Source organism: Paracoccus sp. MC1854 (genome assembly GCF_014164635.1).
Lineage (GTDB): Bacteria > Pseudomonadota > Alphaproteobacteria > Rhodobacterales > Rhodobacteraceae > Paracoccus.
The window spans coordinates 278877-392621 of record NZ_JACJFU010000001.1 but is presented as its reverse complement, the minus strand read 5'-3'; the positions used below and the strand labels follow the sequence as shown (position 1 = coordinate 392621).

The window sequence follows — 113745 nt, the reverse complement described above, 5'->3', positions numbered from 1 at the left end:
GCGGGCCTGGCTGCGGGTGTCCTGCACCTGGATAAGGATGGCGCCATCCCCGGTCCAGCGCCGGCCCGCAAGCCGCCGCAGCCGCGTCTTGACGGGAGCGGGCAGGTGAGGCGAGCGCTCGGCCTCGAAGCGAAGCTCGACGGCGGTCGAGACCTTGTTGACGTTCTGTCCCCCGGGTCCCTGTGCGCGCGTGAACTGCTCGAACAGTTCCCAATCGGCGATGGTGATGGTGTCGTTGATCCGCAGCATGGATGAAAGATGCAAATCCGGGACCGGGATGAAAAGGGGCGAAAGGGTGATTCAGGCGAACTTCCGTGACCTTGCGGGGCGAATCGGCAGCCTGCGGGGGCACCGGGCGGGGTTTCTTCTTGCAGGGTGATCGCGGCTTTCTCTTTCCTTGTCGTGACTGTCAGGCTTGCAGGCGCCGGAAATGGAACCCATGCGGGAGGCTGCGCCAGCGTGGAAGCAGGCCCTCGGCCCCGATCATGCTGCCTGCGAAGCCGACGCGCTTCCGCCCTTGACCGCCCGTGCCAGCACCGCGACCGACACCGGCCCCGCGCCCGCCGCCGCAAGCGCCGAAGCGGCCGCCCCCAGCGTCGCGCCCGAGGCCATCACGTCGTCGATCAGCAGCACCGGCCTGCCTTCCAGCCGCAGCCGGACCCGCGCCGCCACCTCAACCGCGCCCTCGACATTGGCGAAGCGGTCGGCGACCGAGCCGTAGTCCTGCATCGGCGTGTGCCGGGTGCGGCGCAGTGCCGCAGCCTCAAGCCGCAGCCCGTGCGCCCGCGCCACCGCCGCCGCCAGCAACGCCGACTGGTTGTATTTTCGCGCCATCATCCGGCGCGGATGCAGCGGCACCGGCACCACCAGCATGTCCGGCCGCAGCAGAGGCCCCGCTGCCGCAGCCAGCCACCGCCCCAGCGAGGGCGCCAGATCGGGCCGGTCGCCATGCTTCAGGGCCAGCACCAGCCTGCGCCCGCTGCCCGCATAGACCACCGCCGCGCGGCCCCTGTCCCATGGCCGGGCCACGGACAGGCATTCGTCGCAGGCAAGTCCCGCCTCCTCGCCGCCGTCGCCGGGCAGGGGGATGCCGCAGCACTCGCAATGGCAGGCGCCGATGAACTCGGCCTCGCGCCAGCAATCGGGGCAGAGCGCCCCGTCCTCGGCCACGCCCGCCCCGCAGTCGAGGCACTGCGGCGGGAACAGAATCGCCCGCCCCGCTTTCATCACCGAGCCGAACGACCTAAGTTGCAGTCCCATGTCCGCTTCTCCCCCTGACTTCGACGGCCCGCCGCGCCTGACCGACCGCACCGCGCTTTCGCGCAACCGCGCCCGCGCGGCCCGCATCGGGCGCGAGGACTGGCTGCACGCGCTGGTGCAGGGCGAGATCGAGGATAGGCTGTCAGAGATTAACAGGACGTTTACGGCACCTGCCGTGGTGACCGGAAATCCCGCTTTCTGGACCGCCGCCATGCCTGAGGCCCGTGTCGTGGGGGACGAGCCGGTGCTGGCGCTTCAGCCCGGTCAGCACGATCTCGTGATCCACGCGCTGGCGCTGCACTGGGCCGACGATCCGGTGGGCCAGTTGATCCAGTCGGCCCGCGCGCTGGTTCCAGATGGCCTTTTTATCGCCGTGCTGCCGGGGGCTGGGACGCTTGCCCCCCTGCGCGCCGCCTTGGCGCAGGCCGAGGTCGAGGTGACCGGCGGCCTTTCCCCCCGCATCGCCCCTTTCGGCGAAATCCGCGACCTCGGCGCACTGGTGACGCGGGCGGGGCTGGCCCTGCCGGTGGCCGACCAGATCACGCAAGCCGTCAGCTACCGCGACTTTCTCCACCTTGCCCGCGACCTGCGCGCGATGGGGGAAACCAACGCGCTCGACCGCCGCCTGCGCCATCCGACCCGCCGCACGATCCTGCGGCGCGCGGCGCAGATCCTTGCCGAAACCGCCCCCGACCCGCAGGATCCCGGCCGCATCCGGCTGGGGCTGGACCTGATCTTCCTGACCGGATGGGCGCCCGCCGACAACCAGCCGAAACCATTGCGCCCCGGCTCGGCCCGAACCAGCCTTGCCGCGGCGCTCAGCCAGAGGACCCCATGAACCAGCACGCCCGCCCCCAAGACCCGAGCCAGCCGCGCCACGCCCCCGCAGACCATCCCGCCTTGCCGCAGCCGAAGATCGGCATCCTCGTCGCCAACCTTGGCACCCCCGACGGCCACGACTACTGGTCGATGCGGCGCTATCTCAGCGAATTCCTGTCCGACCAGCGGGTGATCGACTATCCGAAATGGAAATGGCAGCCGCTTTTGCAGGGGATCATCCTTTCGAAGCGGCCCTTCACCTCGGGGGCGAACTACCGTTCCATCTGGAACAACGAGGCGAATGAAAGCCCGCTGCTGACGATCACCAAGGCCAAGGTGGCCAAGCTGCGCCAGACCTGCGCCGAACGCTGGGGCGACCGCGTGATCGTCGATTTCTGCATGCGCTACGGCAATCCCTCGACCCGGTCGGTGGTGGACGGGATGGTCAGGGCGGGCTGCGACCGCATCGTCTTTCTGCCGATGTATCCGCAATATGCGGGCTCGACCTGGGCCTCGGCGAACGACCAGTTCTTCCGCGCGCTGATGACGCAGAAATGGCAGCCCTCGGCCCGCATCTGCCCGCCCTATTTCGACCGTCCCGACTATATCGACGCACTCGCGCAGTCGGTCGAGCGCACGCTTCAGGGCCGACGCCCGCAGAAGCTGGTGGCATCCTATCACGGGATGCCGAAGCGCTACCTGCTGGAAGGCGACCCCTATCATTGCCAGTGCCAGAAGACCTCGCGCCTGCTGCGCGAGCGGCTCGGCTGGCCCGAGGACTCCATCGACACCACCTTCCAGTCGGTCTTCGGGTCCGAGGAATGGCTGCGGCCCTATACTGTCGAGCATGTGGCGGACTTGGCCAAACGCGGCATCGCCGACATCGCCGTGATCTCTCCGGCCTTCAGCGCCGACTGCATAGAGACTTTGGAGGAGATCAACGGCGAGATCCGCGAAGCCTTCGAACACGCGGGCGGCAAGGGCTTCACCTACATCCCCTGCCTGAACGATGACGACGCCCATATCGCCGTGCTGACCGAGGTGATCGCAGAGAACATGGCCGGCTGGGCCTGACCTTGGGTTGCGGCGCGGGCCTGCCTATATCGGCAAGCAACGCCGCGCCGCACTTTTGGCGCGCAGATTTCCGAAAGGCCACCATGACCACCATCAACCAGATCGCCTGGGACGATACCGTTCTGCCCTTCCAGCTTGACCGCTCCGGCGTGCGTGGCCGCGTGGCCCGTCTGGACGGTGTGCTGGAACATATCCTGTCGCGCCACAATTACTCTGCGCCGGTCGCGGCGCTGGTGGCCGAGGTTGCGCTGCTGGCCGCGCTGATCGGGCCGACCATCAAGCTGCGCTGGAAGCTGTCGATCCAGGTGCGCGGCAACGGCGCCGTCCGCACCATCGCCGCCGACTACTACGCGCCGTCGTCCGATGGCGGTCCCGCGCGCATCCGCGCCTGGGCCAGCTTCGACGCGGAGCGGCTGGACGATCGCCCGCCCTTCGAGCAGATCGGAGAGGGCTATTTCGCCATCCTGATCGACCAGGGGGCGGGCAACCTGCCCTATCAGGGGATCACGCCGCTGTCGGGCGGGTCGCTGTCGTCCTGCGCGGGGACCTATTTCGCCCAGTCCGAGCAGATTCCGTCCAGCTTCACCCTGTCCTACGGGCAAAGCCGGATGGCGGGGGATGCGGAACGCTGGCGCGCGGGCGGGGTCATGCTGCAGACCCTGCCGGCGCAGCCGATGGACGCGGGCAAGGGCGGCTCGGGCGAGCATGGGCTGATCGAGGCCGCCGACATCCTGCAGGGCGTAGAATCCGAGGACTGGAACCGCGCCAACCACCTTTTGTCCACGGTGGAACCGATCGAGTTGATCGGGCCGTCCGTCGCGCCCACGGACCTGCTGGTGCGCCTGTTCCACGAGGAAACGCCGCGCGTCTTCGACCCCCAGCGGGTCGAGTTCGGCTGTTCCTGCTCGGCCGACCGGGTGCGGGGGACGCTGTCGATCTATTCGGCCAAGGACATCCGCCACATGACGACGGACGAGGGCACCGTCACCGCCGACTGCCAGTTCTGCGGCGCGCATTACGAATTCGACCCCGCCTCGCTGGGCTTCGAGGCCACGGTGGACGCCGAGGGCAATGCCCTGCCCGCCGAGGCGTCGGAGGAAGGCCGCTGATGCTGCAGGCGGCCGAGGTGCGTGAAAGACTCAAGCGGGCGCTCGATGTGCCCGCCGGGGCGACCTCGGACTTCGACCAGAACGGTTCTGTCCCGCCGGGGCTTGAGGCGCGGCCTGCGGGCGTGCTGGCCGCCTTCCACGAGGACGGACGCCTGCTGCTGACCAAGCGGGCGAGCGGGCTGCGCCACCATCCCGGCCAGATCGCCCTGCCGGGCGGCAAGGTCGATCCGGGCGACGCGGATGAGGTCGCCGCCGCGTTGCGCGAGGCGCGCGAGGAGGTGGGGCTGGACCCCGCGCAGGTGGAGGTGCTGGGGGTGCTGCCGCCACATCGCACCGTCACCGGCTTTGCCATGACGCCCGTTCTGGCAATGATCCGGGGGCCTTTTACCCCGGTGCCCGAGGCAGGCGAGGTCGAGGAGGCCTTTACCGTCCCCTTCGCCCACATCGCCGATCCGACGAACTACCGGCTGGAGCGGCGGCTTTGGCGTGGCGGCTGGCGGTCCTATCACGTCGCGCCCTGCGGTCCCTATTACATCTGGGGCGCAACGGCGCGGGTGCTGCTGGCGCTGGCAAAAAGGCTCTCCACATGAGGCTGCCCGAGGCGATCACGGCGGACCCCTCGCTGGGGCGCGTGCTGGCGGCGCTGGCCCCGCACCGGGCGCTGGTTGTCGGCGGCGCGGTCCGCAACGCGCTGCTGGACGAGCCGGTGGACGACATCGACATCGCGACCGATGCGCGACCTGAAAGGGTGGTGGACCTGGCGAGGGCCGCGGGGCTGAAACCCGTGCCCACGGGGATCGAGCATGGCACGATCACCGTGGTCGCTGACGGGCGCGGCTTCGAGGTCACGACCTTCCGCCGCGACGTAGAAACGGACGGACGGCGCGCGGTCGTTGCCTTCTCCGACCGGATCGAGGAGGACGCGGCGCGGCGCGATTTCACCATGAACGCGCTTTACGCCGAGGCTTCGGGCCAGGTGCTGGACCCTGTCGGCGGACTGCCCGACCTTGCTGCCCGGCGCGTCCGCTTCGTGGGCGACCCGGACGAGCGCATCACCGAGGATTATCTTCGCATCCTGCGCTTCTTCCGCTTCCATGCCCGTTACGGTCGCCCCGGTGCGGCGGACCCCGAGGCGCTGGCGGCCTGCGCCCGCCATGCCGGGGGGCTTGCCCGCATCTCGCGCGAGCGGATCGGGGCCGAGATGCGGAAGCTCCTGTCCGCTGCCGATCCGCTGGAGGCCGTGCGGCTGATGGAGCAGGCCGGTGTTCTTGCGCAGGTCCTGCCGGGCGCAGGGTCCGAGGGGCTTGCTGCAATGATCGCCGTCGAAGCGGGGACTGTCTGCCCCCGCACCCCCGAGGGTATTTCAACCAGAAAGAAGGACTGGGAGCTGCGGCTTGCGGCTCTTGCAGCGGCTGACGCGGTGGATGCGCTGCGTCTTTCACGCGCTGAGGCAAGGGTGCAGGAGGAGTTGCGCTCTGATCTGCCGCTGGCCGAGGCGGCCTATCGGCTGGGGGCCGGGCGTGCGGAGCAGTTGGCGGTGCTGCGGGCTTCGCGGAACGAGGAATTGCGCCAGGACTGGCGCGAGCAGATCGCCTTCGCCGCGGGGCAGGTGCTGCCGATTTCCGCCGCCGACCTGTCGGATCGGCTGTCGGGGCCGGCGCTGGGACGCGGGCTGCGCGCGGCCGAGGCCGCATGGATCGAGGGTGGTTTCCTGATGCCTGCGCCCGCGCTGGTGGACATCGCGCTTCTGGCAGGAGAAGGCCCATGATGCTGCACCAGACCTTCGAGCGGCTGATCGACGCATTCCGGCCGGCCGACGGGCCGCCGCCGCGCACACTGCTGGCCTTCTTCCGCTGGGCGCTGTCGGGCGCCTGGGGGGGCTTGGGGGTCGCGGCCTTCGCCTCGGCTCTGTCGGGCGCGGCCGAGGTCGCCTCGGCCACGCTGCTGGGACTGGTCGTGGATGCGGTGGCGCAGTCGGGGGGGCGGACGCTGGTCGATCACGGCTGGCTGATCGCCGCTTTCGCCGGGTTCTTCCTGGTCCTGCGGCCTGCCATCATGGGCCTGTCGGCGGCGTCCTCGAACGTCATCATCGGCCCGAACATCCTGCCGCTGGTGCTGTCGCGCCTGCACCGCTGGACGATGGGCCATGCCGTCACCTTCTTCGACAACGACTTCGCCGGGCGCATCGCGCAGAAGCAGATGCAGACCGCCCGGGCCGTCACCGATGTGGCCAGCGAGATGGTCAACACCGGCACCTTCGCCCTGTCGGCGGTGCTGGGCTCGGCCATCTTCCTGGTGACGATCGACGCCTGGGCCGCGCTTGCGCTGGTCGTCTGGCTCGGGGTCTATCTGGCGCTGATCCGCTTTTTCCTGCCGCGCGTGCGGGCGCAGTCCAAGGGACGCGCCAGCGCGCGGGCCATGATCACCGGGCAGGTCGTCGATACGATCACCAACATCAAGACCGTCAAGCTGTTCGCCAGCGCCGAATACGAGGACCAAGCGGCCCTTGGCGCGATGGAGACCTTTCGCGACCGCGCCATCGACTTCGGCCGGCTGAACACCTGGTTCCGGCTATCGCTGACCATCGTGTCAGGCATCCTGCCGGTGGTGCTTGTCGGCGGCGCGGTGATGATGTGGCAGCAGGGGCAGGCCACGCCCGGAGACGTGGCGGCATCCGGCGCCATCGCCATGCGGCTGGCGCAGATGACCGGCTGGGTCAGCATGGCGCTGATGGGCATCTGGGGATCCATCGGCGAGGTCGAGGACGGGATGCAGACGCTGTCGCCGCCGCACAGCCTGGTCGATGCGCCCGACGCGGTGGACCTGGGCCGGCTGCGCGGGGAGGTCGTCTTCGACGGGATCAGCTTCGCCTATGGCCGCGAGGAAGGGGGCATCGGGGATCTGTCGCTGCGGATCGCGCCGGGCGAGCGGATCGGCATCGTCGGGGCCTCGGGCGCGGGCAAGTCCACGCTGGTTTCGCTGCTGTTGCGGCTTTACGACGTCGAGAAGGGTGCGGTCCTGGTGGACGGCCAGGACGTGCGCCGCGTCACCCAGCAGTCCTTGCGCCAGAACATCGGCATGGTCACGCAGGATACGGCGCTGTTCAACCGCTCGGCGCGCGACAACATCCTTTATGGCCGACCGGGCGCCTCGGAGGAGGAGATGGTCGCCGCCGCCAGGGCCGCCGAGGCGCATGACTTCATCCTGGGCCTGCAGGATTCGGCAGGCCGCAAGGGCTATGACGCGCATCTGGGCGAGCGGGGGGTGAAGCTCTCGGGCGGGCAGCGGCAGCGGATCGCGCTGGCCCGCGCCTTCGTCAAGGACGCACCGATCCTGGTGCTGGACGAGGCCACCAGCGCACTTGACAGCGAGGTCGAGGCGCAGGTGCAGGAATCGCTGCACCGGATCATGCAGGGCAAGACCGTGCTGGCCATCGCGCACCGCCTGTCCACCATCGCCGAGATGGACCGGATCGTGGTCATGGACGATGGCCGCATCGTCGAGCAGGGGCGACACGCCGAACTGCTGGCGAGGGGCGGCCTTTATGCCCGCTACTGGAACCGCCAGTCGGGCGGCTTCCTGGGGACCGAGCCCGAGGAGGCGCAGGCCGCCGAATGACCCACTGGACGGTCGAGCGGCTGGGGCGGCGCGGCGACGGCGTGGCGCTGCGCGGGGACGAACGCGCGCTCGCGCCCCTGACGCTGCCGGGCGAGCAGATCGAGGGCGAGGCCAAGGCGGGGCGCATTGCCCGGCCGCGGATCGTGACGCCCTCGGCGGATCGGGTGAAAGCGCCGTGCCCGCATTACAAGGTCTGCGGCGGCTGTTCGCTGATGCATGCGAGCGACGGCTTCGTGGCCGGATGGAAGGCGCAGGTGGTGCGGAATGCGCTGGCCGCGCAGGGGATCACGGCCGAGATCGCGGCGGTGCATACCTCTCCGCCGCGGTCGCGCCGCCGGGCGGTGCTGTCGGGGCGGCGGACGAAGGCGGGGGCGCTGATCGGGTTCCACCAGCGCGCCTCGGACGTGATCGTGGATGTGGCCGAGTGCCTCGTGGTCCGGCCCGCGATCCTGGCCGCGCTGCCCGACCTGCGGCGGATGGTGAGCCTTGGCGGCTCGCGCGCCGGTGAGCTGTCGCTGGTGGTGACCGAGACTGCGGCGGGGCTGGACGTCGCGGTGACAGGCGGCAAACCGATGACACCGGGGCTGTTGTCGGATCTCGCGGCGCTGATGAACGCGGCGGCTTGGGCGCGGCTCGACTGGAATGGCGAGGCAATCGTGGCGCGGCCTCCGGCGATTCCCTTCGGGCGGGCGCAGGTGGTGCCGCCGCCGGGCGGGTTCCTGCAGGCGACGGCGGAAGGCGAAGCCGCGTTGCTGACCGCTGCGCGCCGGATCGTCGGCCCGGCGCCGCGGATCGCCGACCTGTTCGCCGGCGCGGGAACCTTCACCCTGCCGCTGGCCGAAACCGCCGATGTCCATGCGGTCGAGGGGCTCGCCGCGCCCCTTGCCGCGCTGGACGCGGGCTGGAGGGCCGCACCGGGGCTGCGCCGCGTGACGACCGAGGTTCGCGACCTCGCCCGCAGGCCGCTGCTGCCGGATGAACTTGCGCGATTCGACGCCGTCGTGATCGATCCGCCGCGTGCAGGGGCGGCGGCGCAGGCCGCCGCGCTGGCCCAGTCGCGGGTGCCGGCCGTGGCCTGGATCAGCTGCGATCCCGTGAGTTTCGCTCGCGACGCCAGGACCATGGTCGAGGGCGGCTACAGCCTGGGCCGGATCGAGGTCGTGGACCAGTTCCGCTGGTCGCCCCATGTCGAACTGATTGCGACTTTTACGCAATAGCGCGAAGAAAAATGCCGAGGATCGTCATTGCTGGCAGTTGGCGGAAAACCGCCGGTTGTGGTAACTCTGGATCAAGAAAACGCAAATAAGCGATTCTGGGGCAGTGATGATCTCGACTATCCGCAATTTTGTTGCGCTGACCGCGCTTGTCTTGCTGACAGCCTGCGGTGGCGGCGCCAAGCAACCTGTCAGCAAGTTCCGCAGCTACAGCGGCCCGCCCGTGACCCAGATCGTGGTCGAAAAGGGCGACCGGCAGATGTTCCTGCTCAGCGGCAGCACGGTGCTGAAGGCTTATGACATCGGGCTGGGCTTCCAGCCCATCGGCCACAAGATGTACGAAGGCGACGGCCGCACACCCGAGGGCATCTACTACATCAACCGTCAGAACCCCAACAGCGCCTATCATCTGTCGCTGGGGATTTCCTATCCTGACCCGACCGACAAGGCGCGAGCGATGATGCTGGGTCAGCAGCCCGGAGGTGATATCATGATCCACGGCCGCGGCCCTAATGGCAACAAGGCCACGGCGCGTGACTGGACCGCAGGCTGCATCGCGGTGAACGATCGGGAGATCGAGGAAATCTTCTCGATGGTCCGCCCCGGCGTTCCGGTCGTGATCTATCCTTGACGATCGCGTGGCCGGGGCAGGTCGCGCCAAGGCCCTTGCCAGACTGCCGGGTCGGCTGCTACCAAAGTCGCGGACGACGGGAGACGCTGGCGCAGGCCAGGGCCGAAGGAGCAACCGCCCCGGTAAACTCTCAGGCAGAAAGACCGCGTCCGCATAAAACTCTGAAGAGTGGCTGTCCGCAGGGATGGCCCGCCGAAGGATAACGATCTCAGGCGCCCCGGCGGGGCAGGGACAGAGGGGGCATCGACACGCGGCCGCACGCCGCCAAGGGGAGATGCCATGACCGAACTGCGCCGCACGCCGCTTTACGACCTGCATACCGAACTCGGTGCCCGGATGGTGCCTTACGCCGGATGGGAGATGCCGGTCCAGTATCCCATGGGGGTGATGGGCGAGCACCTGCACACCCGCAAGGCCGCCGGGCTGTTCGACGTCAGCCACATGGGGCAGGTGATCCTGCGCGGCGAGGGCGCGGCGAAGGCGCTGGAACGCCTGGTGCCTGCCGACATCATCGGCCTTGCGCCGGGGCGGCAGCGTTACGGGCTGTTCACCAATGAGGATGGCGGCATCCTTGACGACCTGATGATCGCGGGCAAGGGCGACCACCTGCTGCTGGTCGTCAACGCATCCCGTGCGGAAGCGGACATCACCCACATGACCGAGGCCGGGCTGGCGCCCGAGGTCGTGACCGACCGCGCCCTTCTGGCGCTGCAGGGACCAGGGGCCGAGCGGGCGCTAGCCGCGCTGGTGCCGGGCGTGGCCGATTTGCGCTTCATGGATTCGGTCGATCTGCAATGGGAGAGCGAGGTGCTGTGGGTCAGCCGCTCGGGCTATACCGGCGAGGACGGGTTCGAGATCAGCATCCCCGCCGAACGCGCCCTGGACTTCGCCCGCGCCCTGCTGGCGCAGGAAGGCGTGGTCCCCATCGGCCTCGGCGCCCGCGATTCGCTGCGGCTTGAGGCGGGGTTGCCGCTTTACGGCAACGACATGGATGCCACGGTGTCGCCCGCGCAGGCGGGCCTCGGCTGGTCGATCCCCAAGGTCCGCCGCGCGGGCGGAGCGCGCGCGGGCGGCTTTCCGGGCGCCGACAAGATCCTGCCCGAACTGGGAAAGGCCGCGCATATCCGCCGCGGGTTGCGCCCCGAAGGCCGCGCGCCCATGCGCGAGGGCACCCCGATCTACGCCGGTCCCGAAGGCGGCGAACCTGTAGGGCGCATCACCTCGGGTGGCTTCGGCCCCTCGGCCGGGGTGCCCATTGCGATGGCGACGCTGGCCGCCGGGATTGCCGAGGGCACCACCGTTTACGCCGAACTGCGCGGCAAGCGCCTGCCGGCAACGGTCGCGCCCATGCCATTCGTTCAACCCACCTACAAACGCTGAGGCGCTCATGCTGAAATACACCCCCGAACACGAATGGCTGCGCGCCGAGGGCGATGAGCTTGTCATCGGCATCACCGCCCATGCCAGCGAGCAACTGGGCGACGTGGTCTTCATCGAGCTGCCCGAGGTCGGCCGCGAGGTCGAGGTCGGCGAGGAGATCGTGGTGATCGAATCGGTCAAGGCGGCGTCCGACATCGTGTCCCCGGTCGCGGGCACCATCACCGCCGTCAACGAGGCGCTGGCCGATGCGCCGGGCGACGTGAACTCGGACGCGATGGCGGCCTGGTTTTTCCGCGTCAAGCCGGCGGACGGCACGTCGCTGGACGGCTTCATGGACGAGGCCGCCTATCAGGAACTGATCGGCTGAAATGTATAAACGCGCTCGGATATTAGGTCGGCGCGGTGGCTGGACGGCTGAAGTAGAAGGACGCGAACTCGCCGTCCTGCATAACTCAATCTGGCAGCGCTCACGTCCCTATTATCGTGACTCCTACGATCCTAAGTGTCTCGGCGGGAAAGAATATATGCGCCTCACAGCCGCATTGCGGACCCACGATGCTGTAGTGATTCAACATGACGTCAGCGCGTCGGATCTAACGCGTGACGGCTATGTGGGAGTGTTTCGCTTTCAGGATCTCGCCATAACAGACGCTGGTGAGATTTCTTTGTTGGTCACCGAGCGTCTAGGATGAAACAGAACGCATGACCCGCTGGAACCCGACCTCCTACAACCCCGATGATTTCGCCAACCGCCGTCATATCGGCCCTTCGCCCGCCGAGATGGAGGAGATGCTGAAGGTGGTGGGCGTGGACAGTCTTGACCAACTGATCGAGCAGACCGTGCCGGAAGCGATCCGGCAGGACGGATCGCTGGACTGGCCGGCGCTGTCCGAGCGCGAGCTGCTGGCGATGATGCGCGAGGTCGCGAGCCAGAACAAAGTGATGACCAGTCTGATCGGGCAGGGCTATTACGGGACCGTCACGCCTCCTGCGATCCAGCGCAACATCCTGGAAAACCCGGCCTGGTACACCGCCTACACGCCCTATCAGCCCGAGATCTCGCAGGGGCGGCTCGAGGCGTTGCTGAACTACCAGACGATGGTGGCCGACCTGACGGGGCTGCCGGTGGCGAACGCCTCGCTGCTGGACGAGGCGACGGCCGCCGCCGAGGCGATGGCCATGGCGCAGCGGCTTGCCAAGTCGAAGGCCAAGGCTTTCTTCGTCAGCGAGAACCTGCATCCTCAGACGATCAGCGTGATCGAGACGCGGGCCGAGCCGCTGGGGATCGAGATCATCCGCGGCAAGCCCGATGACTGCGATCCGGCGCAGGTTTTCGGCGCGATCTTCCAGTATCCCGGCACCTTCGGCCATGTCCGCGACCTCACCCCGCACTGCAAGGCGCTGCACAAGGCGGGCGCGGTTGCGGTGGCTGCAACCGACCTGCTGGCGCTGTGCCTGCTTAAGGAACCCGCCGCAATGGGCGCGGATATCTGCGTGGGCTCGGCCCAGCGTTTCGGCGTGCCGATGGGCTATGGCGGCCCGCACGCGGGCTTCATGTCCTGCCGCGACGAGATGAAGCGGGCGATGCCGGGCCGCATCGTCGGCGTTTCCATCGACGCGGCGGGGCGGCAGGCTTACCGTCTGGCCCTGCAGACGCGCGAACAGCATATCCGGCGCGAGAAGGCCACGTCCAACGTCTGCACAGCGCAGGCGCTGCTGGCTGTGATGGCGTCCTTCTATGCGGTGTTTCACGGGCCGGTGGGCCTCAAGGCGATCGCGCAACGGGTGCACCTGAACGCGGTCACGCTGGCGAATGCCCTAAGGTCGGCCGGGGCCGAGGTCGAGACGGACGCCTTCTTCGACACCTTCACCGTGCGGGTGGGTGTCGGCCAGATGGGCATCCTCGCCGCCGCCGAGCAGCGCGGGATCAACCTGCGCCGCGTCGGCCGCGACCGCGTCGGCATCAGCGTGGACGAGACGACGGATGCGGGCGTGATCGCGCGGGTGCTGGATGCCTTCGGGATCACCGAAATGGCCGAGCCCGCAACGGGACCGGCCATCCCCGACGACCTGCTGCGGGAAAGCGACTACCTGACCCATCCGGTCTTCCACATGAACCGGGCAGAATCCGAGATGATGCGCTACATGCGCCGCCTGTCGGACCGCGACCTGGCGCTTGACCGGGCGATGATCCCGCTGGGGTCCTGCACGATGAAGCTGAACGCGGCGGCCGAGATGATGCCGCTGACTTGGCCCGAGTTCGGGATGCTGCACCCCTTCGCCCCCGAGGCGCAGGCCGCCGGCTATCACCGGATGTTCGCCGACCTGACCAACAAGCTGTGCGAGATCACCGGCTATGACGCCTTCTCGCTGCAGCCGAACTCGGGCGCGCAAGGGGAATATGCGGGGCTGCTGACCATCGCCGCCTATCACAAGGCGAACGGAGAGGACCGCGACATCTGCCTGATCCCGGTGTCGGCGCATGGCACCAACCCGGCCAGCGCGCAGATGTGCGGGATGAAGGTTGTGGTGGTGAAATCGGCGCCCAATGGCGACATCGACCTTGAGGATTTCGCCGACAAGGCTGCGAAGGCCGGCAACAAGCTGGCAGCGGTGATGATCACCTATCCGTCCACGCATGGCGTCTTCGAGGACACCGTGCGTGACGTCTGCCGCATCACCCATGAACATGGCGGGCAGGTCTATATCGACGGCGCCAACCTGAACGCGCTGGTGGGGCTGGTGAAGCCCGGCGAGATCGGCGGCGACGTGAGCCACCTGAACCTGCACAAGACCTTCGCCATCCCGCATGGCGGCGGTGGCCCCGGCATGGGGCCCATCGGCGTCAAGGAGCATCTGGCGCCCTACCTGCCGGCCGATCCGCGCGAGGGGGCGGGGGCGGTCTCGGCCGCGCCCTGGGGGTCGGCCTCGATCTTGCTGATCTCGTGGGCCTATATCCGCATGATGGGGGGCGCGGGGCTGACGCAGGCGACCCGCGTGGCGATCCTGAACGCGAACTACATCGCCTCGCGGCTGGCGGGGGCCTACCCGATCCTGTTCATGGGCAACCGTGGCCGCGTCGCGCATGAATGCATCGTGGACACCCGCGTCTTCGCCGAGCATGGCGTGACCGTGGACGACATCGCCAAGCGTCTGATCGACAACGGCTTCCATGCGCCGACCATGAGTTGGCCCGTGGCAGGCACGCTGATGGTGGAACCGACCGAGTCCGAGACCAAGGCCGAGATCGACCGCTTCATCACCGCCATGCTGGCGATCCGGGACGAGATCACCGAGGTCGCCGAGGGCCGTATCAGCGCTGAAGCCAGCCCCCTGCGCCACGCCCCCCACACGGTCGAGGACCTGGTCGCCGAATGGGACCGCGCCTATTCGCGCGAGCAGGGCTGCTTCCCGCCCGGCGCCTTCCGGGTGGACAAATACTGGCCTCCGGTCGGGCGGGTGGACAACGCCTATGGTGACCGCAACCTGATCTGCACCTGCCCGCCCTTGGAAGCCTATGCCGAAGCAGCGGAATAGGCCGGTCCGATCCTCTGATCGCAGAAGCCGCGCCTGCATGGCGCGGCTTTCTTCTGCCGGGATGGCCGGTGCCATCACCCCGCAGGAACCGCATCCCTGTCGGGACGTTTGCCCAGAGTCATGAACCGAAAGGAAAATACCTCATGAAGGGCATCATCGCCTGGTTTCTCGGCATCCCTGTCGTGGTCATCATCCTGCTTTATGTCGTCGGCATCTTCTGATCGCCCATGGCGCTGAAGCTGACATGCCTGAGCTGCGGTCAGGTCAACCGCACCCCGCGCGAGCGGCTGTCTGCCGCTCCCAAATGCGGCGTCTGCGGGGCGGGCCTGCTGCCGGCCAAGCCAGTTTCGCTCGACTTCGCCATGCTTGAAAAGGCCGCCCGCACCGACGACCTGCCGCTGCTGGTGGATTGCTGGGCGCCGTGGTGCGGCCCCTGCAGGATGATGGCGCCCGAGTTCGAGAAGGCGGCAGTCCTGCTGCAGGGCACCGCGCGGCTGGCCAAGATCGACACCCAGTCCCATCCCGACGCCACGGCGCGCTGGAACATCCGCAGCATCCCGGCCTTCATCCTGTTCCAGAACGGGCGAGAGCGGGCGCGGCTGGCCGGCGCAAGGCCGGCGGCGCAACTGACGGAATGGGTCCGGGAACAGATTGCGGCGGGGTGAACGCGGGCGCTTGACAACCCCCGGACGACCCGTCAAATAGCCCGCCTGTGGGGCCGTAGCTCAGTTGGTAGAGCGCGTCGTTCGCAATGACGAGGCCAGGGGTTCGATTCCCCTCGGCTCCACCAGAACACTAGGAAATCAGCCTGCCTTGATGCGTCGTTCCATGCGGCGGGCCTTTTCGCGCAGCCACAGATGCGCGGTCAGCCACAGCGCCGCGATGGTCCACAGGTCCACGCCCAGCCGCGCCGCGCCCTTGGGCAGGCTCAGCGCCATGGCGTCGCCCAGGACCGACAGCAGCACGCAGGCGACAAAGGCCACCAGCCCGCCCTTGCCGATCGTCCCCAGCGCCCGACCCGGGGCCGTCCCCGCCGCCCAGGCGAACAGGTCCGACAGCGGCACCGCGACCAGCCAGCTTGCCGCCATGATCGCCACATAGCGCACCCAATCCAGCGACCATTTGTCCACGCTGCCCACCGCGTGCCACATGATGTCGGCCAATCGCTTGCCCTCGGGACCAAGGCGCCACAGCGTGACCATCGCCAGCGAATAAAGCGTGATCGCCACCGAGATGGCGGTGAGCCAGCGGCCATGGCGGCGCAGGACCGGCATGAAGCGGTGGCGGAAGGCCCCCATCGCCACGCCCGTGTGGAACACAAGCTGCCAGCCGAAGGGGTTGAACAGCAGCCCGCCCTCGACCCGGTGGTTGGGCAGGGCGGCGTTCAGCGGCACGGCCATCAGCCAGATCGCCGCCGAGCCGACGAAGAACGCGACCGGCCAGCGCAGCATCAGCGGCACCAGCATCGGTGCCAAGGCCAGGACGATGACGTAAAGGGCCAGCACGTCCAGCAGGTTCGGCTGCAGCCACATCAGCGCCAGCGTTGCGATATAGCCAACGGGCACCTCGATGATCCAGCGGGCGTATTCGTTCCAGATCGCGGTGTGGCGGAAACCCAGTTCCAGCAGCCCGCGTGACAGCAGCGCCAGCAGGATGCCGCCGAGGACCAGCGCCAGCCAGACCTGTCCGGCGCGACGGGCAAAGCGCCATTGCGCGGCCAGCCGGCCTTCGGCGCGCTCGACCTTCATCCAGACAAGGCCCACAAGGAAACCCGACAGAAGCACGAACAGCTCGGCCGCGTCGTAGACGGCGAAGTTGGTCAGGGTGAACTGCCGCAGTACGCCCACCGGCATGTGGTTCAGCATGATGCAGACCAGCGCGTAGCCGCGCAGCATGTCCAGCGAAACGATCCGGCTCATTTTGGCAGCGCGGCCCAGCGGTCCAGAAGGCGCGGGTCCGACAGCAGGGCGGCACGCTCGGGGCGGTCGAGGAAGGCCAGTGCCTCGGCCTGCGAGGCGGCGGCGGCGATCTTGGCCTCGGCGGCGATGGCGGGCAGACGCTCGGCCGCTGGCGCGTCGGGCACGGGCGGCAGCAGTGCGATGTGACGGGCGCGGGCGCGCGGGTCGCGGCCCAGCAGCGGCGTGTCCCCGACCGCCGGGCGCAGGCGGCGGACATGGGCGGTGCTGGCGGCGATGACGGGCGGCGGCACCCGTTCCTCGGGCGTGACCAGCAGCCCGGCCATCCGCGCCCAGCGGCCGAAGACCGGCGAGGCGGTCCAGCGCGAGATGGCCGGCGACAGGATCAGCCCGGCGAGGATCGGTGACAGCCAGATCGCCAGCCCCGGCGACAGCGACACCGCGACCACCAGCGTGACCAGGCCCGAGACGACATGGATGCCGTGCCGCCGCAGCACCAGCCCCCAGGGCGGCATCGAGCCCTTGCGGACCTGGCTTTCCCAGCCAGAGTTTTTTCCCCGCAGGATTTCAAGGATCTGGCGCGTCTGGATCAGCATCTGCACGGGCGCGATCAGCGCCGACATCACGGTTTCGAACAGCGCGCTGAGCAGGACGCGTGAGCGGCCGCCCGCCGCGGCCGCCAGCGGCCGCTGCCAGGCCCGTGCCACGGCGACGAACTTGGGCAGCAGCAGCAGGCTCATCGCGGCGACGAACAGCCAGACCATGCGGCGGGCGTCGAAGGTCGGCCATTCGGGGAAAAGCTGGTAGCTCTGCGGGAAATACTCGGGTCGCGACAGGATCACGTTGGCGGTCAGCGCCAGGCCCACGAGGATCATCGCCAGCCAGACGGGACTCATCAGGAAGCCGAGGACGCCGACGGCAAAATGGACGCGGCTGATGGCGGTGAAGCCGCGGGCGCCGACCAGCCGCAGGTGCTGCAGGTTGCCCTGCGCCCAGCGGCGTTCGCGCACGGCCATGTCCAGCAGGGTGGGGGGGCAGCCTTCGTAGCTGGCGCGCAGGTCCCAGTCCAGACGGACCTTCCAGCCCGCGCGCCGCAGCAGCGCGGCCTCGACGAAGTCATGCGACAGGACGGTGCCGCCCCAGGGGGGCGCGCCCGGAAGCTCGGGCAAGCCGCAGCAGGCGGCGAAGGCCGGAACGCGGATCATCGCGTTGTGGCCCCAGAAATTGCCGTTGTCGCCCGACCATGCGGCGACACCCCGCGCGATGGGCGGGCCATAGACGCGGCCCGCGAACTGGATCACGCGGGAAAACAGCGTCTGCCCCCCGACCAGCACCGGGATCGTCTGGATCAGGGCCAGCGCAGGATCGGCCGTCATCCGCGCGCTCATGGCGCGGACGACCTCGCCGCTGACGACGCTGTCGGCGTCCAGCACCACCATCTGGTCATAGCGCCCGCCCCAGCGGCGGACGAACTCGGCGATGTTGCCGGCCTTCCGGCCGGTGTTGTCGGTCCGCCTGCGATACCAGACGGGCAGGGGGCAGGTGTCGCGCAGCGCGGCGATGCCCAGCGTCTCGGCGGCGAAGACATCCGGGTCGCGGCTGTCGGACAGCACGAATATCTCGGCCCGGTCAGCCATGCCGGCCTGCGCCAACTCGTCGGCCAGCGCGCCCAGCATCCCGAGGCTGTCGGCCGTGTCCTCGTGGTAGATCGGCATCAGGATGGCGACCCGCGCCCGACCGGGGTCCGCCGGCGTGACGGGCGCGCGAGCGATCAACCCCGCCAGCAGCGAGCAGAAGCTGAAGCCGACCCAGCCGAAGGTCAGGGTGAAGAAGGCCAGCAGCGCCCATTGCAGCGGCAGGATGTTGGCTCCGAAGGCGACCATCATCTGCCAGCATCCCGCGACGGTGATCGCGGCCGCCCCGCCGAAGGCCAGCAGCCGCGCAGCCAGCACCCGGCCCGAGGCCGGCGGGCGCGGTGGTCCCGGTGGCGGGGGCGCGCGGAAATCCTGCAGGGGCATCGCCAGCGGCGCTTCCGGCGGGACTGGCGGCATCCGCCCGATCCAGCCGCCCGCCTGCGCCCCGGGCACGACCGGGGCGCAGGCGGGCGTGGTCCCGGTCGGACGCGCGGTGCCGGTCAGAAGCGGGGGATCGGTGCGGTCCAACCGCTCATCCCCTTGTCCAGCGGTGAAGCCAGGTTTCGCTCAGACGACCTTCGGGGCCTTCCAGCCGGGCGGTGATCTCGGCCAGATCGGCGCGGTCGGGCCGGAACTCAAAGGCAAGCCGCAGCAGCCCCTCGTCGGGCAGGCGGACGACATAGGGATGCTCGACGCTGCCGGCCGAGGTGCTGACCACGGCGGTCGGATCGGGCTGATCGCGGAACAGGTCGAGGTCGAAGTCGATGAAGAAGCTGCGCGCCCCCTGCGCGTTGACCGAGCGGCCCGAGCGCGTATGGCGCACCCGCGCCACCGGGAAGCCGTCGCCCGGCGTCGCGCCGAAACGCTGGCCATAGGCGAAATCATGGCGCACCCCGGCCAGCAGCGGCTGGGCGGGCTTCCAGAAGCTCACGATGTTGTCGTGGAACTCGCTTTCCAGCGGGATTTCCACCAGCACCACCGCCCCTTCGCCCCAGCCCTCCGCAGGCTCGATCCAAGCCGAGGGGCGCAGTTCGTAATGCGCCTCGGCGTCCTGATAGTCGTCGAAGTCGCGGCTGCGCTGCATCAGGCCGAAGCCGCGGGGATCACGGTCCGCAAAGGCCGAAATCTGCAGCGTCGCCGGGTTGTTCAGGCCGCGCCAGAGGCGCTGGCCCGAGCCCGTCACCATCTCGAGCCCGTCGCTGTCGTGGACGGCGGGGCGATAGTCGTCGAATGTGCCGCGGTCGCCGGGGCCGAACCAGAACATCGAGGTCAGCGGTGCCACGCCCACATCCATCAGGTCGCGCCGGGGGACCAGCGCCGCGCGGGTCGCCACCATCGTGTTGTCGCCGACCGTCAGCACGAATTCAAAGGCGCCAGAAACCGAGGGGCTGTCCAGCAGCGCGTGCACCGTGACCGACTGGTTCACCGGGTCGGGGGTATGCACCCAGAACTCGCGGAAGAAGGGGAACTCCTCGCCTTCGGGGCTGCCGGTGCCAAGGGCGAGGCCGCGCGCCGACAGGCCATAGCGGTTGCCGCGGCCGAGGACGCGGAAATAGCTCGCCCCCTGGAAGACGGCCAGTTCGTCCAGGAATCCGGGATGGTTCAGCACCGTCCGCAGGCGGAAGCCGGACCAGCCCATGTTGCCGGGCGGCATCTGCGCCGCATCCGGTGGAAAGGTGTTCTCGTCGAAATCGAAGACCGATGGGTCGAAGCCCAGCGGCCGGACGACGCCCCCTTCGACCAGATTGATCCGCACTGCCTTGGTGAACAGCATGCCCGGCGGCAGCAGGTCCAGCCCGAAGCCCGGAATATCGGCCCAGGGATCGGCCTCGCGCCGGAAGCGGATGCCGCGATAGGCGTCATAGCCGAGGTCGCTGAAGGGCGGATCCAGCGTGGAAGGCGGTTCCACATGGGCCGCGCGGGCAAGGTCGGTGGCGATCCGCGCCACCTCCTCGAAGCCGAAGGCCACAGGGACGGGCTCGGAAGCGGCGGGGACCGCCTGCGCCAGCCCGAGGCGCGGCACCATGACGCCGCTTGCCAGCGCGGCGGTCATCGTGCCCATGAAATGACGACGTTCCACGAGTATCCTGATCCGAGGGGTGCGGCGGTTTCCGAAGCATTAGAGAATGCCCCGTCACCCTGCAAGATCACAAGGTTAGTCGCGCCGGGCCGGGCGGGATGCCGCCACGTTCTCTATGCGCGAGTGGCGCAAGTCTCACTCGCCTAGTAGTCGCGTTCGAAGAAGACCCCCAGTGTGCTTTCCCCGTCACTTGCGACCGATCCGCGCGCGGTGATCGCCTCATTCACGTCGAGATTCAGGTTGATGCGGGACCTTCCGTCGGCATCCACCGAAACATCGCTGTAAAGATTTCGTGACAGATAGCGTCCGGCCCGGACCGAGATATTGCCCTCGTCATCGGTGGTCAGGTCCAGGTCATCCAGCCCCGCGGCGTTGCGCAGGCTGCCGACCAGACCCGCGCCCCCCCGGCCCGCCAGCACCGCCACGGCATTGGCAAGCTGCGCCGCCTGCAGGGGCGAGATCGTCTCGATCCCGCGGCCGAACAGCAATTGCGACAGAACCTCCTCCTCGGGCAGTTCGGGGTCCGACTGGAAGGTGATCTCGGGGTCGCGCAGGTCGCCGTCGATAATGATGCGGGTGGTGATCTCGTCCTGCTGCGTTTCGGCCACCAGCCGCAGCACCGGCACGAGGCTGCCCTGCATCTCGATCAGCCCTTCGGTCATGTCGAAGCGGCGGCCCAGCAGATCCACCCGGCCCCGGATCAGTTCAAGCTGGCCGATGGGGATGACGTTGCGGGCGGTGCCGGTCAGGCGGATCTGGCCGCCCAGTTCCGCATCGACGCCGCGGCCGCGCACGAAGACCTGGTTGGGCGCGTTGATCGTCACGTCCAGCCGCGCGGGATTCGCGGGGGGCGTGGCGGGGGGCGCGACCATGCCGGCGATGCGGCTGTCGGCGCTGGGAAAGGGCAGCAGCCCTGCCTTGGCGCGGGTGGCGCGCACCGGCGGGCGGTCGTTCAGGTGGATGATGTCGGGGATCGCCCGGCCGCCCAGCCCGGTGTTGGGGATGCGGAACTCGACCGTGCCTAGGTTGATGGTGCCCGCGACCAGCGGCCCGTCCGCCGGGTTGCCGGAAATCGAGACGGTGCCGCTTGCCACGGTTTCGTAAAGATTGGGGTCGCGCAGCACCACCTGGTTCAGGGTCGCCTGCAGGTCCAGCGTGGTGCCGCCCCGCAGGTCGACCGGCCCCGTGACCGTCAGCGTTCCGCCTTCGGCGATGGCCCCGGTCGCGTCGATGGTGATGAGGCCGCCGTTCAGGTCGGCCGTGGCGGTCAGGTTCTCGACCGACAGGCCGATGTTCGGGTCCGACAGCCGGGCGCTGGGCAGGCTGATCCGGCCGGTCACGTTCTCCAGCGCGGGCGCTCCCTGCAGGCGCAGGTCGAAATCGACCTGCCCCGCGATGGACCGGGTCCGCAGCATGGGGTTGGCCAGCGCCGCGTCGCTGATGCCCGCCACGCGGATGTCGGCGGTCGAGAAATCCGCCGCCGCGCTGCCGGCGATGGTGGCGCGGGTGCCGCCCGGCGCGGTGGCCGCCAGGTCCAGCACATAGCCGGTCCCGGTCTGCCCCACGCTGCCCGAAACCGTCGCCGGGCCCGTCAGCCCCGGCACCAGCAGCGCCAGGTTCGACAGCGCCGCATCAACGTCCAGCGCGGCGGGCGAGCCTTCCGCGCTGATGCTGACCTGTCCGTTCCGGGCGTTCAGCCGCTCGATTCCGACCGGGCCGCGCGCCGGCAGAAGCGCCGCTACGTCGAACTGCGTCGTCCCCGCAAGCAGCCGGTCCGCTTGTTCGTTCCCGACCCGGAGGCCGGTCGCGCTGCCCTCGGCCGTGACCCGGCGGCCGCCCTGCGCATCGGTCAGCCGGGCGGTGGCGTTCAGCGCCCCGCCGATGCCGCCGCCAAGAAAGCCGAGGCTGTCGGCCCGCAACTGCGCCGTCACGTCGGTCTGCCCGCCGCCCAGGGTGCCCTGCGCCGTGGCGTTCAGCCGGGCGTTGTCCACCACCGCCTGCTCGATCGTCAGCACACCGTCGCGCTCGGCGCCCCGCAGGATCAGTCGCGTCTCGCCCGCAAGCGCGGCATCCGCCTGCGCCTGCCCCAGCGACAGGTTGTTCGCCACCCCGTCCACCACCAGCCGCCGCACGCCGGTGCCATCCTCGGCAAAGCGGCCCTGAGCCTCGAACGAACCGCGCCAGCCCATGCCCAGCGCCGACAGGTCGCGCAGGTCCACCTCGCCGCTGACATCCGTGCTGCCATTGCCGATGGTGCCAGAGATGTCCGCGCGGGCGCTGGGGTTGTCCACCAGCGCCTGCTCGATGGTGAAGACCTGGCCCGCCTGCGTGCCGCGCACCGTCAGCCGGGTTTCCCCGGCCAGCACCCCGTCGACATTGCGCTGGCCAAGCGACAGATCCTGCCCGGTGCCGTCCACCGCCAGCCGCCGCACCCCGCTGCCGTCGTCCTGCAGGCTGCCGTTTACGCGCAGCGCGCCCTGCCATCCCCGCCCGAAAGCGGCGAGCGAGCGGATCTCGGCGCTGCCGCTCAGGTCGGTGACATTCTGGCCCAGCGTCCCTGCGACCTGCGCCTGCATCTGCCGGTTCTCCAGCCGCAGGGCGTTGATGGTGATGGCCCCTTCGCGCTGTTCGGCGGACAGACGGAACTCGGTCGTGCCGGTCAGGGCGCCGTCCACGTCCTGCTGGCCCAGCCGCAGGTCCTCGCCGGTGCCCGTGATCTCGATTGCCCGGGCACCGTCGCGGGTGCTGACGCGGCCCGTGGCCTGCACCGCGCCCGACATCTCGGGGCGCAGCGCGGTCAGCGAGGGAACCTCGACTTCCAGCGCGGCGTCCAGCACCTCGCCGAAGCTGCCGGCGCCTTCCACCACGATCTGCGGGTTCGCCAGCCGGAAGCTGTCGATGACGAAGCTGCCGTCGCGTTCCTGCGCGACCGCGGTCAGTTCGGTCTGTCCCTGCAAGGCGGCGTCCAGTTCGCTGATGCCAAGCACCAGGTCGGTCGCCATCCCCGAGACGCTGACGCGCCGGGCGCCGGGCGCGCCGGTCACGGTTGCCTCGGCCTCCAGCCCGCCCGCCATCGCAGGATCGGCGTCGGTCAGGCTGGCCAGCCGCAGCGTCGCCCGCAGGTCGGTCGCGGTCGAGCTTATGAGGCCCATAGCCTGGCCCGTCAGCCGTTGGGAATCGACGCTGAAATCGCGGATCTCGATGCCGGTCTCGTCCCGGCGGGCGCTGGCGGTGATGCTGATATCGCCTGCAAGCAGTCGATCAAGCTGTTCCTGATCGACTGTCACATCCATGCCGTTCAGCGTGATTTCCGCGTCAAAACCGCGGGTCAGCAAGGTGTAAAGCCCGCTGACCTCGGCCGAGACCTGCCCTGACAGCGGGCGCCCGGCCAGCGCCGACAGATGCGAGGCGTCCTCGTAGGCCGCGTCCAGCGTGCCCGAGACGGTGATCCCCGACTGCAGACCGTCGATCAGGATTTCGCCGCCCAGCCCATAGTCGCGGCCCGACAGGCTGAAGCCCGCAAGCTCCAGCGCGTTGCCGGGGGTGAAGTCGAAGCCGGTCTCGCCCGAGATGCTGCTGCCCAGCGCGGCCTGCACGCCCGCGTCCGACAGCGCAAGGCCCTCGGCCCCGAAGCCGATCCGGCCAAGCACCGCCTCAAGCCCGCCGTTTTCCATGACGACCGAGCCGCCGCCGTTCAGCGTCAGCGCGCCGATGCGGTTGGCGCCGCGCGTCACGTCGCGGATGCGGCCGTTCAGGGTCCAGGCGTCGCTTTGCGCGGCGTCATAGCTGATCTGCAGGTTGCCCGACTGCACGTCGATGGGTTCGCCCCGCAGGGGCAGGCGGGCGGGCAGGGTGGTGGCGCCCGCATCCTCGCCCAGCGTCATCAGCAGCACCACCGACTGCGGCGCGCCCTGGTCGTTCGTCGTGACCGAGCCGGTGAGGTTCAGCGATTCGGTGTCGATCAGCAGCGCCGGGATCGACAGGCGGCCGTTCTCGCCCCGCCAGCCTTCGGCCAGAAGCTGCGACTGCGCGCCGAAGAAGGCGCGGTTCTCGGGCGGCAGCAGGCTTGCCACGTCGCCGCTGAGTTCCAGCCGGAAGGCGGTGCCGGGGGTGCCGTCCTGTCCCGGCTCGGCGTGGGCCGAGGCGCGGCCGGTCACCCGGTCCTGCCCGTCCGTCGCCAGCCGAAGGCCCGCGGAAAAGTCGCGCAAGGGGCCTTCGCCCCGGATCTCGGCCTGCACGGCCGGGCGGTCGTGAAGTTCGACGAGATTGGCGAACAGCCCGCCCGCGTCCTCGTCAAGCCTCAGGTCAAGCCGCAGGACCGTGGTTTCGTTGGAATAGGATGCGTCCACGGCAAAGACGCCGCGCTTGCCGTCCACCCGGTTGATCGCAAGCTGCGCCGCGCCCTCGCCGCCCGCGAGGTTCATCGAGCCATCCACGGAGACCACCGCCGCCTCGCCGATGATCGGCTCGCCCAGCGCCACCCGGGCGGCGCTGAGGCGGGCGATGTTGATGCCGACGGGCAGGGTGGGCAGGGCGAATTCCCTCGCCTCGGCCGTGGGGCCGGACTCGCCGCCACCGGGCAGGCGAGGGATGATGATTTCCCCGGCCGAAAGCTCCTGGATGTCGATGCGGCGGGCGAACAGCGCGGAACGGTTCCACTGGATCGCGCCGTTGCGGATGGTGATCCAGACGCCCTCATCATCAGCGATGGTCAGTTCCTCGAAGGTCGCGCGCGAGGAGAGCGCGCCCTGAAAGCCCCGGATCTCGACCTGCCGGCCGGCATCCGAAAGGTTGCGTTCCAGGAAGCGGGTGATGAAGCCACGGTCATCCTCGACCTCGGCGGAAATCGCGGCGGCGTCAGTGGCGATGTCGCCGGTCTCGGCCGGGGCGGGCGCAGGAGGGTCCTGTGCGGCCACCGGCGACAAGGGCAGCAGCAGTGCGAATGCCACGGCGGCAAGAAGCTTTTTCATCAGAACGCCTGCCCGAGTCCAAGGTAAAGTTGCACGCCGTCGCCAGTGTCGCCGCCTACCGGGCCTGCCACGTCCAGCCTGAGCGGCCCGATAGGCGTGTCATAGCGCACCCCCAGCCCCGCGCCCCCGTGCCAGTCGGTTTCGCCGTCGAAGGTGCTGTCGGCCCAGACCCGGCCCGCGTCGGCAAAGGCGACGACGCCGATGCGCGGGCGGACCTGCACCCGCGCCTCGGCGGTCAGGTTCGCCACGCTCATGCCGCCGGTCTTGACCGTTGTCCCCTCCGGTCCCTCGATCACCCGCACGCCCAGCGATTCATACGGCTGGCCACGGACCGAGCCGCCGCCGCCCGAATAGAACAGGTAGTCGCGCGGGGTTTCCTCGATCTCCGGCCCCCAGATCGACCCCGCCCGTGCCCGGCCCGCCAGCGTGAAGCGGTCGTCCGTGCCGAAGCTGCGATAGGCGCGGCCCTCGCCGACAAAGCGCAGGCCCGATCCGGCCTCGTCGTTCAACCCGGTGAAGGGGGTCGCGGTGCCGGTCAGCCAGGTGCCGCGGCGGGCGTTCGTCGGCTCGTCCCGGCGATCCCAGGTGACCGAGGTCGGCAGCGCCAAGACCTCGAAATCCGTGGTGCCAGTGTCGTCGGTCACGCGCGAGCGGCGGTATTCCAGCGTCGTCTGGCCGGTCAGCCGCTCGCTTGGAAGCCAGGTCAGGCCGAAGCCGAAAACGCCGAGGTCGAGGTCGTAATCCTCCTCGCGCAGCCGTTCGGCCCGCGTCTCGACGGATGCGGTGATGTCGGGGGCGATGGTGGCGGGCCGGTCGATCCGCACCCCCAGCTTGTAGTCGCGCCCCGAGGTGCCCGATCCGAGGTCCTTCGCCTCGGCATCCACCCGCAGCCGTTCCGCACCCCCCAGCAGGTTGCGGTGCATCCAGTAGCCCGAGACCAGCGCGCCGTCGTGGCTGCTGATCTCGAATCCCGTGCCGATGCGGCGGGGGCGCTGTTCCAGCACGGTCAGGTTCACGTCCATGCTGTTGTCGGGGTTCAGCGCCTCGGCTTCTTCCAGGTTGATCGAGGAAAAGACGCCGGTGCGTCGCAGGCGGCGGCGGACCTCCTCCAGCGTCTCGGGGTCGAAGCGGTCGCCTTCCGGGAAGCCCGCGATCTTGTAAAGCCGCCGGGTGCTGAGCCGTTCGTTGCCGGTGGCGCGCAACTGGCCAAAGCGGACCAGCGGGCCGGGCGTCAGGGCGATGCGGCTGTCCACGCGGTGGATTTCATGGTCGGCGATGATCTGGGTCGCGGCGACATCGGCCTTGGCATGGCCCTGGTCGCGCCAGCCCGTGACCCCGGCGCGGGCGGCCGTGCGCATGTCCGAGGTGCGGGCAATCTCTCCGACCCGGTAGTCCTCGGGCAGTTCGGTCCCTTGTGCCACGGGCGCGATGTCGGCGCGTGCATAGCGGAAGGCCTGCCCCGGATCGACGGTCACGACGACCTGCCGGACAATCTGCGGCGCGTCCAGCGGCGCGATGCCTGCGGCCTCGACCCCGTCCAGCCGGATGTCGATCATCGCGTCGTAATAACCCTCGTCGTAGAGCAGCCCCAGCAGACGGGAATAATCCGCCCGCGCCGCCGCCAGCACGTCCTGCGCGGTATAGCGTCCCTCGACCAGCGCCCCGGTGATGCGCGAGGTGTTCCGCAACTGCCGTTCCAGATCCTCGTCGCCGGTGGTGACGCGGAATTGCAGGTCCACCGGCGCGTTGGCCACCGGATCGCCGCGCGAGAACAGCCCTGAGAATGGCGAGGACGCGGCCGATCCGCTGCCGGTCTGCGCTGCCGCCGTGCCGGCCAGCACGCATCCTGCCGCAGTGGCCGCGACAGTCATCATCCACCAGTTCGTCATCTGCCTGTCCGCCGCCCGACGTTATTATTTTGAGTCGAGTGTTGCAGGGACCGGGCCTGATTTCCACCCTTCCAGACGATCGCAGCGGTTTTTTCCCAAATGACTTGTCCAGCAATATCAGGCTGCCCTGCAGGCCCTCACAGCCTTGTCAAGCGACTTTTTCATGCCATCTTGGAACTTGGTCCCGACCGTGGCCGTTTTATCACGACGCAGATGAACTGCCCTGAACATCAAGAAAGGCGTGTCCCATGCGCTTTCGCCATATTGCCCTTGCCGCCGCCATTGCCACCATCCCGGTTTCCGCCGCGCAATCCGCCATCCTGCCGTCGCCGGCCCTGAGTGCGCCCGTGAGGGGCTGGACCGCCGTTGCCGGCCTGTCTGGCCCCGAGGTGGTCGAGCTTGCCCGCAGCCTGCCAGTCGAGACCGAGGCCAGCGGCAACTTGCCCTGGTGCGATGCAGCCCCGGTCATCAGCGGCGCACTGAAGGCCGAGTTCGAGGAGAACCTGATCGCCCGCCGGGCCGACGGCACCCAGCTTTGGGGTTCGGACCTGATGGGGACGTGGACGGTTCTGCTGGAACGCGCCGACAATACCAACTGCGTGATCGCTTCGGGGATCGGCTATCAGGACGGCGTCGATCCGGGGGCCTTCTATGCCAAGGTGGGCCTGATCTGATATCGGGAACACCGCGTCAGCGTCAAAGCCGCGTTGCCTTTCGGGGCGGTCTGTGACAAGGGCCGGCCTTGTTCCATTCCCCATGAGGCCTTCGATGAATCAGGTAGCCCCTCAAGACTATCTTGTGCGCGACATCAGCCTTGCCGAGTTCGGCCGCAAGGAACTGGACATCGCCCAGACCGAGATGCCGGGCCTGATGGCGCTGCGCGCCGAATTCGGCGCGGCGAAGCCCCTAGCGGGCGCACGCATTGCGGGCTCGCTGCACATGACGGTGCAGACGGCCGTCCTGATCGAGACGCTGGTGGCGCTGGGGGCCGAGGTGCGCTGGGCGTCCTGCAACATCTATTCGACCCAGGACCATGCCGCCGCCGCCATTGCGGCCACAGGTGTCCCGGTCTTCGCCGTCAAGGGCGAGACGCTGGAGGAATACTGGACCTACACCGACCGCATCTTCCAGTTCCGCGACGGCGCGAACATGATCCTCGACGATGGCGGCGACGCCACGATGTATATCCTGCTCGGCGCACGCGTCGAGGCCGGAGAGATTGACCTGATCGCCGCCCCCCAGTCCGAAGAGGAAGAGGCGCTGTTCGCCCAGATCCGCAAGCGGATCGACCAGACCCCCGGCTGGTTCGCCCGCCAACGCGAGGCGATCCGCGGGGTTTCCGAGGAAACCACCACCGGCGTCCACCGCCTTTACGACCTGCACAAGCAGGGCCGCCTGCCGTTCCCGGCGATCAACGTGAACGACAGCGTCACCAAGTCCAAGTTCGACAACAAGTATGGCTGCAAGGAATCGCTGGTGGACGGTATCCGCCGCGCGACCGACGTGATGATGGCGGGCAAGGTCGCCGTCGTCTGCGGCTATGGCGACGTGGGCAAGGGCTCGGCCGCATCCCTCAGCGGCGCGGGCGCGCGGGTGAAGGTCACGGAAGTGGACCCGATCTGCGCCCTGCAGGCGGCGATGGACGGCTATGAGGTCGTTGTGCTGGAAGATGTTGTATCTACCGCCGACATCTTCGTGACAGCCACCGGCAACAAGGACGTGATCCGCATCGAGCACATGCGCGAGATGAAGGACATGGCCATCGTCGGCAACATCGGCCACTTCGACAACGAGATCCAGGTCGCCGCCCTGCGCAACCACCGCTGGACCAACATCAAGGACCAAGTAGACATGATCGAGATGCCCTCGGGCAATCGGATCATCCTGCTGTCGCAGGGGCGCCTGCTGAACCTCGGCAACGCCACCGGGCATCCGTCCTTCGTCATGTCGGCCAGCTTCACCAACCAGGTGCTGGCGCAGATCGAACTGTGGACCAAGGGCGACGAGTATCAGCCCGGCGTCTACATCCTGCCCAAGGCGCTGGATGAAAAGGTCGCGCGGCTGCACCTGGGCCGGATCGGCGTCAGGCTGACGGAACTGTCGCGCGATCAGGCCGATTATATCGGCGTGCCGGCTGACGGCCCCTTCAAGTCCGAGCATTACCGCTACTGATGCGCCTTCTCTGGTGGATCATCGGGATCCTGGCTGTCGTCCTGGCCTTCGCCGGGACGGTGCTGCCGATCGTGCCCACCGTGCCCTTCCTGATCGTGGCGGCCTTCGCCTTCAACCGCTCGTCGCCGCGGTTCCACCACATGCTGATGACGCATCGGGTCTTCGGCCCGCAGATCCGGGACTGGCAGGAACACCGGGCCATCGACCCCCGCGTCAAGGTGATCGTCTGCGTCAGCATGGCGATCGGGCTGTGCATAAGCTGGTTCATCCTGCCCCATCCCTTCTGGGCCGTGCAGGTAGCGGTTCTGGCGGCGGTCGCGGTCTTCATCGTGACCCGCGCCAACCCGCCGACGCATCCCTGAGCCTCAGCCGCCCCGGATCAGCCGCTTGATGCCCGCCACGTGATCCTGCGTCGCGCCCAGCGCGTCGGCGGCCAGTTCCTCCGCCGTCTCCATCAGCGCGTTCCCCGGCACGATCCGGTCCAGCAGGCCCCAGCCCAGCGCCGTTTCCGCCTCGATCCGCTGCCCTGCCATCAGGATCATCGCCGCCCGCGACGGCCCCGCCAGCGCCGCCAACCGGGCGGGGTCCGAGGGCTGCGGCAGAAAGCCCAGCTTCATCACCGGGTAGAAGATGCGCGCCTCGGGCACCGCGATCCGCAGATCGCAGGCCAGCACCATCCCCAGCGCGCCCCCGGCCGCCGTTCCGTTCAGCGCGGCAATTGTCAGCGCAGGGGCCTCGGCGATAGCGGCCGACAGTTCCTCCCACAGCGGCGAGGTTGCAAGCCCCGCCCGCGCGGCTTCAAGGTCGGCTCCGGCCGAGAAGACGCGGCCTTGCCCCGTCAACACGATGGCGCGGGCGCCCTGGGCCGAGGCGTCACGCAGGGCGGCGATCAGCGCCTGGATCATGCCCTCGGTCAGGGCATTGGCCTTGTCGGGCCGGTTCAACAGGATCGTGAAGAACCCGTCCCGCGTGCAATTCGTTTCGATCAAACCCACTGCCTCCTTTGATGCGGCGCCCGGATATGCGAGATTCGCCCTGCCGCGACCAACCACGCCGCCGACGTTTCTTGAAGGAATCGCTTTATGTTCTTGCGAACGACCACCTCTGTACTGGCCGTGCTGGCCTGGGCGGCCCCCGCGATGGCCGATGTCACCCCTGCGGAAGTCTGGCAGAACTGGGTCGAATACTACAAGGCCAACGGCTACACCGTCACCGAGGGCGCGCGGGACGAGGCGGGCGAGACCCTTACCCTGCGCGACGTGGTGATCGGCTACGAGGTGCCCGAGGACGAGACGCGGGTCGAGTTCCGCACCCCCGAGATCACCCTGACCGGCACCGGCGACGGCCGGGTGCGGACCACGCTGGCGGAAACCACGCCCGCGACCGCAAGCTTCCGCAATTCGGACGGAGAACAGGTGACGCTGAACGGATCCCTGACCGCGCGGGACACCGAGATCGTCTCGGGCGGCACCGCCGCCGACATGACCCATGACACCCGCTCGGGCGAACTGACGCTGGCGCTGGATACGGTGCAGACCGGGGAAGAGACGCGCCAGGTGCCGGTCACGCTGAAGCTGCTGAACGCCACCAGCCGCCAGCAGATCGTGGATGCCGACCTCATGCGCTTCGACGCGACCATGGCCGCCGAGCGGGTCGAGTTCGCCGCCGCCTATGCCGACCCCGAGGATGCGGAGTCGCCGGGCCGGGTCAACGTGACAAGCTCTCTGACGGGGCTGCAGGGTTCCAGCACGGGCACCATTCCCAAGGGGGCGGATGCCTCCGAGGACATGGCGGCCGCCTTGCGGGCGGGCATGGACGTGAGCGCGACGATCTCGGCCGGACCGGGCAGCCTGGACCTGGACTTCGCCGGGAAGGACGAGGAAGGGCAGGAGGACACCGTCCGCGCCAACTCGGCCCTGCAGGGGTTCGAGGTGACGCTGGCGCTGGGACCGGACGGGCTGAAATACCAGGGCGCGCTCGATTCGACCCGGACCGAGCTGACCGTCAGCGACCTGCCCGCGCCGATCAGCTATGCCATCGAGGAAGGCACCTTCGACGTGCAGTTCCCCGTGCTGAAAGCCGACGAGCCCGCGCCCTTCAAATTCGCCTATTCCGTCGCCGGGCTGACGCTGGCCGACAGCGTCTGGGACCTGTTCGACAGCGCCCGCACCCTGCCGCGGGACCCGGCCAGCATCGACATCGACCTGACCGGGTTGGTGCGCGTGGCCATGGACCTGTTCGACCCGGCGCTGATGGCCGCGGACGGGCCGACCCCGCCCGGCACCGACGAGATGCAGGCCGACGGCAGCGCCGCGCTGCCCGATCCTGCCGAGGAGGAGGCGCCCAGCCCCTTCGAGCCGGTGCAGGTCACCATTAACCAGTTCGCCATCGACGCGCTGGGCGCCAGCATCGACGCCTCGGGCGAGTTGGCGGTGCCGGAAGGCGGCGACCCGGACCAGCCGGTGGGCGCGGTGAATGCGCGCCTTGAAGGCATCGACGGCCTGATCGACCGGCTGGTGCAACTGGGCGTCATCGCGCAGGAGGAAGTCGCGGGCTACCGCCTGATGCTGGCGCTGTTCGCCCGCCCCGCGCCCGAAGGCGGCGACGCCATGGTGGCGGATTTCGAGTTCCGCGAAGGCGGCCAGATCTTTGCCAATGGCCAGCAGGTGAAGTAACACCGGGCATCGACGCCATATCGCGGGGGCCGGCGCCGTCCGGCCCCTTCGCGCATCCAAGGGAAGGCATGTCCATGACCCGATCCGACCCCCATGACCTCGCCCGGCTGACCGGGGCGCTGCTGTCAGCCGCCCGCGCGGCCGGCGCGACCGAGGCCGACGCCCTGGCCGTCTCGGGCGAGTCGCTGTCGGTCGAGGTCCGGGGCGGGGCGCTGGAACAGGCCGGGCGCGCCGAGGGCGTCGAGATCGGGCTGCGGGTGATCGTCGGCGGCCGGCAGGCCTGCGTCTCGGCCAGCGAACGGTCCGACCGCACCATCCGCGAGATGGCCGAGCGCGCCGTGGCGATGGCCCGCGAGGCCCCGGTGGATGACAACGTGGGGCTTGCCGACCCCGCCCAGCTTGCGCGCGACCGCGACGCGGCGGCGCTGGAACTGGACGACGGCGCGCCTGCGCCGGAACCGCCCGCGCTGCTGGACATGGCGCTCAGGGCCGAGGCGGCGGCGCGGGCGGTCGAGGGCATCAGCATGGTGGAATCGGCCGGCGCCTCGGCCATGCACCGGCGGATGTGGCTGGCGGGCACCAACGGCTTTTCAGGCGGCTACGACCGCAGCAGCCACGGCCTTTCCGCCGTCGCCATCACCGGCGAGGGTCTGGGGATGGAACGCGACTGGGCGGGCGAGGCCCGCGTCTGGGCCGAGGACCTGCCCTCCCCCGAGGAGATCGGCCGCCTTGCGGGCGCGCGCACCGTGGCGCGCAAGGGCGCGAGGAAGCCCCCGACCGGCGCCTTCCCGATCCTTTACGACGAGCGTGTGGCGGGGTCGCTGCTCTCGCACCTGCTGTCGGCGGTGAACGGCAGCGTGGTGGCGCGGGGGTCGAGCTGGCTGCGGGGCGACATGGGCCAGCCGGTGCTGCCGCCGGGCTTCGACCTGTCCGAGAACCCGCGCCAGCCGCGTCATCCGGCCTCGCGCCCCTTCGATGCCGAGGGGCTGGCGACCGCCCCGCGCATGATCGTGGCGGATGGGGTGCTGCAGGGCTGGACGCTGGATCTGGCGACCGCCCGCAAGCTGGGGATGGCCTCGACCGGGAACGCCATGCGCGGCACCTCCTCGCCGCCCTCGCCGGGGATCACCAATGTCGCGCTGACGGCGGGAAAGGCCAGCCCCGAGGACCTGATCCGCGGCATGGGGCAGGGGCTGGTCGTGACCTCGATGCTGGGGGCCTCGATCAACGCGACGACGGGGGATTACTCGCGCGGCGCGGCGGGCTTCTGGGTGGAGAACGGGCAGATTGCCTATCCCGTGAACGAATGCACCATCGCCGGGAACCTGCGCGAGATGCTGATGCGGATCACCGCCGCCGATGACCTGCCCGACTGGCGCAGCCTGCGGGTCCCAAGCCTTCTGGTCGAAGGGATGACCGTTGCCGGAAGCTGACCTCGACCTGATCACCCGGGCAGCCGAGGACGCCGGGCAGATCGCCTTGGCCCATTGGCGCGGCGAGTATCGCCATTGGGAAAAGGACGCAGGTGCCGGTCCCGTGACCGAGGCCGACCTGGCCGTGAACGCCGCGCTTGAGCAGGTGCTACGCGCCGCCCGTCCCGATTATGGCTGGCTCAGCGAGGAAAGCCCCGAGGACCCGCGCCGCGCGGATGCCGCCCGCGTCTTTGTCGTCGATCCCATCGACGGCACCCGCGCCTTTATCGCCGGCGAGGACGGCTTTGCCGTAGCGGTGGCCGTGGTCGAGGATGGACAGCCCATCGCCGGCGTCGTCCACCAGCCTGCCCGCGGCGTGACCTATGCGGCCGCGGCGAATGGTCCCGCCACCCGCAACGGCCAGCCGATCCGCCCGCGCGCCGCGCGGCTGGAGGGCGCGGAGGTGCTGACCACCAAGGCGGCGCTGGACCCGATGTTCTGGCGCGGCGGGCGGGTGCCCCCGTTCAGGCGCAGCTTCCGGCCGTCGCTGGCATGGCGGCTGTGCCTTGTGGCCGAGGGGCGGTTCGACGCGACGCTGTCGATGCGCCCGGTCTGGGAATGGGACATCGCGGCGGCAAGCCTGATCGCCGAGCGGGCGGGCTGCGGCGTGACCGACCGGCGCGGGCATCCCCTGCGCTTCAACCGGATGCCGCCACTGGGGGACGGGCTGATCGTCGCAGCCCCTGCGTTGCACCGCGAACTGATCGCGGCGCTGGACGTTGAGCCGCCGGAACTCGCGGGGCTTGGAACCGGAAAGGCCGCAGGATGATCCGACTGCCCCCCGAGACGCTCGACCGCCTGGCCGATGCGATCAGCTTTCAGCCCGACAACGAACCGGGTCGCGTCTTTCGCGAGGCATTGGGCCGTTTCGCTACCGGCGTTACGGTGGTGACGACCACGGGGCCGCAGGGACCGGTGGGGATGACGGTCAACAGCTTCACCAGCGTCTCGCTGGACCCGCCGCTTGTGCTGTGGTGCCCGGCGCGGTCTTCCTCGCGCCACGCGATCTTTGCGGATACCTCGGCCTGGTCGATCCATGTGCTGGGGGCCGAGCAACTGGACATCTGCCTGCGCTTCACCCGTGGCGGTCCGCAGTTCGAGGGGCTGGAGCTTGGCAAAACCGCGCTGGGCACGCCCCTGATCCCCGGCGTGGCGGCCCGTTTCGACTGCCACGCCCATGCGGTCCATGACGGCGGCGACCACAGCCTGCTGCTGGGCCGGGTGGCCGAGGTCACGGTCGGCGGGCCGGACGACCATCCGCTGGTCTTCGCGGCGGGCCGCTTCGGCGCGTTCCAGCCCGGCGAGTAGGCCTCAGCCCAGCGGCTCAAGGTCCGGCAGGGGCTCCAGCGGCGGCAGCGGGTCCAGCGTGAAGATCGGGTCCGTGCGCGGCACGCTGGTGCGGACTGTCGCCCCCGGCCCGCCCAGCGTCGCGATCTGCGCCGCAAGCTGGGCGATGGCCGCGTTCTGGGCGGCGGCGATGGCGCCGGGCGCGGCGGGGGGATTTCTTCCGCTGGCGGGTTGCGCCCCGGGGATCGGAACGGCGATGTCGAAGTTGCGGGCATGGTTGGTCCCGCCCGCGCTGTCCTGCGAGACGTAATAGCGCCCGCTCAGCCGGTAGACCCCCTCGCGCTGCGCCAACGCCTTTTCCACCCGCACCAAAAGCCTCCGCCGCGGTGGCTCGGCCAGCGGCCAGGGCTCGGCGATCACCGTCGCCCCCGACATGTCCGAGATCGCGCGGGCGAGCGTCAGGGTGAAGGCGCGTTCCGGCACATCGGCCCACAGGTTGCGCGGATTCGACCGCACCGCGCCGTCGGCGGTCTGCCAAGCGATCTCGCCGTTCCCGGCATATTCCGGCAGCGACACGTCGGCCAGCTCGGCGGTCCCGAGATTGTTGGCCACCCGCATGGCCGGGGTCGGCGGGTCGATCAGGAAGCGCGCCGTCTTTTCGGGGTTCGAGCAGCCGGCCAGCGCCGCAAGGGCCAGAAGCGAGATTGCAAGGCGCATGGTCTTATCGTCCCAGGATAAAGGCGCGCGGGTTGCGCTCGATGGAGGAAGCGAGGCTGCCGAAGGATTCGGCCGCCCGGCGCAGGCTGCGCAAGGTGTTGACGGTTTCGGTGTTGAAGGCGCCCCGGTCGCCATAGGCGGCGATCACCGCCTCGGCCCGCGCGGCAAGCTGCTGGAAGCGCAGCGACAGGCCGGGCAGGGTGCTGGCCGCCTGCGCGATCTGGTCGGCCGCCCGCCGCGCCGATTGCAGCGCCGCGTTCAGGTTGCCGGCGGCGCCGCCTTCGCGCAATTCGTTCATCAGCGCCGAGGCCGCCTGCAGCGTGTCCGAAAGGTTGCGCGGCAGTTGTTCGGCATCCTCGCTGCCCAGCATTGCGCGCAGGTCCTCGATCAGGCCAGTGGCCGAGGCGCTGATGCCGGCGAAGTCGAACTCCTCGACGGCGATGGCGGCTTCCTCCATCTCGGCCACCATTTCCGGCACGTCGGCGGCAGCCTCGGTGACGGCGGCGGCGGCGGCGCTGGCCTCGTCCATGAAGCTGGCCACGCGTTCCGCGATCCGGCCCTCGCGCATGTCGGCGGCAATCGCCCCGATGTCGCCCGCGGCGGAACCCAACTGGTCCACGGCATCGCCCAGCCGTCCGGGCAGGCTGCGCGCGGCATCGGTCCCCAGCACGCCGCGGATGTTATCAACCGCCGACTGGATCGAGGCGCCCAGGCTGGCGAAATCGACCTCGCGGATCGAATCCGTGGCGGTTTCCACGTTCTCGGCGATCTGCGGCAGGCGGTCGGCCACGCCGTTCAACTTGCCTGCGATCTCGTTGGCCGTGGCGGTGGCGCCGGCCACGTTTTCCACCACGCCCGAGGCGCGCAGTTCCTGCGTGGCGCTGCGGATCTCGGTCATCGTGACATTCGCCTCGTCGATGGTGCGGCGCAGCGATTCCGGGATCGCGCGGGTGTCCTGCGAGCTTGTGATGGCGGTGACGCTGTTCATCATGTCGGTGGCGGATTTCAGCAGTTCCTCAAGCCTGAGGTTGCCGATGCGGGCCATGAAGCCCTGCGCCGTGGTCGAGATGTCCGACAGGTCCGGGGGCGCCGAGGGGATGATGGGATAAGGCTCGGCATTCGTAACGATCCGCGCGGCGGGCACGTCGGGCAGGTCCACCAGTTCCACCATCAGCGAGGTGCCGAGGAATCCCGCGCCGGTCACGCGGGCGCGCAGGCCCTGTTCGACGCCGCCGGCCAGGAAGGCCAGCGCGTCCTCGGGTCCCGCATCGTCCGGCAGGCCCATGCGCTGCGGAGAGACCGCCAGCGTGATGTCTTGCAGCACCTGTCCCAGCTGGCCATCGGGTCCCTCGGTCACGCGCACCGAAAGGCCCGTGACCCGTCCGACGGTCAGGCCCTGGAACTGGACGTCCGCGCCTTCGGTCAGCCCCCGCACCGCGTCCGTCATCAGCATGGTCAGCCGCAGTTCGTCCTGCGGCGAGGCGGCGAACAGGCTGTTGCCGGCCGTCTGCCGGTCGGGCTGCAACTGGAACACATGGCCCGCCTGCACCGGTTGCCCGCCCGAGGACAGGGTCGCGAACTCGGCCCCGCCCTGCAGCAGCGAGGACAGCGAGCTGACGTTCAGCGATATGCCCTGCGCCCCGAGCGACACCGAAAAGCCCGAGGTGTCCCAGAACACCGTTGTCGTGGTCAGTTGCTGGTCATGTGGCGCCTCGATGAAGACGTCGGCCACCACGGATTCCTCGTCTTCCGACAGGCGCAGGTTCTGCATCTGCCCGACCGCGAGGCCGCGATAGAAGATCGGGGAGCCCTCGCTCATCCCCGAGGCGTCGCTGGCGGCAAGCTGCACCCAGGTGCCCCGTTCGTTGCTGCGGGTCAGGGGCGCGCGTTCCAGCCCCTCGTGAACGCCGAGTTCGGCCGTGCCCGGCTCATTGTCCCACCAGCCCTCGATGAAGGCGCCGGTCAGCACGGTGTCGAGGCGCGAGATGCCCTGCGCGGAAACCTGGGGGCGGACGATCCAGAACTCGGCCTCGTCGTCGATGAACTGGGCAATGTCCTTGTCCACGCGGATGTCCACGATCACCCGTTGCAGGTCGGGAGTGAAGCGCACGGCCTCGACCCGGCCCACGGGAATCTCGCGGAAGCGCAACTCGGTTTCGCCCGGCGTGATGCCGGTGGCGTCGTTGAAGGCGACCGAGATCTCGGTCCCACGCCCGGTGTAGGCGTTCCAGGCCAGCGCCATCGTGACCAGAAGCGCGATGATCGGCACGGCCCAGATGACTGAAACGCTGGCGCGGGCCGCGCGGGCGGCGGTGCGGCGCACGGGGCTGGCCGGGCGCAGCGGCGCGCTGGCCGCATCCGTGCGGGTTGTGTCGTCCTGCGGAGGCATGTCGGTCATTCGGCGGTCTTGTCCTTGCGACTGCGAAGCGGCAACCCGCGCCAGATCAACCGCGGGTCGAAGCTGAGCGCCGAAAGCATGGTAAAGGCCACCGACAGCGCAAAGCTGGCGGCGGCCGGGCCGGGGTGGATCGAGGCCACAAACCCCAGTTGCACCAGCGCCGACAGGATCGCCACCACAAAGACGTCGATCATCGACCAGCGGCCGATGAATTCCACCGCCTCCAGCGCGCGCAGGCGGGTGTGGGCGGCCTCGACGGTGGCGGGCTTGCCCGCGACGCGGGCAAGCCAGGCGATCACGATGAACTTGCCGATCGGCACCACGATCGAGGCCACGAAGACGATCGCGGCGACACCGTAGCTGCCGTAATGCATCAGCGAGACCACGCCACCGAGGATGGTGGATTCGGTGTTTCCCCCAAGCCCCAGGAAGGTCTGCGTGCTCATGATCGGCCACAGGTTCGCGGGGATGTAGAAGATCAGCCCGGCCAGCCACCAGGCCCAGACGGCCTGCAGGCTGCCGCGGTCGGGCAGGACCAGCCGCGCGCCGCAGCGCCCGCAGACAGACGTTGCTTCCGGCCAGACCCGGCCGCAACCGCGGCAGCCGACAAGCCCGGCGCGGTGCGCGGTTAGGATCGGGGCGTGGTGGGACGGCCCGTCATGGCGGCTCATCCGGCGGTATCCGGGGCAGGCTGCGGGCCTTCGGCCATGCGGCGGTCGCGGGCGGCGGCCTCGGCGTCGGGCACGACCTCGCGTCCGTCGGTGAAGGCGCCGCGGTCTTCAAGCGTGTCCCAGATCGTCGCCGCGCAGGTGAAGACGTCGCTGGCTGCGCCGACCACGATCAGCGCGCAGAAGGCCCAGAAGGCAGGGCCGAAGCTGATCGTCGCCAGTCCTCCCACCTTGACCAGCGCGACCGAGGTGCCGATCACGAAGATCTCGGCCATCGACCACGGCCGCAGCAGTTCCGACAGGCGGAAGGCCGCGCCCGCATGGCGTGCGGGCCGGCCCTGGCCGCGCAGCGGCAGCAGCACATAGACCAGCAGCACCGCCCGCAATGTCGGCAGGCCCACGATGAAGGCCAGCACCGCCACCGTCAGCGGCATCAGCCAGCCGTCCGAGAAGGCCATCGCCACCCCGAAGAGCGAGGTCGCATTTCCCAGTCCCATGCGCGAGATTTGCAGGAACGGAAAGAACACTGCCGCGACCATCAGCACCAGCGAGGTGAAGGACAGCGCCACGATCTGGGTGAAGGCGCCCTCGCGCGGGCGGGCCAAGACGTGGCCGCAGCGGATGCAGGCGGCCTTCTCGCCGTCATGCAGCTCGGTCTCGACATGCAGCGCGTCGCAGCGCGGACAGGCGATCAGCCCCGCGCCAGTCCGCATGTCATATTGCCCCGCCTCGATCATGGGGCCAAGATAAGCCCGTCGCGCCGTCGCGCAAGCGCGCCGCTGCGTCTGCCTGTGCTTGCCCCGGCCTGCGGCGCTGCTAGCATCGCTCGCCACAAGGGAGGGGTGTCAGGATGCACGATGTCGTCATCGCAGGCGCAGGCAGCGCCGGCTGTGTTCTGGCCGCAAGGCTGTCCGAGGACCCGCGCCTGCGCGTCCTGCTGATCGAGGCGGGCGACAGTGATCGCTATCCCTGGATCCACATCCCGATCGGTTATCTTTACTGCATCGGCAACCCGCGCACCGACTGGATGTATCACACCGCCCCCGATCCGGGACTGCACGGGCGGCAGTTGCTTTATCCCCGGGGCCGGGTGCTTGGCGGCTGCAGTTCGATCAACGGGATGCTGTATCTGCGGGGGCAGGCGGCGGATTATGACGGCTGGCGGCAGATGGGCTGCACCGGCTGGGGCTGGGACGATGTCCAGCCCCTGTTCCTCAAGTCCGAGGATTATTTCGCCGGTGCATCGGAACATCACGGCGCGGGCGGGCCGTGGCGGATCGAGCGGCAGCGGTTGCGCTGGGACATCCTCGACGACTGGGCCAAGGCTGCGAACGAGGTCGGCATCCCGGCGACGGAGGACTTCAATACGGGCAACAACGAGGGCGTGGGCTATTTCAAGGTCAGCCAGAAGGCAGGCTTCCGCGTTTCGACCGCCCGCGCCTTCCTGCGTCCGGCAATGCGGCGGCCGAACCTGACGGTCCTGACCGGCCGGCACGTCCGCCGCGTCGTCTTCGAGGGCCACCGTGCCGTCGGGCTGGAGCTTTATGCTGACGGCCGCGCGGAAATCCTGCGCGGCGGCCAGATCGTGTTGAGCGCGGGTGCCATCAACACGCCCCAGATCCTGCAGCTTTCCGGCATCGGTCCCGGCGCGCTGCTGCAGGAGATGGGCATCCCCGTGCTGCGCGAGGCCCCCGTGGGCGAGAACCTGCAGGACCACCTGCAGCTGCGCTGCAGCTGGAAGGTGTCCGAGGCGCGGACGCTGAACCAGCTTGCCCGCCGCTGGTGGGGCAAGGGGATGATCGGGGCCGAATACGCCTTTCGTCGCACCGGCCCGATGAGCATGGCGCCCAGCCAGCTTGGCGCCTTTGCCCGGTCCTCGCCCGACGTGGCGACGCCGGATCTGGAATGGCACGTCCAGCCGCTGAGCCTGGAAGCCTTTGGCCAGCCGCTGCACGACTTCGCGGCGATCACGGCCAGCGTCTGCCACCTGCGGCCCGAAAGCCGGGGCCATGTGCGGATCGCCTCGCCCGACCCCATGCGTGCGCCGGTGATCGCGCCGCATTACCTGTCCACGCCCGGCGACCGGCTGACCGCGGCCCGCGCGATCCGGCTGACCCGCCGCATCATGACGCAGGCTCCGCTGACGAAATACCGACCCGAGGAGTTCAAGCCGGGGCTCTCCTATGAGAGCGACGAGGAGTTGGCCCATGCCGCCGGGCTGGTGGGCTCGACCATCTTCCATCCCGTGGGCACCGCCCGGATGGGCGCGGACGAAGGCGCGGTCGTGGACCCGCGCCTGCGGGTGCGGGGCGTCGAGGGGCTGCGTGTCGTGGACGCCTCGGTCATGCCTGCCATCACATCCGGCAACACCAATGCGCCGACGATCATGATCGCGGAAAAGGCGGCGGTGATGATGACCGAGGAAATGCGCGGCATTTGATCCGTTAACGCCCCCGCAGGATTTGGTCTGCTAGACCCGCCCTCGTGCAGTTGAGGGTAGCCGATGCCGTCAGACAGGAACGCCCCGCCGATCATCATCAGGCGGGTTCAGGGTGGGGCCGAGGCCGGCCACCACGGCGGCGCGTGGAAGGTCGCCTATGCGGATTTCGTGACCGCGATGATGGCCTTCTTCCTGCTGATGTGGCTGCTGAACGCCACCACCGAAAAGCAGCGCCAGGGGCTGGCCGAATATTTCGACCCGACGATCGTGAACTCGACCTCGGGCGGCGCCACGGGAATCGACGGGGGAAAGTCGGTCGAGCCTCCGGCGGACCATTCGGCCGAAAGCGTCTCTGGCGACCAGCAGTTGCAGGAGATCCAGCGCGCCCTGCAGGATGCGCTGACCGGCAGCGGGGCGGAATCGATGCAACGGGTGAACCTGCTGCGTCATGTGGTGACCCGGATGACGGATGAAGGGCTGGTGATCGAACTTGGCGATGTCGCCCGCGCGCCCCTGTTCGAGGGCGACAGTCCGCAGCCCATGCCGGTGCTGCGCGACCTGACCGCGATCCTCGCCACCGTTCTGGGACGGGTCAGGAACCAGGTCGCGATCGCGGGCCATGTGCGGGGCTTCCCCGAGATGCTGATCGAGAATCCGGTCTGGCCGCTGTCCGACCAGCGCGCCCATGCCGTGCGGGAACTGCTGGTGCAGGGGCGGCTGGACCAGTCCCGCATCCAGCGCGTCACCGCATATGGCGACAAGCGGCCGAGGAACGCGAACGCGATGGACCTGGCCAATAACCGGATCGAGGTGATTTTACTCAGATGAGGTCCGCAAGGGTGGTGGCGTTAGCGGGAAATTAAGCCATCGCGGAAATCATGCAGCGAATGACGACTCAAACAGGGTGATCCGAATGTCGATTTCCTCGTCCCTCAATGCCGGGGTTGCCGGACTGGCTGCAAATGCGACGCGGCTTGCCGGGATCTCGGACAACATCGCGAACTCCGGGACGTTCGGATACAAGCGCGTGGACACCGACTTTGAAAGCATGGTGATCAACCAGGCGCGTGGGGCCGGGCTTTATTCGGCAGGCGGCGTGCGGGCCACTACCTCGCGTCTGATCGACGAAAAAGGATCGCTGGTGGCATCGTCGCACCCCCTCGACATCGCCACGTCGGGGCGGGGGATGCTGCCGGTGATGCCCTCGGTGCTGCTTGGCAGCGGCATGGGGGACCGGCAGATGATGATGACCTCGACGGGTTCGTTCCGCCCCGATGCCGAAGGTGTCCTCAGGACCGATTCGGGGATGGTGCTGATGGGCTGGCCTGCGAATCTCGATGGCTCGATCCCGGTCCATCCGCGCGACTCAGTGGGCGGGCTGCAGCCGGTGGTGCTGACCCAGAACCAGACCTCGGCCGACCCCACCACGCGTGTCACCCTGGGCATCAACCTGCCGGCGAACGCGACCCGTCCTGGCGCGGCGGGCGTGCCGGAGACGACGGCGGTCGAATATTACGGCCCCCTCGGCCGGTCCGAGAACATGTTCATCACCTTCACGCCAGCGATCCCGACCGGTCCCGCCGCCAGCAACGCCTGGAAGATGGAGATTCGCGACGGCAACGGCCCCGCCGCCAGCGTCCTCGGCAGCTATGAGCTGGCCTTCGACGGCAGCCATTCCGGCGGCGGGACGCTGCAATCTGTGACGACGCTTTCGGGGGGCGCCTATGATCCCGCGACTGGCGCGCTGTCGCTGACGGTGCTGGGCGGGCCGGTGACGATGAACATCGGCCGGCCCGGGGATGTGGGTGGGCTGATGCAGCTCGACAGCGCCTTTGCACCCACGAACATCACCAAGAACGGCTCTCCCGCCGGGCACCTGATGACTGTCGAGATCGACGAGCACGGGATGCTGCGGGCGGCCTATGACACCGGCTTCATCCGCACGATCTACCAGGTCCCGCTGGTCGATGTGCCGAACCCGAACGGGCTGATCGCGCTGAACAACCAGACCTACCAGGTTTCGCCGACCTCGGGTTCATTCTACCTGTGGGACGCGGGCGACGGGCCGACCGGGGCGGTCGAGGGCTATGCCCGCGAAGCCTCGACCACCGATGTCGCGGCCGAACTGACCGACCTGATCCAGACGCAGCGCGCCTATTCCTCGAACGCCAAGGTCATCCAGACCGTGGACGAAATGCTGCAGGAAACCACCAACATCAAGCGCTGAGCCGCTGCGGGATAGCCGGACATGAGCCTGTCGAATGCCCTGACGAATGCGGTCTCGGGCCTGGTGGCCGCCTCGCGCGGGACCGAGGTCGTGGCCTCGAACCTCGCCAATGCCGCCACCCCCGGCTATGCCCGGCGCGAGTTGCAGATGGCGGCGCGGCCGCTGGTTTCCGGGGGCGGAGGCGTGCATGTCGATGGCGCCGTGCGTATGGTTCAGGGCGCGGTTCTTGCGCAGGCCCGCCTTGCCGGGGCCGAAACGGCGCGTGCGGAAACGCTGGCGGGATTCCACAAATCGGTCTCGGACGCGATCGGGGTGCCGGGCGAGGCGGGATCGCTGACCACGCTGCTGTCGCAACTGGACGGCGCGCTGGTTGCGGCGGCGGCCCGCCCCGAAAGCGAAGCCGGGCTTTCGCAGGCTGTCTCGGCCGCGCGTGATCTCGCCCGCGCCTATAACACGCTGGGCGCCCATGTGCAGGACGCCCGCAGCGCCGCGGACCGCGCCATCGGGGCGGATGTCGAGGCGCTGAACTCGGGGCTGAAGCGGATGGCCGAGCTGAACCGGCAGATCACCGTCCAGATGGCCGGCGGCAAGGATTCGAACGCCCTTCAGGACGAACGCCAGCGGATCATCGACGGGCTGTCGCTGGTCGTCCCGCTCAAGGAACTGCCGCGCGAGGGCGGGCGGGTGGCGTTGTTCACGGCGGAAGGGGGCGTGCTTCTGGACGGCTTCACGCCCGCCAGCCTTGAATTCACGGCCGTCGGACTGGTGACGGCCGACATGAGCGCGGGTTCACCGGCGCTGGGCCTGCTGAGGCTGAACGGTGAGCCTGTTCCCCCTGGGCAGATGGGCCGCTTCGCCGGCGGCAGGCTGGCGGCGAACTTCCAGATCCGCGATCTGGACAGCCCCCTGGCGCAGGCGCGGCTGGATGCCGCCGCCGCCGACCTGCACGACCGCTTCGCCGCCGTCACCCCCAATCCGACGGCGGGGGCAATCGCGTCGGGGCTGTTCACTGATGCCTTCTCCGGCGCGCCGGGTCTGGCGCAGCGGATTGTCGTCAGCGCGGCGGTTGATCCGGCAGCAGGCGGGGCCGTCTGGCGACTACGGGACGGAATGGGGGCGGCGGCGCCAGGGCCGGTCGGAAATGCGGACCTGCTGATGCGGATGCAGGAAGCGCTGGGCGGGCTGCGTGCCGCGCCGGGCATCGGTGCGGTGCCGCGCAGCGCGGCGAGCCTCGCAGCCGAACTGACCTCGCTGGCCGCCTCCGGCCGGCTTTCGGCGGAACGCGACGTGACAACCGCAACAGCGCAGTCCTCGACCTACGACACCATGCTGCGGCAGGACGGCGTGGACAGCGACCGCGAGATGGAGACGCTGCTTGCGCTTGAACGGGCCTATGCGTCGAACGCCAAGGTTCTGCAGACAGTGGATGACATGATCCAGACGATACTGAGGCTGACATGACGGGTTTCACTTCGGTCGGCGACCTTTCGCGTTCTGTGCTGCTGAGGCAGGCGAACGCGCACCTCAAGTCGCGCCTGCTGACACTGACCCAAGAGGCGGCGACGGGTCTCAGGTCGGACGTCCCCGCGGCGCTGAACGGGCAGATGGGACCGCTCGCGCAGCTTCAGGACCGGCTGTTGTCGCTGCAGGCGCATGAACAGGCGGCTGCCTTGGCGCGATCCGAGATGGACGGGCTGCAAGGCGCGATGGAGGCGATGCAGAAGCTGGGCGCGGGTCTTCTGCCAGCGGGCAACATGGCGGACGCCACGAACCTGGGGATAAGGGTCATGGAAGCGCGACAGGATTTCCATTCGGCTGCGCGGCTGCTGAACGTCTCGGTGGCGGGGCGGCATGTCCTGTCGGGAACGGCGGTCGACACGCCGCCGCTGTCCGGCCCGGCCGACATGCTCGCCGGTGCCAGGGCGCAGGTTGCGGGCCTGACCGATCCCGCCCAAATCGCCGCGGCGCTGGACACCTGGTTCGCCGCGCCCCCCGGCGCCGGAGGCTTCGCCGATGCGCATTTCCATGGCAACACCAAGGCGCGCGAGGTTCCGGTCGCGCCGGGCGAAACGATCCGTCTTGAACACAACGCGCTTGACCCTGCCTTCCGAGATCTTCTGAAAGGTCTGGCGCTGGGGGCGCTTGCAACCGATCTCGGCCTGTCGGGCGCGCAGAGCGCTGGGCTGCTCGACGAAGCCGGCAGAAGGGTTGCCGCTGCAACAACCGCCCTGACCTTGCAGCGGGCGGATCTGGGCTTCCAGGAGGCGGCGCTGGAACGCGCCGCAGCCCGAAGCGCGGCTGAAACGACGGCGCTTTCACTCGCCCGATCCGACATGCTTTCGGCCGACCCCTATGAAACGGCGACCGCCCTGAACCAAGCCGAAACGGGCCTGCAGAATCTTTATGCGCTGACCTCGCGGCTGTCGCGCCTTTCCCTGACGGATTACCTCTGATGGCGTATCTCACGCGGCTCATCGCGCTACTTGTCCTGCTGCCGGCGCTGGCCTGGGGGGCGCCGGTCCGCATCAAGGATCTTGCGACGGTGGATGGCGTCCGGGGCAACGACCTGCTGGGCTACGGCCTCGTCATCGGCCTGAACGGCACCGGCGACAGCTTGCGGAACACGCCTTATACCGAGGAGATGCTGGGCAGCCTGCTGGAACGCCTCGGCGTCAATGTGACCGGCGAGAGCTTCCGGCCCAAGAACGTCGCCGCCGTGATGGTGACGGGAACGCTGCCGCCCTTTGCGCGGGCGGGCGGCCAGATCGACGTGACCGTGTCCGCCATTGGCGATGCGAAAAGCCTGCTGGGCGGCACGCTGATCATGACACCGCTGAACGCGGCGGACGGCGAGGTCTATGCGGTGGCGCAGGGCTCGATCATCGCAGGCGGGGTCTCGGCGGAAGGAGATGGGGCCTCGGTCGTCCAGGGGGTGCCGACTTCCGGCCACATCCCCTCGGGCGCGCGGGTCGAGCGTGAGGTCGATTTCGACTTCACCCGGATGACCAGCTTCCGCCTGGCCCTGCGGTCCGCCGATTTCACCACCGCCGCGCGGATCGAGAAGGCGATCAACGACGACCTCGGCGGCGGCGTGGCGACGCTTCTGGACGCGACGACGATCTCGATCGATTCCGCCGGTCTCGGCACGGTGAACCCCGCACGACTGGTCGGGCGGATCGAGAACCTGCTGGTCGAGCCGGAAAGCCGCGCTCGCGTGGTCGTCGATCACCGCTCGGGCACGATCGTAATGGGCGAGGAGGTGCGCATCTCGCGCGTCGCCGTCTCGCAGGGCAACCTGACCCTGCGGGTCCGCGAGACGCCGATGGTGTCGCAGCCCAATCCCTTCTCGCCGGGCGAAACCGTGGTCGTGCCCCGCACCGATGCCGAGATCACGCAAGAGCCGGGGATCGGCTTCGCAGAGGTCAGCGGCGAATCCTCGCTGTCCGACGTGGTGGCAGGGCTGAACGCGCTGGGGGTCCGCCCGCGCGAGCTGATCGACATCCTCAAGGCGGTCCACGCCGCGGGGGCGCTGCATGCCGAGTTCATCGTGAACTGACGGGGAATAAGGTGGTGTATCGGCAGGCGCGCCTTGGTCTGGCTTGCACATGCCGACTTTGCCGAGGGAGGGCGATCCGACGAAAGGGGCAGTGCTGCTATGGCTGCCGCGAGGGCGAGACGCTGCCGATGTAGCTGCCGCATCGATCCAAGTGCAAGAGGGTGCGGGCGGGTGGCCGCGGTTGCCCAAGGTCAGGACCGGCCATCTAAGCCAGAAGATGACGGCGGCAGTGCACAGGCTGAGAGGAACAGGTCCCCGCAACGTGTGTGGGGAAGCGCGATGCTTTTCCGGCCCTTCAGGCGTGAAGGCGTTCTCGACGGGGCACCGTTTCTTGCAGAGCCGTCGGTTGTGGGATGTCGGTCATCCACTCCGGGCCTCCCCTGCGTCTTCGGGAAATGCGCCGAAGCCGATCAACCTGTTCGTCCGTCAGCCAGAACTGCATGCTCATCAAGTCTCCGGAAGTCGGGTCACATGAACCGGCTACCTCAATGAACCACTAGAGTCCTTGCCGGTCCTGACACGAGAGGCGCGACTTGCAATGACCTGTGTGGCCGGAAGGAGAATGAAGCGTCGCTGCAGTGACTGCCCGGCAGGGCGCTTGATCTACCGCTGGGGCGCGTGACCGGCATGGCCTTGCTCGCCTGGAAACGGGGTCGCGCGGACGCTCACAGGCCATCGTGCATAGTGGCGTTGATCCGGATCCTGCCCCAAGCCAGTGCCCGGATGCGGGGAGGGCGTCCCGCTTCCGGTGCAATCGGCATGTCGCAGGAACCAGCGGTGCCGCTGAACGCAGCGCGGCTGGTCTCAGCCTCCCTCACCTCTGTCCGACACCCCCTTCCCGGCAAGACCGGGCAGGGAGAGCAGCCGGTTCGTCACGGGCTTGCCGTCCAACGTCACCCTCAGCCCGCCATCCTGCCGCGTGACCGCCATCTCATGGGACATCCCCTCGATCGAGATAGTCGCGCTGAAGCCCGGCCAGCCGTCGGGCAGGCTCGGGTCGATCTCGATGCCTTCGGGACGGCGGCGGATGCCCAGAAGGCCCTCGACGGCAGCACGGTAAAGCCAACCGGCCGAGCCTGTGTACCAGGTCCAGCCGCCACGCCCCATCTTGTCGCGGGCGGCATAGACGTCGGCTGCCACGACATAGGGTTCGACCCGGTAGATCTCGGCCGAGCGGGCGTCGAGCGCATGGTTGATGGGGTTCAGCGCGCTCAGCAGGTGGTGGGCGCGGTCTCCGTCGCCGCTGCGGGCCAGCGCATAGACCATCCAGGCGGCGGCATGGGTGTACTGCCCGCCGTTCTCGCGCACGCCCGGCGGATAGGACTTGATGTAGCCGGGTTCGGCCTCGGTGTTCTGGAAGGGTGGGGTGAACAGCTGCAGAAGCTGGCCGTTGCGGTCGAAGAGCTGCGCCAAGGCGGCGTTGACGCCGTCCTGCGCCCGGTCCGCCCGACCTGCGCCCGAGATCATCGCCCAGCTTTGCGCGATGCTGTCGATGCGGCATTCCGGGCTGCCCGCCGAACCGAGCGGGGTGCCGTCGTCGAAGAAGCCGCGGCGATACCAGGCGCCGTCCCAGCCGGCATCGTCCAGCGCCTGCGCCACCCGCCGGGCGTGAGCCTCCCATGCCTCGGCGCGGGCCTCGTCGCCGCGGGCGCGGGCAAGCGGGGCGAAGGCGGCGATGGTGTCGCAAAGGAACCAGCCCAGCCAGACGCTTTCGCCGCGCCCTTCCTCGCCCGCGCGGTTCATGCCGTCGTTCCAGTCGCCACCGAGGATAAGCGGCAATCCATGTTCGCCGGTCCGAGCCATCGCAAGGTCCAGCGCACGGGCGCAATGTTCGTAGAGCGGCGCTTCCTCGCCCGCGGGCTGGGGCTGGTAGAAGCGGTCGTGCTCGCCCGGTTCAAGCGCCGGGCCGGAGATGAAGGGCACGGTCTCGTCAAGGATCGCGGCGTCGCCGGTGGCTGTGACGTAAAGGGCGGTGATGTGGCCCAGCCAGACCACGTCGTCCGAGATCATCGTCCGCACGCCTGCGCCGGTGCGCGGCAGCCACCAGTGCTGGACGTCTCCTTCGGGGAACTGGCGCGAGGCCGCGTTCAGGATCTGGCGGCGGCAAAGCTGCGGATCCTGCAGGATCAGGGCGCTGGTGTCCTGCAACTGGTCGCGGAAGCCGAAGGCGCCCGAGGCCTGGTAGAAGGCCGTGCGCGCCCGGATGCGGCAGGCCAGCGCCTGATAGGGCAGCCAGGTGTTGACCATCAGGTTCAGCGCCGGGTCAGGCGTCTGCACCTGCAGGCGGTTCAGCACCTCGTCCCAGCCCGCGCGGGCCGAGGCCAGCGCCCGATCAGTCCCATCCGGCGCGAGTGCCGCGCGCAGCACGTCGCCGATGTCGTCCTGCGGGGCGTTGGCAAGGACCAGCGTGGTCGCCACGGCCTCGCCCGGCTGCAGCGCCAGCGGGATGCGGAGGGCTAGGCAGGGATCGCCCGCCGCATCCTCCTGCGGCCATGACTGCAGGGCGGCGGGATGGCGCAGGTCCCCGAAACGGCCAACGAAACCGGCGCGGTCGCCGCAATGGGCATCCGCCGGGCGGTCGCAGGCAAGGGCCGTGATCCGGTTCGCGTGTTCGGTCGAAAAGGCGTTCCGCGCCAGCGTCGCGTTCAGCAGCGGATCAAAGAAGGTCTGCACCATCGGCGCCGTGCGGGTGCGGTCGGTGCCCAGCACCAGTTCCGCGAACGCCATGACCTGCAGGTTCAGCACCCGCCCGCTGCGGTTCGTGACCGTCAGCCGGGTCAGCCGCGCGGGGGCCGCCTCGGCCAGCGTCATGACGGCCTCCACCGTCACCCAGCCGTAATCAGCGGTGAAGCGCGAATAGCCCAGCCCATGGGCGATCTCGTGGACGGCCGCAGGATCGTCCGACAGCCCCAGGAAGGGCGTCGCCGTCCGGCCGGTCGAGGGATCGTGGATCAGCAGCGCCTCGCCGGGACGGTTCGTCACCGAGTCATTCGACCAGGGCGTGATCTGGTAGTCGCGCGAGTTCACCGCCCAAGTATAGGGCGCGCCCTCGGCCGAGACATGGAAGCCGAAATCCTCGCGCGCGATCACGTTGATCCAGGGATGCGGGGTCGGGCGGTCATGGCCCGGACGCAGGACATATTCGCGCCCGTCGGGCGAGAACCCGCCAAAGCCGTTCCAGAACATCAGGGGCGAGCGCGAAGGCTCGGCGGGCTTCGGGTCGCGCCGGTCGATCAGCACCGGCGCCCGGTTGCGGGGCAGGGCGGCGGGCACCGCCTCGCGCAGCCGGTCGATCTGCTCGGCCAGCCGCCCGTTGCGGGTGTGCAGCATGATCCGCGCGGCCGAGACCAGCGTGTCGAAGCTGGCCTTGCTGATCTGGTCGCGGCGGACCGCGTGGACATGGCGGGGCGCGTCCGGCCCCGCTGCCTGCCAGGCGGTATCGACCAGCATCTGGATGGCGTGTTGCAGGTCCTGCACATAGCTCGACGCGCGCTCGTTCAGGATCACCACGTCATGCGCGACGCCGCGATGGCGCAGGAACTCGTGCATCCTCAGCGCCTCGCGGATGATGGGCAGGTCGGCCTCGTCGTCGGTCCGCAGAAGCAGGATCGGGTCGTCGCCTGAAATGCCCAGCGGCCAAAGGTCCGACTGCGGCCCCAGTTCCGTCCGCCGCTTGGGGGTGGCCGCCAGCCGCAGATCGGGCCAGATCAGCAGCGCCGCGTACGAGCGGAACAGCTTGGCCTCGTCCAGCGTCACATGCAGGTGGCGCAACTGGACCTGCGAATAGGTCCAGGCCAGCCGCAACTCGTGTTCGAAGACGGCAGGGCGGGCGAAATGCGCGGCCATGCGGTCGCGTTCCTCGGCGGTGTCGGCGATCAGCGTCCAGAAGACAAGCGAGACGCTTTTGCCCGCGGGCACCCGCACCCGGCGCCGGATGGCGAAGACCGGGTCCAGCGTGTGCCCGTGCGCCCCCGTCAGCGTGGCGCCGCGGTCGAGTGCCGCGGGATCGCGGATGCTGCGCCCGCGCCCGATGAAGGCGCGGCGGTCGGTTTCCGCCTCGGCCCCCGGCGTGATCGCGCCCTCGGGACCGGCGACCAGATGGGCCATGTGGACCGAACGGCCCCTGGGGTCGCGCGGCCGCCGGTCGGCGGCGATCAGCGTGCCGCCGTCGCGGATCTCCGTCTGCACGAACATCTTGGAAAAGGCCGGGTGGGCCCGGTCCGAGGCCGGGTTGTCCAGCACGATCTCGCCATAAGAGGTGATCTCGATCGTCTTGTCGGACCCCGAGCGGTTCCGCAGCGTCAGCCGCCGCCCGTCGGCATGGCCGCCCGCGGCGGCGATGACCTCGAGCCGGCTTTCGATGGCATTGGCGGTCTTGAGGAACTCGGCCTTGTGGTCGGCGAAGACGACGCTGGACCGCTCGTCTGTGCCCGCGCAGGGGGAATGGGTGGCTGACCACCATTCTCCCGACTGCATGTCGCGCAGGAAGACGAAGATGCCGCCGTCGTCCATCGTCGGATCGGGCGACCAGCGGTTCAGCGCCACGCCCCCCAGCACCGACCGTCCGGCACCGGTCGAGGACAGGATGGTCGAGAAGGGACCGTTCGACAGCAGCGCAACCTCGCGGTCGGCGCGGGCGGGTTCGTCCACGGCAGTCAGCGTGTCGCCGTTGCCTGCGGTTCCGCGCCGGCCCGCCGCGCTGGTGGACGGTGTGCGCGTCACCGGGGTGATGTCGCGCGGCGATTTTTCCTGCAGCAGCAGCTCGGATGCGCGGACCACCGGATCGGCGTGGAAGCGTTCGCGGTGGATGCCGTCCATCACCGTGTTGGCGATGGCCATGATCGACATGCCGTGGTGGTGCGCCATGACGTTGCGGACGATCTCGTGCTTGCGGCCCTCGCGCAGTCGCGCGGGGGCGAAGTCCACGGCGTCGTAGAAGCCGTACGGCCCTTCGGCGCCCATCTCGCGCAGGCGCGCAAGGTTGCGGGCGGCGTCATGCGGGCGGATCTGCGCGGCCAGGATCGTGGCATAGGGGGCCACCACATATTCGCCGTAAGCCCGTTTCAGCGCCAGCACCGGCACCCCGAAGGCGTAATACTGGTAGTTCATCTGCCGGTCGCGGGCGTTGAAGGCGCTTTCGGAAATGCCCCAGGGCACCCCGTGCGACCGGCCCCAGTCCATCTGGACCTGCACCGCCATCATGTTGGAATGGTTCAGGATGCCGCCCTGCCGTTCCTTCAGCAGCAGGGGCGGCATCAGGTATTCGAACATGCAGCCCGACCAGGACAGCAGCACCCCCTGGTGGCCGACTGTGGCGAAGGGGCGGCCCAGCCGCGCCCAGTGTTCCTTGCTGATGTCGCCCTTGGCGATGGAAAGGAAGCTGGTCAGCCGCGCCTCGGATGCCAGCAGGTCGTAGGAGCTTTCGTCGAGCTGGTCGTCCAGCGGTCGGTAGCCGATCGACAACAGCATCTTGTCCTTCTGGACGAACAGGCCGAAGTCCATCCCGAAGGCCAGCGCCCGCGCCCGTTCCGCCAGCAGCCGGGTCCGCAGCATGAAGACCTCGATCGCCTCGCGCCCCTCGGGAGCGGGGGTCATCACGTCGCGCGCGTCGCGTTCCAGCAGATGCGCCCAGGCCAGCACCTCGGCGGCCCCGCCCTGGGTGGCGGCGTCCAGTTCGGTCGAAAGCCGGGTGATCTCGGCGGCGCGTGTGGTCAGTTGCGCGGCCGCGATCGGGTCCGAGACGGGGCTGCCGTTGGTCTGTTCCAGCGCCGCCTGCATCCCCGCCACGGCGCCGTCCAGCGCTGTCTGCAGATCGCGCAGGCTGCGCCGGCCCTTGTCCAGCGCCTCGAGTTCCAGCGCCAGGTTCGCCAGCGCGTCCTTCAAGCCCCCGGTGCGCCGCCTGCGGACCGAAGGAGCGTCGTCGGCCCAGACCCGCAGCCCTGCCGACAGCGCGATCAGAAGCCCCGCGAGGTTGCCGCTGTCCACCGCCGAGACATAGGGCGCAGGCAGCACCGCGAGGTTGCGGGTGTCGTACCAGTTGAAGAAATGGCCGCGGAAGCGGGCCATCCGCTCCATCGACGAGATCGTCGCGTCGATCCGGTCCATTGCGCTGTCCAGCCCGATCCAGCCGAAGTCGCGGGCCGACATCACCGACATCAGGTAAAGCCCGATGTTGGTGGGCGAGGTGCGCTCGGCCAGCTTGGGCTCGGGGTCGGCCTGCCAGTTGTCGGGGGGCAGGTGGTTCGTCTCGGGGCCGACGAAGGCCTCGAAATAGCGCCAGGTCCGGCGGGCGATGCGGCGCAGCTCGGCCTCGTCCCCGGGGGGGACGATCAGCCGGTCCTCGGTTTCCAGGGGGCGCGAGGCGCGGTCCATGATCCAGGGGGAGGCGATCCAGATGCCGCCGATCACCAGCGCCACCGGCAGAGCGACCGGGTTCAGGACCGCGGTGGCAAGGATGCCCAGCGCGCCGATGACGGGCGAGGCGGCCATGCGCCGGTATTCGCCCCGGACGCCGTCGCCTGCCGCCCGCTCCAATTCGCGGGCGGTGCGCCATTCCAGCAGGTTGCGGCGGCTCACGAACATCCGCCACAGCGCCCGCCCGATGGCGTCCACCGAGGCCGCCGCCCGGTGCGCCGCCGTCCCCAGGCGCAGGCCGAGCTGGGTGATATAGGTCATGAGGTCGCGCCCCATGTGGCGCAGGTGATAGTCCCAGGACACGCCATAGCCGGGGCGGAAGATCCGCATGTCGATCTGCAGCACCGGCACCAGCGCGACCAGCAGGATCAGCGCCGCCTGCCACAGGATCGGATAAGCGCCCGGCAGCATCAGCCAGCCTGCGATCGAACCCGCGACCCAGAAGGGCGTGACCAGCGACCGGCGCAGGTTGTCCACCATCTTGAAGCGTGACAGCCCCGACAGCCCGTTACGGGGATCAAGGATCAGCGGCAGCAACTGCCAGTCGCCGCGCGTCCAGCGGTGCTGGCGGCTGGCCTCGGTGGCGTAGCGGATGGGGAAGTCCTCGACCACCTCGACATCCGTGACCAGCGCCGAACGGGCGAGGCTGCCTTCCAGCAGGTCGTGCGACAGGACCGCGTTTTCCCTGATCCGGTCGCCGATGGCGCGTTCAAAGGCGTCCACGTCGTAGATGCCCTTGCCGGTGAAGCTGCCTTCCCCGGCAAGGTCCTGGTAAAGATCCGAAACGGTGAAGACGTAAGGGTCCAGCCCCCGGTTGGCCGAGAAGATGCGCTGGAAGACCGAGGCCTCGGCCCCGGTCGTCAGCGAGGGCGTGACGCGCGGCTGCATGATGCCGTAGCCGCGGATCACCACCCCGTCCTCGCGGTGGACGGGGCGGTTCACGGGGTGCGCCATCTTGCCCGCCAGCGCGCTGACGGTGTCGCGCGGCAGGCGGGTGTCGCTGTCCAGCGTCACGACATAGCGGATGCCTTCGGGGGGCGTGGGACCGGTCGGCAGGAAGCTGGTGCCTTCGTGCCCGCGCAGAAGCTGGTTCAGTTCGGCCAACTTGCCGCGCTTGCGTTCCCAGCCCATCCAGACGCCTTCCGACGGGTTCCACTGGCGGCTGCGGTGCAGAAGGAAGAAGCGCCGGATGCCGCCATGGTCATAGCGGTCGGCCAGCGCGTCGATGCGCGCGCGCGCATGGGCCAGCAGCCGCTCGTCGTCGGGCAGGGACTCGGTCGGCGCATCCTTCCAGTCCGACAGCAGCGCGAACGAGACATCGCCCAGCGGATTCGCCAGATAGTGCGATTCCAGCATGCCTGCCAGTTCGTCAATGGCGTCCACCGAGGTGATCATGCCGGGGATGACGACCAGCGTGCGCGATTCCGGCGGCACCCCCGCGCGGAAGTCATAGGCCGGCAGGCGCTGCGGCGGGATCACCCGCGCGGCGATGAACGAGATCGCCTGCATCGCCGTGTCGGACGCGGGCAGCACCGCCAGCGTCAGCAGCAGCGCCACCTGCCAGCCCGCCAGCCCGAACGAGGGCAGCGCATGGCCGAGCAGCGAAATCAACATCGCTGTGATGGCCAGCAGCGGCAGCGCCAGCATCCACCATCCCGCCCCCTGCGCGGGCTGCGCGAGGCGCTCGACCGGGCGCGGGCGATAGCCGCAGGCGCGGCGGAAGTCCCTCCGCCGGGCCCCGACCAGAAGATGGCCGACCTCGGCGCGGCTGCCAGCAGGCTCGTCCCGCGCCGAGGCGTCGGCACGGCCCTGGTCGATGGCGCGCTGGGCCACCTGCATTTCGGTCAGGTCCGAGCGGCGGGCGATCCGCTCGATGGCGCTGCGATAGTCCGCGCGGGTGGCCTGGTCGAGCCGGTCGAACTCGGTCGCGCGGCTCAGCAGGGCATCGACGTGGCTGACGCCCTCGAACCACTCGAGCCAGTCGATCTCGCCCATCCGGCGCAGGCTGCGGATGATGTTGCCGACGGTGACGTTGCCGCGCGACTGGCGCGCATATTCGGCCTGCACGGCGCGGTCCCCCGCCCCGGCGCTGCCGAGCCGGCGTTCCAGCGCCTTCAGCGCCGCCTGCGCCTCGGCGCCGCCGTCGCGCAGGCGGTAGAACAGTTGCGCGGCCACGGTGTCGTCGATGACAAGGTCGCCATGGCGGTCGATGACCGCGGCTGCGGCGCGGCTGCCCTCGATCTCGGCCAGCTCGTCGGCGATGGCATTGGCCAGCACACGGCGGTCGCGCGCCTGCGCCACCCGGTCCGACAGCCGCCGCAGGTTCTCGACCAGCACATAGCGCAGGAAGGTCGGCACTGCCCACAGCTCGGCGATGTCCAGCACCGCCACCGACTGATAGCCGCGCAGGAACTCGGTCAGGCCGTCGCCGGTGACTTCCGAGTTGGTCAGCGCCACGAAGAACCAGGCGATCACCAGACTGCGCGGCGCGGTGCCGCCGCCGGACAGTTCGACTTCGGGCAGGCGCCTGAGAAAGTCGGGACCGAAGGCCTGCCGCAACTGGCGCAGGTTTTCCTCGACCATGTGGTGGTTGTCGATCAGCCATTCGGCGGCGGGGGTGATCGCCTCGTCGCTTTCATCGGCGGCGACCGTTTCGAGGTAGTTGCGCCGGATCGCGGCCTGGTTGTCGATCAGCCGCCGAATCGGCCGCTCGGGCGCGTCGGCCAGATCCGGCCGCAGGGTCGAGGCGAGTTCCCGCCCCGCATCATGCAGCGTGCGCCCGGTCCAGATGTCCAGCCGGATCGGCCGGGGCATCGCGGGCCAGGACGGGGGAAGCCCGTGCCCGCGCGTGCCGTCGCGGTCGCCGTTCCGCGGCAGCAGGCCAAGAAAAGCCCTGCCGCCTTCGCGGCGGCGCCCACGCGCGATCCGTGATCTGTATCTGGCCATGTCCTGTCCCGGTTGATTGTGCCTGCGACCGTGGGGCGGCGCCGGGGAAAGCACAAGCCCGCGGCAGAGTTCCCGGCGCGGTCCCCCGGGCATGGCCCCCTGTTGCGCCCGTCACAACTGCGCTATGGCACCCCTGTCAGCCTGAACGCCGCAAGGAATTGTCCCCGATGACCGCGCTTTCCGATCCTGCCCTTTCCCCGGCCACCGACATCCGCAGGGTGACGGCCCGGCCGTTCGAGGGGCAGAAGCCCGGCACCTCGGGCCTGCGCAAGAAGACCCGCGTCTTCATGCAGCCGGGCTATCTGGAAAACTTCACCCAGTCGATCTTCGACGCGATCGGCGGGCTTTCGGGAAAGACGCTGGTGTTGGGCGGCGACGGGCGCTTCTTCAACGACCAGGCGATCCAGACCATCATGCGGATGGCCGCCGCCAATGGCGCGGCCCGGGTGATCGTGGGGCAGGGAGGGATCCTCTCGACCCCCGCCGCCTCGAACCTGATCCGCATCCGCCGTGCCGACGGCGGGATCGTGCTGTCGGCCAGCCACAACCCCGGCGGCGAGGACGAGGACTTCGGCATGAAGTTCAACGGCCCGAACGGCGGCCCTGCGCCCGAATCCCTGACCGATGCGATCTTCGCGCGGACGGGCGGGATCACGGAATACCGCACCCTCGACATGCCGGACCTTGACTTGTCCGCTCTGGGCGAGTGCATGCTTGGCGGCATGACCGTCGAGGTGATCGACCCCGTCGCCGATTATGCCGCGCTGATGGAAAGCCTGTTCGACTTCGACGCGATCCGCGGCCTGTTCGCCTCGGGCTTCACGATGCGCTTCGACGCCATGCACGCGGTCACGGGGCCTTATGCGCGCGAAATCACCGAGCGCCGTCTGGGTGCGGCCCCCGGCACCGTCGTCAACGCCGTCCCCCTGCCGGATTTCGGCGGCGGCCACCCGGACCCGAACCCGGTCTGGGCCAAGGATCTGGTCGACCTGATGATGGGCGCGGATGCGCCGGATTTCGCCGCCGCCTCGGACGGGGACGGGGACCGCAACATGATCCTCGGGCGCGGGGTCTATGTCACGCCCTCGGACAGCCTCGCGGTGCTGGCGGCGAACGCGCATCTGGCGCCGGGCTATGCCAAGGGAATCAGCGGCATCGCGCGATCCATGCCGACCAGCCGCGCCGCCGACCGGGTAGCCGAGCGGCTGGGCATCGAAATGCACGAGACGCCGACCGGCTGGAAGTTCTTCGGCAACCTGCTGGACGCCGGCCGCGTCACCATCTGCGGCGAGGAAAGCGCGGGCACCGGGTCCGACCACGTGCGCGAGAAGGACGGGTTGTGGGCAGTGCTGTTGTGGCTGAACATCCTCGCCGTGCGGCGTGAACCGGTAGCCGGGATCATGGCAGCACATTGGGCCGAATACGGTCGCAACTACTACAGCCGCCACGACTATGAGGCGGTGGCCTCGGACCGCGCCAATGCACTGGTGGACAGGCTGCGGGGGATGCTGCCCATGCTGCCGGGGCAGGTCTTTGCGGGCCTGCGGGTGCAGGCGGCGGACGACTTCGCCTATCTGGACCCGGTGGACGGCTCGACCTCGGCGCGTCAGGGCATCCGGGTGATGTTCGAGGACGGCAGCCGTGTCGTCCTGCGCCTGTCGGGCACCGGGACCGAGGGCGCGACGCTGCGCGTCTATCTGGAACGCTATGCGGGGACGGACCAGCCCCATGACCTCGATCCCGACCGGGCGCTGGCGCCGGTGATCGTGGCGGCCGAGGAACTGGCGCTGATCCGCGCGCATACCGGCCGCGAGCGGCCGGATGTCACGACCTGACCGGCGGCGGCAGCGGCTCTGGGCCGCGCAAGGCTTGCCGGAGGGTCACGAAAGCGTCACCCTGTCGCCATATGGCATTCGACAGCGTCCCGGCGGCGCTGTAATCGGCGCCGGGCGCGCTTGTGGAAAAAGGAACGAGTCATGCGGATTGCGGTTCTCGGTGGTGACGGTTTCGTGGGCTGGCCCACCTCGCTGCACCTGTCCAACCTCGGCCACGAGGTCCATATCGTCGACAACCTGTCGCGCCGCTGGATCGACACGGAACTGGGCGTGCAGTCGCTGACGCCGATGGATTCGATCCAGGAACGCTGCCGCATCTGGAAGCAGGAAAGCGGCAACGTCATCCATTTCCACCTGCTGAACCTCGCCAAGGAATACGAGCGGCTGAAGCAGTGGCTTGCGGACCACAAGCCCGACGCGGTGATCCATTTCGCTGAACAGCGCGCCGCGCCCTATTCGATGAAGACCGACCGCCACAAGGTCTACACCGTGGACAACAATGTCAGCGCCACCCACAACCTGCTGGCGGCGCTTGTGGAAACCGGCATCGACGCGCATCTGGTTCACTTGGGGACGATGGGCGTCTACGGTTATTCCTCGGTCGGCGCGCCGATCCCGGAAGGCTATCTCGACATCGAGATCGACACGCCCTCGGGCAGGAAGCCGCAGCAGATCCTGTATCCGACGCGGCCGGGTTCGGTCTATCACATGACCAAGAGCCTCGATCAGATCCTGTTCCAGTTCTACGCCCAGAACGACGGGCTGCGGATCACCGACCTGCATCAGGGCATCGTCTGGGGCACCCACACCGACCAGACCCGGCGGCACGAGCAGCTCATCAACCGCTTCGACTATGACGGCGACTACGGCACGGTGCTGAACCGTTTTCTCATTCAGGCGGCGATCGGCTATCCACTGACCGTCCACGGCACCGGCGGGCAGACACGCGCCTTCATCCACATCCAGGACTGCGTGCGCTGCATCGAGCTTGCTTTGGACGATGCCCCGAAGGCAGGCGAGCGGGTGAAAATCTTCAACCAGATGACCGAAACGCACCGCGTCCGCGACCTCGCCCATCTGGTCGCCCGGATGACCGGGGCCGAGGTGCGGATGCTGCCGAACCCCCGCAAGGAAGCCGACGAGAACGACCTGATCGTGAAGAACGACCAGTTCCTGTCGCTGGGCCTGAACCCGATCACCCTACAGGAGGGCCTGCTGGCCGAGGTCGTGGACGTGGCGCGCAAGTATGCCCACCGCATCGACCGCTCGCGCGTGCCCGCCGTCAGCGCCTGGACCAAGGACATCGCCAAGCGCGTCGATCACGACCCCGAGGGCAAGAAGCTCAAGGCGGTCTGATGCGGGGTCTGACGCCGGACCGCCCTGCGCGGTCCGACCGTGCCTTTGTCACATTGGTGACGAACGCCGACTATGCGCTGGGGGCAAAGGCGCTGGTGCGGTCCATCGTGCTATCGGGAACGCAGGCCGACATCTGCGTCCTGCATACCGACGTGGCCAAGGCGGAACTTGCGTCCCTCTCGGCCCTTGGCGCCCGGCTGGTCCGCTGCGAGTTGCTGCCGACCTCTCCCGAGTTCAACGCCACACATGCCAAGGACGCGCTGCACGGCCGCGCCGCCTTCACCAAGGGCGAGAAGCCGCCCTTCCACACGCCGCTCGACAATTTCGCCAAGCTGCGGCTGTGGCAGTTGGACTATGAGCGGCTGGTGTTCATTGATGCCGACGCCTTGGTGTTGCAGAACGTGGACAAGTTGTTCGACTATCCCCAATTCTGCGCCGCGCCGAACGTTTATGAAAGCCTCGCGGATTTTCACCGGATGAACTCGGGCGTCTTCACGGCCCGGCCCTCTCAGGCGACGTTCGAGGACATGCTGGCAAGGCTGGACGTGCCGGGCGTGTTCTGGCGGCGGACGGACCAGACGTTTCTGGAGCACTACTTCCCCGACTGGCACGGCCTGCCGGTGTTCATGAACATGCTGCAATACGTCTGGTTCGCCATGCCAGATCTGTGGCGCTGGCAGGACATCAAGATCCTGCATTTCCAGTATGAGAAGCCATGGCAGGACCATGCCAAGGCCGACTGCGTCCGCCCGCTGATCGAGTTGTGGCGTGCCTATGCAGGCGACGGCCCGGTGCCCGACTCGCGCAGCCTGCCCGACCCCGCATGAGGATCGCCCTTACGGGCGCAAGCGGCCTAGTCGGACGCTTCCTGTCCCGCGCCCTTCAGACCGACGGCCACCAGGTCGAGACGCTGCCCGGCTGGCGCTTGGGCCAGCCCGCGCCATTGGAGGGCTGCGAGGTGCTGATTCACGCCGGTTTCGCCCATGTTCCCGGCAAGTATCGCGGCGGCGAGGGCGACGATCCGGAAGGCTTCGTGGCGCTCAACCGTGACGGCTCGCTGCGGCTGTTTCAGCAGGCGAAGGCTGCAGGCGTGGGGCAGGTCGTCTTCCTGTCCTCGCGCGCGGTCTATGACGCGCTACCCGCGGGCACGCCGCTGCCGGATGGAACGCCGAGTGCGCCACAAAGCCTTTACGGCCGCGTGAAGGCCGAGGCCGAGGCGGGGCTCGCCGCGCTGGATGCGCCCGGCTTCGCCACTGCAAGCCTCCGCGCTACCGGCATCTATGGTCCGGGCGAAGGGCACAAGTGGACGGGCCTTTTTGCGGACTATATCGCCGGACGTCCGATCACGCCGCGCATCGCCACGGAACTGCACGGCGACGACCTTTCCGCCGCGATCCTGCTGATCCTGCGGAGCGGCGCGCGAGGTGCCTTCAACGCCTCGGACCTGCTGCTCGACCGCCATGACCTGCTGGCCGAGGCGCAGCGGCTGACCGGCTGCCCCTATCCGCCGCCGCCTTGCGCCGACGCGGTCGTTTCGGTGATGAGTTGCGACCGCCTTGCCGCAATGGGCTGGCAACCGGGCGGCTGGCCCCGGCTGCGGGACAGCCTGCCAGCCATGCTGCCTTCGGACGGTTCTTGAATATCCTGCGGGGCTGTCGAACGCCCGGACAGGAGGCGGATCAGAAAACAACCGTCATGTCTGTCTTTCCGCTGGATGGGGCCAAGCGACCGTTTTCAGCGAGGCAGGGGCGATGTCACCTCAGCATCCGGCGCCACCCCGCCCAACAACTCCGTCAACTCGCCCGCCGCCTGCGTCACCAGCGCTCCCATCTGCTCGATCCGGTCATCCGTCAGCCGCCCCGCCGCGCCCGAGATCGAGATGGCGCAGGCGGCCTCTGCCTGCGGCGACCAGACCACGGCGGCAAGGCAGCGCATGCCGAGGTTGAACTCCTCGTCATCCAGTGCCCAGCCACGCCTGCGGGTGCGCTCGATGTCGGCCAGCGCGGCGTCGCGGGTGCGCAGGCTTTTCGAGGTCAGCGGCGGCAGGCCGGCGCGGTCGGCCAGCGCCAGCACGTCCTCGTCGCGCCAGGTGGCCAGGATCGCCTTGCCCATGGCCGAGGAAAACACCGGCACCCGGCGGCCGGGGGGCGAGAGCGCCCGGCGGATTTCCCGGCTTTCGACCTGGCTGACCGTCACCAGATGGTCGTCGTCAAGAATCCCGAGGTTCGCCGTCTCGCGCGTCGCGTCCCGCAACCGGCGCAGCATCGGCAGGGCAGGGGCCACGAAGCTGAGCCTGCGGCCATAGGCCATCCCCACGGAAAAGGCATCGCGCCCGACGTGCCAGGCAGAGGCGGCGGGTTCGAACTGCGCGAAACCCTGCTGTTCCAGCGTCGTCAGCAGACGGTGCGCGGTGGACACTGGCAGTCCCGCCGCCCGCGCCAGGTCGCTGAGCCGGCTGCCATCCCCCTGCGCCAGCAGCCGCAACAGGGTCAGCGCGCGGCTGACGGACTGGACACCACTCTCCGCCATAAGTCTTCCTCCGTTTGCCGCATGATGGAAAAGATTGGCGGGGTTGTCACGTTCTTCCAACGGGCCTGCTATCCATCCTGCTGCACTGATGGAGGGTTGAAGATGACCGATCACGTTGAGCGCGCCGGCTTGCAGGTGGCGGCCTCCCTGGCCAATCTGGTCGAAACGGAGCTGCTGACGGGTGGCGTTACGTCCGACGCCTTCTGGAACGGCTATGCCGCCCTGCTGCGCGAGCTTGCCCCCGAGAACCGCGCCCTTCTGCAGCGGCGCGACGAATTGCAGGCGCAGATCGACGACTGGCACCGCACGCGCCGCGGCCAGCCGCTTGACGCTGAGGCTTACCACGCCTTTCTGCGCGAGATCGGCTATCTGGTGGACGAGCCCGCGCCCTTCACCATCGGCACCACCGACGTGGACCCGGAACTGGCACAGGTCGCGGGGCCGCAGCTTGTCGTCCCGATCAGCAACGCCCGCTTCGCACTCAATGCCGCCAACGCCCGTTGGGGTTCGTTGTATGACGCGCTTTACGGCACTGACGCGCTGCCGGGGAAAGCGGCTCCGGGCGGCTATGACGCCCAGCGCGGCGCGCAGGTAATCGACTGGGCACGCAAGCATCTGGATTCGGTGGCGCCGCTGGAGGGCACCTCCTGGGCGGACGTGACCGGGATGAAGGCCGAGGGCGGCCAGCTGGTCCTGACCACTGGCGCGGGCGAGACCGGCCTTGCCGATCCGGTGCAGTTCGCGGGCACCAGTGGCGAGGACGTGTTCCTGCGCGTGAACGGCCTGCTGATCCGCCTCAAGGTGGACCGCAGCACGCCCATCGGGCGCGACGACAAGGCGGGCATCTCGGATGTCATCCTGGAAAGCGCCCTGACGGCGATCCAGGACTTCGAGGATTCGGTTGCCGCCGTCGATGCCGAGGACAAGGTTTCCAACTACCGCAACTGGCTGGGCCTGATGCGGGGCAATCTGGCCGAGAGTTTTGAGAAGGGCGGGCGGCAGATGACGCGCCGTCTGGCCCCTGACGTGACCTACACCGACCCGCAGGGGAACGAGGTCACCCATCCCGGCCGCGCCGTGCTGCTGGTCCGCAACGTCGGCCACCTGATGACCACCGACGCCGTGCTGCTGGACGGGCAGGAAACGCCCGAGGGCATCATGGACGCCCTGATGACCGTCGCCGCCGCCGTGCATGACCTGGATGCCGGGCGGAACTCGCGCACCGGCTCGATCTATGTCGTGAAGCCCAAGATGCACGGCCCTGACGAGGTCGCCTTTGCCGAGCGGCTTTATGCCGGGGTCGAGCGCATCCTCGGCCTGCCCGCGAACACCGTGAAGCTGGGGGTGATGGACGAGGAGCGCCGGACCTCGGCCAACCTTTCGGCCTGCCTTGCGCAGGTGAAGGATCGCGTCGTGTTCATCAACACGGGCTTCCTCGACCGCACCGGCGACGAGATCCACACGTCCATGGAGGCCGGGCCGATGGTGCCGAAAGGCCGCATGAAGGATCAGGCGTGGCTGGGGGCCTATGAGGCCGGGAACGTGGACACGGGCCTTGCATTGGGGCTCGCGGGCCGGGGCCAGATCGGCAAGGGCATGTGGGCCAAGCCCGACGACATGGCCGATATGCTGGCGGCCAAGATCGGCCACCCGCAGGCGGGCGCGAATACCGCCTGGGTGCCTTCGCCCACCGCCGCCACGCTGCACGCGACGCATTACCACCAGGTCTCGGTTCATGGGGTGCAGGAGAAGCTGCGCTCGCGCGAGAAGCCCTCGCTGGACGCGCTGCTGACGCCGCCGCTGCTGGGGGGCGCGAACCTGTCGCCCGAGGAAGTGGCCTATGAGATCGACAACTCCTCCCAGTCGATCCTGGGCTATGTCGTGCGCTGGGTCGATCAGGGGGTCGGCTGTTCCAAGGTGCTCGACTACGAGGACGTGGCACTGATGGAGGACCGGGCGACGCTGCGGATCTCGGCCCAGCACCTCGCGAACTGGCTCAAGCACGGAATCATCACCGAGGCGCAGGTGCAGGATTCGCTGGCGCGCATGGCCGAGAAGGTGGACCGCCAGAACGCGGGCGATCCGCTTTACAAGCCGATGGCGCCGGCGCTGGACGGTCCCGCCTTCAACGCGGCGCGCGACCTGATCCTGAAAGGGGCCGCGCAGCCTTCGGGCTATACGGAACCGCTGCTGCACGCCGCCCGCCGCGCGGCCAAGGCTGCGGCCTAGAGCAGCCACTCGATCGGCAACCGGCCGATCAGCCACAGGAACCCGCGCTGGGCGAAATTGGTGCCGGGTTCGCGGCGGTGGACGGTCCCGGGGTTGTCCACCGCCGGTTCATGCCAGACCAGCCGCCCGCGCCCGCCGCGGCGGGGGCCATAGCTGACTAGCGGCAGCACCTCGTCCAGCCCGTGGCTGACCTCGCCCGCAAGGCGGGGGCTGTCGATCATCACCCCCATCTCGGTGTTGAAGATGATCGAGCGCGGGTCGAAGTTGAACGAGCCGATGAAGATGCGGTCGCGGTCCACGCAGACGGTCTTGGAATGCAGGCTCGCGCGGGTCGATGTGCCGGGGGTGCGCGGCTCACGCGGCAACTCGCGGGTGGCGCGCAGCTCATACAGCCGCACGCCGCCGTCGATCAGGACGGGGCGGTATTTCACATAGGCCGAATGGACCACCAGCACGTCCGTCGCCTCCTGCGAGTTCGTCAGGATGCGGACCTGCCGCCCTTCCGCCACAAGCCGGTTCAGCCGCTGGGTGAAGCGGCGGCCGGGAACGAAATAGGCCGAGATGATGTCCACCGAATGGTCGGGGCTGGCGATCATCCGCATCAGTTGCGCGAACATCAGGTCGCGGTTGCGATGCCGCCCCAGCCCCTTGGCGGGATCGTCGCTGATCAGCGTGACCGGCACCCAGTTCAGCGCCAGTCGTTCTTCGATCATGTCATGCACAAGAGGCCGGGTGACGACCGTCTGCCGGTAAGCCAGGGCGCCCGCGTCGGCCAGCATCGCCTGCAGATCGTCGCGCGCGCTGGAGACGCCCGGCGCGGGCAGGATCAGTTCGGCGGGATAGGCCGATCCGCTGGCCCAGTAGCGGTCAAAATCCTCGCCCGCGTCCACTGCTACCCGTCCCAGCGTCAGCACATCGGTATCAAGGTAATGCGGCCCCTCGCCATAGGCGAAATAGACATCGCCGATGTTGCGCCCGCCCAGGATCGCGGCGGCGCCATCCGCGATCATCAGCTTGTTGTGCATCCGCCTGTTCAGGCGGCGGAAGTCGAAGAGATAACCCAGCAGCTTGGGCCGGCGCAGGATGAAGGGGTTGAACAGCCGCACCTCGACATTGGGCAGCGCGTTCAGCGCGGCAAGGTCGGCGTCCAGCCCCCATATGCCGTTGTCGTCCAGCAGCAGCCGGATGCGGACGCCGCGTTCGGCGGCCCGGTGCAGTTCGTCCAGCAGCACGAGGCCTGTCAGGTCGCGCTGCCAGATGTAATATTGCACGTCCAACGCCAGCCCGGCCTCGCGGATCAGCGAAATGCGCGCGCCGAAGGCGTCCAGCCCGTCATGCAGCGCCACGACGCCGCTGACGTTCGACCTTGCGCCGCCATGCGCCAGCACCATGCGGCCCAGCGTGGTCGCATCCGACAGCGGCACGGCCCGGCTTTCGCGGCGCCCCTTCAGCGAGGGCGGGCGGTAATAAAGATGCAGGACGCCCAGGACGACCGCCGGGACAATGACGAAAAGGGCCGCAAGCTCCATGTCGATGATCCGCGCCGCGGCGCCCCGGCGTTCCGTTCCCTGCGGTCAGGCCAGCGCGCGGGCGATCTCGTCGGCCGAGGCCGCGGTCAGCGTCTTGGCAACTTCCTTGACGACCTTCTGTTCCAGCATCTTGTGATAGTTCTTCCGCATGACGCCCAGCGTGTTGGGATCGGCGATGATCGCCAGTTCCTGCACCTTGTTCTGCAGCACCATCAGGTTCAGCCGCTCGGTCAGTTGCTTGGCAAAGGTCGCTTCGTCCTCGTCGCGGGGCGGCGTATCCTCGGGTTGCCTTCCTTGGCTTTCGTCCTGCAGGTTGGCCGGGCCGATCCGCTCGACCTCCTCAAGCTCGATCTTGAACTTGGCGGTGTTGCGGAACAGCACGGCCTTCTGGCCATCGGCCACGATGACGAGCGCATCACGAGACAGCATGGTCTTGTCCTCTCGGGTTTATTCCCGATGAGAACGCCCCCCTGTCACGCCGGTTCCTGCCGCAGCTTGCCGCAGAAGCCACGGATGCGGGCGATGGCGTCGGCCAGTTGCGCGTCCGACGCCGCGTAGCTGATGCGGAAATGCGGCGAGAGGCCAAAGGCCTCGCCGAAGACCACGGCCACGCCAGTGGCATTCAGCAGTTCCATCGCGAAGGTGCGGTCATCGGCGATCACGGCCCCCTCAGGCGTGCGGCGCCCAATAAGCCGGGCGATCGAGGGATAGACGTAGAAGGCCCCCTGCGGGGTGGGGCAGTCGATCCCCTCGCATTGGTTCAGCCCCGAGACGACCAGATCGCGGCGACGCTGGAAGACGGCCCGGCTTTCCGCGATGTAGTCCTGCGGCCCGGTCAGCGCGGCCAGCGCGGCATATTGGCTGATCGAACTGGGGTTCGAGGTCGATTGCCCCTGCACATTCGCCATCGCCCTGATGAGTTCCACCGGCCCCGCGCCATAGCCGATCCGCCAGCCGGTCATGGCATAGGCCTTGCTGACCCCGTTCATGGTCAGGGTGCGGTCCATCAGCTTCGGTTCCACCTGGGCGGGCGTGACGAAGCGGAAGCCGTCATAGACCAGATGCTCGTAGATGTCGTCGGCCAGCACCCAGACATGGGGATGACGCAGCAGAACATCGGTCAGGGCGCGCATCTCGGCTTCGCCATAGCCGGCACCCGTGGGGTTCGAGGGCGAGTTCAGGATCACCCATTTCGTCTTCGGCGTGATTGCCGCCTCAAGCTGGTCTGGCGTGATGCGATAGCCGTTCTGGATGCTGCCGGTGACGATGACGGGCGTCCCGCCGCCCAGTGCCACCATGTCGGGATAGCTGACCCAGTAGGGGGCGGGAATGATGACCTCGTCGCCGGGATTCAGCGTCGCCATCAGCGCGTTATAGAGGATCTGCTTGCCGCCCGTTCCCACGCTGACCTGCTGCGGGGAATAGTCCAGCCCGTTCTCGCGCCGGAACTTGTCGGCGACGGCCCGCTTCAACTCGGGAATGCCGTCCACAGCGGTATAGCGGGTGTGCCCCGCGTCGATGGCGGCCTTGCCCGCCTCGCGGATATGGGCGGGCGTGTCGAAATCCGGCTCTCCGGCCGAGAGGCTGACGATGTCGCGGCCCTCGGCGGCCAGTTCGCGCGCAAGGTTCGTCATCGCGATGGTGGGCGAGGGTTTGACGCGGGACAGGGTCTGGGACAGAAAGCTCATCGACGCGCTCCGGGTTTCTGGGACGGGGTGGTGATAGGCGCGGGACAGCGTGGCTGCAAGCGCGGGGGGAAAGCGGATGGACGATCACGAGGCCCGGCTGAAGCGGATCACCATGCGAAGCTGGCGGCGCGGCACGCGCGAGATGGACCTGATCCTCGGCCCCTTCGCCGAGGCCGAACTGGCCACGATGGATGCCGGTACGCTCGACGCCTATGAGCGGCTGCTGGAGGAAAACGACCAGGACCTTTACCCTTGGATCACCGCCCGGCTGTCGGGCGGGACCGCGGGTCCGCAGGCCCATGCGGCGATGCTTGACCGGGTCGCGGCCCATGCACAGGGGCGGCTGCGGGAAATTCGCGGCGCTTAACCGAATCTTGGGACGTAGGTGGCAATGTGGCGGAAAGACGCCATACGGAAGATACCGATGACCCGACTCGCCGTGCTGCGCCCCTCAGCCACGCCGCTTCCGCCGCCGGATTACAACCCGCCGGACCTGCTGGAGCCTTACCTGCAAAGCATCCAGATCCTCGACCGGCTGCACCGGCTGATGCTGGACCTGATCAAGGACGAATTCGAACGCCTGCGCCGCGACGACCTGACCCCCGTGCAGGCGCTGCTGCTGTTCAACTTGGGCGGGGCCGAGGTTTCTGCAGGCGAGCTGCGGTCGCGCGGGATGTATCAGGGCTCGAACGTCAGCTACAACCTCAAGAAGCTGGTGCAGATGGGCTATGTCACCCACCAGCGATGCGAAAACGACCGGCGGTCTGTCCGCGTGCGGCTCAGTCCGCGGGGAGAGGAAGTGCGCGAGATCGTCGGCCAGATGTTCCTGCGCCACGTCATGGGGCTGGAGGCCTCGGGCATCCTGGACGACCCGCCGCTGCCGCAGGTGAACCTGCAATGGCGCCGGGTCGAGCGTTTCTGGGCCGAGCAGATCCGCTACATCTACTGACCCCTCACCAGTGGCCGGTGTTGCCCATGCTGGCCCAGGGCTCCTGCGGCGGCAGGCGGTCGCCCTTCTGCAGAAGCTCGATCGAGACGTTGTCGGGGCTGCGGACAAAGGCCATGTGGCCGTCGCGGGGCGGGCGGTTGATCGTCACACCACTGTCCATCAGGTGCTGGCAGGTGGCGTAGATGTCCTTCACCTCATAGGCGAGGTGCCCGAAATGGCGGCTGTCCGAGGGCAGGCCCTCATCGCCGTCCCAGTTGTAGGTCAGCTCGACCGGCGTTTCAGGCTGGCCTGGCGGCGCCATGAAGACCAGCGTGAAGCGGCCCTGCTCGCTGTCCGTCCGCCGGATCTCCTCCAGCCCCAGCAGGCGATAGAAACCCATGCTGGCCTCCAGATCCTTCACGCGGACCATGGTGTGCAGATAACGCATCATGCTTCTCCCGTATTGGTGCGGCGGCGATCCTGACACGCCGCCCGCTGACTCGCCAGCCGGGGCGCGCTAGACAGGCGGGCGACAGACCTGAAAGGACCGCCCGATGCCGCTCACCCCCGAACAGCAAGCCGAGATCGACGAGGCCCGCGCCACCCCGCGCCCGACCCTGCGCGCGGTCAGCGAGGGGATGGAGCGGCATCTTTACGTGGCCCATCCGGTGCTGGACCACGGGCTTTTGCGCGTCATCGACTACATGGGCGACGATTCCGCCATCGTGCAGGCGGCGCGTGTGAGTTACGGCCGCGGCACCAAGGCCGTGTCGAACGACGAGGGGCTGATCCGCTACCTGATGCGGCACTGGCACTCGACCCCTTTCGAGATGTGCGAGGTCAAGTTCCACGTCAAATTGCCGGTCTTCGTCGCCCGCCAGTGGATCCGCCACCGCACGGCCAACGTGAACGAATATTCCGCCCGCTATTCGATCCTCGACCGCGAGTTCTACATCCCCGCCCCCGAACAACTTGCTGCCCAATCCACGGTGAACAACCAGGGCCGGGGCGCGGTGCTGTCGGGGGACGAGGCGCAGCGCGTCCTGGACATCCTGCGCGAGGACGCGATGCGGTCCTATGACCATTACGAGGGGATGCTGAGCCAGGACGGCCAGCAGGGCCTCGCCCGCGAACTCGCGCGGATGAACCTGCCCGCGAACATCTATACCCAGTGGTACTGGAAGACGGACCTGCACAACCTGTTCCATTTCCTGCGCCTGCGCGCCGACGCCCACGCGCAATACGAGATCCGCGTCTATGCCGAAGCGATGTGCCGCATTGTGGCGGATTGGGTGCCGCTGGCCTACGGGGCCTTCGAGGACTACCGACTGGGCGGGGTGTCCCTGTCCGGGAAAGCCGTGGAGGTGCTGAAGCGGCGGCTGGCTGGGGGGATGGTGACGCAGGAGACGAGTGGGATGAGCAAGGGCGAATGGCGGGAGTTCGAGGGGGTGTGGGGGTGAAGAGCTATGTAAGTTGATATATGTAACTGCTAAACGGAGATAAATCCTTGCCTCATCTTCCTGAAAGCTCTTCGAACGTATTGATGATTCCCTGTAGTGCGGGGCAGTTCGGTTCCTTTTTGGCGTCTCTACTAAAGACCCCTAGAACGATTCGACGAACCTTCTATCAGGTTGTAGATGTTGATGTGCCTGAGATGGTTGATGTTCTTCAACTCGTGCATCAAAGGATTGTAGAACAACATGAATCATCCTTGGCGTCTATTACTATCCAAGTACTTTTCGAAGATGGGAGGTCGGTTGAAATAAGTTCGATAGATGAATTTGCTTCATTCAGTGAGCCGAGCAATCGGAAGTGCGTTGCTGTTGTTGTTTCGAGTTCATATTTGGTGGCCCTGCCAAGAGAGCAAGTTCCAGCAAAGAATGAGATAACTATAGAATTTAAGGCAGATGCAACATCTCACGTCAGAAAGGAAATCTACGGAAAACGGGTCATAAGCGACTTCGCCCCTAAAGAATCTGGAATTGGTTATATAATAAGGCACAGAAGTGTCAGTTTGGGCAATGATCTGGCAAATTTACTTGATGCCAAAATAAAGTCTATGGAGAAGGTCGATAGGTTTGCTGCTTTCTTCTCTTCTGGATGGGTAAGCCTTGTTTGCGCGCTTGTGGGCGCAGCTACTGGAGTACTAGCTTCCATCTGGCTTAGCTCTAAGGTAGTCGGTGAATTGGCGTTGAAAGGTGCGTCCTTGTCGGGGGCAGATGCAATTTCTGCACAGATAGTAGCGCAATCTATCGCATCCACAATACTGTTTTTGGCAATGGCAGCTGGGTTATGCTGGGGATTCTTTCTAAGCCTTTCATTGGCTAAGGATCGCCCGTCATTCATTCATCTTAATTAAGCAGGCAAATTGAAATCTCAAGACGCTGTCCGTAAGCACGAGCGCCGGTGGTTTAGGTTGCTTGGATCCGTACTTGCTGCGCTTGTAATTGGAATTTCTGGTTCCCTTGCCGCAAGCGCGATTTGGGAAAGCATGTAACATTTGGAATATGCGCTGTTAGTGCAGCAAGCGTAGGGTGCGTGCTCCGCACGCACCATCCCGCCACCGAGCGGTGCGTGCAAAGCACGCACCCTACGCAGCCGCCGTCCCCTGCACCGCTTCCACCCATTCCCTGACCACCCTTACACTCTCCCCCTCATCCAGCCACGGGATATGCCCCCGCCCCGGGACCTTGCCGTAGATCATGTCCGGCCGCCGCCGCCGCATTTCCTCGACCGCATCCTCGCCCAGCAGGTCCGAACCCTCGCCGTGGATCAGCGCCAGCGGCAGGCCCTCCAGCGCGTCGAACAGGGGCCAGGCGGTGGCGTCGGGGTTCTTGAAGGCGGAAAGGAAGGCCTCGCGCAGGGCCGGGTCGTAGGTCAGGGTCACGCCGTCCTCGGCCTGGCGGTAAAGACGGGCGGCTTCCTCGTGCCAGCGGCCCTCGGGGACCTCGGCGAAGCCGCGGAGCGTCCGGGGCAGGCGCTCGGCCACCTCGGCGAGCGTCCGGGCGTTGGGACGGCGGCCGACATAGTCCATGATCGCCTCCAGCCCCTCGCGCCGCAACTGGGGGCCTACGTCGTTCAGGCAGACGCCCAGCAGGCGGTCGCGGGCCACCGCCGCCAGATACATGGCAATTAGCCCCCCGCGCGAGGTGCCGACGATGGCCGCTTTCTGAAGCCCGAGGTGATCCAGCAGCGCCAGCGCATCCGCCCCCTCCTGCGGGACGGTGTAGGTCTCGGCGCCCGTCCAGTCGGACTGCCCGCGCCCGCGATAGTCCATGCGGATCATCCGGCAGTCGGCCAGCGTCGGCGCGAGATAGTCGAAGTCGTCCATGCTGCGCGTCAGCCCCGCGAGGCACAGGACCGGCAGCCCCTCGCCCTGGTCCCGATAGGCGATCCGTGCGCCGTCCGCGGCGGTGAAGTGCTGCACGTCCATGAACCGTCCCCTCGTCATTTCGCGGGCATCCTGCCGCGCCCGCCGCGCGCAGGCAACAGTGTCGGCCGTCATCGGACAAGGCCGCGCGAAAGCCTGATCCCTGCCTTTGTCGAAGCGCGGGTTCCGCCTCGCGCGTCCGAAAGCGGCCTTTCAGCCCGAAAGGGCCGCGCGGTGCAGCAGGTGGAAGCGGCCGTCCCGGTCCTCGCCGAAGAGGCAGAGGTCCTCGATCGCGAAGGGGCGGGGCAGGACCGGGGACAGGTGCTCCTGCAGGGCCGCCATGACCGGGGCGCGCTCGGCTTCGGGCAGGCTGTCGGTCAGGGTCAGGTGGAACTGGAACTCCTCCATGACAAAGGGATAGCCCCAGCGGTGCAGCAGCTCGCGCTGGCGGGGGGAGAGCCGGTCAGGCTTGCGGCGGGCGATCTCTGTGTCCGTGAGAGGCGCGCGGAGGTGGTCGGTGCCCTCGACCACCGCGGCAGCAAGGGCCTGCAGCGCGTCGTCGCAGCCTTGAGGGATCAGGGCGAGGAAGCCGTGCAGATCCTCGATCTGCAGCCCGTCGCAGGTCACGGGGGAAAGCCGCGCCGCCAGTGCCTCGACCGCTGCCGTTGCATCGGCCGGGCTGATGCCCTCGGCCAGCCGGAAAGGCGCGCGGATTGTGCCGTGGAAGCCGTATTTCCGCGGATCGCGCGTCAGTTCAGCCGGCGGACAGAGCAGGGCGGGCAGATCGGGTTGCGTGACCTCGCGCCGTGTTTCGGGGTTCCAGCCCAGCCAGGCGGCAGTGCGGGCGGCGAGGTCACCAGGGCGCGGGGCATAATAGACGGCGAAGCGTTTCATCCGGGCCTCTGAGGGATGCTCGGGGCAAACGGCCAGGGCGCAGGGATGTTCCGCTGTGCCAGCAAAAGGGCTGGCTCAGATATTCTCGGACTGGGGCATCCCGAGGACGTGATAGCCGCTGTCGACCATCACCACCTCGCCGGTGGTGCAGGTGCCCCAGTCCGAGGCCAGCCACACCGCCGTGCCGCCGATCGCCTCAAGCGTCGCATTATGACGCAGCGGCGCATTGGCCTCGGTGTGGCGATAGGTCTTGCGCGCGCCGCCGATGGCTGCGCCTGCCAGGGTCTTCATTGGGCCGGGGCTGATCGCGTTCACCCGGATGCCCTGCGGGCCGAGGTCGTTGGCAAGATAGCGCACAGCCGATTCCAGCGCCGCCTTGGCCACGCCCATGACGTTGTAGAAGGGCGTCACCCGGTTCGAGCCGGCATAGGTCAGGGTCAGGATCGTGCCGCCATCGGTCATCAGGGGCAGGGACCGGCGGGCGACCTCGATCAACGAATAGCAGGAGATGTCGAGCGACTGCTTGAAGTTCGCCCGGCTGGTATCGACGAAACGGCCGGTCAGCTCGTCCTTGTTGGAAAAGGCGATGGCGTGGACCAGGATGTCCAGCCGCCCCCAGCGTTCCCCCAAAGCCCCGAAAGCCGCGTCCAGCGAGGCGTCGTCGGTCACGTCCACGTCCAGCAGGATGTCGGACCCGAGCGATTCCGCCAAGGGCTGGACCCGCTTGCCAAAACCCTCGCCCTGATAGGTGAAGGCCAGCTCCGCCCCCTGCGCGGCCAGCGCCTGCGCGATCCCCCAGGCGATGGAACGCTCGTTCGCGACGCCCATCACCAGCGCGCGCTTGCCTTGCAGCAGGGCCATGCTCACTCCCGGAACTTCGACATCACAAGGGTCGCATTGGTGCCGCCGAAGCCGAAGCTGTTGGACAGCACGCTGTCGAAATCGACGTTGTCGATGCGCTGCGTGGCGATTTCCTCGGGCCGGATCTCGGGGTCGAGTTCGGTCACGTTGGCGGATGCGGCGATGAAGCCATGCTGCATCATCAGCAGAGAATAGATCGCCTCGTGAACGCCCGTAGCGCCCAGCGAATGGCCGGTCAGCGACTTGGTGGAACTGACCTTGGGCACCGCATCGTCGCCAAAGACACGGCGCAGGGCCTTGATTTCGGTCACGTCACCCACCGGGGTCGAGGTTCCATGTGCGTTCACATAGCCGATCTTCCGGCCTTCCGGCAGGGTTTCCAGCGCCAGCCGCATGGACCGCTCGCCCCCCTCGCCCGAGGGCGCGACCATGTCATAGCCGTCCGAGGTCGCGCCGTAGCCCGTCACTTCGGCATAGATCTTGGCGCCGCGTGCCTTCGCGTGTTCCAGTTCCTCAAGCACCACCACCCCGCCGCCGCCGCCGATGACGAAGCCGTCGCGGGTCACGTCGAAGGGACGCGAGGCGGTTTCCGGTGCATCGTTGTATTTCGACGACATCGCGCCCATCGCGTCGAACAGGCACGAAAGCGTCCAGTCCAGTTCCTCGCCGCCGCCCGCGAAGACGATGTCCTGCTTGCCCATCTGGATCAGTTCGGTCCCGTTGCCGATGCAATGCGCCGAGGTCGAGCAGGCCGAGGTGATCGAGTAGTTCACGCCCTTGATGGAAAACGGCGTCGCCAGGCAGGCCGAGTTGGTCGAGGACATGCAGCGCGTGACCATGAACGGCCCCATGCGCTTGGGCGCGCCCTTCTCGATGACGATCTTGTGGGCGTTGAAGAAGTTGGACGTGGACGGCCCGCCCGAGCCCATCACCAGCCCCGTGCGCGGATTCGAGACGTCGCCGGGTTCCAGTCCCGAATCCTCGACCGCCTGCTGCATGGCGATGAAGTTCCAGGCCGCGCCCTCGCCCATGAAGCGCAGGTCGCGCTTGTCCACATGGGCGGCGATGTCGATGGTCGGCCGACCCTCGACCTGGCTGCGGAAGCCGTGTTCGGCGTATTCGGGCGAGAAGACAATGCCTGACCGGCCCGCGCGCAGGCTGTCGGTGACCTCAGTGGCATTGTTGCCGATGGGCGAGACGATCCCCAGCCCGGTGATGACGACGCGGCGCATGATGCGGCCCTCCTTCGGTTCAGCTCTCGGAAAGAGCGACCTTCATGTCCTTGACCTGGTAGATGACCTCGCCATCGGCTTCCACGATGCCGTCGGCGACGCCCATGGTCAGCCGACGGGTCTGCACCGCCTTGGTGAAATCGACCTTGTAGGTCAGCAGCTTGCGGTCGGGCCGGACCATGCCGGTCAGCTTGACCTCGCCCACCCCCAGCGCATAGCCACGGCCCTGCCAGCCGCGCCAGCCCAGGTTGAAGCCGGTCAGTTGCCACAGCCCGTCAAGGCCAAGGCAGCCCGGCATGATCGGGTTGCCGGGGAAGTGGCAGGCGAAGAACCACAAGTCGGGGGTGATGTCGAACTCGGCCACGACATGGCCCTTGCCATGGGCGCCGCCGTCCTCGCTGATGTCGGTGATGCGGTCCATCATCAGCATCGGGGGTTCCGGCAGTTGCGCGTTGCCGGGGCCGAACAGCTCGCCCCGCGCGCAGGCCAGAAGGTCGCCCTTGTCGAAGCGGGTCTGTTCCATCGCCATGCGGTCTGGTCCTGTCTGTGGCGCCGGCCCGTCCGCCGGCTTTTCCCGCGTCTATCATCCGGGCGGCGAACCACGCAAGCAGGCGAGGGCACCTCGGCCCGGTCCCCGAAACATTACGCGCAACCAAGCCGAAGGTGGCAGAGCGCACAGGATTTCATCGCATTTCCGCACAAAAATTGCGCAAGGCAGTTGTAGCCTGCCACGCTCTGGGATTATTCCGCGCGCCGGATACCCACAATGGCGGGACGGACATGGCGCGCATCGACGAGAAACTTCAGCATATCCTGACCACGGTCATGGAACGCAACGCGGGCGAGCCCGAATTCCACCAGGCCGTGATCGAGGTCATGGAAAGCCTTGGCCGCGTCGTCGCCAAGCATCCCGAATACCTGGAGGAAGGGCTAATCGAGCGCATCTGCGAGCCCGAGCGCCAGATCATCTTCCGCGTTCCGTGGATCGACGACCAGGACCGCGTCCAGATCAACCGCGGCTTCCGGGTCCAGTTCAACTCGGCCCTTGGCCCCTACAAGGGGGGCATCCGCTTCCACCCCTCGGTGAACGTGGGCATCATCAAGTTCCTGGGCTTCGAGCAGACCTTCAAGAACGCGCTGACCACCATGCCCATCGGCGGCGGCAAGGGCGGGTCCGACTTCGACCCCAAGGGCCGCAGCGACCGCGAGATCATGCGCTTCTGCCAGTCCTTCATGCTGGAACTGCACCGCCACCTCGGCGAATACACTGACGTCCCCGCGGGTGACATCGGCGTGGGCGGGCGCGAGATCGGCTACATGTTCGGGCAATACAAGCGCCTGACCAACCGCTACGAGGCGGGCGTTCTGACCGGCAAGGGCCTGTCCTACGGCGGCTCGCGCGCCCGTCCCGAGGCCACGGGCTATGGCACGGTCTTCTTTGTCCGCTCGATGCTGAAGGCCATGGGCGAGGATTTCGAAGGCAAGACCGCAGTCGTCTCCGGCTCGGGCAATGTCGCGACCTTCGCCATCGAGAAGCTGCAGGAATACGGCGCCAAGGTCGTCGCCTGTTCCGATTCCAGCGGCTATGTCGTGGATGAGAACGGCATTGACCTCGATCTCCTGCGCGAGATCAAGGAAAAGCGCCGCGGCCGGATTTCCGAATACGCCCGCATCAAGGGCACGGGAACGTATTTCATCGAGGCCGCCAAGGGCACGATCTGGGACGTCCCCTGCCAGATCGCGCTGCCCTGCGCCACCCAGAACGAACTGACCGGGCGCCACGCCAGGACGCTGATCAAGAATGGCGCCCAGGTGGTGGCCGAGGGCGCCAACATGCCCTGCACCCCCGATGCGGTGGACACGCTGCGCCGGGGCGACGTGCTTTACGCCCCCGGCAAGGCCGCGAACGCGGGCGGCGTCGCCACTTCGGCGCTGGAAATGCAGCAGAATGCCTCGCGCGACAGCTGGACCTTCGAGGAAACGGTGGAACGGCTGGACGACATCATGACCAACATCCACGATGTCTGCGCCGAAACCGCCGAGGAATACGGCGCCCCCGGCGACTATGTCCTTGGCGCCAACATCGCAGGCTTCGTCCGCGTGGCCGAGGCGATGCGCGCCCTGGGCGTCATCTGACCTGCACTGCCGCGGCCCCAGGGCGGGCTTCGGACGGTTCCCGAATATCCTTCGGGGGTGAATGGTATCGCAGATGCCAGAGGGGGCAGACAGCCCCTTCCTTCCCTTGTCGTCAGGCCCGCGTCAGAACCACTGCCCCGGTTCCATCAGCCCCTGCTCCATCAACTGCTGCGAGGTCCAGCGGAAGGGTTCCGAGTTGCGCCAGGTGAAATCCCGGATCTGCTCGCGCGAGCCGGGGTTGCGCGCCAAAGCCTTGGCCACCCGGAAGGACGCCACCGCGGCCGTCAGGTTGTTGTGCCAGGGGCAGGCATAGGTGTTGTATTCCTCGATCGACAGCCGGTGGTCGGGCAGCAGCCGCAGGTCCTTTTCGGTTCGGAACAAGGCGATGCGATCGATGCGGCGACGGTCGGAGGGCAGATGCTCCTCCAGCCGCCAGCGCAGTCCGCCGTAGAAGTCGAGCTGCCGGTCCTTGACCCCCCCGCTACGGTCGGACCGCCCCAGCGCGTAATAGCCGGTGCGGTCGAACATCGCCTCGTCCATGCTGACGGCGTTCGGATAGCGGCCCAGGTCGGGGGCATAAAGGTCGATGACATAGGTCAGCATCCCCCGCCTGCGTTCCTCGGCATGGAAGGCCAGCATCTCGCCCACGGCGCGGGTTTCCGAAAAGGGATAGAACAGGAACTCGGCGTTGTAGCCGTAATAGAGCCACGTGTCGGCGGGAACGGCGGCGATCACCGCATTGACGGACCGGATATGGGCGCCGCCGGCGCGAACATCGAACAGAAGATTCAGCACCCGGCTCTTGGGATCGTCGGGCAGGTCGGACGGCGGCAGGGGTTCGGGCGACAGCGCGAGGATCTTCCTGAAGCCTAGGGTCATGTGGTGGGCCAGCGTCGCCGCGACCTCGACGCGGTCTTCGATCAGGATGACGGCAATGGGACCGCGACGCAGGTGATCGCCGGGACTGGCCAGAAAGGCGTCCAGCGGGACGGGACGCCGTGGCGCGGCCGGGGCCTCGGTCCGGGCGGGCGCCGGCGCGGCCTCGGCAACCTCCTTCAGCCCCAGGGGATCGCTGGGGTCGGGGCGGATATGGGGGGTGGCGTCGTTCACCGCAGCACCGCGCGGACCTGCTCCAGCGCGGATCGCAGCATCGCCGGGCTGCTGGAGGCGGCTGCGACGATGGTTTTCAGCGATTCCCGCTGGGCGGGGTCGAGGTTGCTGTTGTCGATCAGCGCGGCGACCTTCTCGGCGTTGAAGCCTTCGGGTGTCAGCAGGCGGTCGATCCCGATCGCTTCGCGGGCGGCTTCCGTGGCGTCGCTGACCGCGGCCCCCGCCGCGCGCGCCGCCGAACCGGCGGCCTCGGCGGCGGTCGCGGTGTCCTGCGGATCGCGGGCGGCGGCCCCCGCATCGGCCTCGGCTGCGGCGTCGGCCGCATCCGCGGCGGCGCGGATGGCGGCTTCGGCGGCCGTCTGCGCTTGGCGCGCGGCATCGTCCAGCGGCGGAATGGCAGTGCCCTCGGCCGCCTTCGAGGCCTCGGCGGCCACATCGGCCGCGACGGCGGCGGCATCGGCCGCGGCATCCGCCGCGCTGCCTGCGGCCGTGGCCGCATCCCCGGCGGCGCTTGCCGCAGGGCCCGGCGGGGTAGCCTGACCCCCGGGCGCGGCCGGGGCAGGGACCGGCGTCACCGCTTCCGGCGCCGCGGGCTGGCGCGACTGCCATTGCCAGAAGAAAGCGCCGCCCAGCAGGACGGCCAGCACGAGAATCAGGCCGGCAAGACGTGACATCCCCAAGACCTCACTGAAATCCCACACAGGACCTGTTTGCGGCACATCGACGCGCCGGCAAAGGCCCGGAACTCTATCGCACAGCGTCGGGGACGGGAAAACCCGCCGCGATCGCCAGAGCGGGCCCTCAAGACAGTTGAAACGGTGCCGCCGGTTGATTATTTCGTGAAGGAAATCTTCAACCATGCAAGGATCACGCCCATAGCCCGCAGACCCCACAACGCTCCGCCCACCCGTGACACCGGACCGCGCACGAATGATCGCATCCGGGTGCCTGAAATCCGCCTTATCGGCGCCGACGGGGAAAACGTCGGAGTGGTGACACCCGCCCGTGGCATGGCGCTTGCCCAGGAAGCGGGGCTCGACCTTGTCGAGATCTCGCCCAACGCCGTCCCGCCGGTCTGCAAGATCATGGACCTTGGCAAGTTCAAGTATGAGCAGCAGAAGCGCGAGGCCGAGGCGCGCAAGAAGCAGAAGACGATCGAGGTCAAGGAAATCAAGTTCCGCCCCGGAACAGATGACCATGACTATGACGTCAAGATGCGGTCGGTGAAGCGGTTCCTTGAGGAAGGCGACAAGGTCAAGGTGACCCTGCGCTTTCGTGGGCGCGAGATGGCCCACCAGAACCTTGGCATGGAACTGCTGAATCGCGTCCGCGACGAGGTGGGCGAGGCCGGCAAGGTCGAATCCATGCCCAAGCTGGAAGGCCGGCAGATGGTGATGATGATCGCGCCGCGCTGAGGCTGCGGATCATAGCGGATAAACGGCCCGCCCCTGGGGGCGGGCTTTTTTGTGTCAGCGGGGACAGGAATGGATCGAGTCGGCTGCATCGTCGTGGGCGCGGGTGTCGTGGGGCTTGCCATTGCGCGGGCTCTGGCGCTGCGCGGGGTCGAGGTCGTCATTGCCGAGAAGGCCGAAGCCATCGGCACCGAGACCAGTTCCCGCAATTCCGAGGTGATCCATGCGGGGATCTACTACGCCCCCGGCAGCCTCAAGGCGCGGCTCTGCGCGCAGGGCAGGGGGATCCTTTACGACTATGCGGCCGCGAAGAACGTGCCTCACCGTCGCTGCGGCAAGCTGATCGTCGCCACCTCGCCCGAGCAACTTGCCGTGCTGGAAGGCATCGCGGGCCACGCGGCGTCGAACGGCGTCGAACTGACGCTGATCTCTGGGGCAGCGGCGATGGCGCTGGAGCCGGCGCTGTCCTGCCACGGGGCGCTTCTGTCGCCGGAAACCGGCATCGTGGACAGCCATGCCCTGATGGCCGCGCTGCTGGCGGATACCGAGGCGGCGGGCGCGCATCTTGCCCTCGGCACCTGCGTGACCGGCATCGAGGCGGGGCAGAGGGGCTTTATCGTCGAGACAGAGGCTGCCGGGGAACGCTTCACCCTCGCCGCCGATGCCGTGGTGAACGCGGCCGGGCTTTGGGCCTCGCAGGTGGCGCAGGCGGTGCAGGGGCTTGATCCGGCCCATGTGCCCGTGACCCGCTATGCGCGCGGCAGCTATTACGCGGTGCCGGGCAGGCCCGCCTTCTCTCGCCTGATCTATCCGGTGCCCGAGCCGGGCGGGCTGGGGGTCCACCTGACGCTGGACCTCGGCGGCGCGATGCGCTTCGGGCCGGATGTCGAGTGGATCGACGGCATCGACTACCGCGTGAACCCCGGCCGTCAGGCGCATTTCGAATCCGAGATCCGCCGCTACTGGCCCGGCCTGCCTGAAGGCGCGCTGGCCCCCACCTATTGCGGCATCCGCCCCAAGATCAGCGGCCCCGGAGAGCCCGCCGCCGATTTCCGAATCGACGGGCCGGAAGCCCATGGCATCGTCGGCCTCGTCAACCTTTTCGGCATCGAAAGCCCCGGCCTGACCTCATCGCTGGCGATCGCCGAGGAGGTCGCGGCGCGTCTGGATCAGACCCCGGCCTCGGCCGCGACCTGAGCCGCCGACTTGCGGCCGCGTTCCGTGGCCGATTTCAACTGCCCGCAGGCGGCCATGATGTCCTCGCCTCGCGGCGTGCGGATGGGCGAGGCGTAGCCGGCCTTGTAGATGATGTCCGCGAAAGCCTCGATCCGCTCCCACGAGGACCGCTTGTAGGGCGCGCCCGGCCATTCGTTGAAGGGGATCAGGTTGATCTTGGCCGGAATGCCGCGGATCAGCCGGATCAGGCGGCGCGCGTCCTCATCGGTGTCGTTCACGCCATCGAGCATCACATATTCAAAGGTGATCCGTTCGCTGTTCGACAGGCGCGGGTATTCGCGCAGGGCAGCCAGCAGCTCGTCGATGTTCCAGCGCTTGTTGATCGGAACCAGCCTGTCCCGCACCGGGTTGGTGGTCGCGTGGAAGCTGACCGCAAGCTGGCAGCCGATCTCTTCGGCCGTCCGCGCGATCTCGGGCACGACGCCCGAGGTGGACAGCGTGATGCGGCGGCGCGACAGCGACAGCCCCTCGCCGTCCATCACCACCTTCATCGCGTCCCGCACGTTGTCGAAGTTGTAAAGCGGCTCGCCCATGCCCATCAGCACCAGGTTCGAGACCAGCCGCGTCTCGTCCTTGGGCGCGCCGGGTTCCGGCCATTCGCCCAGGTCGTCGCGCACGACCATCAACTGGCCGACGATCTCGCCCGTCGTGAGGTTGCGGACCAGTTTCTGTGTCCCCGTGTGGCAGAAGGAACAGGTCAGCGTGCAGCCGACCTGCGACGACACGCAGAGCGTGCCCCGGCCTTCCTCGGGGATATAGACCGTCTCGACCTCATGCCCGCCTGCGATCCGCAGCAGGTACTTGCGGGTGCCGTCGTCGCTGATCTGGCGGGTGACGACCTCGGGCAGGGCGATCTCGAACCGTTCCGCCAGAAAGGCGCGGTAGTCCTTGGCGAGATTCGTCATCGCGCCGAAATCGCGCAGGCCCCAGTGATAGACCCACTGCCAGATCTGGCCCACGCGCATCCGCGCCTGCCGCTCGGGCGTTCCCGCCTCGACCAGCGCCGCGCGAAGCTGCTCGCGCGTCAGCCCGACGATGTTGACGCGCCCGCCGGCTTCCGGCCTGCGCGGGATCGTCCGCAGGTCCTGCACGATCGGCGCATCGGCACGGGCTTCGGGAACAGGCGTCGTCATGGGCGGAAAATCCCTGCGGGTTGGAAAGAGAAAGGGGGCCGCACCCAGATGGGGCGGCCCCGGCCATATCACAAGGGACGCAAGGACGCAGCCGCGATCAGCGGCAGTTGTCACGCGCCGAGTTCGTCATCGCGGTGATGCCCGACAGCGAGAAGGTGTCCGCCGTGTTGGTGCCACGGCTGGACCGGCCCTTGACCACCACCTCGGAGCCTGCGCGCAGCGCGCTGATCAGCTTGGCATCCTCGTCGGGCGAGCCGGTCCAGGCGTTCTCGCCCTCGGTGAACAGCTTGAATGTCTGTCCGCCGATGCTCACGTCCACGGTGGAATCGGGGGCAAAGGGATAGCCGCCCTGGAACGATACCTCGCCGTTCTGGCCGGGGCGATAGGCGACATACAGGCGGATGTCGCTGCGCGTCACCTCGCGCGGATTGCCCTCAGCATCGGTGTTGCGGGTGGACTTGGGCGGAGAAACGGCCCAGCATTCCTTGGGGTCGTCGCCGATGAACGCGGTCCAGTCCCCCTGGCTGCCCAGCACCCTCGGCTCGGCCGCAAGCGCGGGGGCGGCAACCGCCATCAGCGCGGCGGCCACAAGGCCGAGGTTGAAGATGGGTTTCGTCATGCTCTCGTGCCCTCTTGCTGCCCCGGTTAAGGCCCGGGTTGTCACGGATCGGTGGTCTTGCGACCGGATGGGCCTTAGATAACCGGAAAGCAAGGGATGGCAAAACCCCTGCGGACGGAAATCGCGCATTTGTCAAAGGGCTGGATGATGGCGGCAGTCGATCTGATCGAATTCTGGCGGGGCGGCCTGCGGGAAAGCGTCCACCGCGGTCATGCGGTGGTCTGGGACCGTGGCGGCATGGTCGCCGCCTGGGGCAACCCCGGGGCGGTGATCTTCCCGCGGTCCTCCTGCAAGATGATCCAGGCGCTGCCCCTGCTGGAAAGCGGCGCGGCGGATGCGGCGGGCCTGGGACCGCGGCAACTGGCGCTGGCCTGCGCCTCGCACAGCGGCGCGCGGATGCATGCCGAAGGGGTGCGGGATTGGCTGCACGGGCTGGGGATGGCCGAGGGCGACCTGCGCTGCGGCACGCACATGCCCTGGGACGCGGCGGAACACCGGCGCTTGGCCTGCTCGGATGAGGCGCCCTGCCAGTTCCACAACAACTGCTCGGGCAAGCACGCGGGCTTCCTGACCTGGAACCGTCACCACAAGGGCGATGCCGAATACCATCTGCCCGAGCATCCGCTGCAGCAGGCCATCCGTGCCGCGACCGAGGAGGTCACGGGCGAAAACGTTGCGGGCATCGGCATCGACGGCTGCTCGGCCCCGAACTTCGCGGTTTCGATCGCTGGGCTGGCCCGGGCGATGGCGGGCTTTGCCTCGCCCGCGGGGGACGGGCGCGGCCGCGCCATGCGGCGGCTGACGGAAGCGATGGTGAAGCACCCCGAGCTTGTCGCGGGCGAGGGGCGGGCCTGCACCGACCTGATGCGGGCCATGGGTGGCCGCGTCGCGGTCAAGACCGGGGCCGAGGCGGTATTCGTCGCCATCGCCCCGGAACGGGGCCTGGGCATTGCGCTGAAGGTCACGGATGGCGGCACGCGGGGGTCCGAGGCCGCCATCACCGCGCTGCTGGTCCATCACGGTCTTCTGGAGGCCAACCATCCGGCAGTCGGCAAATACCTGACCGGCCCGATCCGCAACTGGCGCGGAACCGAGGTCGCGGAGCGGCGGGTGGCAGAGGGATTCGTGGGGTTCTGACGGCGGTGCTCAGGCCAACTGCCACAGCAGCCGCAGCGCCAGCGCCGTCGAGGTGACGACCAGCAGCGGCTTGATGACCCGCGCGCCCACACGCATCGCCAGCCGCGCCCCGATCCAGGCGCCGACAATCTGCCCCGCGCCCATCAGCAGTCCGATCATCCACAACGGGCTGCCCGCCAAGGTGAAGACCGCCAGCCCGCCAATGTTCGAGGCGAAGTTCAGAAGCTTGGTATGCGCCGTGGCCTTGAGGATGCCGAAGCCCCCCAGCGTGACGAAGGCGAGCATGTAGAACGCCCCCGCCCCCGGCCCGATCAGTCCGTCGTAAAAGCCGATGGCCGGCACCGCTGTCAGCGCGAACACAGCGGGCGTCAGCCGCGCCCTGCGGTCGATATCGTCCAGCCCCGGCTTCAGTGCGAAGAACAGGGCGATGCCGATCAGCATGACCGGCAGGAAGATCCGCAGCAGATCAGTCGGCAGGATACTGACCAAGGCCGCCCCCGCGCCGCCCGCGGCAAAGGCCAACGCCGCCGTTGGCAACTGCCGCCGCAGATCCACCAGACCACTGCGGGCATAGCTTGCCGCGGCGGTGGCCGCGCCGAAGCTGCCCTGGACCTTGTTCGTCGCAAGCGCTTGGTCCGGCGGCAGCCCCGCCAGCATCAGCGCCGGGACCGTGATAAGCCCGCCACCCCCTGCGATCGCATCGACGAAACCGGCCGCAATGGCCGCCGCCACGAGGGCCGCGATCAGGTACGGGTCCATGCGGGGATCAGTTCAGACCGTGCTGCAGCGGATAGCGGCCGTTCTCGAACTCGCCGAAAAGGGCAATCAGCTCGGGATGCTCCAGCGGCTCGCCCGAGGGGTCGGGCAGCAGGTTCTGTTCGGACACATAGGCGACGTAATAGGTCGCCTCGGTCTCGGCATATAGGTGATAGTAGGGCTGGTCCCTGGAGGGACGGCAATCCTCAGGGATGGATTGATACCATTCCTCGGTGTTCGAGAACTGCGGGTCCACGTCAAAGACCACCCCGCGGAAGGGGTGCTCACGGTGACGGACCACCTGCCCGATGTTGTATTTCGCAAGTCGCATCCGGTTTTCCCGGTTCCTGTGTGCCTGGATGTCTTAACGCGAGCACCGTCGCGAGTAAATCGTCACGCGCCTCAACCTTATATCAAATGTCGTAGAACTGCCACCATGCCGTCGGGTCATGGGGTGAGCGGGCTGGCTCCTGTGTCATCGAGGACCCACAGCCCCCCTTCGTCCAGCCGTATGGCAGTCAGCGGCCCGCCGTCGCCCGCGCCGGTGTCGATGTTGACGCGGTTGGCATAGTGGGTCGGGCGCCGGACCGGCGTATGCCCATGCACGACCAGCGCGCCATGGTCACGCCTGTCGTCGTGAAAGGGCTTCCTGATCCACAACAGGTCATCCTCGGCCTGCGCGCGCAGGTCGATGCCGGGCCGGATGCCGGCATGTACGAAGAGGGCGTGGCTGCCGAGATACCACGCCGGCAGTCCCAGCAGCCAGCGGGCGTGATCGGGCGGCACCGCAGCGACCGCCTCGGCATGGACTTCGTCCAGCGGCCGGTGGCCCGCATCCGCCACTCCGTAAGAGGCCAGCGCCGCCTCGGCCCCGACATCGCGGGAGATCCAGTCCTTCTGGTCGGCGGCGCGCGGGTCGATCCAGCGTGGGTCGCGCAGGAAGTTCGGCAGCGCCCGGTCGTGGTTGCCCTTCAGCACGATCCACTTCCGGCCCTGTACTTGCCCGTCCATCAACAACTCGACGACCCCGCGCGAATCCGGCCCCTTGTCGATCAGGTCGCCCAGATGGATGACCGGCGCATCCGCGCCGCCGTCCCGTTCGATCCGGTCATGCGCCTCGCGCAGCCGTTGAAGCTGGCCGTGGATGTCGCCGATGGCATAGATGCGCATGAACCGCTCCCAAGGGATCCCCCGGCCAACAAGGCGGCCGGGGAGGAGGTTCCGTCAGACCTCGAAGCGCAGCGGGCGGACCTGCTCGAACTTGCCGGTGGCCAGCAGCGCCTCGCGGACATTGGCGCGCAGCGGCTCGTCCAGATAGGTGATGGCGATGGCATCGCCGCCATTGGCCGCCCGGCCCAGCGAGAAGTTCGCCATGTTGACGCCCAGTCCGCCCAGCGTCATCCCCAAGGCCCCGATGACGCCCGGCACGTCCTTGTTGCGGGTGTACATCATGTGTTCGCCGATCTCGGCATCGACGTTGATGCCCCGGATCTGGATGAAGCGTGGCTTGTGGTCGCTGAAGACCGTGCCCGCAATGGACCGCTCCCGGTCGCCCGACACCATCGTGACCTTGATGTAGCCGTCATAGACGCCCGACTTGTCCTGGGTCGTCGTGGCGATGTGGATGCCGCGTTCCTTCGCCATGACGGGGGCCGAGACCATGTTCACGTCCGGGTTTGCGGCCTTCATCACGCCTGCGATCACCGCCGCGTTCAGGGCGTGGAGGTTCATCTCCGAGGCCACGCCGTCGTAGAGGATGTTCACCGCCGCGATCGGCTCGTCCGTCATCTGGCCGACAAAGGCGCCCAGGTGCCCCGCCAGCTTGATCCACGGTCCCATGACGGCGGCCTCTTCGGCCGTGACCGAGGGCATGTTCAGCGCGTTCTGCACCGCGCCCGTCAGCAGGTAGTCGGCCATCTGCTCGGCCACCTGCAGCGCCACGTTCTCCTGCGCCTCGGTGGTTGAGGCACCGAGATGCGGCGTCACGACCACATTCGGCAGACCGAACAGCGGGCTTTCCGTGGCAGGCTCGGCGGCGAAGACGTCCAGCGCGGCACCCGCGACATGGCCCGACTTCAGCATCTCGGCCAAGGCCGCCTCGTCGATCAGCCCGCCGCGCGCCGCGTTGATGATGCGCACGCCCTTCTTCGTCTTGGAAAGGTTTTCCGCCGACAGGATGTTGCGGGTCTTGTCCGTCAGGGGCACGTGCAGGGTGATGAAGTCCGCCTTCCCCAGCAACTCGTCCAGTTCGACCTTGGTCGCGCCAAGCTCGGTCGCGCGATCTTCCGACAGGAAGGGGTCATAGGCCAGCACCTTCATGTGCAGCCCCCGCGCCCGGTCGATGACGATCCCGCCGATGTTGCCCGCGCCGATCACCCCCAGCGTCTTGTTGAACAACTCGACGCCCATGAAGCGGTTCTTTTCCCACTTGCCGGCGTGGGTGGAAACGCTCGCCTCGGGCAGTTGCCGGGCGACTGCGAACATCAGCGCGATGGCGTGCTCGGCGGTGGTCACGCTGTTGCCGAAGGGCGTGTTCATCACGATCACGCCCTTCTTCGAGGCGGCCGGGATATCCACGTTATCGACGCCGATGCCAGCGCGGCCGATGACCTTCAGCTTCGTCGCGCGCTCCAGCAGCTTTTCCGTGACCTTGGTGGCCGAGCGGATCGCCAGCCCGTCATAATCGCCGATGATCTCGGCCAGCTTCTCCTTGTCCTTGCCGACGTCGGGCAGATAGTCGACCTCGACCCCGCGGTCGCGGAAGATCTGGACGGCGGTTTCGGAAAGCTTGTCGGAAACCAGAACCTTGGGTGCCATGTGCTTGCTCCTGAACGGCAGGGCGCAACAGCGCTCTCCTGCCTCGTTCTTCTTCGTGGAAATATCCCGGGGGCGCGCGGGGGCTGGCCCCCGCTGCAACAGATCACGTTTGCGCGGACAGTTCCTGCTGGAACGCCCACTCGATCCAGGGCATCAGCGCCTGCACATCGGCCGTTTCGACGGTCGAGCCGCACCAGATCCGCAGCCCCGCGGGCGCGTCCCGATAGGCGCCGAGGTCCAGCCCCACGCCTTCCTTTTCCAGCCGCTTGGCTACCGCCTTGGCAAAGGCAGCCGCATCCTTGATGCGCGGATCGGTGAAGCGCAGGCAGACCGAAGTGGTCGAGGTCGTCGCCGGGTCCTCGGCCAGATTGGCGATCCAGTCGTGCTCGGCCACGAAATCCGCCACAACCTGCGCATTGGCGTCAGCCCGCGAGATCAGGCCCCTCAACCCGCCCACGGACTTCGCCCAGTTCAGCGCGACGATATAATCCTCGACACACAGCATAGAGGGCGTGTTGATCGTTTCGCCCTTGAAGATGCCTTCGATCAGCTTGCCGCCCTTGGTCAGACGAAAAATCTTGGGCAGCGGACGGTCAGGGACATAGCTTTCCAGCCGCTCGGCGGCGCGCGGTGACAGGATCAGGACGCCATGCGCGCCCTCGCCGCCCAGCACCTTCTGCCAGCTGAAGGTCACCACATCCAGCTTGTCCCATGGCAGGTCCATGGCAAAGGCCGCGCTGGTCGCATCGCAGATGGTCAGCCCGGCGCGATCAGCCGGGATCACCTCGCCATTCGGCACCCGAACGCCCGAGGTCGTGCCGTTCCAAGTGAAGACGACATCCTTGTCAAAGTCCACCTGCGTGAAATCGACGATCCGGCCGTAATCGGCCCGCCGCACGGTCGCATCCAGCTTCAACTGCTTGACCGCATCCGTGACCCAGCCCTCGCCGAAGCTTTCCCAGGCCAGCACCTCGACCGGGCAAGCGCCCAGCATGGTCCACATCGCCATCTCGACCGCACCGGTGTCGGAGCCGGGGACGATGCCGATGCGATAGTCGGCGGGAACTTCCAGCACCTCGCGAGTGAGGGCGATGGCCTGCGCCAGCTTGTTCTTGCCGATGGCCGCGCGATGCGAGCGGCCCAAGGGCGCGTCGCTCAGCATGTCGAGGGAAAAGCCGGGGATCTTGGCGCATGGGCCAGACGAAAAACGCGGATTGACCGGCCGCACAGCCGGGGTCGTGATGTCGAACATGGTTAGCCTTCCAGCTAAAAAGCCCCTCGTTGGGGAGGGGTGTCCCACCGTAAGGACTACGCCTCGACTCACGGACGCGCAAGTCCGGGCATGCTGGCAGGCGGCGAAAATACTGCGTAAGTCCGGGCCGACCATCGAAGGGGCCGCCATGTACACCATCAGCATTCTCGCCTCGCCAGCGCGCGCCGATCTTGACGACGACACGATCGTGGCGCTGCAGCGGCGCTGGGACGGGGGCCATGCAATCTGGCTAGACCACGGGACCGCGGCCGAGTTCGCGGTCGAGGCCCCGCCTGCCGAGTTCGACGAGGTCTGGGCGCAGCTTGACGGGCGCGGCTTCGACCTGGCAGTGCAGCCGGCGGCGGCTCGGCGCAAGGCGGTGCTGCTGGCCGACATGGATTCGACCATGATCGGGCAGGAATGCATCGACGAGCTGGCCGACATGGCGGGCGTCGGCGCCCGGGTCGCCGCCATCACCGCCCGCGCGATGAACGGAGAGCTGAATTTCCATGAATCTCTGGTCGAGCGCGTGGCGCTGCTGGAGGGGCTGCCCGATTCAGTCATCGCCCAGGTGCTGGACAGCCGCATTTCGCTGGCGGCTGGAGGCCCCACGCTGGTCGCCACGATGAAGGCGAACGGCGCCTGGACGGCGCTGGTGTCGGGCGGGTTCACCGACTTCACGGGGCCGGTGGCGGACCGGATCGGCTTTGACGAGCAGCGCGCGAATGTGCTGCTGTCGGACGACAGCGGGCGGCTCAGCGGGCGGGTGGCGCTGCCGATCCTCGGGCGCGAGGCCAAGGCCGAGGCCCTGCAGGAGATCACCGCCGCGCGTGGCGTGACGGTTGCGGATGCGATCGCAGTGGGCGACGGGGCCAACGATCTGGGGATGCTGCAACTCGCCGGAACCGGCGTCGCGCTGCACGCCAAGCCCGTGGTCGCCGCGCAGGCCCCGATCCGCATCAACCACGGGGACCTGACGGCGCTGCTGTATCTGCAGGGCTATGGGCGCGACGAGTTCGTGGCGGGCTGAGGCCGGAGCACGGCCAAGTGCCGGCCGGTGACGGTGGCGCAGGCTTGTTACGACGAGTCCCGGCGGTCCCGTATCAAATCACGGCGCCAGCGCGGCTACGGTATCCGCCGCCGGTCTCGCGACTGCCCGGGCGCAGCCGGTGCCGGCCCAATGCGCGCCGTAGTTCGTGGTTCCCTGCGCCCGCGCCGCCGCGTCCAGCGCCTTTCCCGCCGCATAGGTTGCCGGATAGCCGGGGCTTTCCGCATCGGGAATCGCGGAAAACGCGTTCGCGCAGCAGCGCGCCGGCCGTCCCGAGATCGCCCTGGTCATCACCGTCTCTCCAGCGTCCAGCGCCGCGCGGTGGGCCTGCGACGTCGCTGCCTCGGGTGCCCGCAGGAAGGCCGTGCCGCATTGCACCGCCACCACCCCGGCGCCCAGTGCCGCAAGGGTATCGGCCCGGTCCATGATCTCACCGGCCGCGATCACCGGCAAGCCCAGCGGCGCGATCCGGCGGACCAGTGCCAGCGTGTCCAGCCGCTCATCGGGACCGTCCGGGTCGAAGATCCCGCGGTGGCCACCCGCCTGCCAGCCCTGCGCCACGACCATATCCAGCCCGGCTTCGCGGATAAGCCCGGCTTCGCGGGCGCTGGTGGCGGTCGCGCCCAGAAGGCAGCCGCGCTGGCGCAGGGCGGCGATCTGCTCGGGCCGCGGCAGGCCGAAATGGAAGGTGACAACAGCGGGCTGGCCGGCCAGCACCGAGTCCAGCAATTCGTCGCTTTCCAGAAGGCTTGGATAGCGGGGCACCAGCGTGGCCGGAGGCGTGGCGCCGAAGCGCTGGAAATGCGGCGCGAGCCGGCCCAGCCAGCGCACCTCGGCCGCGAGGTCGCGGGGCTGCGGCTGGTGGCAGAAAAGGTTCACGCCGAAGGGCCGCGAGGTCAGCCCGTGCGTCCGGGCGATGGCCTCGGCCGCTTCATCGCCGGTCATGGCCGCAAGCCCGAGGCTGCCGAGCCCTCCCGCATTGCTGACCGCGGCCGCCAGCGCCGGCGTAGACACTCCGGCCATGGGTGCCTGGATCACTGGCACCCGCATTTCCAGTTGCGCCACAATGTCCATGTCGCCCCCGCAAGCCCTTTGTGCCGCATCATGCGAGCGATTCATCCGCTGTCCAGTCCTGCGCGGCGAGAACGAGGTTCGACCCCGCCGTTCAGGGCACCTGCAGGCCATCCCTGGAGAGCAAGGTCCACTGTTCCGGCTTCGCGGCTCTGCCGCCTCCCTGAAACGCGCCGACCGGAGATACGACATTCTGCCGCGCCTGACATGACCCGAGGCTGCACCTTCGGGAACTCCCCCGTGGCGCCCCGGTCACGCCCTTCAGGGGGCCAGAAGCCCGGTGCTGCGGAAGCTCAACTCGCGGCTTTTCCCGATGATGAGATGGTCGTGGACGGTGATCCCCATTGTTGCCGCTGCCGCCACGATCTGGCGGGTCATGTCGATGTCGGCAGCACTTGGGGTCGGGTCGCCCGAGGGGTGATTGTGAACCAGGATCATGGCGCTGGCGTTCAGTTCCAGCGCCCGGCGGACGATCTCGCGCGGATAGACGGGCACATGATCCACCGTGCCGCGCGCCTGTTCGTCGTCGGCGATCAGCACATTCTTGCGGTCAAGGTAAAGCACCCGGAACTGCTCGATCCTGCCATGGGCCATGGTTGTGTGGCAATAATCCAGCAGCGCGTCCCAACTGGTCAGCACCGGGCGGTTGATGACCTTCGACCGGGCAAGCCGCTGGGCTGCGGCCTCGATGATCTTCAACTCGGTGACAATGGCAGGGCCGACGCCCTCGACCTGCGTCAGTTGCGCCGGATCGGCCGACAGCACCCGGTTGAAATCGCCGAAACGGTCCAGCAGCCGCCGCGCCACCGGCTTCATGTCCTGTCGCGGCACGGCGCGGAACAGGATCAGTTCCAGCAGTTCATATTCCGGCATCGCCGTGGCGCCACCCTGCATGAAGCGGTCGCGCAGCCGGGCGCGATGGTCGGCGATATAGCTGGGCAGACGGGCCTTCATCCCCGCCCGCGCGTTCGGCGCGGCGATGCAATCATCCTCGGCCGGGAGAAGGCCGAAAAGCGGGGCCGGGGCTTCCTGAAAGGCATGATTCTTGCTCATGCCCCCAGACTGTCCCAGCGGGGTTAAGATGCGGTTAATGTCCGTTCAGGTGCCCAGACCTTCCCAGAAGCCTTTGATCTTGGAAAAGAAGCTGTCCGTCTGCGGATGGTTGTCGGCAGCGATGCCTTCGAACTCACGCAGCAGTTCCTTTTGCCGGGCGGTCAGGTTCACCGGGGTCTCGACGACCAGTTCGATCACCATGTCGCCCGGCTCGCCGTTCAGGCCCGCGCCGTGGCGCAAGGGCGGCATCCCCTTGCTGCGCAGGCGCATCTGCCGGCCGGTCTGGCTGCCCGCCGGCACCTTGACGCGCGATCGGCCGCCGTCGATCGTCGGCACCTCGACCTCGCCCCCCAGCGCGGCGGTCGCCATGCCGACCGGCACCTGACAGGCGAGCGTACGGCCGTCGCGGATGAAGATCGGATGCTCGCGCACCTCGACGAAGATATAAAGGTCGCCCGAAGGACCGCCCCGCACGCCGGCTTCACCTTCGCCCGCCAGACGGATGCGGGTGCCGGATTCGACGCCCGCCGGGATCACCACCGACAGGCTGCGGTCCTGCGCCACGCGGCCCGCGCCCGCGCAGGACTTGCAGGGGTTCTTGACGATCTGGCCGTTGCCGCTGCAGGTCGGGCAGGTGCGCTCGACAGTGAAAAAGCCTTGGCTCGCCCGGACCTTGCCCATGCCGGAACAGGTGGGGCAGGAGGTCGGCTCGACCGCGCCCTCGGCGCCGGTGCCGTTGCACGATCCGCAAGCGACGGCGCCCGGAACGGTGATGGTCCTCTCGATCCCGCGGAAAGCCTCCTCCAGCGTCACCCGCAGGTCATAGCGCAGGTCCTGTCCACGGGACGGACGGGTCCGGCCGCCGGAACGGGCGCCCACGAACTCGCCGAACAGGTCCTCGAAGACATCCGCGAAGGCCGCGCCGAAATCGCCCTGCGGGGCGCGGCCGTTGCCGAAGCCGCCGCCCTCGAAGGCCGCATGGCCGAATCGGTCATAGGCCGCCTTGCGCTGGGGATCCTTGAGACATTCGTAGGCCTCGTTGACCTCCTTGAAGTCGGTTTCCGAGACCTTGCAGTCCGGGTTCAAGTCCGGGTGCAGCGCCTTGGCCTTGTTGCGGTAGGCCCGCTTGATCTCGTCGGCCGATGCGCCGCGAGCGATCCCCAGAATGTCGTAGTAGTCGCGCTTTGCCATGGTCGTCCGTCAACCTTGGACCGTCGCGAGGGCCGGTCCTTCATGAAAAGACCGGCCCGCGGGGTGGCGCGGGCCGGTCGCTTGCCTCACCGCGCTTACTTGCGCTTGTTTTCGCCGAGATCCTCGAAATCGGCGTCGACAATGTCGTCGTCCAGGTCGCGGGGCGCGTCGGCATCCCGCCCCTGGGGCTCATCGGACTGGCTGGACTTGTAGATCGCCTCGCCCAGCTTCATCGAGGCGTCCATCAGGTTCTGGATGCCACCCTTGATCTTGCCGACGTCCTCGGACTTGAGCGCCTCTTCCAGCGCGTTCACCGCCAGTTCGATCGCCTCGACGGTCGAGCTGTCCACCTTGTCCCCGTGTTCGTCCAGCGACTTGCGGGTCGAGTGCAGCAGGCTTTCGGCTTGGTTCCGGGTCTCGACCAGTTCGCGGCGGCCCTTGTCGGCCTCGGCATTGGCCTCGGCGTCCTTGACCATCTTGTCGATATCCTCGTCGGACAGCCCGCCCGAGGCCTGGATCGTGATGTTCTGGGTCTTGCCGGTGCCCTTGTCCTTGGCGGAAACCGAGACGATGCCGTTGGCGTCGATGTCGAAGGTCACCTCGATCTGCGGCATCCCGCGCGGCGCGGGGGGAATATCCTCAAGGTTGAACTGGCCCAGCAGTTTGTTGTCCGAGGCCATCTCGCGCTCGCCCTGGAAGACCCGGATCGTCACCGCGTTCTGGTTGTCCTCGGCGGTCGAGAAGGTCTGCGACTTCTTGGTGGGAATGGTGGTGTTGCGGTCGATCAGCCGGGTGAAGACACCACCCAGCGTCTCGATGCCAAGGCTCAGCGGCGTCACGTCCAGCAGCACGACGTCCTTGACGTCACCCTGCAGCACGCCGGCCTGGATGGCCGCGCCCAGCGCCACCACCTCGTCGGGGTTGACGCCCTTGTGGGGTTCCTTGCCGAAGAACGAGGTCACTTCCTCGATCACTTTGGGCATTCGGGTCATGCCGCCGACCAGCACCACCTCATCGATGTCGCCTTTCGCCAGCCCGGCATCCTTCAGCGCGGCCTGACAGGGCTTCAGCGTCGCCTTGATCAGGTCGCCCACCAGTGATTCCAGCTTGGCGCGGGTCAGCTTGACGACCATGTGCAGCGGTGTGCCCGAGTTCTTGTCCATCGAGATGAACGGCTGGTTGATCTCGGTCTGGCTGGACGACGACAGTTCGATCTTGGCCTTCTCGGCGGCTTCCTTCAGCCGCTGCAGCGCCATCTTGTCGCGGGTCAGGTCGACGCCGTGTTCCTTCTTGAACTCGTCGGCGAGGTAATTGACGATCCGCATGTCGAAGTCCTCGCCGCCGAGGAACGTGTCCCCGTTGGTCGATTTCACCTCGAAGAGGCCATCGTCGATTTCCAGGATGGTGATGTCGAAGGTGCCGCCGCCGAGGTCATAGACCGCGATCGTCCGGCTTTCCTTCTTGTCCAGCCCGTAGGCCAGCGCGGCGGCGGTCGGTTCGTTGATGATCCGCAGGACTTCCAGGCCCGCGATCTTGCCCGCGTCCTTGGTCGCCTGACGCTGGGCGTCGTTGAAATAGGCCGGCACGGTGATGACCGCCTGATCGACCTTCTCGCCCAGATAGGATTCGGCGGTTTCCTTCATCTTCTGAAGGATCATCGCGCTGATCTGCGAGGGGGAATATTTCTCGTCCCGGACCTGCACCCAGGCATCGCCGTTGCCGCCGTCCACGATCTTGTAGGGGACGAGGTTGCGGTCCTTTTCGACCTCGGCATCGCCCACGCGGCGGCCGATCAGCCGCTTGACGGCGAAGATGGTGTTTTCCGGGTTTGTGACGGCCTGGCGCTTGGCCGGCTGGCCGACGAGCCGTTCGCTTTCGGTGAAGGCGACGATCGAGGGGGTCGTGCGCGCACCCTCTGCGTTTTCGATCACACGCGGCTGGCTGCCGTCCATGATGGCGACGCAGCTGTTGGTGGTCCCTAGGTCGATCCCGATGACTTTGGCCATGCGTTTTTACCTTTCTTGAGGCGATGGTGCGGGGTGCGGGTCCGTACGCGGCCCCCGCGCCCCTATCCCTTGGTGGAGTTCTTTCCGGGCCTGAACCCGGGTGGTTCGATGGCTATATAAGGCGGCGTTCAAGGCGTGCAAGCGCCGCCACCCGAGGATTTCATGACGATTGCAGAGAGTTCGCCGAATGCCGCAGAAAGCGCCGCGCCGCTCGTGGTTCGGGGCTTTGCCATCCACAGGGGCTTTCTGGATGCGCCTGCGCAGGCCGCCCTGATGGCCGCAGTCGGGCGCATCTGGACCGAGGCCCCGCCGCTGCGACCGGTGACGCGCTGGGGTAAGCCCCTGTCGGTCGCGATGACCTCGGCCGGCGCCCTGGGCTGGACCACCGACCGGCGCGGCTATCGCTATGAGCCGGCGCAGCCCGATGGTCGTCCCTGGCCGCCGATCCCACCCATGCTGCTGGACCTGTGGCAACGTGTGACAGGCGTGCCAGTGCTGCCCGACAGTTGCCTCGTGAACCTCTACCGCGACGGCGCGCGGATGGGGCTGCACCAGGACCGCGACGAGGCGGAACTGCACTGGCCTGTCCTCTCGGTCAGCCTGGGCGACGAGGCGCTGTTCCGCATCGGCAACCTCGAACGCGGCGGGACGACCGAAAGCGTCTGGCTGTCCTCGGGCGACGTGGTGGTGATGGCAGGCGCGGCGCGGCTGACGCATCACGGCATCGACCGCATCCGGCCGGGCAGTTCCGCGCTGGTGCCTGGCGGCGGCCGCGTCAACCTGACGCTGCGGGTGGCCGCGCCGACCGCTTAGCGCGCCGCGTTCCAGCTGAGCGAGATGGCGTTGCGGGTCACGAACTCGGCCATCAGCCCGATCATCAGCGCGGTCAGGGTGAAGTAGAACGGATAGCTCAGGTTCGAATTGTGGGGCGTGTAGTTGATGAAGACGAAGCCCCGGTTCTGGTCGATCAGGTGGAACAGCGGGTTCCAGTCGAACAGGTTCAGCATGAAGGTCGGCATCATGTTGGCGACAAACATCTTGCCCGAGGCGATCATGTTCACCCGCCGGATGATCCGCGACAGCATCGGCCCGATCTCGGGCAACCAGGTGGTGATGGACAGCAGGATCAGCCCGATGGTCCCGCCTGAGAACCAGGCGAAGATCATCATCCCCAGCGCACCGCGCCAGTTCTCGATCTCGATCGGTTGCCACAGCACATGGTAAAGCCCCACCAGCACCAGGGCCGACAGCACGTTGTTGTAAAGCGCCGCCAGTGCCGCCCCGCACATCGAGATGGCGGTGTTCATCGGTCCGTGCTTCAGCATGGCGCTGGTGGACTTGCCTGCGGTCGCGACCTTGGCCAGGCATTGGTTGAAGGCCATGAACAGGAAAATCCCGCTCATGATGAACAGCATGAAATCGCCCCGCAACGGCGCCGAGCGGACGCCAATGACGACATACATCAGGAAGAACGCGAGGATCATGATCGATGCCTGCAGCATCGTCAGCAGCAGCCCGACAATGGCGTTGCGGTGCGTCTGCCGCAGGTTCTGGACCGTCTGGTGATAGATCAGCGCCGCCGTCGTGAAGACCGCGCCGCCCATGCTGCGGGTTTTGCGCTGGACGAACATGGACCGGCCCCCTTCGGCTTGGCGGCCGCCGGGGGCGACCTGAAAGCGGACCCGAGCGCCATCGCTTGCTCATCGTCCGAGAGCCGATCATAAGTCGCAGAAAGCCGCCATTCAACCGCGCAGGCTCGCTGCCCTGGGCGCCTGACAAGGAAATATCCATGCAATTCGACCGACTGACGTTCGAGATGCGCCGCCTTGCCCTCGCCGCCGGCGCCCGGATCATGGAAATCTACGAAGGCCCTGACTTCGCCGTGCGGTCCAAGACCGACGCCTCGCCCGTGACCGAGGCTGACGAGGCGGCGGACGCGCTGATCTCCGAAGGGCTGCGCGCCGCCTTTCCCGACATCCCGCTGGTGACCGAGGAACAGGTCGAGACGCATGGCCAGTCCCTCACCAGCTTCCTGATCGTCGATCCGCTGGACGGCACCAAGGAGTTCGTCCAGCGGCGCGGCGACTTCACCGTCAACATCGCCTTCGTGCAGGACGGCGTGCCGGTGCGTGGCGTTGTCTATGCCCCCGCCAAGGGACGGCTGTTCTACACCGCGGCCGATGGCGGCTCGGTCGAGGAAACCGGCCCCTTCGGCCCCGAGCCAGGCGCGATCAAGCCCATCGGCGTCAATGCCACGCCCGACAACCGCGGGCTGATGGTGGTCGCGTCCAAATCCCACCGCGACGCAGCAACGGACGACTATATCGCGCAATACGGCGTGCGCGACATGACCTCGGCGGGGTCCTCGCTCAAGTTCTGCCTGGTGGCGACCGGAGAGGCCGATCTGTATCCTCGTCTCGGGCGCACCATGGAATGGGATACGGCAGCGGGCGATGCGGTGCTGCGCGGCGCGGGGGGCGAGGTCGTGCGCTTCGACGACCACACGCCCCTGACCTATGGCAAGCCCGGCTTCGAAAACCCCTTCTTCATCGCCTACGCGCCGGGCGTCCTGCTGCACCCGAGGGGCTGAGGGCATGTCTGTCGTCATCGTAATCCCCGCCCGCTTCGCCTCGACCCGCTATCCGGGCAAGCCGTTGGTCGAACTGCGCGGGGCTGAGGGGCAGACCCGGTCCTTGATTCGCCGCAGTTGGGAGGCCGCACGAGCAGTGAAGGGCGTTTCGCGGGTCATTGTCGCGACGGACGACAGCCGGATCGCCGATCATGCCGCGGACTTCGGGGCCGAGGTGGCGATGACCTCGCCGGACTGCCGCAACGGAACCGAACGCTGCGCCGAGGTGCTGGCGGGCTTGCCCAAAACCCCCGAGATGATCGTCAACCTGCAGGGCGACGCGCCGCTGACGCCGGCCTGGTTTGTCGAGGATCTGATCGCCGGCCTGCGCGCCCGGCCTGGTGCCGAAGTGGCGACGCCGGTCCTGAACTGCTCGGGCGCGATGCGCGCCGACCTGCTGGCCGACCGCGCCGCGGGCCGGGTGGGGGGCACAACGGCGGTCTTCGGCACCGATGGCCGCGCGCTGTATTTCTCGAAGGAAGTCATCCCTTTCGTCCCCCATGAGGTTGCCCTGAGCGCCCCAAGCCCGGTGTTCCACCATGTCGGCGTTTATGCCTATCGACCGGATGCGCTGGCCGCCTATGCAGGCTGGCCAGAGGGGCGGCTTGAGCGGCTGGAAGGATTGGAACAGTTGCGCTTCCTGGAACACGGCCGCCCGGTGCGGTGCGTCGAGGTCGAGGCGCAGGGCCGCGAATTCTGGGAACTGAACAATCCCGAGGATGTTCCCCGTATCGAATCGATGATGCGCCGGATGGGGATGTCCTGACCATTTCCCGCCGAAACCCTGTCTGTTTCGGCAGAACTCCGCGGCATTTGCGACATTTGGACATATGATAACTTCAAGACGACTTGCCGCAGTGCGGCAACCGTAGGATAAGCTGCCAAGCAGGATTGACAAATCTGGAGTCCATGATGAATCGCAAGGTCACGAAGGCCATCTTCCCGGTGGCGGGCCTGGGCACGCGCTTCCTGCCTGCCACCAAGTCGATCCCGAAAGAGATCATGACGCTGGTCGACCGCCCCCTGATCCAATACGCCATCGACGAGGCCCGAGCGGCCGGAATCAAGGAATTCATCTTCGTCACCTCGCGCGGCAAGGGGGCGCTGGAGGATTACTTCGACCACGCGCATGAACTGGAAAACACGCTGCGCAAGGCCGGCAAGGACGAGCTGCTGGAAACGCTGCGCCAGACCAACATGGAATCTGGCGCCATCGCCTATATCCGCCAGCACAAGGCCATGGGCCTCGGCCATGCCGTCTGGTGCGCCCGCCGCCTGATCCACGACGAACCCTTTGCCGTGGTGCTGACCGACGACGTGGTGATGGGCGAACCCCCCTGCCTGCAGCAGATGATCGAGGCCCATGCCGAAACCGGCGGCAGCATGGTCGCGACCATGGAAGTGCCGCTGGAAAAGACCAAGTCCTACGGCGTCCTTGACGTGGCCGAGGACATGGGCGCCATCGTCCGCGCCCGCGGCATGGTGGAAAAGCCCAAGGACAACCCGCCCTCGAACCTCGCCGTGATCGGCCGCTACATCCTCGCGCCGACGGTGATGGAGAATCTCAACAAGCTCAAGCAGGGCGCGGGCGGCGAGATCCAGTTGACCGACGCCATCGCCGACGAGATCGAGGAAGGCCGCGACGTCTTCGGCCTGCGCTTCCGCGGGCAGCGTTACGACTGCGGGTCCAAGGCGGGCTTCCTGCAGGCAACAGTGGCCTTCGGCCTTGCGCGCGACGAGCTGAAGGACGAATTCGCCGACTATCTTCACGAAGTCATGGCGATGCGGAAGGCCGCGGAATAACCGATGGCCGGCAAGGTTCTCGTGACCGGCGGCGCCGGCTATATCGGCTCGCACGCCTGCAAGGCGCTGGCGGCAGCCGGTTTTCTGCCCGTCACCTATGACAACCTTTGCACCGGCTGGCGCGAGGCGGTGAAGTTCGGCCCCTTCGAGGAAGGCGACCTGATGGACCGCGCCCGGCTGGATCAGGTCTTCGCCACCCACAAGCCCGTGGCCGTCATGCATTTCGCCGCCCTCAGCCAGGTAGGCGAGGCGATGCGCGAGCCGGGCAAGTACTGGCGCGGCAATGTCTGCGCCTCGCTGAACCTGATCGAGGCCACGGTGGCGGCCGGTGTCCGCGACTTTGTCTTCAGCTCGACCTGCGCGACCTATGGCGACCAGGACGGCGTGGTGCTGGACGAGGACTCGGCGCAGGCGCCGCTGAATTCCTATGGCGCCTCCAAGCGCGCGATCGAGGACATGCTGCGCGACTTCGGCGATGCGCATGGGCTGCGGTCTGTCATCTTCCGCTATTTCAACGTCGCCGGCGCCGACTCCGACAGCGAGGTGGGCGAGTTCCACCAGCCGGAAACGCACCTGATCCCGCTGATCCTCGACGCCATCGACGGCAAGCGCGACGCGCTGACGATCCATGGCACCGACTATCCGACGCCGGACGGCACCTGCATCCGCGACTATGTCCATGTGATGGATCTGGTCGATGCCCATGTGCTGGGGCTGAACTGGCTGCGAAGCGAAGGCAAGCTGCCGCAGGGCGGCACCGAGGTCTTCTGTCTCGGCACCGGCAACGGCTTCTCGGTGCGCGAGGTGCTGGACCAGTCGCGCCATGTCACCAACCGCGCCGTGCCGATGGTCGAAGGGCCGCGCCGGGGCGGCGATGCGGTCAAGCTGGTGTCGGGCAGCGAAAAGGCGGGCCGGGTCCTCGGCTGGCAGCCGCATCGGTCCAACCTGCAGACGATGATCTCGGATGCCTGGCGCTGGCACCAGACCGGGCATTACGCCGGCTGATAGTGGCCGAGGCGTCGCCCGATCCGACCATCCGACAACGCCTTGCGCGTGACTGGAAGCGCCGCCGGCTGTTGTGGCGCGCCTTCCGCAGCCGCCATGATCTGGCCGCAGTGGGCAGGCCCGGGGGGCGGCTGGCTCGCGATGCGATCCTGGCCTTTGCGGTCGTGCGAAACGAGATGGAACGGCTGCCCCATTGGCTGGACCATCACCGCCGGGTCGGGGTGGCGCGCTTCCTGATCGTGGACAACGGCAGCGACGACGGCAGCGCCGAGTTGCTGGCCGCCCAGCCCGACGTGGCCTTGTGGACGACGCAGGCCAGCTATCGCGGCGCTCGCTTCGGGCGCGACTGGACGAACTGGCTGCTCAACCGGCATGGCGCCGGGCGCTGGTGCCTGACGCTGGATGCAGACGAACTGTTCGTCTTTCCCTATTACGACCGCGCCACGCTGCATGACCTGGTGGCCGAACTGGACCGCCGCCGCGTCACTGCCCTGGGCGCCCTGATGGTCGAGCTTTACCCGAAAGGCCCCCTGCGGCCCGCCCAGCCGCTGGACGACGCGGCGGCCCTGGCGCGGATGGCATGGTTCGACGCGGGCAACTACCGCACGGCGATCCAGGCGCCGCTGGGAAACCGCTGGGTGCAGGGCGGGGTCCGCGACCGCGTCTTCTTCAAGGCCCGCCCGCAGCGTGCGCCGACTTTGAACAAGCTGCCGCTGATCCGCTGGCGGCGCGGGTTCGCTTATGTGAACTCGACCCACTCGGCGTTGCCCGCGCGCCTGAATGGGGCGTGGGACGGGCCGGGCGATCCCCGCCTGTCGGGGGCGCTGCTGCATACCAAGTTCTTGCCTTCGATCGTCGAAAAATCCCGGTCCGAACGTGCGCGCGGCCAGCATTTCAACGAGCCGGCGGCCTTTGACGATTATTATGCCGCGATCATCCGCAACCCGGACCTGTGGCTGTCCGCTTCGCGCCGGCTTGCGGGATGGGAAAGCCTGGTTCGCGCGAGGGTCATGTCCGCAGGCGGCTGGCAAGGCCCGCAAAGGGACGGATCGTGAAAGTTATCTGCAGTCTTTAGGGTGACGAGGGGAGCGCCTTTCCCTATGCTTGACCCAAGCCTGCGGCAACCGTGGCGTATAGGGTGCTGCCCCGGCGCGCGTGACAAGCCAGACCAACCAGTCTGATCCGGGGTTCCGGCGTGCGAAAAGCGTTCAAGCGTTTGCTGATGATGTCCCGGCTGCGGGTGCGGCGCCAGTATTATCTGGTGCGGGCTTTCCGGCGCGGACGGGCGCTTGCCAGTGTCAGCGACCGCACCGGTCAGATGGCGCGGGATCATATCCTTGCCTTTGTCACGCTGCGGAACGAACGCATCCGGTTGCCCTACTTCCTGGACTATTACCGCCGCATCGGAGTCGGACATTTCCTGATCGTGGACAATGCCAGCACCGACGGCAGCCGCGAATATCTTGCGGGCCAGCCCGATGTATCGCTGTGGACCACCACCGCCAGCTACAAGGCCGCGCGCTTCGGGATGGACTGGATCAACTGGCTGCTGCGCCGTCACGGTTCGGGGCACTGGTGCCTGACCGTCGATCCCGACGAGTTCCTGGTCTATCCCCATGCCAACACCCGTCCCCTGAAGGCGCTGACAGACTGGCTGGAAGCCTCGGGGCAGCGGTCGCTGTCGGCGATGCTGCTGGACATGTATCCCAAGGGCCCGGTCACGGCGCAGCCCTATCGCGAAGGTCAGGACCCGTTCGAGATCGCCTCGTGGTTCGATCCAGCCAACTATGCGATCCGCAAGAACGCGTTCTATCGCAACCTGTGGATTCAGGGCGGTCCTCGGGCGCGGGTGCTGTTCGGCGAGGACCCCGAGAATGCGCCCGCGCTGAACAAGATCCCGCTGGTCCGCTGGAAGCCGGGCTATGCTTATGTCAGTTCGACCCACATGCTGCTGCCGCGTTCGCTGAACCTCGTCTATGACGAGGATGGCGGAGAGATGGCCTCGGGCGCGCTGCTGCACGCCAAGTTCCTGTCCACCTTTGCCGACAAGTCCGCCGAAGAGATCGACCGCCGCCAGCATTATGCCGAAAGCCGCGAATACCACGCCTATCAGCAGGGATTGCAGCAGCAGACCGATTTCTGGTGCGAGCAGTCGCGCCCCTGGCAGGACTGGCGCCAGCTCGAGGATCTGGGCCTGATCTCGCGCGGGAACTGGGCATGAACGTGGCGCCGATCAGGCGGGCGCGCCCGGCAGGAGACGCATCCCCGGAAGCCGCGGTCTGCCTGGGTGTCGTCATGCTCTGCCACGAGAATCTGGCGCTTGCGGCGCGGATGGCGCGCATCTGGTCGAACGGCGGGGCGCGCGTGGTGATCCATGTCGATGCCAAGGCACCGGCTTCGGAGATGGCCGGACTGCGGCAGGCGCTGGAAGGCACGGGCGTGCTTTACGCGCCGCGCCGGTCCTGCACCTGGGGCACCTTCAGCCTTGTCGCGGCGACTCAGGACGCCGCCGCCATGCTGCTGGACGCCCACCCCGAGGTGAGCCACGTCTTTCTCGCCTCGGGCGCCTGCCTTCCGCTGCGTCCTGTCAGGGAACTGGGCCGGTTCCTCGCCGCCCATCCGCAGGCCGATTTCATCGAAAGCGTCAGCGTGCGTGATGTCGGCTGGACCATGGGGGGCTTGAACGAGGAACGCTTCACCCTGCATTTCCCGTTTTCCTTCCGCAGGCGCCGCAAGCTCTTTGACCGCTATGTCCGGCTGCAGCGCCGCCTGGGGATCGCGCGGCGGTTGCCGGACGGGATCAAGCCGCATGTCGGCTCGCAATGGTGGTGCCTGACGCGTCAAACCCTGTCGGCGATCCTGAACGATCCCCGGCGCGCAGAGTTCGACCGCTACTTCCGCCACGTCTGGATCCCCGATGAAAGTTATTTCCAGACGCTTATGCGCCGCCACTCGGTGCGCATCGAAAGCCGGTCGCTGACGCTGGCCAAGTTCGATGCGCAGGGCAAGCCCTATGTCTTCTACGACGACCATCTGGCGCTGCTTGCGACGTCCCACATCTTTGTCGCCCGCAAGATCTGGCCGGGCGCCAAGGCGCTTTACGATTCCTTCCCCCGCCGCACCGACCCCGACAGCGCCGAGGATGAACCCGACACCGAACGGATCGAGGCGCTTCTGGACCGCGCCGCCGCCCGGCGCCGCCTGGGGCGACCGGGGCTTTACATGCAGAGCCGCTTTCCCCGCAAGGACGCCGAGAACGGCAAGACCTCGCAACCTTATGTCGTGATCTACGGCGCGGGCGACATGTTCGACGGCTTTGCCGACCACGCCGCGACCGCGACCGGGCGGACGGTCCACGGCCATGTCCTTGCCCGCCACACGGTCGAGTTCGCCGGCGACGCCCCCATCGGGCCGGGGGCATTGCCCAGCCATGTCGGCCTGCGGAACCTCGACCCGCAGGGCTTTCTTGCCGCGCTGATCCGGTCGTCCGAGGACATGCCGGCGTTTCTTTATTCCCCCCGCGACCGCCAGCATCTGAACTGGTTCATGGCGACCGACCCGAACGCCCAGCTTCTGGTCGTGACCGGCGCCTGGATCGTGCCCCTGATCCATTCGGACATGCCCTTCGACAACGTCCGGCATATCGCCGCCAAGCTGCAGCGGGCCGAGGTGCGCTTTCTGGACATCCTCGATTCCGTCTGGGTCAAGGCGCGGGTGCGGCGCTGGTCGTTGGCTGAGGCGCTGGGCCAGCCGGACGAGTTGTGGTCCGAGATCTGCATGGCCCTGCGCCCCGAAGGGGGCGCGGACCAGAGCCAGGCGCCACCCATGCGCGACATGACGGGCGTGATGCGGCTGATCCGCGACCTGCGCAATGCCGGCCTTCGCCCGCGCAAGATGGGCAATCCCCGGATCCTGCGCGCGCTGACGCGGCAACCGTCTGCGGTAGGCGAGGACGCGATTTCCCCGGCCGAGTCAGGGCCGGTGCGCCGGGCCGTCTGACCGCGCAATGGTTGACGCGGCTCGCCTGTCGGTTGAGGTTGCGCCTGCCGTTGATGCAGGACCTTGCCGATGACCGCTTTCCGCAGTTTCGTGATCTTCGCCGGGATGCGGACCGGCTCGAACCTGCTGGAAGCCACGCTGAACGCCCATGATGTCGCCTGCTTCGGCGAGGCCTATAACCCGTATTTCATCGGCTGGCCCGACCAGCAGACCCTTTACGACATGACCCTCGCCGACCGCGAGGCCGACCCGCAGGCGTTGTGGCGGCACATGGTCAATGCGCGCAAGGTCAAGGGCTTCCGCTATTTCCACGACCACGATCCGCGGATGTTTCAGCCGCTGATGGACGACCCGACCTGCGCCAAGATCGTGCTGACGCGGAACCCCGTGGACAGTTGGGTATCCACCCAACTCGCCTATGCCACCAACCAGTGGAAGCTGAACGAGACCGAGACGCCGATCCCCGCGCAGGTGGAGTTCGACGCGGGGTCGTTCCGCGAGAGCCTGGCCCAGACGCAGGGCTTTCTCGACCGCATCCAGCATGCGTTGCAGGTCCGGGGGCAGACGGGTTTCTGGCTGAACTACGACGACCTGCGCGACGCGGATGTGATGACCGGACTTCTGCACTGGCTGGGCCGCACCGACCTGGACCGGGTCGAACCCGCGCAGGACCAGGTGCCCCAGAACCCGCGTCCCATGGCCGAGAAGGTCACGAACTTCGCCTCCATGCAGGCTGAACTGGTGGCGGCTGACCCCTTCCAGTTGCACCGCATCCCCGGCTTCGAGCCGCGCCGTGGTCCCGCCGTCCCCTCTTTCCTGACGGTCGAGACGGGCCGGGGCCTGCTGTTCATGCCGGTGCGCGGCGGCCCCTCGGGTCCGGTCGAAAGCTGGCTTTCCGCCCTCGGAGGGGTCGAGCGCGACCTGACCCAGAACGCCCTGCGGCAATGGAAGCGCGCCCATCCCGGCCACCGCGCCTTCACCGTCCTGCGCCATCCGCTGCCGCGGGCTTGGGATGCGTTTCACGCGATGATGGCCGCCCGCAACCCGGACCTGCGCGGCCTGTTGCGTCAGGTCCACCGTGTCGCGCTGCCGCCTGACGAGGATCTGCAGGCGCTGACCGAGGCCGAAAAGCTGCCGATCTTCGCGGTATTCCTCGACTTCCTGCGCCGCAACATGAACGGCCAGACCGGTCTTGCGACCCATCCCGGCTGGGCCTCGCAGTCCGAGGTGCTGGCCGGTTTTTCCCGCTTCGGCGCCCCCGACCTGGTCGCACGCGAGGACCGCATGGCGGAAGACCTGGGCTTCCTCGCCCGTGCTGCCGGGATCGAGCGCGACGGTCCAGCGCCTGAACCGCTGCCCGAGGTCTTGGATGACCCCGCGCTGCGAAAGGCCGTCAAGGCCGCCTATCTGCGCGACTATGTGGCTTTCGGCTTTCCCGACCGCCCCTAGCGCGGCGTCCCCGCCCGCTGGCCGCGGCGGATGCCCAGGTGCCGCTCGCGCAGGATGATCGCGACGCCCGCGGCGATGATGACCGCCGCGCCCGCCAGCATCCGCAGCGTGGTCGGCTCACCGAAGACGAACCAGCCCACGGCGATCGCCATCAGCATCGAGGCGTAGTCAAAGGGCGCCACCAGCGAGGCGTCGGCAAAGCGGTAGGAGGAGGTCAGCATGATCTGCGCCAGCCCGCCCACCAGCCCCGCCGCAACCAGCAGCCCCGTCGTGGCCGGATCTGGCACCACCCAGCCGAAGGGCAGCGTGACCAGCGACAGTACCGATGCGGTGACAAGGAACCAGAAGACCACGGCCGACGTCTGCTCGGTCGCAACCATCCGGCTGATGAAGATCTGCGCCAGCGCCCCGAAGGCCGCGCCGGTCAGCGTCAGCATCGCGCCGAGGCTCTGTTCCGCCGAGGCGCTGCCCATACCCAGTGACAGCCGCTGCGACAGCACGATCAGCACGCCCGCGAAGCCCAGGGCGACCATGCTCAGGCGGAAGACGCCGACCCGTTCGTCCAGGAACATCGCTGCGAAGATCACCGTTATCAGCGGCATGGCATAGTTCAGCGCGGTCGCCTCGGGGAAGGGCAGCAGCCCGAGGCCGGCGAATCCGCAGCCCATCGAGATCGTGCCGATGATGCCGCGATAGGCGTGGGCCATCGGATTGGCGGTCCGCAGCCCGGTCGCAAGCTCGCCCTTCAGCGCAAGCCAGACCAGGATCACCGGGATGCCGAAGAAGGACCGGAAGAACACCTGCTCTCCCGTGGGCACGGCCGGCGCGGTGGCCTTGAGGATCGCGGCCATGACGGTGAACAGGAAAACGCTGCCCAGCTTCAGCAGGATGCCGGTCCTGGGGTTCCTCACGAAAGCCGCCCCACCGCCCAGCGCGCCGCATCCGCGACCGCGGGATCGGGGTCATCGACCAGTTGCTCGGCAACGGGCCGCAGTCGGGGCTGGGCGCTGTTGCCGATGGCGTAAAGCGCGTTCCGCACGATCCGATCGCGTCCGATCCGCTTGATCGGGCTGCCCGAGAACCGCGCCCGGAAACCCGCATCATCCAGCAACGCCAGCTCATCCAGCGCAGGCGCGCGATGCGGCCCGTGATAGCGCATCTCCTGCGCCTGAACCGCAAACTTGTTCCACGGACAGGCGGCGAGGCAGTCGTCGCAGCCATAGATGCGGTTGCCCAGCATTGGCCGCAGTTCGGGATCGACCGGCCCCTTGTGCTCGATGGTCAGGTAGGAAATGCAGCGCCGCGCATCCAGTTGGAAGGGCGCGGGGAAGGCGCCCGTGGGGCAGGCGTCCAGGCAGGCGCGGCAGGAGCCGCAATGCTCGGGTTCGGGCGGATCGGGCGGCAGGGGCAGGGTGGTGAAGATCGCGCCCAGGAAGAACCAGTTGCCCAGCTCCCGGCTAAGCAGGTTGGTGTGCTTGCCCTGCCAGCCGAGGCCCGCAGCCTCTGCCAGCGGCTTCTCCATCACCGGGGCGGTATCCACGAAGACCTTGATCTCGCCGCCCCAGCGCTCGATCATCCAGCGGCCCAGCCGCTTCAGCCGCGCCTTGACGATGTCGTGGTAATCCTTGCCCTGCGCATAGACGCTGACCGCGCCCCGGTCCCGCTGCGCCAGATCCTCGCGCGGATCATGCGGCGGCGTATAAGCCTCGGCCAGCATGACAACCGACCGCGCCTCGGGCCACAGCGCATCGGGCGCGCCGCGCCAATGCATCCGTTCGGCCATCCAGCCCATCTGTCCGTGCCGCCCCTCGGCCACGAACTCGGCCAGCCGCCCCGCCGCCTGCGGGATCGCCCCCGGCACCGTCACGCGGGCGGCCGAAAACCCCTCGGCCAAAGCCCGCGCGACCAGTTCCTTCTTCTTCGCCCAAATATCCTGGGGGGAGCCGGCATCGCCGGCGGGGGGCAACGCCCCCCTGTCTTTAGAAGTCGAGCTGCGCATAATGCGGCGCCGGCGCCAGCCCCGAAATCTGGTCCGCCAGCACGCCGCGGAAGGCCGGGCGCGACTTCACCGTCGCATACCAGTCCTTCAGCGCCACCGAGCGGTCCCAGTCCACGTCCGAGATGTAGTCGAGGCAGGAGAGATGCGCGGCGGCGGTGAAATCGGCCAGCGTCAGCATGTTCCCCGCCAGCCATTTGCGGTGTTCCAGCAGGTGGCCCAGATAGTCGATGTGGTCCTTGACCGCCCGCAGCCCCGATTTCACCAGCCGCGAATCCGGGTAGCCCGCGTTCATCACCTTCTTCCAGACCCGTTCCGACAGGATCGGCCGCGTGACCTCGGTGTTGAACTTGTCGTCGAACCAGGCGCAGAGGCGGCGGACCTCGTGCCGCTCGGCGGGCGTGATGGGCATCAGGGCCGGGTTCGGATAAGCCTCGTCCAGATACTCGACGATCGCCTGGCTTTCGGCCCAGAGCCGCCCGTCCAGCCGCAGCACCGGGATCTTGCCGGCGGGGTTGCGGCGGGCGATCTCGGACCCCGGCTCCCACCAGCGTTCCTCGACCAGTTCCACGTCGATGCGCTTTTCGCCCAGCACCAGCCGCACCTTGCGGCAGAAGGGCGACAGGGCAACATGGTAAAGACGCGGGGTCGAGTTCGTGTTCATTGCCGGGGAAAGGTCGTTCGCTTGGGGGAGGGACCGGCCGGTGATACGCCCCCCTGCCGGGGTATTCAACCGCGGTGCCGCCGCCCGCTTACTGCTGGAAGCAACCCGCCCGCCCGTCCCGCTGGATCGTGGCCGCCCCGTCGGCAATCGCGCGGGCGCGGGCCGAGCGGGTCTGCGCAGCCCGCGTCTTGGGCGCGGGCAGGACGGCGGCCAGCGCCGCGGCCTGACCGGCGCTCAGCTTGTCGGGGGTCGTCCCGAAATGATGGGCCGAGGCGGCATGGATGCCGAAAACGCCGGGACCGAATTCCGCCACGTTCAGATAGACTTCCAGGATGCGCCGCTTGCTCCAGATTGCCCCGATCATGGGGGTGTAGAGCGTTTCCAGCGCCTTGCGCGGCCAGCTTCGCCCTTGCCACAGAAAGACGTTCTTGGCCGTCTGCTGCGTCAGGGTCGAGGCGCCCCGGCTTTCCCCCCGCGCGATCACGCGGCGGATCTCGGCCATGTCGAAGCCCCAATGCAGGCAGAAATTCGCGTCCTCGGCCGCGACCACGGACCGCAGCATCACCGGCGCGATGTCACCGGCGCGGGTCCACTGGCGCGGCGCGATGGTGCCCTCGCGGATGATCGTCCAGGTGGTCGGCGGGTTCAGGAACCAGCCGAACAGCACCACCACCGCCAGCATCAGGACAAGGAACCGCAGCCCCAGCCAGCGCAGAGGCCGCAGGAGGCGCCGCCGTATCCGCCGCCGCCATCCCGCGCGGCGGCGAAGCGGTCGGGGCGGCGGGATTGCCATGACGTCTGTGAAGGGCTCCGGGCGGGACATGGCCCGTCGTCTCACGCAGGCTGCAGGGGCGTCAAGAAAGCCCGGCGCCCTGCGGCCATTCAGTCGGTTACGGGCTGGCTCGGGGCGGTCAGCGCCTGCCCGCCGGTTCCGGCCAGCGTGTCGCGCAACCGCGCCTCGTCCGCGTCCGACAGCGAGGTCTGGATCACCTGCGCGCGCGAGCCGTATTTTTTCAGCCGCGGCAGCAGCTTGTCCATGTTGAAATCCCTGGCCAAGATGAAAACCGCGCCGCCGCCCAGCGGCACGGTCTTGCCGATCTGCCGGATGAAGTCGTCGTTGATGCCGTAATCCGTGGCTTTGCCTGCCAGCGCCCCCGAGGCCGCGCCGATCGCCGCCCCCGCCAGCGGGTTCAGGAACAGAAGGCCGATCAGCCCGCCCCAGAAGGTTCCCGTCAGCGCCCCCGTCCCGGTCATGTTCAGGGCCTGATGCAGTTGATATTCGCCCTCGGTGGGGCGGGTGACGACAACGGCATCCTCAAGCTTCAGCAGGTATTCCTTCTGCGCCGCGCCGAGTTCCTGGCGAAGCGCAAAGGCATCCGCCTCGGACGCGAAGCCGATGACGATCAGTTGGGACATGGGGCCACCTTCAGGTTCAGGATTGCCCCGACAACGCGCCCGCGGCCTGAATGGTTCACGAAGCCTTGAAACGGAAAGCCCCCGCAGCTTGCGCTGCAGGGGCCTTACGACGATGGTGCCCAGAAGAGGACTCGAACCTCCACGCCTTGCGGCACACGGACCTGAACCGTGCGCGTCTACCAATTCCGCCACCTGGGCCGGTGTCGTGAGGCGGGGATGTAGAGCCAGCCGCAGGGGCTGTCAACGGCCCTTCTTCGGAAAAAACGGCCGTCCTTCCGAAAGCGCGGTTCCTGCCTGCGCTTGATGCCGGGGGACCGGTTCGCTATCAGGCTTGCAAGGCGCGAAAGCGGCACCCGGCTGCTGAAAGGGGCGAGACATGGCAAGGCTGGTCACGATCTATGGCGGCTCGGGGTTCGTCGGGCGGCAGATTGCCCGCGTCATGGCGGCCGAGGGCTGGCGCGTCCGCGTCGCCGTCCGCCGCCCGCATCTGGCGGGCGTGGTGCGGATGTATGGCCATGTGGGCCAGGTCCAGCCGGTCTTCTGCAACGTCCGCGACGACCTGTCGGTGCAGGCGGCGATGACGGATGCGGATGCCGTCATCAACTGCGTCGGCATCCTCGTGGGCCAGCGGCGCAACACCTTCGAGGCCATCCACCACGAGGCCGCCGGCCGCATCGCCCGCATCTCGGCCGAGCTTGGCGTCGAGCGGCTGGTCCACCTGTCGGCCATCGGCGCCGATCCCGATTCGGACAGCCGCTATGCCGCGACCAAGGGCAAGGGCGAGCAGGCGATCCTGCAGCACCGTCCCGACGCGGTGATCCTGCGCCCTTCGGTGATCTTCGGGCCGGACGACAAGTTCTTCAACAAGCTGGGGGGCATGATGCGGCTGGGACCGGTCGTGCCGCTGCCCGGCGCCAATGCGGAACTGCAGCCCGTCTTCGTCGATGACGTGGCCCATGCCGCGATGATGGGCGCGACGGGCGAGGCCGAACCCGGCATCTACGAACTCGGCGGCCCCGACGTGATGACCATGCGCGAGATCGCGCGGCTGGTCGCCCTTGTCACCAGCCGCCGGCGCTGGATCATGGGGCTGCCGGGCTGGATGGCAGGCCTGATCGGCGTCTCCTTCGACGCGCTGCAGACGGTCAGCGGCGGGCTGGTGATGAACCGCGTGATCACCCGCGACCAGGCACGGCAGTTGCGACGCCCGAACCGGGTGGGGCAGGGGGTCAGGACCTTCGCCGACCTCGGCATCCAGCCCGCGGCCGCCGCGGCGGTGGTGCCCGAATACCTGTGGCGCTTCCGGCCCTCGGGGCAATACACCGCCATCAAGGACTCGGCGAAGAACCTGCGCCCCGATTGATGGAAAGTGATACGATCGTTGCGGCGTTCCTCGGGCTGCTTGAGGGACTGACCGAGTTCATTCCGGTTTCATCGACCGGGCACCTGCTGCTGGCCGGGCATTTCCTCGGCTTCGACAGCCCCGGCCGCGCCTTCGAGGTGCTGATCCAGCTTGGCGCGATCCTTGCCATCCTGGGCGTCTATGCAGGGCGGCTGTGGCGCATCTTCTCGGAGGCGCCGCACGATCCCCGGGCGCGGCGGTTCATCGGGGCGGTGCTGCTGGCCTTCCTGCCGGCGGCGGTGATCGGCGCGATGGCGCATGGGATCATCAAGACGGTGCTGTTCGAGACGCCCGTGCTGATCGCCGTCATGCTGATCTTGGGCGGGATCGTGCTGCTGTATGTGGACCGGCTGGCGATCCGAACCCGCTATGCCGAGGCCGAGGATATCCCGCTGGGCGTCGCCTTCCGCATCGGTCTTATCCAGTGCCTAGCCATGGTGCCCGGCGTGTCGCGTTCCGGCGCGACCATCGTGGGGGCGCTGACGATGGGGGTCGGCAAGCGGGCGGCGGCCGAGTTCAGCTTCTTCCTGTCGATGCCGACGATGGTCGGGGCCTTCACCTATGACCTTTATCGCAGCCATGCGGTGCTGGACGCGGCGGCGCTGACGAATGTGGCGGTGGGCTTTGTCTGCGCCTTCGTGGCGGCGGTCTTCGTGGTCAAGTGGCTGCTGAGCTATGTCTCACGCAGGGGATACGGGCTGTTCGCTTGGTGGCGCATCATCGTCGGAACTGCTGCGTTGCTGGGGCTTATAGTGGTTGGGTAATAAAAGCTGACCTATCTACAGTAGAAAATCTGCTGAATTTTCAATTCTCGTGCTGGAAAATCAAAGATAGGTAAGCATTGCTGACTTTTTGAGTGATCCTGTCTGTTTTACAGCTTTCTCCGGTTAATGGGAGAAGGCGCAGCGGATGGCGACGCAGGTGATGCTCAAGTTCGTGACCCTGGGTCGCGAGATGCCCGAGAAACGCGCGGCGGACGAACGCAGCGGCGATTTCCACGAGATCTACCGCGAGTTCGCGGATGCCAAGGCGCGTGAGCAGGCGAGCCGCTGTTCCCAATGCGGGGTCCCTTATTGCCAGTCACATTGCCCCCTTCATAACAACATTCCCGACTGGTTGCGCCTGATGGCCGAGGGGCGCACACAGGAGGCCTATCTGCGCGCGCAGGAGACCAACAGCTTTCCCGAGATCTGCGGCCGCATCTGCCCGCAGGACCGGCTCTGCGAAGGCAACTGCGTCATCGAGCAGTCGGGCCACGGCACCGTCACCATCGGCGCGATCGAGAAATACATCACCGACACCGCGTGGGAGGAAGGCTGGGTCGAGCCCATCCGCCCGATGGTCGAGCGCGCCGAAAGCGTGGGCATCATCGGCGCGGGACCGGGCGGGCTGGCGGCTGCGGAACGGCTGCGGCAGCAGGGCTTTCAGGTCACGGTCTATGACCGCCACGACCGCGCGGGCGGTCTGATGATCTATGGCATTCCCGGCTTCAAGCTGGAAAAGCCCGTGGTCCAGCGCCGCAACCAGTGGCTTGAGGAAGGCGGCGTCGAATTCGTGCTGAACGCCGAGGTGGGCCGGACGATCAGCTTCGACGCGATCCGGGGCAAGCACGACTCGGTGATCATCGCCACCGGCGTCTACAAGACCCGCGATCTGGAGATCGACAATGCGCCGGAACGGGGCGTGGTGGCGGCGCTGGACTACCTGACGGCCTCGAACCGGGTGGACTTGGGCGACGAGGTGCCGGATTTCGCCGATGGCGAACTGGACGCCTTCGGCAAGCGCGTCGTGGTGATCGGTGGCGGCGATACGGCGATGGACTGCGTGCGGACGGCGATCCGGCAGGGGGCCGTCAGCGTCAAGTGCCTTTACCGCCGCGACCGGGCCAACATGCCCGGCAGCCAGCGCGAGGTGCAGAATGCCGAGGAGGAAGGCGTTGAATTCGTCTGGCTTTCCGCCCCTGCCGCTTTTGCCGGCCATGTCGCCGGTGCCGCCTCGACCGCCAGCGAGGCGCTGGTGGCGAATGCCGGCGGCGACGTGGACGGCGACGGGATCGGCGACAATCCTAAGCTCTCGCCGCTGCATCTGGTCACGGAAACCGACATCTCGACCGGGCCTGCCGGTGTCACCGGCCTGCGCGTGGCGCGGATGCGGCTGGGGGCGCCGGATGCCACCGGCCGCCAGTCGCCCGAGGTGATCGATGGCGGCGATTACGACGAGCCGGCCGACCTTGTCATCAAGGCGCTGGGCTTCGAGCCCGAGGACATCCCCCGCCTTTGGGACGTCTCCGGCCTTGAAGTCACGCGCTGGGGCACGATCCGCGCCGATTACCGGACCCATCGCACCTCTCTGCCCGGCGTCTGGGCGGTGGGGGATATCGTGCGGGGCGCCAGCCTTGTCGTCTGGGCGATCCGCGACGGGCGCGAGGCGGCTGACGCCATTGCCGCCGAACTGATCACTGAGGCCCGGGTTGCAGCGGAGTGAATGTCATGCACAAACCATGCACGGATGATGCACAGGCGATGCATATCGCAGGTGCGGCAAAGGCCGCCGCGTTGCGGCGCATGGGTCAGCGTCTCTGCCTTGTTCTGGTCTTGGGCGCCTCGCCCGCTCTTGCCGCCGAATGGACCCCGCCGCAGGGCTGCCGGCTTGACCTGACCGTGCAGCAGCGGTCCTGCACCGTGGCCCAGCACTACCGCTGCGAGGGTGATGCGCCGGGAGACCAGTGGGTGGCCTATTTCACCGACGAGGGCCTGGTCAGCCAGTCCCGCATCGACGCCGAGACGCGCTGGATGGAAAGCACCGATCTTGTCAGCGGCATCACCGACCGTCTGGACCCGGATGCCCGCGA

General features: G+C 68.0%; 95 protein-coding genes, 2 tRNA genes and 1 riboswitch (2 of these 98 running past the window's edge). Of the genes, 54 read left to right on the top strand and 43 right to left on the bottom strand.

Features of this window, described 5'->3' with window-relative positions:
- Positions 1-249: the 5' portion of an alternative ribosome rescue aminoacyl-tRNA hydrolase ArfB gene (arfB, locus tag H5395_RS01820; RefSeq protein ID WP_182790782.1), read on the bottom strand. It extends 180 nt beyond the left edge of the window; only the first 249 of its 429 coding nucleotides appear in the window; its start codon is at positions 247-249; its stop codon lies beyond the left edge, outside the window.
- Between the two features lie 234 nt (positions 250-483).
- Entirely contained in the window at positions 484-1260 is a 777-nt protein-coding gene (locus tag H5395_RS01815) for a double zinc ribbon domain-containing protein (protein ID WP_255440454.1), read from the bottom strand.
- On the opposite strand from H5395_RS01815, the gene H5395_RS01810 reads away from it, so the two are divergent.
- The 14 genes from H5395_RS01810 (at position 1259) to H5395_RS01745 (ending at position 15432) form a co-directional block, all read left to right on the top strand.
- Complete coding sequence (locus H5395_RS01810) at positions 1259-2098, top strand: SAM-dependent methyltransferase (RefSeq protein ID WP_182790781.1); 840 nt, start codon at positions 1259-1261, stop codon at positions 2096-2098. The genes H5395_RS01815 and H5395_RS01810 overlap by 2 nt on opposite strands.
- On the top strand, positions 2095-3153 hold the full coding sequence (gene hemH, locus H5395_RS01805) for a ferrochelatase (RefSeq protein WP_182790780.1): 1059 nt from the start codon (positions 2095-2097) through the stop codon (positions 3151-3153). Before H5395_RS01810 ends, hemH begins: the two co-directional genes overlap by 4 nt.
- Positions 3154-3236: 83 nt before the next feature.
- Positions 3237-4262 (top strand): Hsp33 family molecular chaperone HslO, encoded by a 1026-nt coding sequence (locus H5395_RS01800; protein ID WP_182790779.1) that lies wholly within the window; start codon positions 3237-3239, stop codon positions 4260-4262.
- Positions 4262-4852: a CoA pyrophosphatase gene (locus H5395_RS01795; RefSeq protein ID WP_182790778.1), complete on the top strand. Its 591-nt coding sequence runs from the start codon at positions 4262-4264 to the stop codon at positions 4850-4852. Before H5395_RS01800 ends, H5395_RS01795 begins: the two co-directional genes overlap by 1 nt.
- A complete protein-coding gene (locus tag H5395_RS01790) occupies positions 4849-6030 on the top strand; it encodes a CCA tRNA nucleotidyltransferase (RefSeq protein WP_182790777.1) in 1182 nt (393 codons plus the stop codon). The genes H5395_RS01795 and H5395_RS01790 overlap by 4 nt, the downstream gene beginning before the upstream one ends.
- Positions 6027-7880, top strand: a complete 1854-nt coding sequence (locus H5395_RS01785; protein WP_370576337.1) for an ABC transporter ATP-binding protein — start codon at positions 6027-6029, stop codon at positions 7878-7880. Before H5395_RS01790 ends, H5395_RS01785 begins: the two co-directional genes overlap by 4 nt.
- Positions 7877-9097 (top strand): class I SAM-dependent RNA methyltransferase, encoded by a 1221-nt coding sequence (locus H5395_RS01780; RefSeq protein WP_182790776.1) that lies wholly within the window; start codon positions 7877-7879, stop codon positions 9095-9097. The genes H5395_RS01785 and H5395_RS01780 overlap by 4 nt, the downstream gene beginning before the upstream one ends.
- 106 nt (positions 9098-9203) lie before the next feature.
- A complete protein-coding gene (locus tag H5395_RS01775) occupies positions 9204-9725 on the top strand; it encodes a murein L,D-transpeptidase family protein (RefSeq protein ID WP_182790775.1) in 522 nt (173 codons plus the stop codon).
- 67 nt (positions 9726-9792) lie between these two features.
- Positions 9793-9880, top strand: a riboswitch (glycine riboswitch).
- A 124-nt stretch (positions 9881-10004) separates the two neighbouring features.
- Complete coding sequence (gcvT, locus tag H5395_RS01770; protein ID WP_182790774.1) at positions 10005-11105, top strand: glycine cleavage system aminomethyltransferase GcvT; 1101 nt, start codon at positions 10005-10007, stop codon at positions 11103-11105.
- Between the two features lie 10 nt (positions 11106-11115).
- Positions 11116-11472 carry a glycine cleavage system protein GcvH gene (gcvH, locus tag H5395_RS01765; RefSeq protein WP_182790866.1) on the top strand — a complete coding sequence of 119 codons (357 nt, stop codon included), beginning with the start codon at positions 11116-11118 and terminating at the stop codon, positions 11470-11472.
- Between the two features lie 335 nt (positions 11473-11807).
- Positions 11808-14642 carry an aminomethyl-transferring glycine dehydrogenase gene (gene gcvP / locus H5395_RS01760; RefSeq protein WP_182790773.1) on the top strand — a complete coding sequence of 945 codons (2835 nt, stop codon included), beginning with the start codon at positions 11808-11810 and terminating at the stop codon, positions 14640-14642.
- Between the two features lie 68 nt (positions 14643-14710).
- Positions 14711-14863, top strand: coding sequence for a hypothetical protein (locus H5395_RS01755; RefSeq protein WP_182790871.1), 153 nt, complete (start codon positions 14711-14713; stop codon positions 14861-14863).
- A 6-nt stretch (positions 14864-14869) separates the two neighbouring features.
- Positions 14870-15307: a thioredoxin TrxC gene (trxC, locus tag H5395_RS01750; RefSeq protein ID WP_182790772.1), complete on the top strand. Its 438-nt coding sequence runs from the start codon at positions 14870-14872 to the stop codon at positions 15305-15307.
- A gap of 49 nt (positions 15308-15356) precedes the next feature.
- Positions 15357-15432: transfer RNA gene (locus H5395_RS01745), tRNA-Ala, on the top strand.
- Between the two features lie 13 nt (positions 15433-15445).
- Here H5395_RS01745 and opgC read toward each other — a convergent pair.
- From opgC to H5395_RS01720, 5 genes are all read right to left on the bottom strand, one after another.
- On the bottom strand, positions 15446-16561 hold the full coding sequence (gene opgC, locus H5395_RS01740; protein ID WP_182790771.1) for an OpgC domain-containing protein: 1116 nt from the start codon (positions 16559-16561) through the stop codon (positions 15446-15448).
- Positions 16558-18720 (bottom strand): glucans biosynthesis glucosyltransferase MdoH, encoded by a 2163-nt coding sequence (mdoH, locus tag H5395_RS01735; protein ID WP_255440451.1) that lies wholly within the window; start codon positions 18718-18720, stop codon positions 16558-16560. The genes opgC and mdoH overlap by 4 nt, the downstream gene beginning before the upstream one ends.
- 4 nt (positions 18721-18724) lie before the next feature.
- A complete protein-coding gene (locus H5395_RS01730) occupies positions 18725-20272 on the bottom strand; it encodes a glucan biosynthesis protein (protein ID WP_370576336.1) in 1548 nt (515 codons plus the stop codon).
- A 143-nt stretch (positions 20273-20415) separates the two neighbouring features.
- Complete coding sequence (locus tag H5395_RS01725; protein ID WP_182790770.1) at positions 20416-25242, bottom strand: translocation/assembly module TamB domain-containing protein; 4827 nt, start codon at positions 25240-25242, stop codon at positions 20416-20418.
- Positions 25242-27131 (bottom strand): autotransporter assembly complex family protein, encoded by a 1890-nt coding sequence (locus H5395_RS01720; protein WP_234450716.1) that lies wholly within the window; start codon positions 27129-27131, stop codon positions 25242-25244. The genes H5395_RS01725 and H5395_RS01720 overlap by 1 nt, the downstream gene beginning before the upstream one ends.
- A 248-nt stretch (positions 27132-27379) precedes the next feature.
- Here H5395_RS01720 and H5395_RS01715 point away from each other — a divergent pair, with 248 nt between their 5' ends.
- The 3 genes from H5395_RS01715 to H5395_RS01705 all read left to right on the top strand — a co-directional run bounded on the left by H5395_RS01715 (position 27380) and on the right by H5395_RS01705 (position 29665).
- Positions 27380-27805: a hypothetical protein gene (locus tag H5395_RS01715; protein WP_182790769.1), complete on the top strand. Its 426-nt coding sequence runs from the start codon at positions 27380-27382 to the stop codon at positions 27803-27805.
- Positions 27806-27899: 94 nt separating this feature from the next.
- Positions 27900-29303 carry an adenosylhomocysteinase gene (ahcY, locus tag H5395_RS01710; protein ID WP_182790768.1) on the top strand — a complete coding sequence of 468 codons (1404 nt, stop codon included), beginning with the start codon at positions 27900-27902 and terminating at the stop codon, positions 29301-29303.
- Complete coding sequence (locus H5395_RS01705) at positions 29303-29665, top strand: YbaN family protein (RefSeq protein ID WP_182790767.1); 363 nt, start codon at positions 29303-29305, stop codon at positions 29663-29665. Before ahcY ends, H5395_RS01705 begins: the two co-directional genes overlap by 1 nt.
- Before the next feature lie 3 nt (positions 29666-29668).
- Here H5395_RS01705 and H5395_RS18720 read toward each other — a convergent pair whose 3' ends face one another.
- A complete protein-coding gene (locus H5395_RS18720) occupies positions 29669-30292 on the bottom strand; it encodes an enoyl-CoA hydratase/isomerase family protein (protein ID WP_234450952.1) in 624 nt (207 codons plus the stop codon).
- A 93-nt stretch (positions 30293-30385) separates the two neighbouring features.
- On the opposite strand from H5395_RS18720, the gene H5395_RS01695 reads away from it, so the two are divergent.
- The 4 genes from H5395_RS01695 to H5395_RS01680 all read left to right on the top strand — a co-directional run bounded on the left by H5395_RS01695 (position 30386) and on the right by H5395_RS01680 (position 34758).
- Positions 30386-31978 (top strand): DUF2125 domain-containing protein, encoded by a 1593-nt coding sequence (locus H5395_RS01695; protein ID WP_234450715.1) that lies wholly within the window; start codon positions 30386-30388, stop codon positions 31976-31978.
- 74 nt (positions 31979-32052) lie between these two features.
- Positions 32053-33411 (top strand): TldD/PmbA family protein, encoded by a 1359-nt coding sequence (locus H5395_RS01690; RefSeq protein WP_182790764.1) that lies wholly within the window; start codon positions 32053-32055, stop codon positions 33409-33411.
- Positions 33398-34219: a 3'(2'),5'-bisphosphate nucleotidase CysQ gene (locus H5395_RS01685; RefSeq protein ID WP_182790763.1), complete on the top strand. Its 822-nt coding sequence runs from the start codon at positions 33398-33400 to the stop codon at positions 34217-34219. Before H5395_RS01690 ends, H5395_RS01685 begins: the two co-directional genes overlap by 14 nt.
- Positions 34216-34758: a flavin reductase family protein gene (locus H5395_RS01680; protein ID WP_182790762.1), complete on the top strand. Its 543-nt coding sequence runs from the start codon at positions 34216-34218 to the stop codon at positions 34756-34758. Before H5395_RS01685 ends, H5395_RS01680 begins: the two co-directional genes overlap by 4 nt.
- A gap of 3 nt (positions 34759-34761) precedes the next feature.
- Here H5395_RS01680 and H5395_RS01675 read toward each other — a convergent pair whose 3' ends face one another.
- Genes H5395_RS01675 through H5395_RS01660 form a run of 4 tightly spaced genes read right to left on the bottom strand, consistent with a single transcriptional unit; the run spans position 34762 to position 39257 of the window.
- Positions 34762-35454, bottom strand: a complete 693-nt coding sequence (locus tag H5395_RS01675; RefSeq protein ID WP_182790761.1) for a membrane integrity-associated transporter subunit PqiC — start codon at positions 35452-35454, stop codon at positions 34762-34764.
- A 4-nt stretch (positions 35455-35458) separates the two neighbouring features.
- Complete coding sequence (locus H5395_RS01670) at positions 35459-37852, bottom strand: intermembrane transport protein PqiB (RefSeq protein ID WP_182790760.1); 2394 nt, start codon at positions 37850-37852, stop codon at positions 35459-35461.
- A complete protein-coding gene (locus tag H5395_RS01665; RefSeq protein WP_182790759.1) occupies positions 37849-38523 on the bottom strand; it encodes a paraquat-inducible protein A in 675 nt (224 codons plus the stop codon). The genes H5395_RS01670 and H5395_RS01665 overlap by 4 nt, the downstream gene beginning before the upstream one ends.
- Entirely contained in the window at positions 38520-39257 is a 738-nt protein-coding gene (locus H5395_RS01660) for a paraquat-inducible protein A (RefSeq protein ID WP_182790758.1), read from the bottom strand. The genes H5395_RS01665 and H5395_RS01660 overlap by 4 nt, the downstream gene beginning before the upstream one ends.
- A gap of 113 nt (positions 39258-39370) precedes the next feature.
- On the opposite strand from H5395_RS01660, the gene H5395_RS01655 reads away from it, so the two are divergent.
- The 6 genes from H5395_RS01655 (at position 39371) to H5395_RS01630 (ending at position 46743) form a co-directional block, all read left to right on the top strand.
- On the top strand, positions 39371-40960 hold the full coding sequence (locus H5395_RS01655) for a GMC family oxidoreductase (protein WP_182790757.1): 1590 nt from the start codon (positions 39371-39373) through the stop codon (positions 40958-40960).
- 63 nt (positions 40961-41023) lie between these two features.
- Positions 41024-41788 (top strand): flagellar motor protein MotB, encoded by a 765-nt coding sequence (locus H5395_RS01650; RefSeq protein ID WP_182790756.1) that lies wholly within the window; start codon positions 41024-41026, stop codon positions 41786-41788.
- Positions 41789-41873: 85 nt separating this feature from the next.
- Positions 41874-43187 (top strand): flagellar hook protein FlgE, encoded by a 1314-nt coding sequence (locus H5395_RS01645; protein WP_182790755.1) that lies wholly within the window; start codon positions 41874-41876, stop codon positions 43185-43187.
- A gap of 21 nt (positions 43188-43208) precedes the next feature.
- Positions 43209-44648 carry a flagellar hook-associated protein FlgK gene (gene flgK / locus H5395_RS01640; protein WP_182790754.1) on the top strand — a complete coding sequence of 480 codons (1440 nt, stop codon included), beginning with the start codon at positions 43209-43211 and terminating at the stop codon, positions 44646-44648.
- The gene (locus tag H5395_RS01635; protein WP_182790753.1) at positions 44645-45640 is read left to right on the top strand and encodes a flagellin; all 996 of its coding nucleotides are present in this window, start codon (positions 44645-44647) and stop codon (positions 45638-45640) included. The genes flgK and H5395_RS01635 overlap by 4 nt, the downstream gene beginning before the upstream one ends.
- The gene (locus H5395_RS01630) at positions 45640-46743 is read left to right on the top strand and encodes a flagellar basal body P-ring protein FlgI (RefSeq protein ID WP_182790752.1); all 1104 of its coding nucleotides are present in this window, start codon (positions 45640-45642) and stop codon (positions 46741-46743) included. Before H5395_RS01635 ends, H5395_RS01630 begins: the two co-directional genes overlap by 1 nt.
- A gap of 804 nt (positions 46744-47547) precedes the next feature.
- On the opposite strand, the gene H5395_RS01625 is transcribed toward H5395_RS01630, so the two are convergent.
- Positions 47548-56103 (bottom strand): GH36-type glycosyl hydrolase domain-containing protein, encoded by an 8556-nt coding sequence (locus H5395_RS01625; RefSeq protein WP_182790751.1) that lies wholly within the window; start codon positions 56101-56103, stop codon positions 47548-47550.
- Between the two features lie 167 nt (positions 56104-56270).
- On the opposite strand from H5395_RS01625, the gene H5395_RS01620 reads away from it, so the two are divergent.
- The 4 genes from H5395_RS01620 to H5395_RS01605 all read left to right on the top strand — a co-directional run bounded on the left by H5395_RS01620 (position 56271) and on the right by H5395_RS01605 (position 60933).
- On the top strand, positions 56271-57938 hold the full coding sequence (locus H5395_RS01620) for an alpha-D-glucose phosphate-specific phosphoglucomutase (protein ID WP_182790750.1): 1668 nt from the start codon (positions 56271-56273) through the stop codon (positions 57936-57938).
- Between the two features lie 141 nt (positions 57939-58079).
- Positions 58080-59294 carry an NAD-dependent epimerase/dehydratase family protein gene (locus H5395_RS01615; RefSeq protein ID WP_182790749.1) on the top strand — a complete coding sequence of 405 codons (1215 nt, stop codon included), beginning with the start codon at positions 58080-58082 and terminating at the stop codon, positions 59292-59294.
- Positions 59294-60121 (top strand): glycosyltransferase, encoded by an 828-nt coding sequence (locus tag H5395_RS01610; protein WP_182790748.1) that lies wholly within the window; start codon positions 59294-59296, stop codon positions 60119-60121. The genes H5395_RS01615 and H5395_RS01610 overlap by 1 nt, the downstream gene beginning before the upstream one ends.
- Positions 60118-60933, top strand: a complete 816-nt coding sequence (locus H5395_RS01605; protein WP_182790747.1) for an NAD(P)-dependent oxidoreductase — start codon at positions 60118-60120, stop codon at positions 60931-60933. The genes H5395_RS01610 and H5395_RS01605 overlap by 4 nt, the downstream gene beginning before the upstream one ends.
- 95 nt (positions 60934-61028) lie before the next feature.
- On the opposite strand, the gene H5395_RS01600 is transcribed toward H5395_RS01605, so the two are convergent.
- Positions 61029-61823: an IclR family transcriptional regulator gene (locus H5395_RS01600; protein WP_182790746.1), complete on the bottom strand. Its 795-nt coding sequence runs from the start codon at positions 61821-61823 to the stop codon at positions 61029-61031.
- Between the two features lie 102 nt (positions 61824-61925).
- Here H5395_RS01600 and H5395_RS01595 point away from each other — a divergent pair, with 102 nt between their 5' ends.
- Positions 61926-64052 (top strand): malate synthase G, encoded by a 2127-nt coding sequence (locus H5395_RS01595; protein WP_182790745.1) that lies wholly within the window; start codon positions 61926-61928, stop codon positions 64050-64052.
- Here the strand turns inward: H5395_RS01595 and H5395_RS01590 are convergent.
- Genes H5395_RS01590 through H5395_RS01580 form a run of 3 tightly spaced genes read right to left on the bottom strand, consistent with a single transcriptional unit; the run spans position 64049 to position 67269 of the window.
- On the bottom strand, positions 64049-65581 hold the full coding sequence (locus tag H5395_RS01590; protein ID WP_182790744.1) for a phospholipase D family protein: 1533 nt from the start codon (positions 65579-65581) through the stop codon (positions 64049-64051). The genes H5395_RS01595 and H5395_RS01590 overlap by 4 nt on opposite strands.
- Positions 65582-65626: 45 nt before the next feature.
- The gene (locus tag H5395_RS01585) at positions 65627-66010 is read right to left on the bottom strand and encodes a host attachment protein (protein WP_182790743.1); all 384 of its coding nucleotides are present in this window, start codon (positions 66008-66010) and stop codon (positions 65627-65629) included.
- Between the two features lie 44 nt (positions 66011-66054).
- Positions 66055-67269: a pyridoxal phosphate-dependent aminotransferase gene (locus tag H5395_RS01580; RefSeq protein ID WP_182790742.1), complete on the bottom strand. Its 1215-nt coding sequence runs from the start codon at positions 67267-67269 to the stop codon at positions 66055-66057.
- 76 nt (positions 67270-67345) lie between these two features.
- Here H5395_RS01580 and H5395_RS01575 point away from each other — a divergent pair, with 76 nt between their 5' ends.
- A complete protein-coding gene (locus H5395_RS01575) occupies positions 67346-67636 on the top strand; it encodes a succinate dehydrogenase assembly factor 2 (RefSeq protein WP_182790741.1) in 291 nt (96 codons plus the stop codon).
- Positions 67637-67693: 57 nt separating this feature from the next.
- Positions 67694-68218 (top strand): winged helix DNA-binding protein, encoded by a 525-nt coding sequence (locus tag H5395_RS01570; protein WP_182790740.1) that lies wholly within the window; start codon positions 67694-67696, stop codon positions 68216-68218.
- 4 nt (positions 68219-68222) lie between these two features.
- On the opposite strand, the gene H5395_RS01565 is transcribed toward H5395_RS01570, so the two are convergent.
- Positions 68223-68645: a VOC family protein gene (locus H5395_RS01565; RefSeq protein WP_182790862.1), complete on the bottom strand. Its 423-nt coding sequence runs from the start codon at positions 68643-68645 to the stop codon at positions 68223-68225.
- A gap of 106 nt (positions 68646-68751) precedes the next feature.
- On the opposite strand from H5395_RS01565, the gene thyX reads away from it, so the two are divergent.
- Positions 68752-69657: an FAD-dependent thymidylate synthase gene (gene thyX, locus H5395_RS01560; RefSeq protein ID WP_182790739.1), complete on the top strand. Its 906-nt coding sequence runs from the start codon at positions 68752-68754 to the stop codon at positions 69655-69657.
- Positions 69658-69704: 47 nt separating this feature from the next.
- Positions 69705-70556: a hypothetical protein gene (locus H5395_RS01555; RefSeq protein WP_182790738.1), complete on the top strand. Its 852-nt coding sequence runs from the start codon at positions 69705-69707 to the stop codon at positions 70554-70556.
- A 231-nt stretch (positions 70557-70787) separates the two neighbouring features.
- On the opposite strand, the gene H5395_RS01550 is transcribed toward H5395_RS01555, so the two are convergent.
- The 5 genes from H5395_RS01550 to fabA form a co-directional block, all read right to left on the bottom strand.
- Positions 70788-71630, bottom strand: a complete 843-nt coding sequence (locus H5395_RS01550) for an alpha/beta fold hydrolase (RefSeq protein ID WP_182790737.1) — start codon at positions 71628-71630, stop codon at positions 70788-70790.
- Positions 71631-71780: 150 nt separating this feature from the next.
- Positions 71781-72461: a DUF1045 domain-containing protein gene (locus H5395_RS01545; RefSeq protein WP_182790736.1), complete on the bottom strand. Its 681-nt coding sequence runs from the start codon at positions 72459-72461 to the stop codon at positions 71781-71783.
- 75 nt (positions 72462-72536) lie between these two features.
- Positions 72537-73322: an enoyl-ACP reductase gene (locus tag H5395_RS01540; protein ID WP_182790735.1), complete on the bottom strand. Its 786-nt coding sequence runs from the start codon at positions 73320-73322 to the stop codon at positions 72537-72539.
- Between the two features lie 2 nt (positions 73323-73324).
- The gene (gene fabB, locus H5395_RS01535; RefSeq protein ID WP_182790734.1) at positions 73325-74554 is read right to left on the bottom strand and encodes a beta-ketoacyl-ACP synthase I; all 1230 of its coding nucleotides are present in this window, start codon (positions 74552-74554) and stop codon (positions 73325-73327) included.
- A 19-nt stretch (positions 74555-74573) separates the two neighbouring features.
- Complete coding sequence (fabA, locus tag H5395_RS01530) at positions 74574-75083, bottom strand: bifunctional 3-hydroxydecanoyl-ACP dehydratase/trans-2-decenoyl-ACP isomerase (protein ID WP_182790733.1); 510 nt, start codon at positions 75081-75083, stop codon at positions 74574-74576.
- Positions 75084-75334: 251 nt separating this feature from the next.
- Between fabA and gdhA the strand changes: the two genes are divergently transcribed.
- The gene (gdhA, locus tag H5395_RS01525; RefSeq protein WP_182790732.1) at positions 75335-76690 is read left to right on the top strand and encodes an NADP-specific glutamate dehydrogenase; all 1356 of its coding nucleotides are present in this window, start codon (positions 75335-75337) and stop codon (positions 76688-76690) included.
- A gap of 123 nt (positions 76691-76813) precedes the next feature.
- Here gdhA and H5395_RS01520 read toward each other — a convergent pair whose 3' ends face one another.
- On the bottom strand, positions 76814-77674 hold the full coding sequence (locus H5395_RS01520; RefSeq protein WP_182790861.1) for a glycosyltransferase family 2 protein: 861 nt from the start codon (positions 77672-77674) through the stop codon (positions 76814-76816).
- Between the two features lie 122 nt (positions 77675-77796).
- Positions 77797-78474 (bottom strand): hypothetical protein, encoded by a 678-nt coding sequence (locus tag H5395_RS01515; protein ID WP_182790731.1) that lies wholly within the window; start codon positions 78472-78474, stop codon positions 77797-77799.
- A gap of 201 nt (positions 78475-78675) precedes the next feature.
- On the opposite strand from H5395_RS01515, the gene infC reads away from it, so the two are divergent.
- On the top strand, positions 78676-79215 hold the full coding sequence (gene infC, locus H5395_RS01510) for a translation initiation factor IF-3 (protein ID WP_182790860.1): 540 nt from the start codon (positions 78676-78678) through the stop codon (positions 79213-79215).
- A gap of 69 nt (positions 79216-79284) precedes the next feature.
- Positions 79285-80409, top strand: a complete 1125-nt coding sequence (locus H5395_RS01505; RefSeq protein ID WP_182790730.1) for an NAD(P)/FAD-dependent oxidoreductase — start codon at positions 79285-79287, stop codon at positions 80407-80409.
- Here the strand turns inward: H5395_RS01505 and rlmN are convergent.
- On the bottom strand, positions 80382-81581 hold the full coding sequence (gene rlmN, locus H5395_RS01500) for a 23S rRNA (adenine(2503)-C(2))-methyltransferase RlmN (RefSeq protein ID WP_182790729.1): 1200 nt from the start codon (positions 81579-81581) through the stop codon (positions 80382-80384). The two genes, H5395_RS01505 and rlmN, sit on opposite strands and share 28 nt — an antisense overlap.
- Before the next feature lie 97 nt (positions 81582-81678).
- On the bottom strand, positions 81679-82200 hold the full coding sequence (locus H5395_RS01495; RefSeq protein ID WP_182790728.1) for an invasion associated locus B family protein: 522 nt from the start codon (positions 82198-82200) through the stop codon (positions 81679-81681).
- A gap of 147 nt (positions 82201-82347) precedes the next feature.
- Here H5395_RS01495 and H5395_RS01490 point away from each other — a divergent pair, with 147 nt between their 5' ends.
- Positions 82348-83337 (top strand): asparaginase, encoded by a 990-nt coding sequence (locus H5395_RS01490; protein ID WP_182790859.1) that lies wholly within the window; start codon positions 82348-82350, stop codon positions 83335-83337.
- A 9-nt stretch (positions 83338-83346) separates the two neighbouring features.
- On the opposite strand, the gene H5395_RS01485 is transcribed toward H5395_RS01490, so the two are convergent.
- The 5 genes from H5395_RS01485 to H5395_RS01465 all read right to left on the bottom strand — a co-directional run bounded on the left by H5395_RS01485 (position 83347) and on the right by H5395_RS01465 (position 88162).
- Entirely contained in the window at positions 83347-84096 is a 750-nt protein-coding gene (locus H5395_RS01485) for a TSUP family transporter (protein WP_182790727.1), read from the bottom strand.
- Positions 84097-84103: 7 nt separating this feature from the next.
- Positions 84104-84424: a heat shock protein HspQ gene (gene hspQ, locus H5395_RS01480; protein ID WP_182790726.1), complete on the bottom strand. Its 321-nt coding sequence runs from the start codon at positions 84422-84424 to the stop codon at positions 84104-84106.
- A 116-nt stretch (positions 84425-84540) separates the two neighbouring features.
- Entirely contained in the window at positions 84541-85263 is a 723-nt protein-coding gene (locus H5395_RS01475; RefSeq protein WP_182790725.1) for a metallophosphoesterase, read from the bottom strand.
- Between the two features lie 54 nt (positions 85264-85317).
- Complete coding sequence (gene serA / locus H5395_RS01470) at positions 85318-86910, bottom strand: phosphoglycerate dehydrogenase (RefSeq protein ID WP_182790724.1); 1593 nt, start codon at positions 86908-86910, stop codon at positions 85318-85320.
- 103 nt (positions 86911-87013) lie between these two features.
- Positions 87014-88162 (bottom strand): phosphoserine transaminase, encoded by a 1149-nt coding sequence (locus H5395_RS01465; RefSeq protein ID WP_182790723.1) that lies wholly within the window; start codon positions 88160-88162, stop codon positions 87014-87016.
- Between the two features lie 148 nt (positions 88163-88310).
- Here H5395_RS01465 and serB point away from each other — a divergent pair, with 148 nt between their 5' ends.
- A complete protein-coding gene (gene serB, locus H5395_RS01460; protein ID WP_182790722.1) occupies positions 88311-89192 on the top strand; it encodes a phosphoserine phosphatase SerB in 882 nt (293 codons plus the stop codon).
- 78 nt (positions 89193-89270) lie between these two features.
- Here the strand turns inward: serB and H5395_RS01455 are convergent, their stop codons facing one another.
- From H5395_RS01455 to dnaK, 4 genes are all read right to left on the bottom strand, one after another.
- Positions 89271-90329 carry a nitronate monooxygenase family protein gene (locus H5395_RS01455; protein WP_255440446.1) on the bottom strand — a complete coding sequence of 353 codons (1059 nt, stop codon included), beginning with the start codon at positions 90327-90329 and terminating at the stop codon, positions 89271-89273.
- Between the two features lie 213 nt (positions 90330-90542).
- Positions 90543-91334, bottom strand: a complete 792-nt coding sequence (gene radC, locus H5395_RS01450; protein ID WP_182790721.1) for a DNA repair protein RadC — start codon at positions 91332-91334, stop codon at positions 90543-90545.
- Positions 91335-91379: 45 nt separating this feature from the next.
- Positions 91380-92525: a molecular chaperone DnaJ gene (gene dnaJ, locus H5395_RS01445; protein ID WP_182790720.1), complete on the bottom strand. Its 1146-nt coding sequence runs from the start codon at positions 92523-92525 to the stop codon at positions 91380-91382.
- 95 nt (positions 92526-92620) lie between these two features.
- The gene (gene dnaK, locus H5395_RS01440) at positions 92621-94531 is read right to left on the bottom strand and encodes a molecular chaperone DnaK (protein WP_182790719.1); all 1911 of its coding nucleotides are present in this window, start codon (positions 94529-94531) and stop codon (positions 92621-92623) included.
- A 162-nt stretch (positions 94532-94693) separates the two neighbouring features.
- On the opposite strand from dnaK, the gene H5395_RS01435 reads away from it, so the two are divergent.
- Positions 94694-95344: an alpha-ketoglutarate-dependent dioxygenase AlkB gene (locus tag H5395_RS01435; RefSeq protein WP_182790718.1), complete on the top strand. Its 651-nt coding sequence runs from the start codon at positions 94694-94696 to the stop codon at positions 95342-95344.
- Here the strand turns inward: H5395_RS01435 and H5395_RS01430 are convergent.
- Positions 95341-96162: an ABC transporter permease gene (locus H5395_RS01430; protein WP_182790717.1), complete on the bottom strand. Its 822-nt coding sequence runs from the start codon at positions 96160-96162 to the stop codon at positions 95341-95343. The genes H5395_RS01435 and H5395_RS01430 overlap by 4 nt on opposite strands.
- 158 nt (positions 96163-96320) lie before the next feature.
- On the opposite strand from H5395_RS01430, the gene cysQ reads away from it, so the two are divergent.
- From cysQ to H5395_RS01390, 8 genes are all read left to right on the top strand, one after another.
- A complete protein-coding gene (gene cysQ, locus H5395_RS01425; RefSeq protein ID WP_182790716.1) occupies positions 96321-97121 on the top strand; it encodes a 3'(2'),5'-bisphosphate nucleotidase CysQ in 801 nt (266 codons plus the stop codon).
- Between the two features lie 4 nt (positions 97122-97125).
- Positions 97126-97926 carry a 3-deoxy-manno-octulosonate cytidylyltransferase gene (locus H5395_RS01420; RefSeq protein ID WP_182790715.1) on the top strand — a complete coding sequence of 267 codons (801 nt, stop codon included), beginning with the start codon at positions 97126-97128 and terminating at the stop codon, positions 97924-97926.
- Between the two features lie 143 nt (positions 97927-98069).
- Positions 98070-98963, top strand: a complete 894-nt coding sequence (locus H5395_RS01415; protein WP_182790714.1) for a UTP--glucose-1-phosphate uridylyltransferase — start codon at positions 98070-98072, stop codon at positions 98961-98963.
- A gap of 3 nt (positions 98964-98966) precedes the next feature.
- On the top strand, positions 98967-99968 hold the full coding sequence (galE, locus tag H5395_RS01410) for a UDP-glucose 4-epimerase GalE (RefSeq protein ID WP_182790713.1): 1002 nt from the start codon (positions 98967-98969) through the stop codon (positions 99966-99968).
- A gap of 2 nt (positions 99969-99970) precedes the next feature.
- Positions 99971-101023 (top strand): glycosyltransferase family 2 protein, encoded by a 1053-nt coding sequence (locus H5395_RS01405; protein ID WP_370576335.1) that lies wholly within the window; start codon positions 99971-99973, stop codon positions 101021-101023.
- 167 nt (positions 101024-101190) lie between these two features.
- Entirely contained in the window at positions 101191-102189 is a 999-nt protein-coding gene (locus H5395_RS01400) for a glycosyltransferase family 2 protein (protein WP_182790712.1), read from the top strand.
- Complete coding sequence (locus H5395_RS01395) at positions 102186-103967, top strand: beta-1,6-N-acetylglucosaminyltransferase (protein WP_255440445.1); 1782 nt, start codon at positions 102186-102188, stop codon at positions 103965-103967. Before H5395_RS01400 ends, H5395_RS01395 begins: the two co-directional genes overlap by 4 nt.
- Positions 103968-104036: 69 nt before the next feature.
- Complete coding sequence (locus tag H5395_RS01390) at positions 104037-105416, top strand: hypothetical protein (protein ID WP_182790711.1); 1380 nt, start codon at positions 104037-104039, stop codon at positions 105414-105416.
- Here H5395_RS01390 and H5395_RS01385 read toward each other — a convergent pair.
- From H5395_RS01385 to H5395_RS01360, 6 genes are all read right to left on the bottom strand, one after another.
- Positions 105413-106327 carry a DMT family transporter gene (locus tag H5395_RS01385; protein WP_370576334.1) on the bottom strand — a complete coding sequence of 305 codons (915 nt, stop codon included), beginning with the start codon at positions 106325-106327 and terminating at the stop codon, positions 105413-105415. The two genes, H5395_RS01390 and H5395_RS01385, sit on opposite strands and share 4 nt — an antisense overlap.
- A complete protein-coding gene (queG, locus tag H5395_RS01380) occupies positions 106324-107346 on the bottom strand; it encodes a tRNA epoxyqueuosine(34) reductase QueG (protein ID WP_370576345.1) in 1023 nt (340 codons plus the stop codon). The genes H5395_RS01385 and queG overlap by 4 nt, the downstream gene beginning before the upstream one ends.
- Positions 107347-107395: 49 nt before the next feature.
- Complete coding sequence (locus H5395_RS01375) at positions 107396-108076, bottom strand: glutathione S-transferase family protein (protein WP_182790709.1); 681 nt, start codon at positions 108074-108076, stop codon at positions 107396-107398.
- Between the two features lie 88 nt (positions 108077-108164).
- Positions 108165-108899 carry a biosynthetic peptidoglycan transglycosylase gene (locus tag H5395_RS01370; RefSeq protein ID WP_370576333.1) on the bottom strand — a complete coding sequence of 245 codons (735 nt, stop codon included), beginning with the start codon at positions 108897-108899 and terminating at the stop codon, positions 108165-108167.
- Between the two features lie 59 nt (positions 108900-108958).
- Positions 108959-109492, bottom strand: coding sequence for a DUF1269 domain-containing protein (locus H5395_RS01365; RefSeq protein ID WP_182790708.1), 534 nt, complete (start codon positions 109490-109492; stop codon positions 108959-108961).
- 113 nt (positions 109493-109605) lie between these two features.
- Positions 109606-109690 (bottom strand) — tRNA-Leu (locus H5395_RS01360).
- Between the two features lie 178 nt (positions 109691-109868).
- On the opposite strand from H5395_RS01360, the gene H5395_RS01355 reads away from it, so the two are divergent.
- The 4 genes from H5395_RS01355 to H5395_RS01340 all read left to right on the top strand — a co-directional run.
- Complete coding sequence (locus H5395_RS01355; RefSeq protein ID WP_182790707.1) at positions 109869-110855, top strand: complex I NDUFA9 subunit family protein; 987 nt, start codon at positions 109869-109871, stop codon at positions 110853-110855.
- A complete protein-coding gene (locus tag H5395_RS01350; RefSeq protein WP_370576332.1) occupies positions 110855-111658 on the top strand; it encodes an undecaprenyl-diphosphate phosphatase in 804 nt (267 codons plus the stop codon). Before H5395_RS01355 ends, H5395_RS01350 begins: the two co-directional genes overlap by 1 nt.
- A 145-nt stretch (positions 111659-111803) precedes the next feature.
- Positions 111804-113378: an NAD(P)-dependent oxidoreductase gene (locus tag H5395_RS01345; RefSeq protein WP_182790705.1), complete on the top strand. Its 1575-nt coding sequence runs from the start codon at positions 111804-111806 to the stop codon at positions 113376-113378.
- A 38-nt stretch (positions 113379-113416) separates the two neighbouring features.
- Positions 113417-113745, top strand: the 5' end (the start) of a protein-coding gene (locus H5395_RS01340; RefSeq protein WP_255440442.1) for a hypothetical protein. 403 nt of this gene lie beyond the right edge of the window; the window shows 329 of its 732 coding nt (coding positions 1-329); it begins with the start codon at positions 113417-113419; its stop codon lies beyond the right edge, outside the window.

What these genes read in the sequence shown, in the direction of transcription:
- H5395_RS01810 (WP_182790781.1), top strand. Translation starts at nt 1,259, where the DNA reads ATGTCCGCTTCTCCCCCTGACTTCGACGGCCCGCCGCGCCTGACCGAC.
- H5395_RS01815 (WP_255440454.1), bottom strand. Translation starts at nt 1,260, where the DNA reads ATGGGACTGCAACTTAGGTCGTTCGGCTCGGTGATGAAAGCGGGGCGG.
- hemH (WP_182790780.1), top strand. Translation starts at nt 2,095, where the DNA reads ATGAACCAGCACGCCCGCCCCCAAGACCCGAGCCAGCCGCGCCACGCC.
- H5395_RS01800 (WP_182790779.1), top strand. Translation starts at nt 3,237, where the DNA reads ATGACCACCATCAACCAGATCGCCTGGGACGATACCGTTCTGCCCTTC.
- H5395_RS01795 (WP_182790778.1), top strand. Translation starts at nt 4,262, where the DNA reads ATGCTGCAGGCGGCCGAGGTGCGTGAAAGACTCAAGCGGGCGCTCGAT.
- H5395_RS01790 (WP_182790777.1), top strand. Translation starts at nt 4,849, where the DNA reads ATGAGGCTGCCCGAGGCGATCACGGCGGACCCCTCGCTGGGGCGCGTG.
- H5395_RS01785 (WP_370576337.1), top strand. Translation starts at nt 6,027, where the DNA reads ATGATGCTGCACCAGACCTTCGAGCGGCTGATCGACGCATTCCGGCCG.
- H5395_RS01780 (WP_182790776.1), top strand. Translation starts at nt 7,877, where the DNA reads ATGACCCACTGGACGGTCGAGCGGCTGGGGCGGCGCGGCGACGGCGTG.
- H5395_RS01775 (WP_182790775.1), top strand. Translation starts at nt 9,204, where the DNA reads ATGATCTCGACTATCCGCAATTTTGTTGCGCTGACCGCGCTTGTCTTG.
- gcvT (WP_182790774.1), top strand. Translation starts at nt 10,005, where the DNA reads ATGACCGAACTGCGCCGCACGCCGCTTTACGACCTGCATACCGAACTC.
- gcvP (WP_182790773.1), top strand. Translation starts at nt 11,808, where the DNA reads ATGACCCGCTGGAACCCGACCTCCTACAACCCCGATGATTTCGCCAAC.
- trxC (WP_182790772.1), top strand. Translation starts at nt 14,870, where the DNA reads ATGGCGCTGAAGCTGACATGCCTGAGCTGCGGTCAGGTCAACCGCACC.
- opgC (WP_182790771.1), bottom strand. Translation starts at nt 16,561, where the DNA reads ATGAGCCGGATCGTTTCGCTGGACATGCTGCGCGGCTACGCGCTGGTC.
- H5395_RS01725 (WP_182790770.1), bottom strand. Translation starts at nt 25,242, where the DNA reads ATGAAAAAGCTTCTTGCCGCCGTGGCATTCGCACTGCTGCTGCCCTTG.
- H5395_RS01720 (WP_234450716.1), bottom strand. Translation starts at nt 27,131, where the DNA reads ATGACGAACTGGTGGATGATGACTGTCGCGGCCACTGCGGCAGGATGC.
- H5395_RS01715 (WP_182790769.1), top strand. Translation starts at nt 27,380, where the DNA reads ATGCGCTTTCGCCATATTGCCCTTGCCGCCGCCATTGCCACCATCCCG.
- ahcY (WP_182790768.1), top strand. Translation starts at nt 27,900, where the DNA reads ATGAATCAGGTAGCCCCTCAAGACTATCTTGTGCGCGACATCAGCCTT.
- H5395_RS01705 (WP_182790767.1), top strand. Translation starts at nt 29,303, where the DNA reads ATGCGCCTTCTCTGGTGGATCATCGGGATCCTGGCTGTCGTCCTGGCC.
- H5395_RS01695 (WP_234450715.1), top strand. Translation starts at nt 30,386, where the DNA reads ATGTTCTTGCGAACGACCACCTCTGTACTGGCCGTGCTGGCCTGGGCG.
- H5395_RS01690 (WP_182790764.1), top strand. Translation starts at nt 32,053, where the DNA reads ATGACCCGATCCGACCCCCATGACCTCGCCCGGCTGACCGGGGCGCTG.
- H5395_RS01680 (WP_182790762.1), top strand. Translation starts at nt 34,216, where the DNA reads ATGATCCGACTGCCCCCCGAGACGCTCGACCGCCTGGCCGATGCGATC.
- H5395_RS01675 (WP_182790761.1), bottom strand. Translation starts at nt 35,454, where the DNA reads ATGCGCCTTGCAATCTCGCTTCTGGCCCTTGCGGCGCTGGCCGGCTGC.
- H5395_RS01670 (WP_182790760.1), bottom strand. Translation starts at nt 37,852, where the DNA reads ATGACCGACATGCCTCCGCAGGACGACACAACCCGCACGGATGCGGCC.
- H5395_RS01665 (WP_182790759.1), bottom strand. Translation starts at nt 38,523, where the DNA reads ATGAGCCGCCATGACGGGCCGTCCCACCACGCCCCGATCCTAACCGCG.
- H5395_RS01660 (WP_182790758.1), bottom strand. Translation starts at nt 39,257, where the DNA reads ATGATCGAGGCGGGGCAATATGACATGCGGACTGGCGCGGGGCTGATC.
- H5395_RS01655 (WP_182790757.1), top strand. Translation starts at nt 39,371, where the DNA reads ATGCACGATGTCGTCATCGCAGGCGCAGGCAGCGCCGGCTGTGTTCTG.
- H5395_RS01650 (WP_182790756.1), top strand. Translation starts at nt 41,024, where the DNA reads ATGCCGTCAGACAGGAACGCCCCGCCGATCATCATCAGGCGGGTTCAG.
- H5395_RS01645 (WP_182790755.1), top strand. Translation starts at nt 41,874, where the DNA reads ATGTCGATTTCCTCGTCCCTCAATGCCGGGGTTGCCGGACTGGCTGCA.
- flgK (WP_182790754.1), top strand. Translation starts at nt 43,209, where the DNA reads ATGAGCCTGTCGAATGCCCTGACGAATGCGGTCTCGGGCCTGGTGGCC.
- H5395_RS01635 (WP_182790753.1), top strand. Translation starts at nt 44,645, where the DNA reads ATGACGGGTTTCACTTCGGTCGGCGACCTTTCGCGTTCTGTGCTGCTG.
- H5395_RS01630 (WP_182790752.1), top strand. Translation starts at nt 45,640, where the DNA reads ATGGCGTATCTCACGCGGCTCATCGCGCTACTTGTCCTGCTGCCGGCG.
- H5395_RS01625 (WP_182790751.1), bottom strand. Translation starts at nt 56,103, where the DNA reads ATGGCCAGATACAGATCACGGATCGCGCGTGGGCGCCGCCGCGAAGGC.
- H5395_RS01620 (WP_182790750.1), top strand. Translation starts at nt 56,271, where the DNA reads ATGACCGCGCTTTCCGATCCTGCCCTTTCCCCGGCCACCGACATCCGC.
- H5395_RS01615 (WP_182790749.1), top strand. Translation starts at nt 58,080, where the DNA reads ATGCGGATTGCGGTTCTCGGTGGTGACGGTTTCGTGGGCTGGCCCACC.
- H5395_RS01610 (WP_182790748.1), top strand. Translation starts at nt 59,294, where the DNA reads ATGCGGGGTCTGACGCCGGACCGCCCTGCGCGGTCCGACCGTGCCTTT.
- H5395_RS01605 (WP_182790747.1), top strand. Translation starts at nt 60,118, where the DNA reads ATGAGGATCGCCCTTACGGGCGCAAGCGGCCTAGTCGGACGCTTCCTG.
- H5395_RS01600 (WP_182790746.1), bottom strand. Translation starts at nt 61,823, where the DNA reads ATGGCGGAGAGTGGTGTCCAGTCCGTCAGCCGCGCGCTGACCCTGTTG.
- H5395_RS01595 (WP_182790745.1), top strand. Translation starts at nt 61,926, where the DNA reads ATGACCGATCACGTTGAGCGCGCCGGCTTGCAGGTGGCGGCCTCCCTG.
- H5395_RS01590 (WP_182790744.1), bottom strand. Translation starts at nt 65,581, where the DNA reads ATGGAGCTTGCGGCCCTTTTCGTCATTGTCCCGGCGGTCGTCCTGGGC.
- H5395_RS01585 (WP_182790743.1), bottom strand. Translation starts at nt 66,010, where the DNA reads ATGCTGTCTCGTGATGCGCTCGTCATCGTGGCCGATGGCCAGAAGGCC.
- H5395_RS01580 (WP_182790742.1), bottom strand. Translation starts at nt 67,269, where the DNA reads ATGAGCTTTCTGTCCCAGACCCTGTCCCGCGTCAAACCCTCGCCCACC.
- H5395_RS01575 (WP_182790741.1), top strand. Translation starts at nt 67,346, where the DNA reads ATGGACGATCACGAGGCCCGGCTGAAGCGGATCACCATGCGAAGCTGG.
- H5395_RS01570 (WP_182790740.1), top strand. Translation starts at nt 67,694, where the DNA reads ATGACCCGACTCGCCGTGCTGCGCCCCTCAGCCACGCCGCTTCCGCCG.
- H5395_RS01565 (WP_182790862.1), bottom strand. Translation starts at nt 68,645, where the DNA reads ATGCGTTATCTGCACACCATGGTCCGCGTGAAGGATCTGGAGGCCAGC.
- thyX (WP_182790739.1), top strand. Translation starts at nt 68,752, where the DNA reads ATGCCGCTCACCCCCGAACAGCAAGCCGAGATCGACGAGGCCCGCGCC.
- H5395_RS01550 (WP_182790737.1), bottom strand. Translation starts at nt 71,630, where the DNA reads ATGGACGTGCAGCACTTCACCGCCGCGGACGGCGCACGGATCGCCTAT.
- H5395_RS01545 (WP_182790736.1), bottom strand. Translation starts at nt 72,461, where the DNA reads ATGAAACGCTTCGCCGTCTATTATGCCCCGCGCCCTGGTGACCTCGCC.
- H5395_RS01540 (WP_182790735.1), bottom strand. Translation starts at nt 73,322, where the DNA reads ATGGCCCTGCTGCAAGGCAAGCGCGCGCTGGTGATGGGCGTCGCGAAC.
- fabB (WP_182790734.1), bottom strand. Translation starts at nt 74,554, where the DNA reads ATGCGCCGCGTCGTCATCACCGGGCTGGGGATCGTCTCGCCCATCGGC.
- fabA (WP_182790733.1), bottom strand. Translation starts at nt 75,083, where the DNA reads ATGGCGATGGAACAGACCCGCTTCGACAAGGGCGACCTTCTGGCCTGC.
- gdhA (WP_182790732.1), top strand. Translation starts at nt 75,335, where the DNA reads ATGGCGCGCATCGACGAGAAACTTCAGCATATCCTGACCACGGTCATG.
- H5395_RS01515 (WP_182790731.1), bottom strand. Translation starts at nt 78,474, where the DNA reads ATGTCACGTCTTGCCGGCCTGATTCTCGTGCTGGCCGTCCTGCTGGGC.
- H5395_RS01505 (WP_182790730.1), top strand. Translation starts at nt 79,285, where the DNA reads ATGGATCGAGTCGGCTGCATCGTCGTGGGCGCGGGTGTCGTGGGGCTT.
- rlmN (WP_182790729.1), bottom strand. Translation starts at nt 81,581, where the DNA reads ATGACGACGCCTGTTCCCGAAGCCCGTGCCGATGCGCCGATCGTGCAG.
- H5395_RS01495 (WP_182790728.1), bottom strand. Translation starts at nt 82,200, where the DNA reads ATGACGAAACCCATCTTCAACCTCGGCCTTGTGGCCGCCGCGCTGATG.
- H5395_RS01490 (WP_182790859.1), top strand. Translation starts at nt 82,348, where the DNA reads ATGGCGGCAGTCGATCTGATCGAATTCTGGCGGGGCGGCCTGCGGGAA.
- H5395_RS01485 (WP_182790727.1), bottom strand. Translation starts at nt 84,096, where the DNA reads ATGGACCCGTACCTGATCGCGGCCCTCGTGGCGGCGGCCATTGCGGCC.
- hspQ (WP_182790726.1), bottom strand. Translation starts at nt 84,424, where the DNA reads ATGCGACTTGCGAAATACAACATCGGGCAGGTGGTCCGTCACCGTGAG.
- H5395_RS01475 (WP_182790725.1), bottom strand. Translation starts at nt 85,263, where the DNA reads ATGCGCATCTATGCCATCGGCGACATCCACGGCCAGCTTCAACGGCTG.
- serA (WP_182790724.1), bottom strand. Translation starts at nt 86,910, where the DNA reads ATGGCACCCAAGGTTCTGGTTTCCGACAAGCTTTCCGAAACCGCCGTC.
- H5395_RS01465 (WP_182790723.1), bottom strand. Translation starts at nt 88,162, where the DNA reads ATGTTCGACATCACGACCCCGGCTGTGCGGCCGGTCAATCCGCGTTTT.
- serB (WP_182790722.1), top strand. Translation starts at nt 88,311, where the DNA reads ATGTACACCATCAGCATTCTCGCCTCGCCAGCGCGCGCCGATCTTGAC.
- H5395_RS01455 (WP_255440446.1), bottom strand. Translation starts at nt 90,329, where the DNA reads ATGAATCGCTCGCATGATGCGGCACAAAGGGCTTGCGGGGGCGACATG.
- radC (WP_182790721.1), bottom strand. Translation starts at nt 91,334, where the DNA reads ATGAGCAAGAATCATGCCTTTCAGGAAGCCCCGGCCCCGCTTTTCGGC.
- dnaJ (WP_182790720.1), bottom strand. Translation starts at nt 92,525, where the DNA reads ATGGCAAAGCGCGACTACTACGACATTCTGGGGATCGCTCGCGGCGCA.
- dnaK (WP_182790719.1), bottom strand. Translation starts at nt 94,531, where the DNA reads ATGGCCAAAGTCATCGGGATCGACCTAGGGACCACCAACAGCTGCGTC.
- H5395_RS01435 (WP_182790718.1), top strand. Translation starts at nt 94,694, where the DNA reads ATGACGATTGCAGAGAGTTCGCCGAATGCCGCAGAAAGCGCCGCGCCG.
- H5395_RS01430 (WP_182790717.1), bottom strand. Translation starts at nt 96,162, where the DNA reads ATGTTCGTCCAGCGCAAAACCCGCAGCATGGGCGGCGCGGTCTTCACG.
- cysQ (WP_182790716.1), top strand. Translation starts at nt 96,321, where the DNA reads ATGCAATTCGACCGACTGACGTTCGAGATGCGCCGCCTTGCCCTCGCC.
- H5395_RS01420 (WP_182790715.1), top strand. Translation starts at nt 97,126, where the DNA reads ATGTCTGTCGTCATCGTAATCCCCGCCCGCTTCGCCTCGACCCGCTAT.
- H5395_RS01415 (WP_182790714.1), top strand. Translation starts at nt 98,070, where the DNA reads ATGATGAATCGCAAGGTCACGAAGGCCATCTTCCCGGTGGCGGGCCTG.
- galE (WP_182790713.1), top strand. Translation starts at nt 98,967, where the DNA reads ATGGCCGGCAAGGTTCTCGTGACCGGCGGCGCCGGCTATATCGGCTCG.
- H5395_RS01400 (WP_182790712.1), top strand. Translation starts at nt 101,191, where the DNA reads ATGATGTCCCGGCTGCGGGTGCGGCGCCAGTATTATCTGGTGCGGGCT.
- H5395_RS01395 (WP_255440445.1), top strand. Translation starts at nt 102,186, where the DNA reads ATGAACGTGGCGCCGATCAGGCGGGCGCGCCCGGCAGGAGACGCATCC.
- H5395_RS01390 (WP_182790711.1), top strand. Translation starts at nt 104,037, where the DNA reads ATGACCGCTTTCCGCAGTTTCGTGATCTTCGCCGGGATGCGGACCGGC.
- H5395_RS01375 (WP_182790709.1), bottom strand. Translation starts at nt 108,076, where the DNA reads ATGAACACGAACTCGACCCCGCGTCTTTACCATGTTGCCCTGTCGCCC.
- H5395_RS01370 (WP_370576333.1), bottom strand. Translation starts at nt 108,899, where the DNA reads ATGTCCCGCCCGGAGCCCTTCACAGACGTCATGGCAATCCCGCCGCCC.
- H5395_RS01365 (WP_182790708.1), bottom strand. Translation starts at nt 109,492, where the DNA reads ATGTCCCAACTGATCGTCATCGGCTTCGCGTCCGAGGCGGATGCCTTT.
- H5395_RS01355 (WP_182790707.1), top strand. Translation starts at nt 109,869, where the DNA reads ATGGCAAGGCTGGTCACGATCTATGGCGGCTCGGGGTTCGTCGGGCGG.
- H5395_RS01350 (WP_370576332.1), top strand. Translation starts at nt 110,855, where the DNA reads ATGGAAAGTGATACGATCGTTGCGGCGTTCCTCGGGCTGCTTGAGGGA.
- H5395_RS01345 (WP_182790705.1), top strand. Translation starts at nt 111,804, where the DNA reads ATGGCGACGCAGGTGATGCTCAAGTTCGTGACCCTGGGTCGCGAGATG.